The organism is Akkermansia sp. KLE1798 (assembly GCF_001580195.1).
GTDB classification, from domain to species: Bacteria; Verrucomicrobiota; Verrucomicrobiia; order Verrucomicrobiales; family Akkermansiaceae; genus Akkermansia; species Akkermansia biwaensis.
Genome location: NZ_KQ971088.1, coordinates 359 through 115701 on the forward strand (window position 1 = coordinate 359; position 115343 = coordinate 115701).

Genomic DNA, 115343 nt, shown 5'->3' on the forward strand with positions numbered 1-115343 from the left:
GACGCTAGCACGCGGACTTTTATCCTGGCAATGGGTAAATTTTGAAAATATGGCAAAGAAATACGTGCCACCGGCAAGGAATACCTTCTCTTTTCCCATGTTGTCCTCCGCCTCAAAAATTCACCAAATATCATAACGTTTCCGGCGTGTTTACTTTGCTGGTTTCTGTTAGCCGCATTCCCACTTCGGAGATCACAGCTGAATCACTGGTCGTAGACGGGGTTAGCGTAAGCCAGACTGACCATGAAGGCATTCATTCTTCACAACGGCGCTCCTGCATCTCTACAGGGATGTTTCTGGAAAAAACCGATGGTAGCGGCAACACCATTATGGAGGAAACGGACGTAGCCGGACGCCCGGCTAAGACTACTGATCCTGCGGGCCATGTCACCACCACCAGCTATCTGCCCCGCTGTGACAATCCTGCCTGCATCACCGATGCATTGGGAGGAACAACCTGTTATACCTACGACATACGCAGCAGAAAGACGGCAGAATATGGCACCGCCATTCAGCCGGCCTGCTTCGCCTACGTACGACGAAGCCGACCGCATGGTGGCCCTGACTACCTTCCGTGCAAACGAAGGCGACATCACCACCGATCCTTCCGGCCGAACCGACGGAGACACCACCACCCGGCTCTACGATCCAGCCACCGGTCTGGAACTGAAAAAAGCCTATGCCGATGGTTCCTGTGTCTCCAAAACCTATGACGATCTCAATCGTCTGAAGACATTGACCAAGGCCAGAGGTATCACCACCACCTGTGCCTATGCTCCTCTCACCGGAGAACTCGTCTCCGCCTCCCACAATGACGCTACTCCCGGATGGAAGTTCACCTACAACCACATCGGACAAATGACCTCCGTCCGGGACACTTCAGGTATCAGGGAATTTTCCTACGATGCTTATGGCCGCATGATTCAGGACACTTCCTTTGGAACCGTGGAAAGCTGCACCCAGGAAGAATACAATGCCTTGGGGCATTCCAACGGATACCGCCTGATGCTCGGCACACGCACGGTGCAGCACTCCCATCTTGACTACGGCCATCAGGGAGGCATTATTGGGATGAATCTGGAAGGCATCGCTTCTCCCTTTACATGGCAGTACGATCCAACCAGCGGCTTCCTCCACTCTCTCACCTACCCCAACGGCATGGTCCGCCAAAACACCTACCATCCTGCCCTCAACCTCGTAACCGCTATTGGTTACAGGAAGGGAGCGGACGGCGAATTGTCGGCCGGCTACGAATACGACTACGACGCGCTGATGCGTCCCACTCAACGACGGGACTCATGGGATGCTGCCACTCCCGCGACGATAAGAGATTTTACCTATAACAGCCGCAGTGAACTGCTGGAAGACCGCATCAGCCGGGGAGGAAGGTTTGCGTACTGCTATGACAACATCGGCAACCGCAAGACCGCCCGGGAACTGGAGGAAGACCTCTCCTACGAATCCAATCGGCTCAACCAGTACACGGATATTGCCGGAGGGGAAGAAGATTTTAACCCCGTCTACGATGCCGACGGCAACCAGACCAGGATCAAGACTTCAACGGGTGTCTGGGAGGTATCCTACGAGGCCAAAGACCGCCCCGTCGTCTTCACCAGCCAGGATGGCAGAACAACCATCACCTGCGGCTACGACTACCGGGGAAGGCGCTTTGAGAAGAAAACCACGGTCAATGGGGCAGTATCCAGCCATTCCCGGTTCCTGTACCGAGGCTATTTGCAGGTAGCCCAACTGGATTTGATGCATCCCGAACCCTTGCTGGTGAAGAGCTATTTGTGGGATCCGACGGAGCCCACGGCCACGCGCGTCCTGATGATGACATGTTGGAAAGACAACATTTCACAGCAGGAAAAGCATCTCTACTTCATCCACGATGCCTTGAAGAACGTCACTTCCATCCTTGACGGCCAGCAGAAACAAAAAACCCGCTACAAGCATGCACCTTTCGGAGGCCTGTTCACCGCTGAAGGGGACATGGCCCGGGAGAACAAGTTCAGGTTTTCCTGCGAGTTCTCGGATGACGAACTGGGACTTGTCTACTACAATTACCGCCATCTCAATCCCGCAGACGGCAGATGGATTAACCGCGATCCTATCCAGGAACAAGGAGGTTGGAATTTATACGGTTTTGTTTCAAACAAATTGTTAATTACAGACCTTCTTGGATGTGCCATCTACGTTGTTTCCTGTCTAGATAAAAACAAAGAAAAACACATATAAAAAATAAAATATTTAGGAAAAACTCTAAAAATATTACAGAGGAATATGATACATTAGCAGTAATCTCCCATGGTGAATATTTAACAGCTACAGAAATAAAAAAGCCTACAAATCAATTAATTATAAAAAAAGGAAGATAAATCTAAAATATATGCCGACATGGGAAAATTTAAAAAATTCTTATCGTCATTGTATCCATCGAATGCAAAAAATGGATATGGTATTTATTTAGGGCATGCCATCAAGATGGTACAATTTCCGATGGAGGCTGGAGAATTTATTCTAATGCACCAGAAGGAGAAAAAAGCTTTTCTCTCCAACTGAAAAAGAACGAAAGCTATTTAAAGTATTATCCAGCAAAAATTATAAGTACCGCGGACAATAATAATACTCCTCCGATTCCACGCCCACAATAAAAACATATGAATACTATTAAAAGAAATCTCCTAATTATTGTGCTTATTATTATTTCGCTATCAGAATTTATAATTATACTAAATTACACTAAGCTTATAGCATACAATCCCAGTGCATCCGAATTATTGTATAAATTTGATTCTTGCTTGAATGACGATGATTTTATTCCTGATATTTCTTCAGAATACCCTCATGTTTATTTTAAAAATTTAGAAACAGAAGAAGGTATCTCCATCGAATCAGGCGTTTTAATCACAGAAAGAAAAAAATCTAGACAGTCTATTAAAAATAAAGATTATTTTGAATCTGAAACAATTATTTTTAATCCAAACGGTAAGAACCACCTTCCAACTGAAATAAAAAATACACCTATTTTTTCTATCTCATGGACACCTGATCTTCTCTCAACAGAATCAAAAGATGATTCATTGTATATGGAAATTCAGAAAAGATCATCATGCCCTTTAAAGATGAAGTTAAATTTACGGGCCAAAGATAATAATGGCCAGGAATGGAAGCTCATATGGGTTCCAAATAAATTATAAGTATTTCACTGGGGGGTATACAAATTCAGGAACATCATCAGATAATCTCTTCCATCCAAGATATATTGTTCATATTGTTGAAATGCAGGCGGCGGCTTATGACAAGAAAGTGAAAGATTATCTTAAGGAAAAAGCAAAATATGATGCTCATTGGTATATAATAAAATTGTTTATTTCAGAACCTAAGGCACCGGAAATCGAAAATATTCCACCTGTTTTTGAAAAGAAATCGCCTACTGTTTCCTATGATACTGGCTATGATACTGGCAGTGAAAACCTTATTCAATTGGACGCTGATGATGTTTATGGAAAAAATTTCGGCCTCCACCCCAAAGGGGGATTTTCGGGTGTGCGGTGGCATATTGGCAACTCAATATTATGGAGTAGAGAATGCATGATAGTAGGTTCCCACCATGTTGAAGGAATAGCTGTACCTGATATCTCCGAATTATATGATTCCGATACATGTTTTTGATCTCAATGATTCCTTACTGAAAGCAGAAGATTATTCAAATTTGACTGTTGTTTAAAATGCAAATTAAAAAAATATCCTACTTTAAAAGTTGTTCACAAATCATAAAATATTATTTATCTATTTTAAGCATAACAAAAATCTATGCATGATTCTTGTTTTTTCATGAAAATCATGCACATGAACTTTAAAAATTATAAGTGTAGCATAAATTATTTAATATGAAAACTAATATTATATTCCCTTCGGTTATTTTGGCATTAAATTTATTAGGGTCCTGTACGTTCATATCCCAAAAAAAAGAAGAAACAAAAAACTCCTATATTCCTCCTTACTACCTACATTACAATACTCCTGCCTACATTGTAGGAAAAGATATGATTAGAAATTCATTAAAATCATATTGGGATTTGTCGTCAAATACGACTCCACAACCAAATCTTAATCCATATGATAAAAAATGGAATGGAAGCGAAACAGCTCTTATGTTGGCGGCAGCTATCGGGGATATTGATACCATGAAGAAATTACTCGAATTTAGGGCTGATATTAATGTAGCTTCAAATGAAATGAAGCTCCCCTCTATGACCTTTCCCTACAAAGAAACTGCCTTACATTATGCTGCTCGTACAGGACAAATAGGCGCCTACAATTTTCTAATTAAACAAGGAGCTAACCAGAATTTGAAAAATACTGATGGAAAAACAGCCCAGCAATTACTGGAGACTGAAGTAAAAAATAATTAAAATTATAGAGTAACATACAGGATCGAAATAGGAGGGATAGGCCTGCCGCACAGTAACAGGATAAGAATATATACAGGACAATTTCTTCCAAGAAAAGATTTTCAGAAAGAACTTATTAAGTTAAAATTATCTTGTCTATAATAAAAGGGCAGCAAATTAATATCCTCTATCTTCCCCATACCCCTTCTTGTGCCATGATTAATGATTTTCCACATGGACTGGGATGGGTACTGGCCCGGGGAACCATTCTCACAGCTTTCTTTTCTGCATTTATACTTTATATTGCTGTTGAAATGGGAGAATAATGATACGGCGAAATAGAGGTGATTTTTCCATTTCCTATATACTGGATGCACTCAATAATTTATCTCCCGAAAGTGCTCCTTGCGAATTTAAAACTCCTGCATTGGAATTGAATTAGGTTCTATACTTTTAATAAGTTTGAAAGGCATTCATTAAGTATATATAACACTTGTTATGAATTAAAATATGTTATGAATACAATAATTTTTAATAACAGATGGATTTCAGGAATTAAGCCGATAGTGATAGTGGTTTTCCTATTCCTCTGTTTCATCGGCATATTCTTTCCCGTCGTTTTCTATTCATTTATCATCGAATTAAAAAAGGAAGCCAATGGCCATTTCATACTTCTGGGAATCACGTCCTTTTTTTCTCTGATTTTCATTATTGCAACTTTCTACATCAATTTGCTGCTTGTTTTTGGAAAATTACATATTGTCTTAGATCATTTTAAAATTGTTATTGACCAGTATGTGCTGGGAATACGCATGGCATCAAAGCAGATTCCTTTAAGCGGCGATACCCGTATTATTCTGGAAAGCGGTCCTTCCGGTTCAAATGCCTATATCTTTAAAAACAATGGGAAGGTCCAGGCATTCCCGATGACTCCAGTCGTATACAGTATCAAAATTCAAGAGGCAGGCAGATCAGACGTTGTTCTTTCATCAGGTAATTATTCACTGGTATTAAAATTATTCCGCCAGATATCCGGCCTATATCCGGAATTAACGTCTGAAATTGATACGAGCAGTGAAAAAAGATTACTTGATGAATATAGGCAGCGGATAAATTCCGTAAAAAAACGGTCCGCATTGGTGCTTTCTCTTGTATGCTTTTTGGGTACAATGTTAATGGGTCTTCCTTTGTCCCTGGAATACATGAATTATAAATATTCCAGAAACTGGGTTGAAATCCAGGGGAGAATAGAGGAAATGCAGAAAGCTGAAAACAAGGATGGATTCCGTGTAGCATATTCTTGGAAAGGGAAAAAATTGTATACATCCCTGTATGAAAAAAGTTTCCTGTCGCATCAGCATGGGGAAAATGCCACGGAGGGAAATCTGATCCGTATCTATGTTAATCCCGAGGATCCGGAGCAATACACTTTTGGCAGTTCCATATTGTCAAGTATGATAGGACTTATTATTTGTTTTTTCTTATTACTACTATTTTCCCTATTATTATTCTGTTGGTTTTTAAAGCTTAGAAAAAACAAATATTGACTATAAATTATTTAAATTGAAGACTTTGTTGTACTATTTCCGGAAACCTTTCAAAACGATTGCTTTTCCGGAAACTGAAATACCCGCCTCCTTTGAACGGCGGCCTATTCAAGCATGTAGTACCAGAACATCTTGAACCGACCAACATTTGTCCTCCTTTTTAAAATTATGAAAATCTTAAAATACTTTGTCGTAATAATATCAATATTGATTACAATTTTTATAATTGGGCATAGTATTTTATTTTGTCCGTTTTTGGAAGATCCCTTTAATCTACACGGTCGTAATATTTATAAAGACTATTATTTATACTATTTTCAAGAAGGAGATATGTATGTCCTATGGAAAAAGTATTCTTCGTTGCCTGACATACCCTTTAACCAGGCGGTTTCCTGTATTTATCGAAATAATATTCATACCATTTCCGTGTGTATAGACAAGGAATGGTATGAAGTAGATATGATGGAGGATAATATTAAAAAAATATCTGGAAATATTTTAACGCCACATTCTGTACCCTCACCTATTTTCTATAAACAATTATAGGAGTCATCTGACAAAATCGGCCTTTGTCCATACATAAAAACGCCGTCCCGGAAAAATCCGGAACGGCGTTGCAAATGTTACGGCTATTCACTCTCAACCAACTCCCGGCGTATGTATTCCGCTGTGGGCGAATCCTTTTGAGCGATTTGCTCCGGGGTGCCGCTGGCTACGATGCGGCCGCCTTCCTCTCCCGGCCCGGGCCCCATGTCGATAATATAATCCGCCTCCGCCATGATTTCCGTGTTGTGCTCAATGACAATGACCGTGTTCCCCTGGTCCGCCAGGCGGTGCAGTACGTCGATAAGAAGACGCACGTCCCGCGGGTGCAGTCCGATGGAAGGCTCTTCAATCAGGTACAAGTCTCCGGGAAGCTCCTTCCCCTTCATCAAGGCGTTCCGGCTGACGCGCCGCCCCTTGATGAGTTCCGTCACCAGCTTGAGGCGCTGGGCTTCCCCGCCGGAGAGCGTATTGGAGGCCTGCCCCAGCGTCAGGTAACCAAGTCCGGTCTCCGCCAGCAATTTGAGGGGGTCTGAAATGCGGGGCTGGCTTTCAAAGAATTCCGCCGCTTCCGAGAAGTCCATCCGCAGCACGTCCGCAATAGTCTTACCTTTGTACCGCACGGTAAGCGTGGCGGCGTTGTAGCGTTTGCCGCGGCAGGTTTCACAAGGCACGAAGCACGGAGGCAGGAAGTCCATCTCCAGCTTCTGCATGCCCGTTCCCTTGCAGGACTCGCAATTGCCCTGCCCCGTATTGAAAGAGAAGCGCCCGCGGTCGAAACCCAGCCGCCGGGCATCCGCCGTCTGGGCGAACAGGGTCCGGATATCATCCAGAAACCCCACGTAAGTGGCCGGAGTGGACCTGGGAGTCTTGCCAATGGGGCTCTGGTCCACCCCGTACACCATCCGCAGGGAGTCAAACCCGGAAGAGGATTTCCACAGCTTCTTCTGCTCACGGGTCAGTTTGTCCCCCAGCGCCTGGCGCGCCGCCAGACGGATGGTCCCGGTCATCAGGGAGGTCTTTCCCGCTCCGGAAACGCCGGTCAGCACGGTAAGACGCCCCTTGGGAATAGCCACGTCCACATTCTTCAGGTTATGCAGGCAGCAGCCCTCCACCCGGAGCCACGCGGTTTCATCCTTGCGGGCAGGTATCCGGCGCCGCTTGCCGCGGTACGGATGGTGCGGCTTGTGGTGCAACGCCAGCCCGGTGACGGAATCCGGCATTTCCGCCAGTTCCTCAAAAGTCCCCTGGGCCATGACGCGCCCACCGTGGACGCCCGCTCCGGGACCCATGTCCACAATGCGGTCCGCACGCCTCATTGTGTCCTCGTCGTGTTCCACCACCAGCAGGGTGTTCCCCCGGCGCTTGAGTTCATCCAGCGTCCCCAGAAGCAATTCGTTGTCGCGCGGATGCAGCCCGATCGTGGGTTCATCCAGGACGTACAAAACGCCCCGGAGATGGGAGCCAAGCTGGGATGCCAGGCGGATGCGCTGCGTCTCCCCGCCGGAAAGCGTCGTCGCACTGCGGTCCAGGGACAGATACCCCAGCCCCACGCGCTGGAGGAAGCCGAGCCGCTGCGTCACTTCCGCAACCACGTCCCGGGCAATCAGGGCTTCTTCACGTTCGAACTTCCAGCCCTCCACCAGTTTGGCGGCCTCCATGGCCGGCAATGAGGCAAGCTCACCCGGCGTCACGCCCTGGAGCCTGACGGCGCGGGCAAACTCATTCAGACGCACGCCGCGGCAGGCAGGGCATGTTTTCACCTCCTTTTCGTCATCCACCTGTTTGGCAAGCTCCTTGTCGTATTTCAACTCCGCTTCCAGCAGGGACTGGGCCTGGTCTTCCTTCATCTTGCGCTTGCCCACCACGCCGTGCCCCCGGCAGACGGGGCACCAGCCGCGGGGAGAGTTGAAGGAAAACGTATAAGGCTCCAGTTCCGGGAAAGACTGGCCGCAGGAGGCGCAAGCCAGCTTCACGCCCATCAACTCCGGAGAGGAGGAACCGGAAGGAAGCACCTGCAGAAAGCCTTCTCCCATGTCCAGCGCGGCGTGAACCGCCTGCGCCACTTCATCCGGGGTCCAGGAACTTTCCGGACGGCTCATCACCAGGTCCAGATCGTGGCTGGAATAACGGTCCAGGGGCTGAAAGCCGCTCAGCGGCACCAAGCCGCCGTCCACCCACAATTCTTCATACCCCTTGCCTTCCGCCCAGCGCGCCAGATCGGAGTAATGCCCTTTGCGCCCGCGCACCAGGGGTGCCAGCAGGGCCAAACTGCCATGCTTTTTCAACTGCCGGGAAACAAGTTCCACCACTTCCGATTCCGAACGCTTGCCTACCGGCACTCCGCACTTCGGGCAATAGGCCTGCCCCAGCTTGGAATACAACAGGCGCAGGAACTGCCAGATTTCCGTAACCGTCCCCACCGTGGACTTGGTACCGCCGCGGGACATGTTCTGCTCAATAGCCACCGTGGGCGGCAGGCCCGTAAGGCGGTCAATGTCCGGACTTTCCAGTTGCTCGGTAAACTGGCGGGCATACGGGGACATGACGTCCATGAAACGCCTCTGCCCTTCCGCAAAAAAGATATCGAAGGCCAGGGAGCTTTTTCCCGACCCGGACAGGCCGGTCAGCACGGTCATTTCTCCGCGCGGCACGTCCAGATCCACGTTCTTCAGGTTGTGGTGCCGCGCACCCCGCAGGGCCATGACGCCTGCCGGAATATCCATATCCGCGGAATCCGGCATGGCGGCGTCCTGCGGATCGTAAACGGAGGGAAGGCCTTCGAGCACGTCCTTGAGGTACTTGCCCGTGTAACCCTTGCCGGCCGCCACGATTTCCTCCGGCGTCCCGGCCGCAACCACATGGCCGCCGCCCGCTCCGCCTTCCGGCCCCAGGTCAATCACGTAATCCGCGGACTTGATAAACTCCGGGTTGTGCTCAATCACCAGCAGGGTATGCCCCTGCTCCACCAGCTCCCGGAAAACGGCCAGCAGCACTTCAATATCGGCAAAATGCAGCCCCGTTCCCGGCTCGTCCAGAATCAGCATCTTGGGATTGTTTTTGCCGGAGCCCATCTGGTCCAGCAGTATCTTGGCCAGCTTCAGGCGCTGGTTCTCCCCGCCGGACAGCGTATTCAACGGCTGCCCCAGCGTCAGGTGGCCCAGCCCCACACGCCGGAGTACGCCCAGCTTTTCCGCAATGCGCCTGGCACGCGCACCCTTTTCCCCGCCGAAGTATTCCAGGGCGGCCGTCACGGTCATGCCCAGAACGTCGGCAATATTCCTGCCGTCGCGGTACACGCTCAATACCTCGTTCCCGTAGCGGGCACCGTGGCACAGGGGACACTGCACGAAAATGTCTGAAAGAAACTGCATCTCCACCTTCTCGCTGCCCATCCCCATGCAGCGGGGACAGCGCCCGTCGCCGCTGTTGAAAGAAAAGAATCCCGGCTTCATCCCGCGGGCGCGGGCCGTTTCCGTATCCGCAAACAGGGCGCGGATTTCCTCAAACACGCCGGAATACACGGCAGGAGTGGAACGGGGTGTGCGCACGATGGGGCTCTGGTCCACCATCACCACTTCATCAAGCAGCTCCCAGCCCTTGACGGACTTCACGTGTGCAGGCTCCTCCTCGCACACGCCGCCCTTCGCTACCAGGGCGTTCAAATACACCACGTCGTGTGCCAGCGTGCTCTTGCCGGAACCGCTGACGCCCGTCAGGCAGGCGAACACGCCCAGAGGAATATTCACGTCCAGTTTCTTCAGGTTGTGCCGGGTAGCGCCGGAAATCTGCAAAAACTTCCTGGGCTTGCGCCTCTTCTGCGGAATGGAGATGCTCCGCCTGCCGGACAGGAACGCCCCCGTCAGGGATTCCGGCACCTCCGCAATACGGTCCGGAGCGCCGGAATACACCAGGCGCCCCCCTTCGCGGCCGGAGCCGGGGCCCATGTCCACTAGGCAGTCGGCGGCGCGCATCACGGCTTCCTCGTGCTCCACGACCACCAATGTATTTCCCCGTGTCTTGAGACGGTTCATGGCGGAAATCAGGCGGGATGTGTCCCTGGGATGCAGGCCCACGGTCGGTTCATCCAGCACGAACAGCGTATCCGTCAGAGAGGCCCCCAGGCAGGTAGTCAGGCTGACGCGCTCGATCTCCCCACCCGAAAGGGTGCGCGTGGCACGGTCGGAACTCAGGTAGCCCAGGCCCACTTCATTAAGATACTCCAGGCGGCTCCGCAATTCCGCCACGGCATGCTTCAGGCCGGGGTCTTCATGGGAACACGGCGTCACGTGCTTGTCCACCCAGGCCAGCAACTCATCCATGGGCATGCAGAACAGGTCCGGCAGGCTCTTTCCGCCCAGCTTGAACTGGAGGGCCTCCGGCCTCAGGCGCTGTCCATGGCAGGACGGGCATTCCTGATAAACCCGGAAGCGGCTCAAATACACCCTGACGTGCATCTTGTGCGTCCGGCTCTCCAGATACTTGAAAAATCCAGCGATGCCGTACCACAGTCCGCGTTCGTACATTTCATCCGGGTCACTGCCGTCGCCATACATCAGCCAGTCCCGTTCCCACTGCTTCAAATCCTTCCAGGGCACGTCCAGACGCACCTGCCGGGGGCTCTTGCGCCAGGCGCGCATCAGGTCCTTCTTGCATTCGGAGAAGACCTTGCCCTCTCCCTCGAAAATATGGATGGCCCCGTCCCTGACGCTCAATTCCGGCTTGATGCAGCGGTTGTAGTCCACCGTAATCACGCGTCCGTAGCCCCGGCATTCCGGACAGGCGCCCAGGGGGGAATTGAAGGAAAACAGGCCGGGCCGCGGCTCCATGAGCGGATACCAGTCTCCGCGGAACTTCATGGCCGGCAGCCAAATTCCGTCCACGCGCGGGACCACGTGGGCCACGCCGCCACCCAGGCGCATGGCCGTTTCCAGAGCCTCCAGACGGCGTTCCCTCTGTTCCTCATTCAGCCGCACGCGGTCCTGGATCACCAGCAGGGATTCGCCTTCCGGCAGGGACCAGTCATCGTCCTCCAGCCGCAGCATCTCTCCATGCGCGAAAACGCGCAAATAACCCTGGGCCACCAAGTTCATCTTGAGCGTGGACAGGTCAATGGACTCCGTACGGGGCACCTCCAGGCAAATCATCAGCTCCGTGCCCGGAGGCAGTTCCGCGTTCAGCTTTTCGTCAATGGAACCGGGCGTCTCTGGCCTGATCTCCCGGCCCGTCTCCGGATCAAATCCGGACGCCAACCGGGCGAAGACGAACTTCCAGTAATCATTCAGCCCCGTCATCGTTCCCACGGTAGAGCGGGAAGTCCTGACGGAATTGCGCTGGTGCAGCGCAATCGCCGGAAGAATATTCTCCACGGCATCCACGTCCGGCTTGTCCATGCGGTCCATGAACTGGCGTACGTAGGGGGAAAAGGTTTCCATATACCGCCGCTGCCCTTCCGCGTACAGCGTATGCATGGCCAGGCTTGTCTTTCCGGACCCGGAAGGCCCCGTCACCACCGTCAAACGCCCCAGGGGAATATCCACATCCACATTCTGCAAATTATGCTCGCGGGCGCCCCGGATGCGTATGCGCCCATCATCGCAATGACTCATAGGCGGATAATATCATCAATTTGGAATCATTCCAATGATGTTACATGTCATGATTCCGGATTCATGCGCCCCACGCGCTTCCGCTGCTCCCTTTATTTCCGCTGCCTTTTTCCCTTGTATTCCGTCAGGAAAAAATTATTCTGGAACTCTCCTTCCACCCTTTCATGAACCAGCCTGTGTTAGCTTTATTCGGACTCGGAATCCCCGAGATTTTCCTGCTCCTGTTCTGGAGCATCCTCCCCATGGCCATCTATTACTGGCTGCGGTCCCGCAACAAGGAAAAACCCGTCACCGGCACGGAATACCTGGTCACCATTCCTCTTTTCCTGCTTTTCGGCTGGTTCACCCTGCTCTGCATCTGGCTCATCCATCTGACCCGGAACAAGCCGGCCGGCCGTTGAACATCGCCCTGCCTCCGCTGCCGGTCTTTACTCCTTTGTCCATGTGTCCAGCTTCATGCCGCAGAGGTTGACCTCCACGGAGGCGGCATTCTCCGGCCAGGGAATGACCAGCTGATAACCGCCCGCATAGAGCAGCTTTCCGGAAGTTCTGCCCGCAGGCCGGGTGTAGAGGAACACGTTGACCTCATCGCCTTCCGGCTGCATCTCCACGTACAAGTCTCCCTGATACTGGGTATTCAAGTCAAAATGAAGGGAAATATTCCCTTCTTCATTAATTTCCCCGGATATCAAATGAATATCGTCCTTGCAGACGGTTCCGTCCTCATGGCAGCATCCCGCCAGCGTACAGGCGAGGGCCATGGGAACCCAGCAGGGAAGTTTGTGGAAGACATAAGGCATAAAACGTTCTCTCCTTTCTCCTGTAACATCTTGCAGAGAAAATACGGATGCAAGGAAAATCAGGTCCAACACCCCGGCATGTCATTCAAAAATGAACCGATCACGTCATGATTTGCCCAAATCGCGGGCCGTGCTTGCATTTCCTTCCGCACCCGCTAGTATTTTTCGATTCTTAGATCGCTGAAAGCGCCTCTACCTCGTCAATTTTCAACAAGACAAAGATGATTAAGTGGATTCTAACCAAGATTGTCGGTACCAAAAACCAGCGTGAAGTGCGCCGCCTGCGCCCCATTGTGGAACAAATCGTCTCCATTGAGGAATCATGGAACGGCAAGGGACAGGACTTCCTGCTTGAAAAAACAAAGGAATGGCAGAGCTACCTGCATCGCTTCCTCCCCATGGACCTGCCGCCCGTGCGCATCGTGGAAGCCGCGCCCAAAGAAGAGCTGGAAAACATTGCCTCCCGGCTGAATGCCCGCTTTGAATCCCTGAAAAACGAATTCGCCGCCCTCCCCACGGTGGAAGCCACTCCGGCCTCCATTGAGGAAGGCAAGGCCGCATGGAACAACATCACGCCCCAGTTCGACAAACTCCGGGAACGCTACCTCAACCAGATCCTTCCGGAAGCGTTTGCCGCCGTCAAGCACGGCGCCCGCCTGCTCTGCGGAGAAGAACGGGAAATCTGCGGACAAAGACAGCTCTGGGACATGATCCACTTTGACGTCCAGCTGCTCGGCGGCATCGCCCTGCACCGCGGCTACATCGCGGAAATGGCCACGGGCGAAGGCAAAACCCTCGTCGCCACCCTTCCCGTCTACCTCAACGCCCTCACCGGCATGGGGGTGCACGTGGTAACGGTGAACGACTACCTGGCGCGCCGCGACTCCGAATGGATGGGCATGCTCTTCCAGTTCCTGGGGCTGACGGTCGGCTGCATCCAGAGCATGATGCCTTCCCAGCTGCGCCGCGAACAATACGCCTGCGACATCACCTACGGCACCAATGCCGAATTCGGCTTCGACTACCTGCGCGACAACGGCATGGCCACGTCCAAATCAGAACAGGTGCAGAGAGGCCACTACTTCGCCATCGTGGACGAAGTGGACTCCATCCTCATTGACGAAGCCCGTACGCCGCTCATCATCTCCGGCCCCGCCGTCGTTACCCGTGAACAGCAGTACGACAACCTGCGCCCCTCCATCGAACGCGTGGTGAAGGCCCAGACCGACCTCTGCAACGAACTGATGACCCAGGCCCTGAAAGCCCAGGAAGAGGGCAGGACGGAAGAAGTGGGACGCAACCTGTTCAAGGTGAAAATGGGCCAGCCCCGCCACCGCGCCTTCATGCGCGCCATGCAGGACCCGGAACTCCGCCGCATCGTGGAAAAATACGAACTGACCCTTTACCAGGATACCCGCAAGAAGGAACTCTACAAGCTGAAGGAGGAAATGTACTTCACCGTGGATGAAAAAACCCATGACGCGGACCTGATGGAAAAAGGCCGTGAAATCATCTCCCCCGGACACCCGGAAGACTTCGTCCTCCCGGACCTCGGCACCGCCTTTGCGGAAATGGATGAAAATCCCCGCCTGACGGAAAAAGACAAGCTCCGCCTTAAAAACGAACTCACCAAAAAGCTGGATGAAACGGGCGCACGCCTGCACACCACCTCCCAGCTTCTCAAGGCCTACTGCATTTACGAAAAAGACGTGGAATACGTCGTCAAGGACGACAAGGTCATCATCATCGACCAGAACACGGGCCGTGAAATGCCGGGACGCCGCTGGAGCGACGGCCTGCACCAGGCCGTGGAAGCCAAAGAAGGCGTAGAAGTGGAACGCGAAAACCAGACTTATGCCACTATCACCATCCAGAACTACTTCCGCCTGTACAAAAAACTGGCGGGCATGACCGGCACGGCGGAAACGGAAGCCGCGGAATTCCACGACATTTACAAATTGGACGTACTTCCCATCCCGACCAACCGCCCCTGCATCCGGAAGGACCAGAACGACCTCATCTTCAAATCCCGCCGTGAGAAATTCAACGCCGTCATCAACAAAATCCAGGAACTCCACGGCAAGGGCCAGCCCATCCTGATCGGCACGGCCAGCGTGGACGCCTCCGAAACCCTCTCCCGCATGCTCAAGAGGGCCAAAATCCCCCATGAAGTGCTGAACGCCAAAAACCACCAGCGTGAAGCCGAAATCGTGTCGCTGGCCGGCAAGCGCGGAGCCGTTACGGTCTCCACGAACATGGCCGGACGCGGTACGGACATCAAGCTGGGAGAAGGCGTGGCGGACCTGGGCGGCCTCTTCGTACTGGGTACGGAACGCCACGAATCCCGCCGCATCGACCGCCAGCTGCGCGGACGCTGCTCCCGCCAGGGAGACCCCGGCGCTTCCCAGTTCTTCATCTCCTTTGAAGACGACCTGATGCGCAACTTCGGCGCGGCGGAACGCATGACCAAGATGATGGAACGCCTGGGCGTGGCCGACGGCGAGGCCCTGGAACACAGCTTCCTGAACAAATCCGTGGAATCTGCCCAGAAGCGGGTGGAACAGCGCAACTACATGTGGCGCAAGCACGTGCTGGACTATGACGACGTGATGAACAAGCAGCGCGAAATCGTGTACGGTTACCGCAATGAAGTGCTCTCCACGGAAAACCCGCGTGAAATGATCTACGACGTGCTGGAGGAAGTAATCGCCACCCGCGCCCACGAATTCCTTGACCCGGACGCAGAGGGCATTACCCATCCCGACGAACTGCTTGCCTGGATGAACTCCTCCTTCCCGCTGGGCCTCACGGCGGATGCCGCCAAGCTGGAAGACCGCCCGCTGGACGAAACCATCGCCTTCCTGATCGACAAGGTAAAGGCCACGTATGAAGACAAGGCCTCCCGCGAACGTCCGGAATACCTGGACCATATGGAACGCCAGATCATCCTGGGGGCCATTGACAAACTGTGGCAGGAGCATTTGTACAACATGGACTCCCTCCGGGAAGGCGTCCGCCTCCGCGCCCAGGGCCAGAAAGACCCGCTCGTGGAATACAAGTCGGAAGCCTATGACCTCTTCGTCACCCTGATGGACAGCATCAAGAGCGAAGCCATCGGCAACCTCTTCAAGAGCACCACCAACCTGGACGCCTTTGAAGACTTCCTGGCCAGCCTGCCCCAGTTCGAGACCTCCGACGACGGACAGGAAAACGGAGCCAGCCTCCCGGAAATCGGATTCGACGGCATGCCGACGGACCTGCTCTCCGCCCTGCGTGAACAGGTATCCAGGGCTCGCGAACAGCAGGCGGCGCAGCAGCCGGAACAGGAATCCGCCCCCGCCGCCATCTCCGATGCCACCACCATCGGTGAAGGCTATCAGCCTGCGGCTCCGGAACCCAGACTGGTGATGCCCAAGCGCAAGGTCAGCGTCGTCCTCCGCAAGGAAGAAACCGCACCCGTACCGGCTTCCGCTCCCGTCTCCGACGATGAGGAAATCGCCGTCACGCTTGACTCCCAGGACTTCGCGGAAACCATGGACAACCGGGACTCTGCGGAAACCCGTACATTCTAAACACCATCCTGTCTTCGGGCGGAGGAAACGGGCTTGACGGCCCTTTCCTCCGCCTTCAAACTTTCGGCGCACTCCTTGACCACGCTTCCTCCCAATAAATCAACCAACGTCCGTTCCGTACTGGAGTATGTCCCCTACTTCAGGGGCAAAATCTTTGCCGTACATGTGGAACAGCCCCTGGTGAACTCGGAGGAACTGGTGGATGCCCTGCTGGACCTGGACGCATTGCAGGAAATAGGGGTGAAGCCCGTTCTGATTGCAGAAGGGCCGGACGCTTCCGCTCTATACGAACATACCCGCGTCTGTGAAATGCGCTCCGCCCTGGTGGAAGCCCCGCTGAAAAGCGGCCAGCTTGTCCGCGAGCGCGTCCGGGAAATCCTGGGGCGTCATCAAATACCCGTCGTAGCCTCCGGGCGCACGGGCTCCTTTGATACGGACTCCATTCATCTGGCGTACACGCTGGGCGCCTCCAAATACATCGCCCTGCTCAACGACCACAAGGTCCCTTCCCGGGACGGCCACCCCATCGCCGCCATTCTGGAATCGGAGGTTGCCGGACTATCCGGCGAACTGACGCACAGGGAACTGCTGGATCAGGCCGCGGAAGCCTGCCGCGCCGGCATTCCCCGCGTGCACCTGCTGGACGGCAAGATGCGCGGCGTGCTGGTGGAGGAACTCTTCTCGGAAGAAGGCGTGGGCACGATGGTCCACACGGACTCCTACCGGGAAATACGTCCCCTGAAAGAAGAGGACATCCCGGAACTTCTGTCCATGATCGCCCGTTCCGTCGTGGACTCCAAACTGGTGGACCGCAACTATGAGGATATAGCCGCGAAAATCGACGACTACTACGTTCTGACGCTGGATGACAGCATCGTGGGCTGCGTGGCCGTGTACCCTTATCCGGAACACCGCAGCGCGGAACTCGGCTGCCTGTACATCAAACACCGCCATGAAGGCCGGGGATACGGCCGCACGCTCTGTGAATTTGCCAGAAAAAAGGCGGAGGAAATGGGCATGAACTTCATCTTCGCCCTGTCTCAAAGCGCCGTCCATTACTTCCGGGACCGCATGCACTATGCGGAATTCTCCCGCGACAGCCTTCCCCCGGAACGTCTCCGCGCCCTGGAACTCAGCGGCCGCAAATCCGGAGTCTTCGGATTGAGGCTGAAGTAAATCTGCCAGGACTTCCATTCCTCTTACCAGCTCTCTCTGCCACTCTTTACCATTCCGGCAGTTACCTGCTAAAACACCCCGGAACCAAGCGGTTCCGGGGTGTTTGCAAAACTGGTAGCAGGGAGGTGATTTGAACACCCGACCAAAGGCTTATGAGTCCTCTGCTCTACCACTGAGCTACCCTGCCATGTAGTGGTTGGTGCCGTAAGGCGGGGAGATATTTAGCCCGAAACGGAAAGAATGTCCAGAAGTTTTTATGGGACCGGCATATTTTATGACGCCGGAGCCCTTTACCACGCACAGAAACTTTTGATGCTGAACAGGATCGTTCGGACACCGTCCATCGACCTGCCGGGACAGGGAGGCCGCCATGCTGTCCGGCGCCTTCCCGGCTGGATCATCCTTCTTCCCTGCCGGAGCCGTCAAGCCGGCGGGACAGGAAATAAAGCCCCATGAAAATTTTCGGGTCCACCACCTTTCCCTGTCCTGTCTGGTCCATCAGCCAGTCGTGCACCAAAGAAAGAGGAATCCGGTGTACGGTAATATTCTCATTGTCCACTCCTCCTCCTTCCGCTACCTGCCGAAGCCCGTCCGCCAGATAAAAGGATACCATTTCCGTCGTCAGTCCGGGGGAGGAAGGCCCGGTAAACAGATAGGTCCAGGAGGAAGCGCTGTATCCGGTTTCCTCTTCCAGCTCCCTGCGCGCGGATTCCAGGGTGCTTTCCTCTCCGTCATCCCCGGAAAGCCCGGCAGGCAGCCCGATGGTAAGCGCATGCAGGGGAAAACGGTACTCCTCCACCAGCAGCAATTCTCCCGCTTCCGTCACCGCAATCACCATGACGGCTCCGTTGGCGTTTACCCTGCGTACATATTCCCATCGCCCCTCCTTGACCAATTCCAGAAATTTGCCACGGAAAAGGGTTTGAGGCCGTTCTTCAGGATTATCCGCATGTTTCATCATGGGGCCACGTTAGATTTCCGGCCGATTCTTGTCAACCACGTCGCCGTACCTCTTCCGTAGCATGCCGGAATCCGGCATGCTACGGTTCGTGTAAGTGCTTGATAAGCCCGTTCGTAATTGTTTCCTCTTCGTCACATTAGGCCCAAACAACAAAGTAAATCATTGATAATAAAAAGATAATATGCGTTTCAAAGAAATATACTCAGGAGGACTAAATTATTGATCGAATCAAGACTAAAAAATTCTTTGATGTGGAACCCCCGTGGAACTTGAAGCGGTGGAACGATGACTCATGAAGATTCAAAAAGATGTTTTTTCTCTTGCCGCAAATCAGTAATTTGGCGCTCCCGTCAGCCGGGATGTCGAGCTGGAGGCGGACGAGTTCGCCTTCTCCATTCCGATAGACGCCGCGAGTTTTCACGGATACGGATGAACTGTCATGTTCTATCCGCGTCCGGTCTCGCAGCCAGACGGGGAAAGCCCATATGAGCTTTACAACCAAACAACTTCATCATTTTCATAACAATGACCCCTTCATCCGAATTGCCAGCAGCATGGACCAAAATCACAGGAGCCCTTCAAACGATCATGTCCCCGGAGGTTTACGGACTGTGGTTCCCCAAATTTTCCCTGCTGGAAGATTCCGGAAAAACCCTGACGCTGGTATGCGATGATCCGATGGCCGCCCTGTGGGTGGAAAACAGCTACACGCCGGAACTGAAACAGGCTGCCATGCTGGCTCTGGGAGGGGAACGCAATGTAAAATTCATCTGCGCGGACGAGGTGGCTTCCGAACAGGAAACGGACGCGCCGGCACAGAAATCCTCCGTACGCAAAAAAAACGCCCAGCCGGAGGAATCCCCGGCCCGCACCGCCAAAAAGGCACGCCCCCAGGGAGCCAGGGCCGCATTGAATGATTTGTACACGTTCGACTCCTTCGTGATGTATGAAGACAGCAGGTTTGCGTACCAGGCGGCCATTTCCGCCGCCCAGTCGGAGCGCCCCCTCTTCAACCCCCTCTTTTTATACGGAAAATCCGGCGTAGGAAAAACCCATCTTCTGCAAGCCATCGGCCATGAAGTTCTCCGTCAGGAATCCTCTGCAAACGTGGTGTACGTGACGGGTGAACAATTCGCGAATGAATTCATTGACGCCTCCCGCACCCAGAACGGCCAGAGCTTTGCCAAACTGCGCCGCAAATACCGCAAGGCGGACGTTCTGCTGGTGGATGACGTGCAGTTCATTTCCGGCAAGGAAAAAACGGTGGAAGAATTCCTGCACACGTTTGACGCCCTGTTCCATGCCCACAAGACCATCGTGCTTTGCGCCGATGCCGCCGCCTGCGACATTTCCAACCTGGACGTCCGCCTGGCCGCCCGGCTGGAATCCGGCCTGACGGTGGAACTGACCCTGCCCGGCGACGAAGACCGGCTGGAAATCCTGCGGAGCAAGCGCGACCGTGCCGGAATGAACGTATCCGACGAGATTCTGGAATTCCTTGCCAGCCGCATCCAGAAAAGCGTGCGCCGGCTGGAAGGAGCCCTGCTCCGCGTAGCCACATTTACTTCCCTATCCGGAGACATGCCGGACATCTCCAAGATCGAACAGCTCCTGCGCGATATCCTCCGGGAGGAAACCAGCCGCGTCCTCTCTGTGGAAACCATCCAGAAACGCGTGGCGGACTTTTATGAACTGAAAGTGAGCGACCTGACCGGAAAACGACGTCCGAACAGCATTGCCTTCCCCCGCCAGATAGCCATGTACCTGAGCCGCCGCCTGACGGAATGCTCCCTGAAGGACATCGGCAACGCGTTCGGCGGCCGTGACCACGGTACCGTCATTCATGCCAACAAGCTCGTAGCCTCCCGCATGGAAAACGACGTCCGCGTCCGCGATATCGTACTCCGGCTGGAGGAAGACCTCCAGGGTTGATTTCCGCCCCTCCTTCTCCGGCGCCTCAGGGAAATTCCAATCCCTTGCGCCGTTCCCCTTCCCGCCGGCACCGCATCCGGCTCCGGTGATCAAATGGGAGAATTAGCTTGAGGCTGCGGCGGTTTGGATTAGAATCACCCTGTTCCCACTGATTCTATGATTCACGCCGACCAGCTTTCCAAAGAGTTCGGCCGCTTTCAAGCGGTTAAAAATGCCTCCTTCACGATTGAAAAGGGAGAGATTGTAGGTTTTCTCGGACCGAACGGCGCAGGCAAGACAACAACTCTGCGCATGCTCACCGGCTATCTTCCCCCTACCTCCGGAACGGCCTCCATCGCGGGATTCGACATTGTAAAAGACCCTCTGAACGCCCGCAAGCACCTGGGCTACCTGCCGGAGCACGTCCCGCTTTACGACGACCAGCGCGTGACGGAATACCTGAAATTCCGCGCACGCCTTAAAGGCATCTCCTCCAAGCAGATATGGCCGTCCGTCTCCAAGGTGGTGGAACAGTGCGGGCTGGACCCCGTGCGCCGCAAGATGATCCGCACCCTCTCCAAGGGCTACCGCCAGCGCGTAGGCCTCGCGGACGCCCTGCTGGGCGAGCCGGACCTGCTGATTCTGGACGAACCCACCAACGGACTGGACCCCAACCAGATCCGCCAGATACGGGAACTGATCAAGGGACTGGCGGAAAACCATACCATTATTCTCTCCACCCACATCCTCAGTGAAGTGGAAATGATCTGCAACAAAGTCATCATCATTGACCAGGGCACGATCAAGGCGGCGGACACCCCCTCCAACCTGACGGCCAACCTCCGCGCCGCCGGAAAAATCACTCTGGAATTCCGCGGGGACCTCCCCCTGGTCACGGAAAAGCTGGAAGCCATGGAACACGTCAAGAAAGTGATCCACGAAGGCACGGACGCCGACGGATGGCACACGCTCACCGTGCGCGCGGAAGCCGGAACGGACACCCGTGAAAAAGCCGCCCGGCTCCTGGCGGAACAGGGCTGCTCCCTGCGCCACATTTACCGCCATACTCCCACCCTGGAAGAAGTATTCGTGGAAATGACCCGCAAAGACTAACCCGGCCCTTCCCCCCTCTTCCCCTCAACCAGCACCCCTTTTCCTCTCATGTCACCGGTACTTACCATCTTCAGAAAAGAACTCAGAAGCTATCTGATGACCCCCTACGGCTGGGTCATCCTGGCCTTCATCGTGGCCCTGCAAAGCGTCTCCCTGTCCGGCACGCTCAAGGCGTTCCAACTGGCCCCGCAGAAGGAAGGCATTCTGTTCTTCATCCTGCATTCCCCCATGTTCTGGTTCTACTTCCTGTTCATCTTCCCGCTGATTACCATGCGTTCCCTGGCGGAAGAAGAGAAGACAGGCACGCTGGAATCCCTGCTCACCGCTCCCGTCAAAACCTGGCAGGTCGTTCTGGGCAAATACTTTTCCGCCTACGTCTTTTACATCATCCTGTGGCTGCCCATGCTGCTGTACCCGCTGCTCGCGGACTGGTCCAACCTGGTCGTGCAGTGGGCTTACGGATATGACGCCGGCATGGCCCTGCCCTACCGTCTGGCGGACTGGGCCGGAGCATACGCCATCCTGCTGCTGATAGGGGCATGGTTCACCTCCATCGGCATCTTTGCCTCCTCCCTCACGGGCAGCCAGATCATCTCCGGCATCATCACCATCGGCCTGCTGGTACTGATCTTCTTCATGGGCCTGATTCCGGTGGTCTGGGGGGAATTCCCCGCGGCGGGCATCTTCCACTACATCTCCTGCTCGGAGCACCTGGACCGCTTCTCAGCCGGGCTCGTCGACACACGCCCCCTTGTCTTTTACCTGACCATGACCGTCCTGACGCTGGCCGTCTCCATACGCATCATCGACCACCGCCGCTGGAAACATTGACCGCCCTCCCTGCCTTTTCACCCCCTTTCCATCTCCATCTATGAGTGAAACACCAGCAACACCCGCCCCGGCGCCCCAGGAGGAAAACCGGCCTGCCGCCCGCAAGGTCAGGCGCCCCTGGATGACGTGGATCAAGCTCTTCCTGCTGTGCATCATTGTCATCTGCCTGAACTACGTGGGCTGCCACGAATACTACCGCCGGGACCTTACGGAAGACCAGCGCTATGACATTTCCCAGCAGAGCATCAACATGCTCCAGTCCCCGGAAATCCAGAACCGCAAGACTCCCATCAAAATCACCTTCGCCTTCCTGCGCACCACGCAGAACTACACCCGCATGCGCTCCCTGCTTGAGGAATACGAACGCTATTCCAACGGCAAAGTGGTGGTGGACTACGTGGACCCCCTGCGCCAGCCGAACAAGGCCCGTGAGATTTCCATGATCTACGGCGTTGAATTCCGGAAAAACCAGGTAGTCATTGACGCCCGGGAAGACACGGAAGTGGCCCTCAAGGACTCCGCAGGCAACTACCAGCCGGACGCCGCCCATGTGCGCATCCTCTCCGGAGACTCCTTCATCGTGTACGCTCCCGGACCGGACGGCAAGAGCATGAAAGCCGTGGCCCTTCAGATTGAGGACATGATGACGGCGGGCATCTTCGGAGCCGCCAACGGGGAACCCCGCAAAATGTATATCGCGGCGGACAAGAGCAACTTCAACGAAGCCATGAGCAACAGCAATGAGGAAAGCATCTTCACCACCCTTTCCCGTCTCTGCCGCTCCGTCAACCTTCAGCTTGTCCCCATTCGCCTGGGCGGCCTGCAGGAAATTCCGGAGGATGCCGCCGGATTCATGATCGTCGGCTCCAAATACGATCTGACTCCCCAGGAGGCGGAAGTTCTGCAAAGATACTGGGACAGGCCGAACGCCGCCCTGTTCATCATGCTGGAACCCCAGCAGGACACCCCCAAGCAACTGTACAGATTCCTCCGGGAACAGGGGCTGCGCCCCCAGAACGACCGGGTAATGCTCCGCAACAGAAACAAGCGCTCCGTATTTGAAATCAACGCCATCTTTGCACCGGGACTGAACTGCACCAGAGAATTCTGGAACTCCAGCACCGGGCTGGAAGGGGAAAGCATCTCCCTAATTCTGGACTCGGACAATGCCGCCATGGAGCACAAGCGCATCACGCCGTATCCCCTGCTGGTGACCACGGAGGAATATTACGGGGAAACCAAGTACAACCAGTTCCCCGTCCAGTTTGACGCCCACGAGGACAACCCGGGCCCCCTGATGATCGGCGCGGCGCTTATCCGCGGCAATTCCGGAGACGTCAACCAGACCAAGACCACCGGACGCCTGGTTCTGCTGGGCAATACGGACCTGCTCCAGCCCCGGCAGATCAAGCCGGAACAGCGGGACTTCGTGCGCACGCTCATCGCATGGATGACGGACCGCGAAGAACTGCGCGGTCTGGGGTCCCGGCATGACCTGACCGTCAAGCTCAACCTGGACCGCAACGCCCTCGGCGTCCTGGAACTCCTGACAAACATCGGGCTGCCCCTGCTGGCGCTTCTGATAGCCCTGATCATCTGGAACACGCGCCGCCATTAACCCGTCACGCCCCATTACCGGAAGCACATGCGCATACTCCGCTTCATCCTTCTCGTCCTTGTCACCCTTGCCGCCATCGGGGCGGCGGTGCTGCTGACCATTGACGGCAACCTGTCCCGCATCATCGGACGCACCGCCTTCAGTTCAGGAGAACGGCTCTTCCCCTACACCAAGGAGGAAATGAACGAAATCTCCTGGATGCGCATCAACTGTGGCGGGGACATGGCGGAATTCCGCCGCAGGCCCAACGGCGTATGGTGGGGTGAGAAACCGTGGGACGACCGCATGGACCCGCGCGCCGCGGCGGCCATCCTCCAGTACACGTACTCCACCAGCATTGTGGATGCGCTCCCCCTGCACAAGATTGACTCCGCCTCCCTGAAGGAATTCGGCGTCAAGACCACGCCCATCACCATCACTCTGAAAGAAATGAGTGCCGACGGCAGGCGTTCCTCCACCATGGCGCGCTACACCCTGGGGTCCACAGCCCCGTGGCTGGTGGACGATCCGGAGAACCAGACGACGGACGATACCACCTACATGCAGACGGACTTTTACGGCCGCGACTCCCGCATTCTGGTGGGCACCGGCAACATCCTGCCCCTCTTCAAGTCCGGCATCCGCCAGCTTCGGGACCATCGTCCCCTGCTCATCCATCCGGCGATGCCCGCCTCCATTGAAATCAACAACAAGGGGCAGCGCATCGCCCTGGAACGCCCCTCTCCCGATCCCAGGACTCCCTGGAAAATCACCTATCCCCTCCCGCTGGACACGGACCCGCAGATGATGGACGTCCTGCTGGGCACCCTCCAGAAACTGACGGCCGTGCGCGTGTATGATCCGGAGGAAACCAGCGTTCCGGACATGACGGACGACCAGGTCACCTCCGTTTCCATCAGGAACTTCACGGGGCGCCTTGCCGGAGACGGCAAATCCCTGGCCGTGGAGGAAAAGCCCGTCACTCTCCGCATTTATCCTCCTTCCGACAACAGCAACCTTGCCGAACTGGTGAAAGCCACCGTCTCCGACCGCAAGGCCGTCTTTGAACTGGCCCAGACGACGGGAAGCAACAAGGAAGTTCCCGGCGTCCGGAACATTCCCCTGGACCTCAACCTGCTCCGCTCCAAGCAGCTCACGGACATCGGAGACTACAAAATCACGGGGCTTTCCATCCGCCGCAGCCTCCAGGATTACCCGACCATCGTCCGTTTTGTCCAGGGAGACGAAAAGACCGGCCAGCAGCCCACATGGATGTACACCGCGGAAGGCTCCCGCTACCAGGAAGTCAACCCGGACCACCTCGTTTCCCTGCTGAAAACCGTGAAAACGGGCAACGTGGCCGGATTCGCCTCCGACAAGGCCACGGACCTTGCCGTGTACGGCCTGGACAACCCGCTCCTGACGCTCACGATGTCCCTGCTGCCCAAGCCCAATGAAGAGCCGCGCCCCCCGGTCACCGTCTTCTTCTCCAAGGGAACGGACGGCTCCTGGTACGCCCGCCAGTCCGGCAAGCCCACGGTCGTCATGCTGGACAACGAATACATGAAAAACTTTACGGCGAACGCGCTCGCCTGGAAAAAGAAGAGCCTCCTGTCCTTCAACAGGTACAACCTCAAGGAAATGCACCTGGAACGCATCGGCTCCGGGGGGCCGCTGGTCCTGAAATTCGACCGTCTGGACGACTCCTGGACGGCCAGCAAGGACGGCAGGGACGAAACACTGAACATCAACCCGAACCGGGCCAACCGCTACCTGGACGAACTGGAAAAAATGGAGGTGGTCTCATGGCTTCCCTACACGAACCCCGAAGCGCGCGAAGCCCTGAAAAAACCGGTCTTCCGCCTGAAACTCGTCATTCAGGTGTACAAGGACGCCTCCCGGCAGGAGCACCGGGAAATCACGGGAAAAGACGGAATCACCTTTTCCGCTGAGCCGGAAATGGAGGAAAAAACCATCTCCATGGAAATAGCCCCTGCGGGAGAAGCCGGCTTCAGCCGGTTCTATTACGGAAAAATCAACACGACGCCCTATTACTTCATCCTGAACATGGACTCCGTCCGTCTGCTGGGCGCCTCCCTGGCGGAAGACAACTAAAATCTTCGTTCACCACATGAGCATCAATCTGAGCGCAATCACCGCTTTTCTGGACAAAACCCTGTCCGTGGACTCCATCCCGGACGCCTCCCGCGCCCTGAACGGCCTTCAACTGGAAAACGAAGGCGCCGTCTCAAAAATAGCCGTTGCCGTGGACGGTTCGGAAAAAACCATCCATGCGGCCCTGGATCTGGGCGCGGACCTGCTCATCCTGCATCACGGCATCTTCTGGCAGGACATGCAGCCCGTCACGGGCATCTCCTACCGCAAGCTGAAGGCGGCCATGGACGGCAACCTCGCCATTTACTCCGCCCACATCCCGCTGGACGTTCATCCGGTTTACGGGAATAACGCCCTTTTGGCAAAGGCATGCGGCATCCGTCCTGCCGGGGAGGGATTGGACTACCACGGCGTTTCCATGGGCGTCTGCGGGGAATTCGCCGGCACCTGCCGGGAGCTGGCGGAACGGCTGGAATCCGTCCTCGGAGCGCCCGTTCAAACCTTCTGGGCGCAATCGGAGGAAGCTCCGGCCGGAAACGTCTTCATCTGCTCCGGCGGCGCGGGAAACGAACTCGTCCAGGCCGCCAGGCTCGGCTGCCGCACCTACGTGACCGGGGAAGGCTCCCACTGGAACATCCCCATGGCTGACGAACTGGGCATCAACCTGGTCTTCGGCGGCCACTACTTCACGGAAACTTTCGGCGTCAAGGCCCTGGGACAACTGCTCAAAGACGTGTACGGACTGGATTATGCCTTCATCGACATGCCTCCCTCCGCCTACAGCCATTGATCAAACGCCACGGATGATGAACCTGACCACGGACGACGCCGACGGAAAAATTCGCCTGGACCAGTATCTGGCCGCCCATCTGCCGGAACTCTCCCGCTCCAGAATCCAGGCCCTGATCAAAAGCGGAGATGTACAGATCAACGGTTCCGCCGCCAAACCCAAAACGCCCGTCAGCCGCGGGGACTCCATCTCCGTCAACATCCCAGAGCCGGAACCGGCGGAGGCCAGGCCCCAGGACATTCCGCTGGACATCCTGTATGAGGATGAAGACGTGGTCGTCATCAACAAGGAAAGCGGCATGGTGGTGCATCCCGCCGCCGGCAACCCGGACGGCACCATCGTAAATGCCCTGCTCCACCACTGCGGGGACCTCTCCGGCATCGGCGGAGTGGAGCGCCCCGGCATCGTCCACCGTCTGGACAAGGATACCTCGGGATGCCTCGTCATTGCCAAAAACGACGGTGCGCACCAATCCCTGACCGGGCAATTCGCGGCGCGCAGCACGGAAAAGCGCTATCTGGCCGTCGTCCAGGGAATTCCCCGCCAGAGTTCCGGAACCGTCTTCACGCACATCGGCCGCCATCCCGTCAACCGCCTGAAAATGGCCGTGGTCAATCCCGGTTCAGGCAAGGCCGCCATCACGGACTACGACCTGCTTTGTGCAGACCCCGCTACGGACTCGGCCCTCGTCCTGTGCACCCTGCACACGGGCAGAACACACCAGATCCGGGTGCATATGCTTCATCTGGGCCATCCCCTGATCGGAGACCCCATTTACGCCAAGCCCTCCAGGCAGAAGGCACAGCCCGGCAGGCTCATGCTCCACGCCTGGCGGCTGGGCTTCGACCACCCGCGCACGGGAAAACGCATGGAATTCGAGGCTCCCGTTCCTCCGGAATACACGCCCTGGCTCCAGCTTTTCCCCAACGCCATCCCGGAACCCAGGCCGGTACCGGAAGACCTGGAAGGGGAATAAAATTCTCCTTCCGGCAAACGGAGAAAGGAAAACAAAAGCCGGAAGTTTACTTCTTTTCTCCCTCTTTCTTGCAGTGCTTGCGCCAGTCGTCCAGAATCTTGGCGGGATGTCCGGTAATCACGGGCTTGCCCGTATTGTCCACAATGCCCAGGCGCGGAATTGTCCCGCCGGGGGCATAACCGGGAATGCCGTTGCCCTTCTTGGGCTTGATGATGGGGAATTTCATCCGTTCCTCCTTGGCCCATGCCTTGGCGGCCTCTTCCGTCTTGTCACAGGAAAACAGCACCAGTTCCACATCGTCCGACTGCCGTATCTTACGGTAGGTCCGCACGACATGGGGCATCTCCCTGCGGCAGGGGCCGCACCAGCTTGCCGAGTAAAGAAAAAGGTAATACCTGGCCTTCGTATTCGGCCTGTCCTTGGTCAGATAATCGGCTTTTTCCAGAGCTTTTCCCACCGGAGAAGAAGCGGCGTCCTCCGCCTTGGCGGCCGGAGCATCGGCATACACGGAAAAAGTTCCTGCAACGCCGCAGCCGGCCAAAACCAGAGCAAGGGAACATATCTTGATAGATTTTTTCATCATATTGTTCATTATCAATTATCCACTAAAACGTCAACAAGGAATGCAGGAACACGCTCCCCTGGAAAAACCTGCATGCTGCGTAGATCGTGCATATGCGTCCTCCTTCCCTTCCGCAGGCGGACCACTCTGTCCTCCACTTTTTCAGAGCCATTCAATCGCACAAGCAACACTGCGGCTCCCACGGCAGAGTGCCAAAGGCCTCTTACCGCGGCTGTTTATTTCAAGACACTGCGGCTCTTCCTTCAATGCCTCAAAGAAACGGCAGGAAAACATCATGGCCGCGGCAGTTATTAACAATGGCGTTTTCATCCTGTTGAATTGCCCTCAACTTACTAGAAACGTCTCGTCCGGACAGGATCAATCCACAACTGGAGCTCCGGGCCTTTGAACTTGATTTGCAGACGGGGAACCGCTACCCTGAACCGACTTTCAACGCATACCCCCGCACAGAAACATGGAGAACACGCACCACGGAGAATCCCCCTCTCCGGACACCCCCGCCCCGCAGCAGAAAAACGGAAAAACGGACGAACAGACCATCGCCCTGACCAAGGCGAGGCTGGCCATTGACGAGGTGGACGCCCAAATCGTGGAACTGCTTAAAACCCGTGCCCAATGGGTTCATGAAGTCGGCCGGATCAAGAAAGCGGACAATTCCCCCATCTTCGTCCCGGAACGGGAGACGGCTCTTCTAGGCAAGCTGAACCGCCTGAATGCGGGCGTTCTTCCGGAATCCTCCCTGCAAGCCATTTACCGGGAAATCATCTCCTGCTCCTTCTTCCTGGAAGGGGGGCTGACCATCGCCTATCTGGGCCCCAAGGGAACCTGGAGCCACCAGGCGGCGCTCAAGCAATTTGGAAAAAGCTGCGAGCTTATCCCCTGCCAGAGCTTCAAGGACGTGTTTGACATGGTGGACCGCGGGAAAGCCCAATACGGCGTGGTGCCCATAGAAAACTCCTCGGAAGGCTCCGTGACCGCCGTCATGGACCTCTTCGTCACCTCCAGCCTGAAAATCTGTGCCCAGATCAATCTGAACATCCGCAACAGCCTGATGGCCGCCATTCCGCGCGAACACATCCGCATCCTTTATTCCCATCCCCAGGTTCTCGGACAGACGCGGGACTGGATTCTCCGGCGCTACCCGAATGCGGAGCTCGTGGAAACCTCCTCCACCACCAAGGCCAGCATCCTGGCCAAGGAAAACGCCGCCATGGGCGCGGCCTCCCTGGGCTGTCCCCTCGCGGCGGAACTGTTCGGCCTGAACATTCTGGAGGAAGACGTGCAGGACCAGGCATGCAACACCACGCGCTTTGCCGTCATCGGCCGCCAGGACACCCGGCCCAGCGGCCGGGACCGCACCTCCCTGCTGATCCGCATCCAGCACAAGCCGGGAACCCTGGCGGAAGTGATCGACTGCTTCCAGCGGCACGGCATCAACCTGATACGCATTGAATCCCGCCCGTCCAAAGCCATCAACTGGGAATACGTCTTCCATATAGACGCCGTGGGACACGCCCTGGAATCCCCGCTCCGGGAAACCCTGGAGGAACTGGAACAGCACTGTTCCATGCTGAAAATCCTGGGCAGTTACGCGGACACGGACGTTGTCTGATCTGCGCCGCCTTCCTCTTCCCTTTACAGAACCAGCACCTATTTTCCGCAAAACCATGAACATTTCCACAATCGCCGCACTAGCCCTCTCCCTGGGACTTCCGGCCTGGTCCCAGCAGCCCGTCACCAAAATCGCCCGGGAAAACGGCCAGCCGGCGCTGGCCCTGGACGAAGGATTTGTTCGGGAACTAAAACAGGAAAGTTCCATCCACAAAGCAGACGGGGGCACACCCCCTGCCCCCGCCGGGTCCCATGCGGAACCATGGAGCCATGTATTCTCCCCTTCAGTTCCGGGACTGCCCATGGCCGCCGACTCCAACCATGCCGCCGTCAGGGAAACCGCGGCGGAACGCAACCGGCGCATGAAGTGGTGGAGGGACGCCAAATTCGGCATGTTCATTCACTACGGCCTGTACTCCGGACTGGCCGGAGAATGGAAGGGCAAGCCCGGCGGTTCCGAATGGATTCAGAAAAACGTGGAAGTGGATACGGACACGTACGCCTCCGAAGCGCTCCCCCTCTTCAAGCCGCGGGAAGGAGTCACGGAAGAATGGGCCCAGCTGGCCCGGGATGCGGGCTGCCGGTACGTGGTGCTCACCAGCAAGCACCATGAAGGCTTCGGCCTCTTCGACAGCGCGCAGACGGACTATGACTCCAAAAGCCAGATCGACCGGGACATCGTCCGGGAATATGCGGAATCCTGCCGCAAGCGCGGCCTGAAGGTAGGCCTGTACCACTCCGTGATCGACTGGCACCACCCGTCCTACGACAACACGATCTGCCCGGACCTCTGTTACCCCGCTGGACAGGCGGAAATGCTCAAAAAAAAGAACATTCCGCGCGACCACACCGCCTACCAGAAATACCTGCACGCCCAGGTGAGGGAACTGATGACCAGCTACGCCCCCATAGACATCATGTGGTGGGACTACTCGCAGGGGGCCATGGAAGGAGAAAAAGGCTGGAAGGCCCCGGAACTCATGGAAATGGCACGCTCCCTCAATCCCGGCGTCATCATGAACAACCGCCTGTACGCCTACTCCGGGCTGAACCAGAACCAGGCGGGCACCCTGGACCTGCGCTGTGGGGACTACATCACTCCGGAACGCTTCATTCCGCGGCACGGCTATCCGGGCGTGGACTGGGAGACCTGCATGACGGTGAGCGACAAATGGGGCTATAACCGCTATGACACCAATGTCAAATCGCCGGAGGTCATCATTGAAAAACTCGTAGAATGCGTCACGAAAGGCGGCAACCTGCTGCTGAACGTCAACCCGAAGGCGGACGGCACCGTTCCGGAAAAAGTGGCCACCGCCATGCGCGGCGTAGGACAGTGGCTCAAACTCAATGCGGAAGCCGTGTACGGCACGCGCGCCTGGACGGAACTGGACCAGCCCGCTTCCATCAATGAACAGGGGGACATCTTTGTTTTCCTGATTCCCCCGCCGGACAAGGGCCCCGCGGAACCGCCCAGCGAAGGAACCATGAAGGAACTGACGGAAGGCACGGAATACGCCCGCATGCAGCCCCTGGACGCCACCGGATATGAGGACGATGAAGGAGTCTCCGTCACCCTGCCGGCAGGCTATACCAAAGCCGTCCTGCTGGGCGACAATGCCGCCCTGCCCGTTGCGGATGGAAAAATCCTGTTCAAGGCCCACGAACACTCCAAATCTCCCTGTTCCGTCATCAAACTGAGCAAATAGCAACCTTTTTCACTCATTCTCTTCATGGAGGAAGACCTTTTTTCCCTGGCAGACCGCAGGCAGGACGGAACGGAAGAGGAAGCCGTGCGCCGGCGCGCGGAATTTCTGCGCTTGGAGCTGCGCCGCCATAACAGGCTGTATTATGAACAGGCGGAACCGGAAATCTCCGACGCAGAGTACGACGCCCTTTTCCTGGAACTGGAAAAACTGGAACGGGACCATCCCGAACTGGCGGAACCGGATTCCCCTACGCGGCGCGTAGGAGGAGCCCCCCTCCAGGGGTTCAACCAGATCAGGCACGCCGTCCCGATGCTCTCCATTGACGACATCTTCGAACAGCGGGATGCCCTGATTCCGGACGAGGAATTGGTGGAATTCTACAATAAGCTGGTCCGCACGCTGGGAACGGACGCCGTTCCCGTCTCCGTGGAGCCCAAGATCGACGGCGTGGCCCTGTCCATCATGTACCGCAATGGGCGCATGAGTTATGCGGCCACGCGCGGGGACGGCGAGGTGGGGGACGACGTAACGGCCAACGTGCGCACCATCCGCACCATTCCCCTGACCCTCCCGGCAGACGCTCCCGCCGTGCTGGAAGTGCGCGGAGAAGTCTTCATGCCCAACGAAGCTTTTGCCAAGCTCAATGAAGAGCGGGACGCGGAAGGTCTGCCCGCCTTCGCCAACCCGCGCAACGCCACCGCGGGAACGCTCAAGCAGCTGGACCCGCGGCAGGTGGCGGCGCGTCCCCTGGCCTTCCTGGCCCACGGGCTGGGCGCTTACGAAGGACCGGAGCTCAAGGATGTAAAAGACTTCTGGGACATGCTCCGCCATTGCGGCATTCCCTGCAATGAACCGGTACACTATATGGACACGCTGGAAACCACCCGCCAGGCCGTCCGCGACATCGACAGGGGGCGCCACTCCCTGCCCTACGGCACGGACGGCGCCGTCATCAAAATCCGTTCCATGGCCACGCGGGAAGCGCTGGGAGCCACGGCGCGCGCGCCACGCTGGGCCGCCGCCTACAAATTCCCCCCGGAACAGAAGGAAACCACCCTGCTGAACATCGTCGTCCAGGTGGGGCGCACGGGCGTGCTCACCCCGGTGGCGGAACTCCAGCCCGTGCTGCTCTCCGGCTCCACGGTGGCGCGGGCCACCCTGCACAACCAGGATGAAATCGACCGCAAGGACGTCCGCATCGGTGACACCGTACTGGTGGAAAAAGCGGGGGAAATCATCCCCGCCGTGCTCAAGGTAAACCTCTCCAGGAGGCCGGAAAACTCAAAGCCGTACAGCATTCTGGAAGCTACGGGCGGCCTCTGCCCCGCCTGCGGCAACCCCATCATGAAAGAGGAAGGGAAAGTAGCATGGCGCTGCACCAACTTCACCTGCCCGGCCCAGGCCGTCACGGGCATCACCCACTTCTGCTCCCGCGCTGCGCTGGATGTGGAAAGCATCGGTTCATCCGTAGCGGAGGCCCTGCGGGGCTCCGGCCTGGCCGACTCCGCGCTGGACCTCTTCTCCCTGACGCTGGAACAGCTTGCCAACCTCAATCTGGGAACGGCGGAAGAACCGCGCCGCTACGGGGAAAAAAATGCGCAGAAAGCCCTGGACGCCCTGCAAAATGCGCGGGAACTCCCTCTGGAACGCTGGCTCATCGCCTTCGGCATTCCCCAGATCGGTGAAGTGGTGGCCAAGGCGCTGGCGGATACGCACCCGGACCTGGACCATGTGGCGGCATCACCGTATATCAGGGACATCATCCGGCTGGATGAACTGGTGGAATCGGCGCTCAAGGCCAACCCCAATACCCGTGAAAACCGGAAAGCGGTCCGGGAAGGCACGCTCTCCGCAGAAGAAGCGCAACAGCGCTACAAGGAACTGACGGATGAAATCGATGCGCTGACCGGCCCCTACCTGGAAACGGGCTATCTCCGGAAAAACACGGGAAAACTCAGCTACGGCTCGGAAATAGGAGTGGCTGCCGCCAAATCCCTCAACAGCTTCTTCAACTCAGCCGCCGGCCATCGTACGCTGGACGTTCTTCATGGACTGGGAATCAATCCACAATCCCAGTCATACAGGGCCAATCTTCTGGAAATCCCGGCAGGCGCCCTGTCCGGCAAAACCTTTGTCATCACCGGCACGCTCAGCCAGCCGCGGGACTACTTTGAACGGCTGATTGCCGAACACGGCGGAAAAGCCACAGGGGCCATTTCCAAATCCACCTCCTACCTGCTGGCCGGCAGCGGAGGCGGCTCCAAACGGGAGAAGGCGCTCAAACTGGGCGTTCCGGTCATTTCGGAGGAAGAATTCGGCAAGCTCATCGGCAACTGACAGGAGACCGTACAGTACTCCCTGCCGGATAAACGGTTCTTCCCGCAACGAGGAAACCGGAACCTGCATTTTCTGTATCCCGGTTTCCATCCGGTCCGGAAATCAGCCCCTTCTCCGGAGCTACTGGAACAAAAAAGGCGCGGAACCGGACATTTCAGAAAGCCCGGATTCCCGGCCTTCCAGCCGCTTCTCCAGAAGGAGTCGCCATCCTGCCACCCCTTTTCTCCCCTCCTGCACGGAGAAAAAGCGATCCTTCCTCCGGAAATCTGCGGAATACGGAAAAACGCGGCTTTCCATGAACTTCTCCGCCTTTCCCTACCAGCCTTTTTCCTCCCCATCTTTCAGACAAAATTAATTCCCGGAGTATGCAAAAAACGCTTGCTACGAAACTCCATCTGCGCCCTAATGTCCGCATATGCTGAACCTGCCGAATACCATTACCCTGACGAGAATCGCGTTGGTGGTCGTCTTCACGGCAGTCATCAGCCTGGCGGCCCAACATCCCTGGGGATATCCGGCCGCTCTGATCGTCTTTGTGCTGGCCGCATGTACGGACTGGCTGGACGGCTATCTGGCACGCCGCCTGAACCAAGTCACTACCTTCGGCAAGCTCATTGACCCCCTGGCGGATAAAATAGCCGTCTCCGCGGCTTTCATCTACCTGACGGCTGCCGGGCTGTGCCCGTTCTGGGTCACCATCATTATCATCAGTCGGGAATTCCTGGTCACCGGCCTGCGCCAGATTGCCCAGGACCACGGCGTCATCATTCCCGCAGGAACTTCCGGAAAATGGAAAACGGCCTTCCAGCTGGCCTTCTGCATCGGCTGCCTGCTGGCGCTGACCTGGGTGCACACGCCGGAATACATTCCGTCCATCCTGTCCCCTGTGGCCTCCCTCTGCCACTGGCAGGGCGACGGAATCGCCAACTTCCTGTACCAATTCACGCTCTGGGGCGCCGTCATCCTGACCGTGTACTCGGGGGCCGTTTATTGCGTGGGTGCCCGCCGTTTTCTGAAAAGCTAGAAACGGCGGAAAAACAGTGAGGCATGGAGGAAATTCCCGCCTTCCCATCCATGACTTATCCGCAAATGCGGGAACATATTGTTTTGCGGAAAAGAAATAAAAGACATGGAACACTTGTTGCGCCGCAGGAAGGAAAAACTGTCAATAATTACAGAAAATCAATGGTATATAAAACAAATATAATAAACAGAACATCCCGGTAAACAGGCACGTCAACGTACCGGAAGTTTTTATTTCCCTTGACGCCGGAGCGCAGCCGTGATTTTATTAATCCGTTCCCGCTGAATGGAAGCTTGGTTGTTCATTTGATGGTCATTGCGGTTGGCGGGATACGGGCGTCTCCGTATTGATTCTTTCAGTATCGCTTCCGGCGGATTTTTTCCCTGCCATTTTGTGATTCCGTCAGTTCACTGCAGCCGGGACGCATTCACAGATAAAGAAATCAATATGGTATCCACCACATTCAGGGAGCTTGGCTTGTCGGCTCCCATTCTCCGCCAATTGGAGAAACTGGAGTACAAGACCCCCACCCCCATTCAGGCCGCCTGCATCCCCATGCTGCTGCAGAAAAAGGACCTGATGGGACTGGCGCAGACCGGTACGGGAAAGACCGCCGCCTTTGCCCTGCCCCTCATTCAACACTTTTCCGAACATCCCGCCAAACCCCGGCCGCGGAAGGTCAGGGCGCTCATCCTGAGCCCCACCCGGGAGCTGGCTTCCCAGATTCACGACAACATCACGGCGTATGCCAAGGGACAAAACCTGTCCACAGCCGTCATCTTCGGCGGCGTGGGGTATGCTCCCCAGTTCCGCAAACTGGCGGCGGGCCTGGACATCCTGGTCGCTACGCCGGGCAGGCTGATCGACCATCTGGAACGCCAGACCGTCAATCTGGACCAGGTGGAAACCCTGATTCTGGACGAAGCCGACCACATGCTGGACATGGGATTCGCTCCGGCCCTGAAAAAAATCGTGGCCAAAATTCCCCGGCAGCGCCACACCCAGATGTTCTCCGCCACCATGCCGGACAACATCCGGCAACTGGCCCAGGCCTTCCTGCAGGAACCGGAAACGGTCATGATCACGCCTCCCTCCGCCACGGCGGACCGGGTGGAACAATCCCTCTGCATGGTCCGCTCCCAGGCGGACAAAAGGCCCTGCACGCTGGACCTGCTGGAACAGCGCCAAACTCCGGGACGCACCCTCATCTTCACCCGCACCAAGCACGGGGCCAACCGTCTGGCCACCTTCCTCACCGGCAGGGACTATCCGGCCTCCGCCATCCACGGGGATAAAAGCCAGGGCACGCGGGAGCGCATGCTCCGCGAATTCCGCTCCGGGGAAACGCCCATTCTCGTCGCCACGGACATCGCGGCCCGCGGCATCGACGTCAAGGACGTCCAGCTCGTCATCAACTATGACCTGCCGGCGGAATCGGAAGTTTACGTACACCGCATAGGCCGCACCGCCCGCGCCGGAGCCGACGGACAGGCCATTGCCCTGTGCGCTCCGGACGAAGTCGGCAAGGCCCGGGACATCCACAAGATGCTCGGACGCGTCCTTCCCGTGCACGCCTCCAGCACGGAACTTCCGGCAGAACTGCTGACCGTTCCCGGTGCTAACAGGAGGCAGAAAAATTCCGCCCGGGAAAACGGCTCGCCCTCCCGCAGGCAATCCCGTAACGGATACAGCCGCAGCCGTTCACGCAGATAGGGCAAGGACGCCGAAAGAATCCGGATTTTAACCATTCAAAAAAATATTTGAACGCAATCCGGGGGAAAATGGTCCCACTTGCTACAGACGGTCCGCCGGGCCGTTGCAGCCGGGAAACCCAAACCAAGGTTTCACTCATGAAAATCCTGTCGTTAATCACCAAAACGCTGTGCGCGGGCACAATCAGTTCCCTCGCCTGCCAGGCCGCCGTTCTGGCTTACGCGGATGAAGTGCCCTCCACCTTCGTGGAAGGCAAGCATTCCCCGGAAGTAGCCAGTTACGTGCAGAGCATCGCAGGCGTGGCGCTGGCATCGGGAATTCATGATTATGACGAGAACGCAACCAACAGCTATCAAGTGCTTGCCCAGGTACTCAACAGCGGCAATGTCACCAACCTGCCGGACGACCTGAAGCGGGCCATTGAGATGCTGACCAGCTACGTTCCCGACCCGAATGCAACCATCCAGCCTATCCTGACCAAACAGCAGATAGAGCGCATGGAACACATGGCGGACCGGATCGAAAACCTTATTGAGGAAAAATACGGGGTGGACCTGGAAGACTGCATGAAAATCATGCAGCATGCGCTGGCTCCTTCCATCCCCGCCATCCTCCGCTCCTGTGACATGGAAGGCGCCAAACTGCCGACCACCACGGTTTTCCGCCCCAAGCTGGGCAAGGCGCTGAGTGAAGCCTACGCCAAACTCGCCGCGCCAGCACTTCCCGCCGCCAAGGCGGATTGACCGAACCATCAAAGACGACCGGGAAGATGATCCCGATTCTACGGCATGCGGAACCCACAACGGTTCCCTTACTGAATAAGCCGAAAGAAACGGGATGATCTCTCCGGCCGCCTGGAACGGTCCCGCCGCCGCACCGGCGACCACGCAACACTTTCCGGATGTCTCCGATCCAGAGCCGATCCTTCGGAACGCGGTGCCTGCTACGCACCCATTTCATTCCCAAGCAACGGCCTGCAACATCGGCACAACCGGGTGATGCACTCCCACAGGCCCTGTCCCCGCACCGCGGAGGGACGGGGCCTCTTTCATTTCCGGAAACGCCTCCTTTCACCCATATTCGTCCCCGGTTTGCGCCTCTTCCCGGTTCCGTGAAAAACGACGCGGGACCTCCGCAGCCTTCCCCACTCTTATTTAAAAAGCCGTGGACTTTTTGCACCATTCATGAAAGAAAGATTTTCAAGACCCGGTATCTATGGCAAACTGGGGATTCTATTCCTCCCTCACATACTATTCATTCATGGATACTTCATCATCACGTCGTCGTTTCCTCCAGACCCTGGGTCTGGCTACTGGAGCTCTGGCCGCCGGTTCCCTTGCCAACGCGCAGGAAGTGGAAGCCCTGGCTCCCAAAAAAATCATCATCCCCGATCCGAACAACATCGGCCCCATGACCACGTGGCCCGCGCGCAAGCCGGGCGCCCAGTATATGGGCGGATTCCGGGCCCCCAAGCTGGACAAGGTCCGCGTGGCCTTTGTCGGCGTAGGCGAACGCGGCTCCATGCACGTCGCGCAAATGGCCGTCATTGAAGGCGCGGAAGTCGTCGGCATCTGCGACCTTTACGAAGACTGGGCCAAGCGCAACGCGGACCTCGTGGAAAAGAAGACGGGCAAGCGTCCCCCCATCTTCACGAAGGGACCGGAAGACTACAAGCGCATGATGAAGGAAGTCAAGCCGGACGCCGTTATCGTCTGCCCCAGCTGGGAATGGCACTGCCGCGTCACCTGCGACGTGATGAAAATGGGCGCCCACGCCTTCGTGGAAGTGCCGATGGCCGTCTCCATCAAGGAACTCTGGGAAATCGTGGACACTTCCGAACAGACCCGGAAGCACTGCATGATGATGGAAAACGTCAACTACGGCCGTGAAGAACTCATGTACCTGAACATGGTGCGCCAGGGCGTCATCGGAGACCTTTTGTATGGAGAAGCCGCCTACATTCACGAACTGCGCGGCCAGATGAACCAGGTGGAGCGCGGCACCGGTTCCTGGAGAACCTACCACTACGCCAAGCGCAACGGCAACGTGTACCCCACGCACGGCCTGGGCCCTGTGGCCCAGTACATGAACCTGGCCCGCAAGGACGACTGCTTCGGCAGGCTCGTTTCCTTCTCCAGCCCGGCCCTCGGCCGCGCCGCGTATGCCAGGAAAAACTTCCCGGCGGACCACAAGTGGAACAAGCTGGACTTCGCCTGCGGAGACATGAACACCTCCATCATTAAAACCACCATGGGCCGCACCGTTCTGGTGGAATGGGACGAAACCAGCCCCCGCCCCTACTCCCGCCTCAACCTCATCCAGGGCACCTTGGGCACGCTGGCCGGCTTCCCGACCCGCGTGGCCGGTGAAAAACTGGGCAACGGCAACTATCACGAATGGATTGAAGGCAATGAAAAGCTGGCGCCCATCTTTGAAAAATACGAGCACCCGCTCTGGAAGCGCGTCGGCCCACTGGCCCTGAAAATGGGCGGCCACGGCGGCATGGACTTCGTGATGCTCTTCCGCATCATCGAATGCCTCCGCAACGGTGAACCCATGGACCAGAACGTCTATGAAGGAGCCTTCTGGTCCTCCGTTTCCGAGCTCTCCGAATATTCCGTGGCCCAGGGCGGCATGCCCCAGGTATTCCCGGACTTCACCCGCGGCGACTGGAAGACGACCGCCCCGCTCGGCATCGTGCAGTAATTAAGCATTACCTGTCTTTTTACAACAAGGCTGTTCCGTTTACGGCGGAACAGCCTTTTTTGCAGTTCGCGGCCGCAAATCGGTTTAATGCCTTCCCTTCTCAAACAGGTCCGTCCGTCGTTCTTCCTCCCTTCTGCCTGTCCTCTCCCGGACAACCGTTCCAGTTTTGACAGCCACACCCTCGCAACGCACCTTTTTTCATCCAGACGGCCCCCTGTTCTCCGGCAGCATAACTTCGTCCGGAACCCGGTGCCGTTCACGGTATCTTCTCCAGCCCCGGTTCAGAGCATCCCGCAATATTTGAACCCGGCACTTGAAAAGGCCGCTCCTCCCCGTCCGCAAGCCGAAAGCCGTCGAACCACCGCCCCTAATTCCCTTTAACGGCAACTCCCGGCGTCAACGCATAAGTCTTTTCCTCCCCATTGAAGAACACCTTGACGGACTGGGCGGCGGGAGAGGACAGGCTGAACTGCGTCACCCTGCCGTCTTTCCAGGCCATGTCCACGGAAATATTGCCGCGGGCTTTCAGCCCCCGGACGCTGCCGTCCTTCCACGCTCCGGGAAGTGCCGGCAGCAAATGCAGCCGCCCCGTATGGGACTGGAGCAGCATTTCGGCAAAACCCGCCACGATGCCCATGGTGCCATCCACCTGCATGGGCGGATGCGTGGTGAACAGGCTGTCCATCATGCTGTAGCGGATCATGCCCTGAATCATCTCGTACGCCTTCCGGCCGTCCAGAAAGCGCGCCCACAGATTGGTGCGCCATGCCCAGGTCCAGGAGCGGCGGGAATCACCCGTCGTTCCGCGCGCCAGCAGGGACTTGCGCGCGGCTTCCGCCCATTCCGGCGTCTTTGCCGGACTGATCTGGCTGCCGGGATAGACGGCAAACAGGTGAGAGGTGTGCCGGTGGTGCGGGTCCCAGGAACCGCTGCCCGGCTTTCGGTCGATCATCCATTCAAGCAGCATACCTTCCTCCCCCACCCTGGGCCCTACCAGCAGGTCCCTCCTGGCGGCCAGTTCCTTTCTCCATGCCCGGTCCACATCCAGCACCTCGGCGGCCTGCACGGTGTCATGGAACAACTCCCACACGATCTGCTGGTCATGGGCGCAGCCGTCTTCCTTCGGCCCGTGTTCCGGAGACCACCCCATGGGGGCCGCCAGCATGCCTGCCCTGATATCCTTCAAATCACGGGAAACCACCTCCGGAGTCACTTTTTTATCCTCCGTCCTGAAATTGCTTCCTCCCTCGTTCATCACCTTCAACTGGCTTTCCCAGAACTGGCAGATCTCCTTCATCATCGGATAGGCCGTCGTCTTCAGGTAATCCCGGTCCAGCGTAAAAAGGTAATGTTCCCACAGATGCAGGGCATACCAGGCGGAAGCGGGCTTGTTCCACTTGAACCCCTGGCCGCCGAAAATATTCTGGGCGGTTCTGCTCGTCCACCCCGGAGCGGGAGTTCCGGACGCCGACTTGAATTCCGCCGTCTCCCGGGTAATCCTGCGTGCCGCGGGCGCCATCTCCCTGATGTAACGCACCAGGGGCTCATGGCATTCCGGCAGGTTGGCGGGCTCCACGCCCCAATAACACATCTGGATATTGATATTGTTGTGGTAATCGGAATCCCACGGCGGAATCAGGCTGTAATTCCAGAGCCCCTGCAAGTTGGCGGGCAAATTGCCCGGCTGGGAGGAGGAAATGATGACGTAGCGGCCAAAGTTGAAAATCAATTCCTCCAAATCGGGGTCCGGACATTCCGTTCCCTCATTCACGGCCTTTTTGTACTTCTTCAGGCGTTCGTCGATGGGAAGTCCGGCCGTGGGGTCCTCCGTTTCTCCCAAATCCAGGGAAACCCGGTTGTAAAACTTTCCATAGGCCAGCAGGTGATCCCGCTTCATTTTCCCGGAAGGCACCTTGAGAGCCCGCGCCAGAACGGCGTCGTTCCTTTTCCGCGGAGATTCGCCCTTCCAGTTCCGGGCGGCATCCAGGACATAATCCGTGGCCAGGGAGACCAGCACACGGCAGGAATCCGCCTTTTCCACAACGACAGAACCGTCGGAAGCCTTGACGGTTCCCCCCTTGGGAAGAATGGCGATGCGGCCTTCATACGCCAGCCCGTTCTTCAACTTGCCCTGGATCAGAATCATGCCCCGTCCTCTTCCGGCGGTGGACGTAATCCGGTCCTGCGGATGGAGAGTTGTCAGCCGGAAGACGGCATCCACGGAACGGGGCTTGTCCCCTTCCACCGTCATGGAAATCACCTGATGGGGAATGCTGGCAAAATATTCCCTCCTGTAACGGACATCCCCCGTGGAATAGGACACGGAGGCCAGCGCCCTGCCCACGTCAAGCTCCCTCCTGTAATCCTTCATTCCATCCGCAGCCGGATAAGTGATTTCCAGCGTTCCAAACGGCTGATAGGACCCGAACTTCAGGGAATCCGGCCCCTTGTCCTTGGCTTCCGAACTGCAAAAGCCGCCCGACCACATGCTGATCTCCGTCAGTTCCAGATGGTCCTTCCCCACGCCGCCATAAATAAGCGCGCCTATTCTTCCATTGCCGATGGGGGTGGCTTCCTTCGCCCAGGAAGCATCACCCGTCCCTTTCTGGGGCCGCGTATCCTTCCATTCCGCCGGACGGCTGAACCAGAAGCGGGAGGATTTCCATCCCTCCCCGTCCTTGCCGCCTTCCGCGGCATGCGCAACAGTCCCATACAGAAAAACTCCGGAAGTCAGAAAAAGAAACAGGCGCATATGGAACATGGAAGCCGACCCTTACCATATGGTTCCGTGTTTCTGCAAGCCTATTTGCTCCACTGTGCAAAATGCCTTTTCCATGACGGCCAAAGACGCAAATCCATGAAATTTTACCCGGCCTGCCGTTCGTATGTACGTCTGAGGAACGCACCCCAGGCACAGCCACCTTCCGCCATCTCGCTCCCGGAGCGGAAGCACGTTCCTCCACAACACCCACCCGGTCCCGCCATGCTTTCCTACTGCACCAATATCCACCCCGCCGAATCTTGGGCGGAAACCATGGAAGCGCTCCGCCTCCATGTGCCGCGCATTGCAAGTGAACTCTCCGCTCCCCTCCGGAACCAGCCTTTGGGAATCGGACTGCGCCTGTCGGCGCGGGCGGCGCGGGAACTGCTGGAATCCCCTGAGGACCTGGACTCCCTGAAAATCTGGCTGAATGACAACCATGCCCGGGTGGAAACCCTCAACGGCTTTCCCTACGGCAGTTTTCACGGAGAACGGGTGAAGGAGCGTGTCTTCCAGCCGGACTGGACTACTCCGGAACGCTTTGAATATACCTGCAACCTCTTCCGCATCCTGGCCCTCATCGGCGATGAACGGGCCGGCAGGCTGACCGTCAGCACGCTTCCCGCATCCCACAGCTGGTTCCACGCGGATGAAGAGCGGATTTTCGCGCGGCTGGAAGCCATGAGCGGATTCCTGGACGCGCTGAGCAAACAGACGGGACGCCTCATGCAGCTCGGCCTGGAGCCGGAACCCTTCGGCCATTTTCACGACACGTTCGGGGCCATTCGCTTCTTTGACAACCTGCGCAACCGTTCCCGCCGCCCGGAACTCATCGAACGCCACATAGGGCTGACCTACGATACCTGCCACTTCGCCATTCTTCGGGAAGAACCGGATTTCACCCTCTCCGCCTGGGAGGAAAACAACATCGCCCTGTGCAAGGTCCAGCTCTCCAACGCCCTGGAATTCCACATGAACGGACTGGAAAGCCTGGACCTTCTCCAGGAATTTGACGACGGAGTCTATTTCCACCAGACCAGCATCCGGCACGGAAACCACACCATGCTCTTCCCGGACATGCCGAATGCCCTGGCCTACGCGCGGGACTATGCGGAGGAAACACGGAACTCCGTCTGGCGCATTCATTACCACATCCCCCTGTACGCGTCTCCGGAACCGCCTCTGAAAGACACGGGGTCTTTCATCGCCAAAACACTGGACTACCTGCACTCCCATCCCTCCCTCCGCCCCCATCTGGAAGTGGAAACCTACACATGGAGCGTCCTTCCGGATCATATGAAAATTCCCCTGGCCTCCCAAATCGCACGGGAAATGAACTACATTGCCGCGCTTCAGCATTCATGACATCCCCATACACATATGCCGTAAAACTTTCCGGAGGCCTGCTGCTGGCCGCCGTCCTGTCGTCCTGCACCCTGTTTCCGTCCTCCCCCGGCGGTCCGGACACCCCCCGTTCCCTGGCGGAACGCATGGAACGCCATACGCAAGTCCTGCAAAAAACCATAGGCCCCAGAAACTCCCGCCAGCCCAAATCCATGGAGGCGGCCGCCAAATACATTGAAAACAACTTCTCGGACATGGGGTATGCCGTGACGCTCCAGCCCGTCACGGGCGGCAACTCCAAAAAGGAAGCCGCCATCTACAACATCGTGGTGTACAAGCCCGGCCTCTTCTCCGACAACCAGAGCATTGTGGTAGGGGCCAACTACGACTCCGACGAGCGCTTCAACAACGGCAGCGGAGCGGCCGTGCTGATGGAAACGGCCAGGGACCTCAGGGACATCGCGACCAACCACAACATCTACTTTGTAGCCTACGCCAACGGGGCGCAGCCCGCGGGGCAGTCCGGTCCTTCCGGAGCCGGCGTGCATGCCAAAATGCTGAGCGGCCTCATCGGAGCCTCCAACATCCTGGGAATGATCAACCTGGAACCCCAGAAAACCGCTGTTCCCGCAGAAGGGGAGCAGACGAAAGAAGCCGAACCCCAGACACCGGTCCTGTTCCTGACCACTCCACGCGGACAGGAATTTGCCGCGCAATGCGCAGCCCCCTTTGCAAAAAGCTGGGAACAGCCGCCCTCCACCCTTCACCGGAAAACAGCGGCCATCAACAGCAATGACCGCCATTATGCGGCCCTGGACATCCCCACCCTCTCCTGCAAATGCGAATATAGCGTCACGGACTCCCGGACAAAAAACTATGTGCAGGCGCTGACGGACATGATCCACCAGGTGGCGGACAACGACGTATCCAAAACGGACAAGCAGCCGGACGCCGCCCAAAAGCCGAAACAGCCCTGACCGGGAAGGAACGCTTCTGAAAGCCGCCCTCTTTTATGAATGATCCCCCTGCGGGAAAACATGTTTCCGCCCTGCTCCGTCGGAATACCACTCCTACCGGGATGCCCTGCCCGCCCGGTGTCCCCCTACGATCAGCACGGGCATGTACAGCAGGGCCACCAGGGCAATGACCAGCGGCATCCAATTGTCCGAATAACGCTGCATCAGGAACGACGTCAGGGAAGGACCGGCCAGGGTCCCCACGGAATAGCTCAGCAGCAGGAGCTGGTTCATCGTCACCAGCTCGTCGCGGGAGGCTTCTTCGCATCCCCAGGCCATGGCGATGGGATACAGGGAAAAACCCGCCAGGCCGAGGGCGACCAGGGAGGGGGCCATCAATCCGCCCCTGGCCATCAGGCCGGCGCAGGCGGCTATCACCAGCAGGGACTGGCATTTCATCACGAAGGCGCGCCCGTACCTGTCAGACAGCCGTCCCATGGGCCATTGCCCCAGAATGGCCGCGGCAATCAGCAGGGCCATCCAATACCCCACGGAGGAATGGCTCATGCCCTGGTGTTTCAGGAACAGGGGCATCAGGCAGTAAATCGTTCCCAGAACCACGCCGGAAATCATGCAGCCCGCCACGCCCAGCACCACGCTGCGGCGTCTCAGCAGGGGCCGGATTTCCACGCGGGGGGAAAGCTCCCCGCTGCCGGCATCCGACTTCAAGCGGGCGAACAAGAGCGGAATCATGCCGGCGACGGACAATCCGCACACTTCGGAGACCACCACAACCATGTCGCTGGGGAACCAGCCGATCAGCAACTGGCCCAGCACGGTGCCCAGATAATAAACCACCATGTAGGAAGCCAGAAGAACGCCGCGGGTCTTCAGCGTTCCCGCCCTCAGCAGGGCGCTCTCCACCACCACCCACACCAGGGCGCAGCTTGCTCCCGTCAAAAACCTGAGACCGCTCCAGGCAGCAGCTCCGGAAACAGCCATCAGCAGGAGCGTGGACACGGCGCACAGCACGCACGCGCAGCGGTAGCTGCCGTTGAACCCCGTCCTGCGTATCAGCCACCCGGCCATGAGGGTGCCGGCCAGGTTCCCCAAAAAAAAGAAAGACCCCACCATGCCGGCCTCCCACATGGCCGCATCCGCCTGCTCCATCCACAGCGGAACCACCGTATTCAGTACGGCGAACGCCACGGTCTGAAACAGCAAACCGAGCAGCAACAATGCAATGGGCCATGTAAATGTACGCATAACGATAAAGCGATAAAGGGAGGCGACTATATCACTAAAGCCGCATCAGTCAACCGTTGCCTCCGCCAGAAACGGCAATATCCGGCATGTCCTTTTCAATCCTGACAAAAACAACCTGCAATCAACGTGTTGAAGCATCTGAAAACGCTCTTTAAAAACGTCATATCCCCTTGCGCAGGGAGGCGGGCAGAATCTTCATCTGTTCGCGGTACTTCGCTACCGTTCTGCGGGCGATATTCACCCCCTTCTCCTGGAGGGCGGCAGCCAGCCTGGCATCGCTGAGGGGCTTGGCCGGATTCTCCGCCGCGATCAACGCCCGCATCAACTCCTGGACAGCTCCGGAAGCGACCGAATTCTCCCCGGCGCCGGATGCGGCCTCACCGCCCGCGGAGACTCCGGAGCTGAAAAAGGACCTCAACTCCCTCATCCCCCACTTGCACAACAGGTATTTGTCACGGCAGGCGCGGGAAACGGTGGAAACATGCACGCCCAGCTCGTCCGCAATCTCCTCCATGCCCATGGCCTTCAGATGAGACGGCCCGGCCCTGAAAAAGGACTCCTGTTTCCGGACAATGGCCCGGGCCAGCTTGAGAATGGTCTCCTGCCGCATGTCCAGCGCGCGCATCAGTTCCTGGCCATCCCGGAACGCCTTGCGGAGGTACTGGCGCAAATCCCGGTTTCCGGAGCCTTCCGCCATCATCTCCATGTACTGTTCATTCATGGACAATTTCGGAAGGTATTCCGAAGTCAGCGTCACTTCCAGTTCACCGGAGGCCGACTCCTCCACGACCACATCCGGCAGAATATGCGGATTGCCGCCCGGCGCATAGGCGCAGCCGGGATCGGGAGTCAGGCTTCTGACAACCTCCAGGGCCGCCGCCACTTCCTCCGGTTCCGCGTCCAGCAGGAGGGCGGCTTCCTCATACTTGTGCGCCGCCAGCTCCCGCCAGCACCGTTTGACCAGACGGAACGCCAGCGACCGCTTCAGCCCGCGCTGTTCCAGTTGAATCAGAAGGGAGTCCCTCAAATCCCGGGCCCCCACCCCGGGCGGGTCCATCCCTCTCAGCACCGCGAGAGCCTCTCCCATATCCTTCATGCTGAAACATTCCCTCTCTTCAAGTTCTTCCGGAGACTCCGTCAGAAATCCCCGGTCATCCAGGGAATCAATCAGCAGCAGCAGGGCTTCCCTGGTCCGCCCGGTCAGCGCGGAATGAACCGCCTGGTCCATCAGATGGGACTTGAGAGACTCCGGAGCCACCACGGACTCATACATGAAATCCCGCCGGGCCGCGGCCTCCGCGGAAGGGCGGCCTTCCGCCGTAAACTCGTTCCAGCCGTCATCCCTCACGTCGTCAAGGTCTCCGGACGGCTCATCCGCAAGCGCCTCCGGGGAAGCGTCCGGCACATCCTCCAGCAGGGGGTTCGTCTCCAGGGCCTGACGGATCAACTGCTTCAGCTCCAGAGAGGAAGCCTGGAGAATCTGCATCCCCGTCTGCATGGACTGTCCCGCCACCATCTGGCGCGTCATTCCGTGCTGCAGGGACACCTCGCTCATACCGGGACAAACTACACCAGCCGCCGAATTCTGGCAAGGGGGAAGGGACCCGCACACAATGTGCCTCATCCATGGAAATCAAAAAAGACCACCTGTTTGGCGCAACATTTTTTCCGAATTTCCGTATCATTGGCATATGAAGAATTTACATGCACTTGTCCTGGCCTGCCTGGCGCCCTGCCTCGCCCTGTCCGCCCTGGCGGACGCCCCGTCCCCCCTGTCCCCCGTTTCCCGGGAAGGGACGAAGAGTTGGCAGGACCGCTACGACCAGCAGGTGGAGCAGCTCCGGAACAATCCCTGCGGCGTCCTGTTCCTGGGAGATTCCATCACGGACTACTGGGACCGGGACGGAAAGCAGGTATGGGAAAAAACGTTCAAACCCTATCATCCCTGCAACTTCGGCGTTTCCGGGGACCAGACCACCAACCTGATCTACCGCATCACGCATTCCGGCATGCCGGCACAAACGGCCCCCCAACTGTGCATTGTCATGATCGGTACCAACAACACCGGACACTTCAAGGGCGGGGAAGACCCGGAAAAAACGGCCATCGGCATCCTGGGGGCGGCGCAGCACCTGCTGGTGCGCTTCCCGGACACGCATGTACTGCTTCTGGGAATTTTCCCCCGCGGCAGCGGCCCGCAGGACAAGCTGCGCCAGCACAATGATAAAATCAACGCCATTGTGGCGCAATGCAAACTGCCCCGCACCACTTACGTCAATATCAACAAGCGTTTTCTGGACTCCTCCGGCAGGCTTCTGCCCGGCATCAGCAGGGACAACCTGCACTTCACGGAAAAAGGCTACGCCATCTGGGCAGACGCCGTACTCCCCTACATCAAGAAATACTGCAGGCAGTAAGGGAAGCTTCCAAGGCAGTGCCGCCTGATGCCGCCAGCGCGGCCTTGCCTACTTCCTTTTCCCATCCTGCCTAAAGCATCAGCGTCAGACGGAATCACCCCTTTTGCGGATGACAGGAAAACTATGAAGGCCGGCCACCCGAATGCCGGGAGCAACGGGTCCGGAGGAATGGAAACCTTCACGAAAACGGCCCTGGGAAACCCTTTGAAAAAACTCTCCATCCATGGGAGGGAAAGCCTGGAGAGGCCGCTCGCAAGGCATGCCGCATCTCCAGGCCGGAAAACCGGAAAAACATTGATTTTTTCTCCATCTGCCCCTAAATTTCCCCTCCCTTCATGAATCCGGCTGATTTACTCTTTCTGGCATTTGCGCTATCCGTGGACGCCTTTGTAGTAGCCTTCTCCTTCGGCCTGATCATCAAGAAAAACCGGTTCCGCAACGGCATGGAAATATCCCTGGCCACCGGAGGCGGCCAATTCCTGATGCCCGTGCTGGGCTTCTTCCTCACGGGAACCGTACACGGCTACATAGCGGAATGGGACCACTGGCTGGGATTTGCCGTCTTCACCATACTAGGGATCAACGTCATCCGGGAGGGCTGGAACCACAGGACGAACAAGGAACTGCCCGACGTCTCTTCCCTGACGGCCTTCACCCTGCTGGGCGTCGGCATAGCCACCAGCATAGACGCCCTTGTAGCGGGCATCAGCATTTACCTCTCCTCCGTCCAATGCGGGGCCTCCCCGCCGTTCCATGCGGTATTCCTCCCCGCGGCAGTCATTGGAGCCACCACCTTCCTCTGCACGGCTGCCGGATTTTTCCTCGCCCGCAAGCTGCACCGGTTCCCCTCTTTCCATCTGGAAGCGGGTGCGGGAATCATCCTCATCGGCCTGGGGGTGAAAATGCTCTGCGACCATCTGTGCTGATCTCCGCAACGGCGGAAGGTTTTTCATCCCATCAATGATAAAAACACTCCTTTCAAACCGTAATAAGCCGGAAAAGGAACTGGCCCCGCGCCCTCTTTTCCGCTATAATCGTAAAAGCTTTTCCACATGAATATTTCACACCTTATTCTCTGCACTTCCCTGCTTGCCGCGCCCATCTGCGCGGCGCAGGACTTCACGGAACCGGAAACGGCAGCTCCGGCCGCTGCCAGCCCCCTGCCCTCCTCCATGGCGCAAAAAATTTCCTCCGGCGATTTTGCAGGCCTGCAAACGGAAATCAGGGAAGCCCTGCAAGCCGCCGGCGAACAAAACAAGGCCACCCAGAAACTGTTGCAAGACAACAAATACCGGCACCTGCTGGACATTCACGAGTTGCTGCGCGTTACGGGACCGGACAACATGAAAGCCGTCTTCTCCAAAAGTCCCCAGGATGCGGCCTTCGTCAAGGCATTCCTGCAAGACCCGGTGTGGATGGAACTCTACCTGGGCGCGGGACTCATTCCGGAAAACTCCCCGGACGGCATCCAAATTCTTTCCGATATCTGGAAAGCCGACGGCAAAAGTCCGGACTTCCGCACCTACCAGTCCCTGGCGGCGGGGATCGCCTCCGTCTTCTCCACGGGACCCTTTGCCGGAAAGCTGAAGGCCAACTCCGCCAAATGCAACCCCGTGCGCCGCTACCAGATCTTTAAAAAACTGCATCAGGAAAACAAGCTGCACCCCGGCTTTATCAAGCTGCGCCCGTGGGAAATCCGCTTCGTCACCGGCATCCACTGGGACGACAAGTCCTATGAATGGCTCAACGAGCACATCAACCTGCCCTGGCGGCGCTACACGGACGCCTGCTGGGCCGCTCCCTATACGGGCAGCAACTTCTTTGGAGACACCATCCAGGGCCCCCTCTTCTACGTTCCGTGGAGGGACTCCAGCGGCGAGGCGGAAAACACCCGCACCATTGGGGGCGTCTGCGGCGGCCTCTCCCACTTCGGGACCATGGCGGCCCAGGCGCACGGCATTCCCGCCTACCCGGTGGGCCAGCCCGGCCACTGCGCCTACGCGGTGCGCCTGAAGCGCGGCGAATGGAAAGGCGGCTTCGGCGGTCCGGACGGCGGCATGCACAACCACATCTTCGGCAGCGAGGCGCCTACCTCCTACCTGCTGATGGAAGCCGTCTTTGCGGACAATGAAAAAATAGACCTGGCGTACCAGTGGGCGGCCCAGGCCCGGCTTGACGAAATCCTAGACAACAAGGACAAGGCCATCCAATCCTGGCAGGAGGCCCTGAAACAGACGCCCCTGCACCCGTTCTTCCGTACGGAACTTCAGCGGCTTCTGCTGGAAAAACAGGGCATGCAGCCCATCGACTGGTACGTGTACGCCAAGGACGCCCTCTCCCACTACAAGGGCAACGGATTCGCCGCCTTCAACATCCTCAAGGACGTACAGAACAAATTCCTGATGGACATTCCCGCCGCCGACCGCATTGCCTGGTTCCGGGACCTGCATGAAACGATTGCCGCCACGCCCACCTCATGGGCGGTGAAATTCCAGCCTGTGCTGGATTCCCAGTCCGCCTTCCTGACCACCCCGCAGGAAAAGGCGGCCTATCTGGAAACGGTTCTCTCCACCCACCTGAAAACGGGAGACGGCACCAACTTCGGCCAGGCGCTGGAATGGGCCGTCAAAACCTTTGTGGAAAACGGACAGGCCGACACCTTCTCCAGCGCATTCGCCAAGGTGGCCCAGCAGGCGGGCGGCAATGACGCCTCCGGCGCTGCTCCCGACCCCAAAAAGCTGAAAGAAGCGTACGGAAAGGCCATTTACGCCACGGAAGTGGCGCGCTCCATTCCGGCCTTCCAGACCCTGAGCAAGGCCGCGGCCTCCTTCTCGGACGCCAACACCTCCTCCAGCACCGTCAACACACCTGTTCCCCAGGGCTGGAAACTTGTCCCCGCCGACGGCATGGTCAGATGCTCCACCACCTGCCAGTGGGACAGCCCGTGGGACCACATCAACCTGCTGCGTCCCTGCGGCGGCTCCCACCACACGGACAAGGAAACCAATCCGAACGTCATTGTGGAACTGAAAAACGGCGTGAACCTGGCGGGGCTTGTCATCACCAAGCGCAACGGCAATGAAGACCGCATGAAAAAGATGGAAGTCTCCACCTCCACGGACGGCGCCACCTGGTTCCCCCTGGCCTCCACGGACAACATGCCCAAGGAATGGATCGTCACCGCTCCGGAAGGCACCAGGGCAAAGTGGATCAAAGTGGAAGCCAAAAACGCCCAGCCCGAATTCATGCACCTGCGCCACATCCTCGTTTACGAAAAGTAACATCAACCACTCTCCGCCACTCACTCCATGTTTTACAGCATCACCACACTCCCCCGCCTTCTGGCGGCGGCCGTCATCCTTGCGGCGCCCCTCCAGGCCGCCCTGCCCGCCTACCATGCCGTCAAGGATGAGGCAAAAACCGTCAATAAATACATGATCGTCGTCTGGGCCGGCACGGACTGGTCTCCCAAGTCACGGGAAGTCACGCGCGCCGCAGAACACCTTTCCAAAAGCTCCGCGGAACCCGTTCTCTGGTGCGTCCAGGACGAACGGGAGGAAATGACGGAGGAAGAAAAGAAACTGCCCAAGCCGCCCGGAGCCGTCTGGAACATTCCCGCCATCCAGGTAGTCTCCCCGGACGGGCACACGGTATTCCTTTCGGAAGGCGTCTCCAGGGACACGCTGCCCGCCGTCGTGAAACAGGCCGTGGAAGCCGTCAAGCAGCAGAACAAGGCCGATGCGCTGTGGGAAAAAGCCGCTGCCGCCTCCGGAGCGAACGCTGCCGCCCTGTACGGGGAAGGCCTCCAGCAGCTTCCGCCCTATGCGGCACGGGAAAGAAAGGACATTCTGGAAAAAATCAGGAAGGCGGACCCGGAAGACACCCGGGGCATGCACTTCAAATACACCTTCAACCACCTGCCCTACATTGAAAAAGTCCAGAGGATGGTGAACGACTCCGCCAAGGACGGCGGCCGGAAGGACTACAAGGCCGCCCACGCCTATGTGGACAAGCAGCTAAAAATACCGGGCATGACTCCCCTGCAGAAACAGCAGGTCATGGCCGCCAGATTCTGGCTCTACCGCACCGAAGGGAAAAAGGACCTGGCCCTGAAAACCCTGACGGACATAGCCCGCATCTCCCCCAAGACGCTGATGGGCGTGGGAGCGCAAAGCTATTACCGCTACCTGACGGAACCCGTCACTCTCAAGGAGCCGCGCATCACGGGCTACTACCTCCGCCCGGAAATGACGCCTACCCGCGTCAACATTGCCAACATGCTCAACGGCCCGGGCAATTACAAAATAACCTTCAAGATGAACAGCGGCGGCTGCAGCATCCGCAATCCCCGTTTCATGAGGGGAACACGCGTCGTCAGCGAACTGCCCAGGGACCAGCAGGACAAAAACGGCAGGGAATTCACCCTGCGCCTCTCCGGCTCGGAAAAACCGGACCTGGTCTTCGACTGCCAGGGCCACGGCTGGTTTGACGTGGACTGCGACATCATCGTCACCAAGGAATAAAAATCACGGAAACCACTGCCTGGCAACACAACCCGGCAGAACCATCGAAAAGGCGGCATTCTGCACCGGGAATGCCGCCTTCTTTTTTCCCGGCTCTGAAAAAATGCCGCGAAAATAAACCTGCCGAAGAAGGTATATTTCCTGTCGAATTCGGAACGAATTTTAATCACTCCTTCCGACGGTCCGGAAAAAGCAGGGCTGCCGCCTGCTCCGAAAAGAACAAGGGCACCATGAAAGAAGATTCATGGCAGGCCCGTAAAAGGCAAATAGGTATGAAATCTTCCGTGTTCATCTGCTTTCTGATATGCGTGGCCGTGTGGAGCAAAGCCGACCCGGCCCCGGCACGCCAGGATGCCGCCGCGGTTGCCGCTCCCGCCAGAGAATCCTCCTGGCAGGATATGAAGCGTCTGGACTTCACCGTGGCTGGACGCCCCGCCCTGGTAATCGTGCCGGACAAGCCGCTTCCCGGCAATCCCTGGATTTGGAGAACGGAATTTTTCAATGCCTTCCCTGCGGCCGACATCGCTCTGGCGAAAAAGGGATTCCATATAGGCTACATCAACATGGAAAATATGTACGGCTCCCCCGATGCCATGAAACTGATGGATGCCTACTACGACTACATGACCCGGGAATACAGGCTTGATCCCAAACCGGTGCTGGAAGGCCTGAGCCGCGGCGCCCTCTTTGCCTTCAACTGGGCTTCCCGGAATCCGGAAAAGGTAGCGGGTCTGTATGTGGACGCCCCCGTATGCGACTTCAAAAGCTGGCCCGGAGGCAAAGGCACGGGAAAGGGTTCCCCCGAAGACTGGAAAAGATTGTGCCAGGCCTACCGACTGACTCCCGAACAGGCCCTGGCTTACAAAAAGAATCCCGTCGATACACTGCTCCCCCTGGCGAAGGCGAAAATCCCCATTCTGGCTGTGGTCGGAGATGACGATGACACCGTGCCCGTTTCCGAAAATACTGCCGTGGTTGAGAAAAAATACAGGAAACTGGGAGGTCCCATCCATGTGATCCACAAGCCGGGCGTCCGCCACCATCCCCACGGCCTCCTGAATCCGGCGGCCATCGTCAACTTCGCATTCCGGGCGGCAGGCGCGGTTCCTCCGGTACGGGTTGTGTGTATCGGAGACAGCATCACCTTCGGAGCGGGCTCGAACCGGGAAGAACGATGGTCCGCCCGCCTCCAAAACGCCCTTGGTGAAAAATACGAGGTCTTCAACCTCGGCATCAGCGGAACAACACTGCAAAGTGAAGGGGACAGCCCGTACACCACCAAGGACAACTACACGATTGCCCGGCAGATTGAAGGGGATATTATTCTGATCGCGCTCGGTACCAATGATTCAAAACCTGCCAACTGGAAAAATGCCGCTGCATTTTCCAGGGACTATGAAACAATGATCAAGGAGCTGAGAACCGGCAATCCGAAGGCTGAAATCTATTGCCTGCTTCCCGTCCCCGCCTATCCCGGAAACTACGGCATCCGCGACTCCATCATCAGGGGGGAAGTCATCCCGGCCATCAGGAAAGTGGCGGGAAAGGCCAAATGCCGGGTGATCGACCTCTATACCCCGATGAAAGGAGAAGGAAGCAAGGTTCCGGACAAGGTGCATCCCAACGGCGCAGGACATGCCATCATGGCACAGCATATCTACAAGGGAATCACCGGCAGGAAAATGCCGGAATGAAAACTCCCTCTCCTGGGGAAAAAGCCGGGGCGCTCCCCCTGAAAAGAAAAAGCATGGGGAAGGTGCGGCAAATGTTTCACTCCTTGCAGACACTCCGGAGGCAGAAGAACAAACGGAAGGGAAACTCCCATTCTCACAGCAAACGGAAGCCTCGGATCAAAACCTACTCCTTTGCCGGCTTATCCGGCCCCTTTACGGCTTCTTCCGCCATTTTGCGGCGGTATTCCATCCGTTCGCTGATGCGCAATTCCAGGCCGTTCCGGGTGGGCGTGTAATACACGCGCCCTTCCGGCAGGTAGGCCTGGGGAACGTAATGCTCCGGATAATCGTGGGAATACAGGTATTCCAGACGGGCGGCGTCCGCCCCTCCGGCCGCGGCCAGTTTCTTGCGCGTGGGCGTCCGGAGATGCTCGGGCACGGCAAGTGTCTTGCCATTCCGAACATCGTTCATGGCGGCGTTGATCCCCATATAGGCGGAATTGCTCTTGGGAGCGGTCGCCAGATATACCGTAGCGTGAGCCAGGGGAATGCGGGCTTCCGGCATCCCGACCATTTCCGCCGCCCGGGCCGCATCCAGGGCCACGCGCAAGGCATTGGAATCCGCCAGGCCTACGTCTTCCGAAGCGGCGATCACCAGCCGCCTCCCGATGAAGCGGATATCCTCCCCCGCCTCCAGCATCATCCCCAGCCAGTACAAGGCGGCATCCGGATCGGAACCCCGCATGGACTTGATGAAGGCGGAAATCGTATCGTAATGGGAATCACCCAGGCGGTCGTACTTGATGGCTTTGCGCTGGATGGACTCCTCCGCTACGGACAAATCCACGTGGACGATTCCGTCATCCCCCGCAGGCGTGGAAAGCACGGCCACTTCCAGAGCCGTGAGAGCCTTTCTGGCGTCTCCGTCCGCCTTGGCGGCCAGATGGTTCAGAGCTTCCTCCTCCATGTCCACGCGGGACGCACCCAGGCCGCGTTCCGCATCCGCTAGGGCGCGCTTCAGCAGGGAAACCAGTTCCTCTTCTGGAACAGGCTCCAGCGGAAACACCTGGGAACGGGAAAGCAGAGGGGAATTAATGGCAAAATAGGGATTCTCCGTCGTGGCTCCGATGAATCTGACGGTGCCCTTCTCCAAATGGGGCAGCAGCACGTCCTGCTGGGCCTTGTTGAAGCGGTGCAGTTCATCCACGAACAGCACGGTCTTGCGGCCATGCATGCTCATCCGCATCTGCGCCTGGGCGATGCGCTCCCGGATCTCGGCCACGTTGGACTCCACCCCGTTGAGCATCATGAAATGGGCGTTTGTCGTGCGTGCGATGACGGAAGCCAGCGTCGTCTTGCCGCAGCCGGGAGGACCGTAAAAAATCAGGGAAGTGAACCTGTCCGTTTCAATAGCGCGCCTCAGCAGCTTGCCGGGAGCCAGCAAATGCCTCTGTCCGGCCACTTCGTCCAGGGAACGCGGCCGCATGCGCGCGGCCAGCGGCATGACGGACGTATCCGCGCCGGGCTCAAAACCTTCCTGGGATTCGGCCTCCTGTAAACTGAACAAATCCATCACCGGCATGCTAGCAACAAACTCTCCGCCGTGAAACGGGAAAGTCTGACTTGTCCGGCAGAAGGCACGAAAAGCCGCGCAGGCAATCGCAAAAAACACGGTGACCCCATTCCCGCACCCATGGCATGGCGTTCAAGAGGAAAATCCCCGCTCTCCCTATCCTCCCTATCCTCCCTATCCTCCCTATCCTCCCCGCTTTCCCCTTTCTTCAGAAAACGGACCAGGCCGCCAGCATGAAAACCATGCACGCCGGAGCAAGCAAACTGAACAGGAAAGCAGCTACGGCAACGGCCCGTTGCTTCACTTCCCAATACCGCAGGGAAGCTATCAGCATCCAGATGGGAAGAATGATCAAATGCACGAGGGCCAGAAAGCCCCATCCCAGCAAAATAAACATGCAGGTCCACGCACCTTCCGGGTCGCCCTCAGGAAGACAGAGGCCGAACAGCCAGTCAATGAACAAAAAGGCGATGAATGCCGCAAAAGGAATCCAGCCCCAACTGGCTTCTTCCTTCCGACGGGCAAAGACCAGCTCAAGATAAGGGCTCTCTGCAACCAGGGCAGTATCAAATGAGGAACGACTGGGACCAAACATATTGTCAGGTTCTCTATTCGTTTGCCCCTTTCCTGTCAACGCTATTCAACGGCAAAAACGGGCCGTTTATTTCAACTATCCTTTTATCTAACAAATATTAAATATCAGGCATACTTACACTTCCCGTCGGAGTAAAAACACACCGCCATCATTTGCTGACCGCTCATTTTAAGTACGTGGATATTCCTTTTTGGAAAACCTCCCTAATCATACTCAATACATTAACAAATACGGCTGGATGGCATAAATTGCGGCACACGGAAAATTTGTCATACAGGCCCTAGCCTGAACGCAAAAACAACGGGGACCATCCCGCCGGATGCGGCGGAATGGTCCCCGGAAAATCAGGAAATCAAAACTCCGGAAGCTTACTTGCCCAGAATGCCCCTGAAGTAGTCAAGGGTGGTGGCAAGGCCCTCCGGCAGCGTGTATCTGGGCTGCCAGCCGGCATTGCGGAGCTTGTCGGCACAGGCGCGGGAATGCTTCACATCCCCGGCGCGTTCAGGAGCGTGGAGCACCTTGGAGGAGGAACCGGCTGCCTTGATGATATTGTCCGCCAGCTCTTCAATGGTGATTTGGCCGCCGTATCCGGCATTGAACACCCCGGTCACACCCGGATGCTCCGCCACGAAGGTGAGGGCTCCCACGATGTCCTTCACGTAAATGAAGTCGCGCGTCTGGGTTCCGTCGCCGTAAACGGTGATATCCTCCCCTTTCACGGCCTTCTCAATAAAGATGGGCACTGCGGCGGCATAAGCCCCCTTGGGGTCCTGCCTGGGGCCGAACACGTTGAAGAAGCGGACGGCGGCGGTGTTGATCTTCCCTTCCGAACGGAACATGTTGAGGTAATATTCCCCGTCCAGCTTGGTGATGGCATAGGGGCTCTTGGGTTCCGGGTACATGGTCTCCAGTTTGGGGACCGTGGGATTGTCCCCATAAATAGCGGCGGAAGATGCCAGCACGATCTTCTTGACTCCGGCGGCGGACGCCTCTTCCAGCACGTTCAGCAGGCCGTTGACGTTGATGTCAATGCATTCGCTGATCTTGCTCATGGACTCGGGCACGGAAACGAGCGCGGCCATGTGGAAAATGTAATCCACGCCCTGCACGGCCTGCCGCACCAGTTCGCGGTCGCAAATGGAACCTTCGATAAAGGTATGCTTCAAACCGTCCAGGTTCTTGAGGTACCCGGTGCGGAGATTGTCCAGCACGCGGATTTCCTCCGCCTTGTCCTGATAATGTTCCACGATGTGGGAACCGATGAATCCGGCGCCGCCGGTTACGAGAATCTTCATGATTTGTCCGATATGGGTTGAATGGTTGGGCTTAATAACGGTCCACGACCGCCTTCATCTCGTCCATCTGAGCTTCAATGGACTCCACCAGGGCCATCTGCGTGCGGCAGCGGTCCAGGTTGTGTTCCGGACGGTGAATCTTGAAGTACACGTCCCCGGACAGGTAGTCCGTCAGGAAGCGGATGCCGCACTCCATCGTAAGCAGCTTGCCGGAGAACGGCAGGAGGCTCTTCTCCAGAGGAGTCAGGAAGCTCTTGGCGGAACTTACATAACCCTGGACGAGGGCTTCAAACATGAACATGCGCATGGTTACCTTGGAAATATCCTTCTCATCTTCCGCGGCGGGAGACGTAGCCGTGCGGATCATGTCCCCGAAGTCGTAAATGGCGGAACCGGGCATCGTGGTATCCAGGTCGATCACGCAAATGCCTTCCCCGGTCACGTCGTCCAGCATCACATTGTTCAGCTTGGTATCATTGTGCGTGCACCGCAGGGGCAGTTCTCCGGACTTCAGGTAATCCACCACCAGGTGGCAGTCCGCCTCACGGGAAAGGTACCAGTCGATTTCCTTCTGCACTTCCTTCACACGGCCCAGCGGGTCCGCCTGGATGGCGTCCTTCAGGGCGGCCAGCCGGGAAGTCGTGTTATGGAAATTCGGAATGGTCTCAAACAGGGGTTCGCCGGGAAGGTCGGCCGTCAGCTTCTGGAAGTCGCCGAAGGCTCGGGCCGCTTCCACGCACTGCTTGGTGGTTTCAATCTGGTCGTAGGTCCGGGCGCGTTCGATGAACGGATACACGCGCCAGCAATTGCCGTCCGCATCCAGGGCGTAGGGCTTGCCGTCCACGGCGGGCACCAGCGTAAGGGTCCGGCGGTAGGCTTCCGGACAATTTTCCTCCTTCAAACGCTTCAGGGCGTGGTCTGTCACGCGCTTTACGTTCTCCATCAGCGGAATGGGCTGTCTGAACACGTTATGGTTCACGCGCTGGAGAATGTAGCGGATGCGCAGGCCGGCCTGGTCCACCCAGACGCAGTAGGTATCGTTGATGTGGCCGCTGCCGTAGGAATAGCCCTGGACGAAATCGCCCCGGAGGTCAAACAGGGAAGAAACAGCCTTGAGATCGTGCATTGCGGGAACTTAGTTGAGCTTTTCAGGGTACACGCCCTGCTTGATCAATTTGTTGATGCCTTCCACAACCATGGGCTTGTCATCCGGATAGGTGACGCCAAACCAGGTGGAGGTAGTGGGCAGAACCTTGCAGTCCGCCCGGTCCGCATGAATCAGGGCGTCCACCACGGTGGGAATGAAACATTCGCTCTTGGGCTCCTGTCCGTGTTCTTTCAGGAAGTCAATGAAACGGTCTTCCGTCAATTCGACAAAGGAGGGGGAGAAGAGCCAGAAATTCATGGACACCAGTTCTTCCGGATTCACGGGCAGGCGTTCGCCCTTCAGGTTATTGCCGCGCACCACTCCGTCTTCATCGGCCTGAATCTTCACGAACTCTTCCACTCCGTCCAAAAGACCATCCTTGATGGAGCAGATGCCGCGGTTCACGTCACCGTTGTCGGACAGGGTGTTCTTCAGCGGATAGCCGATCATGCCGTAATGAGCCTTGTTCGGTTCATCCGTGGTGGAAGTCAGGAACCTGGCGGCCTGGACAAAAGCGTCCGCACCGTAAAAATCGTCAGCGTTCACGACGGCAAAAGGCTCCTTCACCACATTGCGGGCGGCGCGCAGGGCGTGTGCGGTGCCCCAGGGCTTTTCACGGCCTTCCGGCACGGAAAAGCCTTCCGGCAGGTCGTCCAGGGACTGGAACGCATAATCCACTTCAATCTTGTCGGCAAACCGGCTGCCGACCTTTTCCTTGAACACATCTTCAAAATCGCGGCGGATGATGAACACCACCTTGCCGAATCCGGCGCGGATGGCGTCATAAACCGAATAATCAAGGACGACTTCACCATTGGGGCCCATCGGGTCAAGTTGCTTGAGGCCGCCGTAACGGCTGCCCATGCCAGCTGCTAAAACAAGAAGTGTAGGCTTCATAATACGCGGGCCATTATGACCAAGCCTCCCTGTTTGGCAACTGGAAAATGCCGGGAGAAGGGAGAAAATGCCCGGTCAAAAAGCATAAGAGCACCAAAGGCCCAGAACCACTTTTTTAAAATCGTCACGCCCGTAGCCGCAATACAATCCAATGAAAGGCTCCACGCGCAACCCGGTGGAGGCGCCCCACAGGAATCCCGTGCGCACCATCACCTCCTTCAGGCCGGTTCTGCCCAGATAATCCTGGGAAAAGCCCAGCGACACCGTATTCACCATGGCCACGGACTCGGACAGCAAGGGCTGCCAGGTGGCCGCCCACTCCGAATAAAACCCATCCTGCCCGGAATCGTAAAGCAGGGAGCCCCGGAACGACCAGTCCCGGCTGGGATTCCACCTCAGCGCCAGCCCCGGTTCCGAACCGCTCTTCAGCGGGCAGGAATCATACCACTGCCCGTTCAAAAACAGGCCGGCCGTGCACTCATCCGCCAGGTAATACTGAAGTTCCCCGTGCAGAGAAGTCTGGTTGAAATTCCGCCCCTGCCAGTTGCGTACGGAAAAAAGCTCCCCGCTCACAGCCCAGGAATTGGACAGGGAAAAACCGCCGGAAAGCTGTCCTTCCACGGAATTGTTCCCCAGCCTCTCTCCCCGGTAAATGTAATGGGAACGGTAGCCGCCCAACAATTCGCCGCCCATGCGTATGGGGGAACGCCCGTCCATCTCCGTCAGCGGCGGGGGCCCCTCGTAACCTTGAGCCGCAAGCGCGGCACAGCACAGGATCATGGCAAAAAGCCTCATTAAGTTCATTTAACACATCCGGCCGCGCCTTTCCAACGCCAAAACGGTGCATGCACATTCTCCGGGCTTGGCAAAAGGGGATAATGCCCTTACCCTCTCGCGCATGATTCACTTCACGCTGTTCGGGATACCCATCTATATCCGCCCCACATTCTGGATAGTGCTGGCCATCTTCGGCGGCATACTCGGCGTAAGCAGTGTGGAATCCCTCATTTATCCGGCCCTCTTCGTCATTGCCGGGTTCATTGCCATTCTTTCCCATGAACTGGGGCATGCCCTGGTGGGGCGCAAACTGGGGGGAGGCCAGCAAACCATTATCCTGGAACTCTTCGGCGGCGTAACCAGCAGCCACGGCATGCAGCTTACCCGCGCCGGACGCGTCCTGATGATTCTGGCGGGTCCCATGATGACGCTGGTTCTGGGCGTCATCAGCATCCTGGTTGCGTGGAACATCGTCGGTCCCGTTCTGACCGCCAACGGAAAGGACTTCTGGGATCTGGTGCTCTATCCCTACCTGGCAACGGCCGTCTCCCCCAAGCTGTACATCCTCTCCTGCCTCATCATGATCGGCGAATGGTGGACTGTCCTCAACCTGCTGCCCATCTATCCCCTGGACGGCGGCCAGCTGGTCGCCCAATTCGTCCGGTCCCCAAAAAAAGTATTCATGACCGGATTCATCACCTCCATCGCCATCGGCCTGGTCAGCTTCCAGCTCTTCCACGGCTATTTTATCCCCATATTCATGGCCCTCTTTGCCTTCAGCAACTACCGGGAATATAAAAACGCCCCCTTTTAATGCATTCGCGGGCTCTCCCCTCCCTTTCAACACACCATCCATATGTCTCAACAAACCGCAATCACCCCCACCCGCGCCCAGGACTTCCCCGAGTGGTACCAGCAAGTCATCAAGGGAGCCGACATGGCGGAAAACTCCGAAGTGCGCGGCTGCATGGTCATCAAGCCGTGGGGCTACGCCATCTGGGAACTCATCCAGAAAGACCTGGACCAGCGCTTCAAGGACACCGGCCACACCAATGCCTACTTCCCCCTGCTCATCCCCATCTCCTACCTGGAAAAGGAAGCCGAGCATGCCGAAGGCTTTGCCACGGAATGCGCCGTAGTCACCCACCACAGGCTGGAAGCCCAGAAAGATGAAGCCACCGGAAAAACACACATGATCCCTACCGGGGAGCTCACGGAACCCTTCGTCATCCGCCCCACATCGGAAACCGTTATCGGCGCAGCCTTCGCGCGCTGGACGTCCAGCTACCGCGATCTCCCCCTTAAAATCAACCAGTGGTGCAACGTCATGCGCTGGGAAATGAGGCCCCGCATCTTCCTGCGTACCGCGGAATTCCTGTGGCAGGAAGGCCACACCGCCCATGAAACGCGGGAGGAAGCCATTGAAGAAACCCTCACCATGCACAAGGTGTATGAGGAATTCCAGCGCGATGTGCTCGCCATCCCCACCATCCCCGGAGAAAAAACGGAAGCGGAACGCTTTCCCGGAGCGGAACAGACCTACACCGTGGAAGCCATGGTACAGGACCGGAAGGCCATCCAGGCGGGCACCTCCCACTTCCTGGGCCAGAACTTCTCCAAATCGCAGAACATCTGCTTTGCCGGACGGGACAACACCCAGCAATTCGCGTGGACCAGTTCCTGGGGCGTCTCCACCCGCATGATCGGCGCCCTGATCATGATGCACTCCGACGACGACGGCCTGGTATGCCCGCCCCGCGTAGCTCCCCAGCAGGTAGTCATCATTCCCGTTACTCCCAAGGAAGACACGCGCCAGGCGGTTCTGGACCACTGCGAGGAACTGGCCCGCACCCTCCGCGCCAAAACCTTCCACGGCCAGCCCCTCCGCGTTCTGGTGGACAGGCGCGACCTGGGCGGCGGCGCCAAAAAATGGGAATGGGTCAAGAAAGGCGTGCCCGTTCGCTTGGAAATAGGCCCCCGCGACCTGGAAAAAGGCTCCGTCTGCTTCCAGCGGCGCGACCAGGCCCCCAACGAAAAAACCTTCCTTCCTGAAACGGAATTGGCGGACACCATCACGGATATTCTCCAGAACATTCAGGACACCCTGCTCAACAAGGCTGTTGCCTTCCGGGACGCTCACATCCGCCCCGCCTCCACACTCCGGGAACTGGAAGAAAACTTCTCCGGAGAAGGAGACGCCGACTGGCTGCAAGTGCCGTGGGACGGCTCTCCGGAAGAGGAGGAAGAACTCGCCAAACGCCTGCGCATCTCCATCCGCTGCATTCCTCTGGGAAAACTGGGCCACGGAGACCCCGCCCCGTGCATCCTCACGGGCCGCCTGACGGAACGCCGCGTCCTCTGGGCCAGAAGCTACTGACCCTCTCATAAAACCATCCGCTTTCACGGGACTGTTCCGCGGCAAGGTAAACGAGCCTTCCCGGAACAGTCCCGTTTTTCATGCGGCAGAGATTCTTCCAGTCCTCCGACACTTTGTTCAGAAAAACACTTCTATCGGATATCGGGCACCAGACTTCTCTATCTTTTAATCCCTCATAAAGCATAAAACCATAGACCTCTGGTTTATCTTCCTGAATGCCAATCTCTACCGTCCTTGGAATGATTGTATGGCGTGATAACAGCCAGGCGGAATCACCTATTCGTTCATGTCCACCTGAAAAACGGGGACGATCTGAACGCGACAGACACTTTGCTGACAAGGTTCTCCGTGAAATAGGAATAGTCTGGACAAGCAAACTCCCCTCCCTCTTCCTTCAAGATGCCTCTGATAAATATGGGGACTTCCATCCGCCACACGGCAAACGGTAATTTTCAGACAGCTTCCTGGGAAAAAGACGGACTTTTCTCTAAAAAAATCTTGCCAAATTCGAATCCCCATATATATTTTCTGCCACACGGACGCCGCAAGGCAGCCGGTCATCCAAAGCGGATGTAGCTCAGGGGTAGAGCGCAACCTTGCCAAGGTTGATGTCGTGGGTTCGAATCCCATCATCCGCTCCATTTTTTCTTTTCCAACTTGCTCCTTCCGGGCAGTTTTTTTGCGTGTTCATCTACTGATTTTGATGGTGAGCCAAAATAGGCAGAGCTGAATCTCTGGGTTCTGCTGTGATTGGTGACGCATTGCGTGATGCCAATAGATCACGCTATACCCATCATTCACTGAATCAGCAATGATCACTTATAAAACGTGTTGATTACTACTTCATCATTGATATAGTAAAGATGATCCTGGTTATTAGCGTTACTTCACCATGAATATATTATTGCCAATAAGCGCATGTGCTTTTCTGCTCTCCGCTCATCCTTCCATGTCGGCAGAAGAAAAAAGCATTTCTCATCCTAGCGACCAAGCCATTACGATCCCCGATTCTCTTGACGGGTATACGCTGACCATGACGAGTAAAGAGTTAAAATACCTTTATATCAGCTACTATCAGCTTGCTCTTGACAATGGTGCAATCGTCAGAAATGGAGGAATTGGAGACTACTACGAAAAAAATAAAGAAAACAAAATACAAGGAGCATATACTTCAAATTCTCCCTACGATGTTACGATCATATTTTCCAAAGACCAATGGACAAAGGGACAGACTTCAGGAAGTTATACTTGTGAAAAAATAGGGAATGACAAGTTGATCATCACATTGGCAGAGATAAAGAATGGGAAACCTTCACTGGTTACATATCTATTATTCCTTTATTTTAAGACATCTGATGCGGGCAATGCTTATTCTTTACTGGAAGAAAATATAGGTGGAAACATCTCATTCATGTTGAAAAAATCTTCAGAAAAACAATAAACGGAAAAGGACTGCCCGAGACTGGAACAGCCCTTCCGATTGCTAAATCGGGGGGAAGCCCCCGCAGAACGATTTCCCATGCTTCAAGAAGGGAAACATGGGAAATCGTGTTATTGGGTTACGGTGTTTTACCCCGAAGGAATCTCCTGCACCCTTTCCTTGACCAGGAGGAAGAACGACGCAATGCCGGAAAATAGTGGCAACACTATTTTATCAGATAATTACCTGATAAATGCTCTCACGTCCGATTCGTTTAATGAATCGCCCTCCATCCAGATACGTCTTACACACCTTGCCATCGTATAATCTCCATCCGGCGCTTCCCCACACGTGAAAAACCACCGGATTATATAACCTGTTCAGGCTACGTTTCCATCCCTGGAGGCCCCCAGCAGCAACAACCATGCCATCATACGGACCATTCTCTTGGTTTCTGCTTCTTTTTGGTTGCAACCAGACATCCTTTCGCCGACTTGGGTACAGACGCATTCGCGGACAAAGCTTTCGCCCATAAAACAGCGTTACCGCCAGCCTCTCACAACAATTACCATCCTTCATCATAAATCCTTCCATTTCTGATCAATTCCCCCTTCACAACAATATAGACAAATGATCCGGCTAAAAAAAGACGTGTTGCTTCTCTCCCGCAAGATAAATTCCACAGCAAGTTGGGCCTTGCAGGCCAGCAGGATTTCTCGGTTAAAGCAGGATTGAAATTACTGGACGTGAAAATAGGCCGTGTTAATGTACAATGTACCATGTGCTTTATCCTCCGGGAGTACCAGCATGCAAGGGAGAAAATTTGAGCCAGCTACCTCAGACCAACCACAATAAACTACTCCTTCTAAACATCTTGTTCTATTTCATAACATTCATTATATGTATCTCTCAAAATTGTTGGTATTGACATGCATCCTATGGATGAGCGGGGCCCAAGGTTCCTTCACCCGGGAGGCTGCAGAATCTGGACAGAAAAAATCACCCGATCTGCAGCAAAACGACCTTGGAACAGACATTTCTTCATTCAAATACGGCGTCTTGCTGGTCCATAATATCTTGCAAGATTGTAAACAACTAAAAGACGTTCTCGATTCCATTACAACGCCGGAAACCGGACAAAACAAGGAAGAGACAATTTCCTTTCTTTGGGAACGTGCTGTACTCAACAATGTTATTCTAGGGGACAGCATTCGGAGCAACCCCGCAAAGTACGAGGCAACGGAAGATGAAGCAAAAGAATTGTATGCCTCCCTGGTAACTGTTAACCAGCAGCTCAAGGATACATTAGACCTGTTGCGTGACCTGCAAAAAAGAAACCTGTTGGAAATTGAATTTGAACTTATGCTGGAAACAAAGCGCTCCATCCTTGAGGGCTGTCTGGACAAGCATCAATCCTATCTTTCCGATCAGGACTGCATCAATGCTTTTGAGAAAAATAAGGGATATCCCTATTTGCTCCAGGCTTTTTTTGCGATGTACCGTGAAAAAGACATGAATGCGGCGAGGCTACTCTTCCGGGAAGGTGCACAGAAAGGGAGCAAGGAGGCGCAACTCATGGAAGCGCTCTGTGCGCATCCCAGCCCCCGCAAAATCATGGATGGCATTCTGGAAATTCTTCCCCATTTAAGTGCAGCCGCCGCCAGGATCACAGATCGGAACACGGCGGAAGCGAATGAGGAGAGCCTGGTCTCATTATTTAATTCCCTTCGTTTTCAAATTTCCCTGCTCAACAGGAGTCCCCAGTCTGAAAAAAACTCCGAATATATGCTTCAGACCTGGGAGCCCGCTTATCAAAAAGCAATGCAGCAATTTCATCAGGAATGGGCCAGAATAAAATCCTCTCAATATTTTGGAAATAAAAATCTGGAAAAAGCCATCTCAGGCAAATCAATATCCCTGAATGTGTCCATCAATTTAAAAACCCTTCTTAAATTGCAACCGAAATCATAGAAACATAAAAAGAAGTGCAGTCTCGTTTCCATATCTTAAACAGTTTCTCATTGAATTTATTCCAGCCTTTGGCTGGCCTGCGCCCCAGTAGCTCTCGACAAGCTGCTCTTTGCCAAAACCTTCATGCAGGCTCGCCATACCCTCAACGGCAGCACTCTGTGCGTGACCATCACAACGCGGCAGGCGTTCAGCATGATGTCCTGGAAAAATCGTAAATCGTAAATAACGACTATGACCTCCAGCTCCTTCAGGTCAGCTTCATTGGCCTGTAGCCCGGCGTCTGCTTCCTGATCACCGATTCCCTGTCTTTAATCAACATCGGCACTCCAACACCAAGAAGTATGCATGCGTCTGTCCGATGCGGCGTTCCAAAGACCAAGTGTACAGCATGTGGGAAAACGCCAAATTTCACAAGTTCCGGCCGCATGATTAAATCGACATCCTGTTGGAGGAAGCGGGCTTCGACATGGACGCCGTAAACATCGTGAAAGAAACCGTGATTTCCATTCACTTCGAGGAAAAATTCTCTGTAGTTCAATTCGGCCATATTGATACGGTTCACATTCAAAGGAACGGCTCCGGGTGATCGCCTTTTTTGCGATACGTGTGTTGGAGAAGTGTTACAGATTAATGTAACGATCTGATGATAATTTATCACAAATCCATCATCTCCCTTTTCGAATCCTTGCAAAGCTTCTGCGTGGTAAGGATTCCTTCTTTTCCTCCTTTCCATAATTTCCGGGTAGAGAAAATCCTCTCATACTGAAACTCATAACATAAAAGAGACATGAAATTCTAATTCAAATCTCTTTCTATTTCTATAAAAATAAATACTATATAGATCGGTCCCTAATTTAATCTGAAATAGTAGGATTCATCTATTTTTTTGGCTGGTGTTTTATTATCAATATATTCGTAATGAAATGTAGTCGTTTGTATTGTTATTGCACCCTGAACACTAATACTGATGCTTCTTAATTTTTTCACAATATGAATTTTGGTCCAATCATCAACAATATTCAAATCTTCCACGCATAGACCACGAATAATATTTTCAAGAATATCAAAATTATTTTCCCTTATTTCTATTGTTTCTCTAAAAATGAGTACATTGGAAAAACAATTCATAAGATAATTAAATTGATCCGAATTGCTGTACCTCCCCTGACGAAATGCTAGTTTAACATTATCCTCTTGATTGCTGGGTAATTGCATATCATATACGTCAAAAACGCTTTTCTCAAGATTACTATCTGATTTTCTTTCGAATAAAACAATATTCTCTTGAGGAATAATGATGAAGAAGGTGTTTTTTCTATATTCAAACGGCCTCAAAAAAGCCATCTCCATATTTTCCTGATCCTTCCAATTTAAATATGATGATAAATCATCATAATTTTTTGGGAAATTAGATTCTTTTTGAGAAGAAGGTGAGCAAGATATTTGTACAATGATTACAATAAATGCGATGATGATCTTCCTCATGGTTCATATATAATATTGTTAAGGATAATTAATTTCTTAAATTATTAGAATTTAACCTTGTGGGGGTCTTGCTACATTTCCTGTGGGACTGGAACACGAAAAAGCGCAAAGAGGCTCCACCTCCAGGTGCTCCTGGCAAATGAACCTTGTGCTGAAAGGGAATGGAAGAAGCGCAGGAGATGCGTTTCCGGATGAGTGCTTAGTTCCTTTTTCCAAAATCTTGCACACGACAGTGGCTTCCACCAGCGGAGCAGTATCACTTTCCTCAAAGATGATGAAATCTTCCGCGTTGGCAGCAGGGATCGGTCAGAATCCGGGCCAAGGGGAGCACAGCGGGAACGAATCACAAACAGGCCGCCATGGCACCAAGGCATGCAATGGAGGTTCTGCCAGTTCCGTATCATCCAGCCACGGGACGTTCTGCCTGGAAAGAAAGGCTGCCAAGCATACTCAGCCGGAGAAAGTCCTTCTTTACCCCTAGGAGCTCTCCCGGCATCTGGAATAGCAGACAATAATAACACTGGAATTCAAAAAATAATAAATAATCATAACCAGAAAGAGCAATAGAATAGTTCAAAGCTCTTCAATTAATTTATTTAGAAAAAAGGATTAATCTTCAAGTATGAAAATTCCTTTTTTTAATCCTTTTCGGAATCCCCAGCTTATCCAATTTGGAAAGGAAAGAGATTGCCTATTATTATTTTCCAAATTATATTTATTAATATTAAAATACTTAATAAATTGATTACTGATATCCACATATCCACATAATACAATATACATAAGCTTTTTATTATTATAAAAATTATTTTCTGCCATTGTCTTTATTTCTTTCAAATACAAATCTGTTATAACAAGCCATTCTTTACTCAAGAAAGCAGAAAATATCTGCATTTCAAATTCATTCAATTCCGGAATATGTTTTTCCAAACTTTCCATCAGAATTTTCATTTTATCTTCCAAAACATCTAAATCTTCATCTTCTATATTCTTGTTTTTCAACAATTCCAACAAGGATAAATAGTCTCTTACAATCAAAATTTCCTGCATAAATTTCGCATGGATATATTCTGAAATCACTATTTCAGTTTTTCCAATAAAATTATTATAAGATATTGCCATATTATTAGGTTTTATTTTATTTAACAAATTATTGTCTTCCAAAAATATCATTGCATCAATAATATTCTTCTTGGATTGTTGATAAGATTTAGAATAAGAATCATTCAATTTCCATAAAATATTGAACTCATTAAAATCTATATACTTGTTATATCCTTTTTGTTCCAATTTTTCCAATGAAATATTGGCTTTATTTATATCTTTATTGGCGACTTTAGCAGAATCAAAACTATTCACTTTTGACAATATATGACTGCATTCAGTCATAATGTTAATCCAACTATGTAATATAGCTTGCTTCTGAATATCTCGCTCTAAATAAAAATCATTTTTAGAACATTGAGCCATAGTTAAATTCCCCAATGAGAACAAGACAAACAATAAATAACATAATTTTCTGAATGCAGTCATATTTAGTAAAAGTTTAAACAATATTATTCTATATAAGTATATTTACCTGTCCATATATTACATCTACAAGTCATTTTAAAAGAAGCAGTGCTACTAAAGTTCTTGATTTCTTCATTACAATTTCTTTCCATATATCTTGCAGCTGAATAACTTGGATGTATGGATGAGACTTCTCCCTTTTTACCTGTATCAAAGATATATATATCTTTCAATGTAGTGTCTGATTCAAACTCATTATCTTTAGTTTTTTTAATTTTAAAATCAGATCTAACACCACCGTAAGAATATAACAAATAAATATCTTTCAAGTATCTAAATTCTTGATTTTCTTTTTCTACTATTTCCCCTATTTCTTTAGGAGCATGTTTTTTCAAATCCTCGCACAAAGAGTTACCACTTTTCTTCAACATATCTTTGATGTATTCGTCGGGCACAGTAATCTCTCCAGGCGTATTCTTATCTAAAAATTTCTCCATAAAATAGGCAGCCAATTTGAGTTTGTTTGCTTTCCATGAACGTATTTGAGCTTCGAGCTGTTTTCTGGCTGATTGACAATCCCAACCTTCTTCCCAAATATCAAAACCGGATAATCCTAACCGATCAAAACTGATAAGTGAATTATTGAAAACAAAAACATATAAATTTTCATTTTCTTCTTCTTGAAGAGGGTCTCTACTAATCCATCTGCCATCCATAGGATTGAGATAGCGGTAATTGTAATAAACCAATCCCATTTCGTCATCAGCATACTCGCTTGAGAAGCGGAACGGATTCTGTTCGGCTGCATTGCCTTCCATTTTGGTTATCTTACCATAAGGGCCGTATTCGTACAAGGCCCTTCTTCCTGCCTGGATGCCAAACAATGCCATTGTGTTTTTCAACAAGTCATGCGTGTAGTACAGGTCTTCCTGGTAAGTTCCCGCTTCATCAAACAGGCTCATGGCAAGAATGCGTGTCGCTGAAGATTCCATCGGGTCCCACAGGTAGGTCTTGCGCAGGATAGGTGTTGCCTCCTCCGTTGTATCGGTGGCATCCAGCTCCGCAATTTGCAGGTAGTTGCGGTACAGGAAACGTTTGCGTGTAACAAGGGCTTCCTCTTCGTACACGGATTTCTCCACACGTCTTCCCCGGTAGTCGTAACGGCATTTCACACGTTTGTCACCTTGCGTGAAGCTCACCGCCTGATTCAAGGCATTGTAGGCAACGGTCCATTCTCCCGTGGCTGTCCTGATTTTCGTCTGGTTCCCGGCGGCGTCATGTTCCGGAACGAACGCAGCCAGCTCTCCTTCCCCAATGGAAATATACTGGTTGAGTTCATTGGTTTCATACGCAGTGGGAACAGCCGTGCCTTCCCGGGACATTTCCCGGTTCCCGATATTGTCATAGGCGTAGCTGTAGGTTCCTCCACGGCTCATGGCATCGGCAGTCAGCTCGCCACGGTCATTATACGTGTAGGCATGTGTCAAATCGGGACTGGGTGTGTTGAAATAATCCTTTTTCGTCACGGGACGTCCCAGGGAGTCATAGGTGTAATCAACCTTGGCCGGATAATTCTGACCTCCCGGACGCAGATAATCCACTTTAATGACCAAGTCTCGCTTTTCTTCCCATGTGTACCATCTCTTCAGCGTATTGGGATAGTTCAGCGTCTCCAGCAAACCGTTATTGGCATTGTAGCCATAGGTAAACGGAGTTGCGGCTTCATTGAGGGCAACGGTGGAAAGCCTTCCGGCATCATCATAACTCAGCGCCGTCTGCAGAACAGTGGCATTGCCGTATTCCAGGCTGTAACCGCCGTCCCTGCCTAGGTTGTCCTTCCGGTACGTCAGGATGCCCGGCACCAGTCCCGCCGTTGTTTCCGCCTCCAGTTCATTGTACTGGTTGTAGGAGAATTCCCGGGTTCCGGCATCGTCCGTCACGCGGGTCATCTGCGCCAGATGGTTGTAGGCATAGGCAATGCCAGGAGTTCCGTCACTGAACGTAACGGACGTGTTCACTCCCTTGGGCAAATCATATCCATAGGTAGTCCTCACTCCACGGGCATCCGTGGTGTTGGCAACCATGTTCAGGATATTGTAAGCCGTATCTTCATGAGTTCCATCCGGATAGGTTTTGCGCATCGGCAGGCCGCCAGCCTTATGGTAGGTCCAGGTGGTCGTGTCCCCGTCCGTCCTTTCCCTGGGATCGGTCGTTATAGTTTCACCACTTGTCCGGAACGTGCGCAGGCTGGTGAGATGGTCGGCATTGTCATAAGAGAAAACGGCTGGCTGAAGGGCCGTACCCCATTCTGCAATCTTTCTCCCCCTCATGTCATAGGCGTAACAGGAGGTATGCCCCAGAGCGTCCGTGATAATAGTAGGAGAGTCGATCGGTTCCCCATAAGCGTAAGTAGTGGCATTCCCCGCAGCATCCGTTACACTGACTGTCCGCCTGGCGATGTCCTGGACAGTCGTTGCCACATTGCCACGAGCATCCGTGGAGGCGAGAACAATGCCTGTTTCCGTGTAGCTGCGGGCAATACTTGTCGTTACTCCGGCATAATCAGTACGGGACACAGCCATGCCATCCACGATCAGGGAGCTTGCCGCAATTTCACAACCCGGTATTTTGTTCTTGCTGATTCGCTTGGCATCTCCGGCATACTCCGTCCAGGCAACAGTTTCCTGCCCTCTCGGGTCAATAGAAACCGTCCTGTTTTCCAATGTCGCGGACAGGGAGGAAATCAAGACCTTTTCCGTGAGGGAATAGGTTGTTCCCAGGCTGTTGTTCATAGTCGTGGTCGTGAGCCGGTAGATGCCGTCATCCCCCTGTTCAGCTGCATAGGAATAAGTCGTGATGCGGGAATTGGTGGCATCGGGATGATCGTCCAGCTTCCATGTTTCCTTCGTTACATTGCCAAAGGCGTCGTATTCCTTCAAGGTTGGAGCCATAGCGGTAGCAGGCGTTCCCGCATCCACCTCCGTCTTGACAAGATGCCCCCGTTCATCATACGTGAACCGGCTGTAATAGAAACTGCCCAGAGCATTGGCCGTGGCCGTGCGGATGATTTCCCCATAACCGTTGGTGATTTCCCGGAACGTTGCTACCGGGTCTCCTTCAGCCTGCGCTTCCAGCGTGACTTTCCGGATGCCATCCTCAAGGATGTCAATCCTGTGGGACAATTCCTTCTGACCCGTCCCTCCCTGGTAGAGAAGAGTACCGTCAGGGGCAGTTGTCCGAATCAGGGTTGCTCCACGGGGAAGCGTCGCCGTCGTCGTTAATCCGTCGTCGCTATAGGCGTAGGTCGTAACCCTTCCCAGTTCATCCGTCTCGGAACTGACGCGCCCCAGCACGTCATAAGCCGTCCGGCGCACAGTGCTCATGGCTCCAATGTCCTTTCTTTCCTCAACCACACGCCCCAGGGCATCCCTCGTATAGGAGATGATGGATTCAGGGGTAGTCTCCGTCGCGGAGCGGATCATTTCCACCAGCCGCCTTGCGCTGTCATAGCCGTAGCTGGTCAGGATGCCGTCTTCGTCACGCTGCCATAAAACGCGCCCGTCGCACATCAGTTCCCGTTCCGTTATCCGTCCGTTGCCGCGCGTCTTCCTGGTCCAGCGGTTCTGAAGGTCAAACTCGTAGTCGGCGCTGTCCAGCAGCGACCAGGTTCCATCCGTCAGCAGGATGTATTCCTCCGTCCTGACCGTGTTGCCTTCCGCCGAGATGAAGGACACCATTCGGCGGCTCTGCCCCGGTACGGGCGCTCCGTCGATTTGCGTTTCCTCCGTCACGGTATAGGCCGCCCCATACCGGATTGCACGTTCATAGGAATAAACCCTCTGTACGCCGTCAATACCCTGGCGCATCTTGAGGCGTCCCCTGGCATACGAATTGGGCGCGGAGGCCAGCCACGTCTCCGTCACTTCCAGCCGCGTTCCTTCAGCCCCAAGGGCAGTCGTCCTTTCTTCCACGCGCCTGACGTCGTTTTCTTCCGTATAGGTATAAAGCGTCTGGTTCAACTGCACGTCCGCCTTGTTCTTTTGCCGAAGTATGGTGGTCACTTCTGCGGGATCGTGATCGTTGAACTTCGCTTCGCAGTAGGTCGTCTTCACTCTCTTTTCCGCAAAGCCTTTATACGGTGTGGAAACGAGAGTCTGGCGGCCCAGACGATCCTGTTCGTACTTGACTTCGGAACCGTCCGGACGCGTTTCTTTCGTCAGAACCCCGTTGGCGGAATATTCATAAGAAGTCGTGCGGGCCATGCCGGAACCGTAGCCTTCCGTTCTGCTCATCAGCAGATTGCCTTGCGGGGTGGATTTGTAGCTCTCCATCAGGCTGGAAACCGCCATTCCTTCTTCCCCCATCCGCACTTCCGTCAGCAGGTTCCATTCCTTTTCGGAGGCCTCTGTGCGTGTCCTGACCGTATGAATAGCGGAGTCTCCCGTGCCCTTGCCCAGGCACCATACCTCTCCATTCTTCCACCAGGTTGTGACAAAATCATTCCTTCCGGGCGTTCTTTCCGTCACGCTCGCCTTGTCCCCTTCTTCATTTCGGGCAAAAACAAAGCGCTTGAACGGCTCTCCCGTCACGGCATAAAGCCCCGTCGTCTCATCCTTGGCCCCCACTTGGGAAGGAAGGTACAGGGCCAGCGTATAGCCCGCTTCCGTCACGTCCTGCACGCTGGCAAGGCCGTCTGAAATATTGCTCACCTGCCGCAGGGAACCATCTTCCGCATACACCACATCCATGAAAGCATGAAAATCCTCTTTCGTGAGCTGCTGGCCGCTGGATGCCGTAAAACGCACGGGATCTCCCGTTTCCACGGAATAGACCACCTTGCTGCCATTGGCTTCCGCCACTTCAATGTAAACCGGATTGGAAACGACCGGTGTAAAATCTTCTCCCAGCCTCCGGGCGCGGTTGGTCAGGCGCGTGTTGTAGCCGATGTTGCCCACACTGCCGTTGTCCTCTTCCCCCTGGGTGATGAAGTAATAGGCCAGCAGGGAACCTTTCTGAACAGCTACCATGCAGTTGTTGCTCAAGCCTTCCGTGGGTTTGAGCAATTTGCTGTGCAGCACATGGCGGAACAACAGGGCGGAGGGGGACCAGAGGCGTTCTGTAAAGTCCTCCTCCACGATTTCAATCTGGCCTCCGGGTACGCCGGGCAATCCCCGGAACAGGCCAAAGTTGCACTGCCAATACATGCTTTCCTGGGAGGCATCCGCCGCCACGTTCGTTCCTGCGGAGGAGCCGGACACCGTGGAGCGGGCCAGCCGGGAGGACATACGGGCGGAGGATGGAGAGGAACTGGGGCTGGTTCCCCCGCTGGGGGCGTCCGGGTCCTCACAAACTTCCTTGCCGTCACATCCCTTCTTGCACACCACCGGCTTGTTTTCTGCGGGCACGATGTCGTAGAGTTCCACCTGGACTCCGTTCAGATAGGAGTCGAAGCGCGAGACGTTGCCGGATTCCGGCTTGTAGTCGATGTTGGTGTGGGAAAGGAAGGCCTGGTGCCATCCCGCTTCCAGTTCCACGGTGACAGGATCGGATTCCCGATATTGTCCCGGATCGGCAATGCTGGCTGTCTGGCCTCCCAGCGTAAAATAACCATAATCGTCCGCGCCGATTTTGATTTCATAAGAGCCTGCGGTTTCAATTTTGATGTAGCCGTCCCAAAGGGTGGTTTTTTCGGGAGCTGGAGCTTCCACATTCAAATGGGGCTGGTCGCCTTTCAGTTGGCCTTCCCATTTGTCCAGGGGAAATTCCGCTTCAAGTAAAGTAATAGAGTTGTTCATGGTCTGATGATTGAGTTTTTAGTTTTAATGATTGGTACAGCCGTCCTGGAAAATGCCCGGAAGACTGGCGGCTGCCATGGGCCGTTCCGGGAGAAACAGAAAAGGCCTGTGGCCTTTTCTTCCGGTAATGGTTGATATATTTAGGAGACGTTATAAAAATATTTATAAACAAGAAATTACCGTTTCTTTTCAAAGATCGCTATTCCTCTTCCTATCCGCACCCATCCGAATACGTTATGTTGCCTGTCGAAGAGAAGCTACCATCGGTAAAAAGCTTATTCATCACTCTACACTTCCCTGCAGGGCGACTTTTAAGCATTACTTTCTCATGATCAAACCTCCGCTGGAGCTTCCTCTTAGGAAACCCGGATCAGGAACCAAGTAGGTCAATCCACTCCTTCCCCCAAATGGAAGATTCGCCATCGCTGGCAATTTTACATTACCCCCTTCCTATCCGATATGGTTAAAACCCCTTGTTGACCATAAATATAGCTTCGTTCCTAATCTGATAAAATTCCAAAAAATCATCCATATTAAAAACAATTATTTTCCTTCCTGAAATACTAAAACATCCCTCAGGAACAGTTGCAAAGTGAACGGAGGCATCTCTTTCCCACTAGAATCCAGACGCTTAATCCGTTCTTTAAAAACGACTTGTTTTCTCTTGCAAGCACTTTGCCGGGGTTTTATAGGTAATCATCATTTTCCTGAATCATGCGTCTTTTGGACTTCCCGAACAGGTTGTCCATTTTTAACGGATACCATTTTAATGCCGGAAATTAGGGAAGAAGTATCAACTCTTCTGGAAAAGAAAATGAAAGGAAAAGCCGGAAATCCGTCTCAACACAATTTCGGCATTTTTCTAAAGATACCAATAAAAAACCATATGAACCTCTACTTCGTCGCCAACAACCGCCATCATGTCTTTCATGCCGCCGTGGCCCTTTGGAGCATCGTCTCCTGTGACGATTCCTCCACCCGCTACAACGTATTTCTGAAAACGGAGCTGGAGGAAAAAACATGGCGCGACTTTTTCCTGCCAATCCCCCGCGTTTCCGTGTATGGAGTTCCCTTCAATGTTCCCTATGAACAATCGGTCCTTCTGAAAAAAATGAAGGACCTGGACGGGAACGATTCCAGAAAATACTTTTATCATAAATTCGATCTCTCGTGGACAGAGTCGGTCAGCCATCTCCTGACGGATGACAGGCTGCTCCTGCTGGATACGGACCTGTATGCCCGAAAGCCCCTGCAGGCGCTGTACGAAACTCCGCTTATCGATCACGAATGCATGGCCATGGTCATTGACACGGGAATCTGGAAATACCCGGAATGGGTGCTGAACCACAACCGTTCTCTTGGAATCGACCACCCGTGCTTCTACAACACCGGCGTAGCCCTCATCCATATAAGTTCATTCGTAAAACACCAAATCTGGGAAAAAAGCCTGGAAACCTATTCCTTCCCCACCATGCCGCCCCAGCACGACCAGGATATTCTCAACAGGCTGATTTTCAACAACGCGACCAGGGATATCAAAAGACCCTGCTGTAAAACCATGCCAAGCGTGTACAACATGAGCACAAAATGGTTCCCCTTCATGAATCTGGAAAAGGACGACATTGCCCTCGTCCACGCCTACGGGGACACGAAGCTCCCGCACTCCTCCTGCGATTGGGCCAACAAGGAATACGAACGCCTGACGGAAACCTACCGGAACATGGAAATTTCCTCTCCCAAATGATTCCGCACCATAGAAAGCCTCATGGAGTTTCCCTGCAAATCATGCAGGAACAATAAAAACAAGCAAATGCGGAATCTGCCGCCGGGACTTCATCCATGCAAGCCCCCGTACCCATGATCACGGCCCAAAGGCTCAAAGGAAACGATGCCGGTCCACGGAAGCCCATGTTTTCCATGGAACTCTCCTATCCTTTCCTGCGGCCAAAACAGGTAAGACGCGCGCCAACGCCCGTCAATACCGTTCGTTCGGGTACGGATTGCCGGGAAGAGCCCCGTTCCGGGGCTCTTCCGCATGATCCTTACATGTGGATGGCGATTCCCTCCGAGGCCAGCATGGATTCATGAATGGCTTCGGACAAGGTCGGATGGGCGAAAATCGTGGCGTGAATATCTTCATCCGTCAATTCCGCTTGAAGGCTCACGCCGAGCGTGGCAATCAATTCCGTAGCTTCCGGCCCCACAATGTGCGCCCCCAGCAATTCGCCGTTCTTGGCGCCGTACAAAGTCTTCACGAAGCCGTCCGGTTCTCCGGCGGCCACAGCCTTGCCAATGGCCTGGAAGGGGAACTTCCCCACCTTGTACTCCACGCCCGCTTCCTTGAGGGCGCGTTCCGTGCTGCCGACAGAGGCCACCTGCGGATAACAATACGTGCAGCTCGGGAAGAAGCCGACCTGTTTGGGCTGATAATCCGGATTGAACATGCCTTCCACCGCCTGCACGGCTTCATACGTGGCCGTATGGGCCAACAGAACACCGCCAATCACGTCGCCCGCCGCATAAACGCCGGGAATGGACGTGGCATAGCGGTCGTTGACCTTGATGAATCCCTTTTCCGTCAATTCCAGGCCGGAAGCGGCGGGAACGACCGGCTTCACGCCGATAGCCACCAGGCAAATATCCGCCGTAATTTCCTCTTCCTGCCCCTTGCTGTTTTTCACGAGGGCCTTCACCTTCCCGTCGCAGGTTTCCGTGACAGACTCCACGGAAGCGCCCGTCATGGTCTTGATGCCCTGTTTCTTGAAGGCGCGCTCCAGCGTCTGGCAGGAATCGTCGTCCTCATTGGGCAGGATGCGCGGCAGCGCTTCAATGAGCGTCACCTTCGTGCCGAACGAGTTGTAAATATAGGCAAACTCCGTGCCAATGGCCCCGGAACCAATGATGATCATGCTTTCGGGCCGCTTCTCCAGAACCATGGCTTCCCGGGAGCCGATGATGGTAGTGCCGTTCAGCGGAAGGCTGGGAACGGTGCGGGTCACGCATCCGGTACTGATGAGGATGTTCTTTCCTTCCAGCACTTGTGTCGTGCCGTCGGCAGCTTTCACTTCCACCTTGCCGGGGGCCGTGATGGAGGCTTCCCCGGTAACGGATTCCACCTTGTTTTTCTTGAAAAGGAACCCCACGCCGCCGGCCAGGCGGTCGCTGACCTTGCGGGAACGGCCGATGACCTCGCTCCAGTCCACGCTCACGCCTTCCACCGTCATGCCGAATTCCTTGGCCCGGCTCGTCACGGTCAGGTAGGCTTCCGCATTCTTCAAGAGCGCCTTGGTGGGAATGCAGCCCCAGTTCAGGCAGGTTCCCCCCACCCGGTCGCGCTCCACGCACGCCACGGTTTTTCCCATTTGGGCGGCGCGAATGGCGCCCACATATCCGGCGGGGCCGCCACCAATGACGATCAAATCATATTGCATGAACGTACTATAAAGGCATCTCCCCCGCCGGGTAAAGAATGAATGTGATCATCCGGCTTCCCGGGGGATTCAATGACAAAAGATGAAAGGCCACAGAGACAATCCGCCCATGGACATGGAACGGCTTTTCCCTATTTATCTTTGGCTGCCAATCTCTTATTTGCCCACTTTATACTTTCCCTTTTACCCACTCCACCAAGTCCTGCATTTCCGCGGCGGTATCCGCATACAGGCCGTCCGTGTAGCTGCCATCGTCATACAGGACACGGCCGTTCACCATCGTGAACACGCAATCCTTGCCGGAGGCGGCATAAACAGCGTGGGAAACTTCATTGAAGATCGGGCACAAATTGGGTTCGTCCAAATCCAGGGCAATCATGTCGGCGGGGGCTCCGGGGGCCAGCGTTCCCAGGCCCGGCGTACGGAAAATGCGTGCGCCTTCCACGGTTGCCATGCCCAGGGCTTTCATGGCGGGAACGGCTGTGGCGTCCCCGGTGCATCCCTTGGCAAGGATGGCCGCCAGCTTCATGGTTTCAAACATGTCCAGGCTGTTGTTGCTGCATGCGCCGTCCGTCCCCAGGGAAACGGGAATGCCTGCCTTCAGCATATCCTGCACCCTGGCGAATCCGGACGCCAGCTTCAGGTTGCTCACGGGATTGTGCACGATGGCCGCACCGGAGGCCGCCACCGTTTCCAATTCCTCATCCGTCACATCCACCATGTGGGCCAGCACGGCGCGTTCGTTCAGCAGGCCCATGTCACGGGCATAGGCCACAGGCCTCCTGTCCTGGTGCAGGGAGCGGCACTGTCCCACTTCCCCCGCAGACTCGGAAAGATGAATGTGGAGCATCAGGTCCAGTTCCTCCGCCAGTTGCATGGAACGCCTGAGAACGTCGTCGCTCGTGGTATACACGCTGTGGGGCATCACCGCCAACTGCACCCTGCCGCATCCTCCAAAGCGGGCGGCCTGCTCACGGTACAGGGCTTCCGCACCGTTCCAGCCGTCATAGGCCGGGGACGGGAATGCAAAAAGGGCCTCGCCTCCCGCACAGCGCATACCCATGCGTTCAGCTTCCTGCAGAACATTGATTTCCAGCAGATAGGAATCCACAAAGGCGGTCGTGCCCGTACGCATCATTTCATACATGCCCAGCCGCGCTCCCAGGGAGACTATCCTGTCCGTCAGATGCGCCTCCACCGGAAAAATGTGCTTGGTCAGCCATTCCATGAGAGGCAGGTCGTCCGCAAAACCGCGCAGGAAAGTCATCGGAACATGCGTATGCGCGTTGACCAGCCCGGGCATCAACAGGGCATTTCCCAAATCGCGCCGGACGGCAGGCATCCAGGCCGCCTCCAGCTTTTCCGCAGGTCCCGTTTCCAGAATCTTCCCGTCCCGGACGGCCACTCCGGCCTTGCCGTCCACGCCGGGCTGTTCCGTCCCCGTAATCAGACGGGAGGCGGTCACCAGCAGATCGCACGTTTGTTTCTCCATGCCGCGGAATGTAGCGTAAAAGGCCGGTTTTAGCAATTTCATCCCCCCGTCCGGCATGATTTCATGTAATTATGACATTTCTGTTTGACTTCAAACGTAAAAATTGACAAGAATGCGGGACAGTTAAATTCACCATTTATCCCACATGAACAAAACTATACTGTTAGGTTTGGCCCTTGCGGCCTCCGTATCCGCCGCAAACGCGTATCATGTTGAAAAATATGACGGCCAGTTCGGCATGTCCCTGGAAGGGGCCTACGGCATTGCCACCAAGGACGCCATGCCCAATGTGGCCGGCGGCAATCTGAGCATTTTCAACTACATTGAAACAGGCAGCATTGTTCACCAGATTTCCCTGAACGGCGGCATTCTGGCCGGCTCCCACCATCCCAGCGTTCACGACCTGGGCATCAGCGGCCCCTACACCGCCAGCCTCCGTTCCACATACATTCCGATGATGGCCGGCTATACCCTGAACCTGCCCATCGGCGACTACACCATGTTCTACCTGGGCGGCAAGGCGGGCGCCACTTACGGTGACGTGAAAGCCACTATCCACAGTCTGGAAGACGGCAGCCGGTCCCGCACCATTTCCACCACCAAATTTTCCTGGGCGGCCCAGGCCGGCTTCAAGTTCAGCGTGTCCCGGAGCACGGACTTCGTGATCGGCTACGAATACTACCAGATCCAGGGCTACAACGATCCCGGCTACCATATCATCAAGCTGGGCTTCTCGTGGGATTTCTAAGTACATTGCGTTCATCGCTATCTCCGGCGGCTCCGCATCATGCGGAGCCGTCTTTTTTTGCGCTTGAAACGGGACAACTCCCTTCGGATAGCCGGAAAACAAGGCGAGCGCCGCAAAGCCGGCTTTCTCAAAAGGCGGCACCTTCTGGAAGCGTATGACTATTCAACTGCCGGGAAGCCCGAGACGTTTCATGCTTCTTTGAAGGAGTAAAAATCTATTCAGATATAAAAATACCTCCTCTGCCTGAGGAGGTATTCCGTCCACGGAAACAAGAAAAAAACGGACGGCATCCGCCAGACAAACGGCCCCCGTGGAATGAAAAAACCAACCTTCCATGTCCGGAGGCCGGAGATACAGCCCAAAAAAGGCCCCGGTCGGGGCCTTTCAGGGATAAAATCGCCCGGGAACCAGGACTCTCCGCCCCGGTTCCCGGCCAGGAAAACAGTCCTCACTTGGCAGGCTTGAACGGCTTGGGAGAAGCGTACACCTCATAATCCTTGATGCGCCCGTTTTCCCGGTCCTGGCGCGGCAGGTAGCGGAAGCCGGAGAGCTTCTGCACCTTCCCCAGGTCCAGCACGATCATATGCGGATGCGGAGGATTGTCCCCCTGCCATTTGGTATGCCAGTATGTCGTGGGCTGGTTGTCCATGACCAGGCCCGCCTGGGCGGCTTCTCCCGCCGTTTCATGGGAGTCCGCATAAACGACGGACCACTGTTCCCGCGGCAGAAGGTTGCCGGAGGCATCTAAAAAGTTCAGCTCCGCAATGGCCGCATGAGGGCCGTTGTCATAGGCGTTCCTGCTGACGATGGCAATGTACCGGGCCTGTACGGGAGCCTTGAATTTGATCTCCTGCTGTTCCGCTCCCTTGGCAAAGGTGCCTTTGTGCACCATCTGGCCGGGTTCGGGAGCCACAGGCTTGCCTACTCGGAACACATCCGCCATGGCCGGATCCTTGTTCACTTCGTAAATGGCTTCCTTCACACCCTTCACGGTGCCGGAACCACCTTCCAGATCCAGCACCACGATTTCATTCTTGCCCGGTTTCAGATACTCTCCCGGACAGTACAGGGCCTGCTGGGAACCGATGAACCAGAAACGGCCCAAATTGGCCCCGTTGACCCACACCACGCCCTTTTTCCAGCCGTCGCGCATGTCCAGATAAGTATCCTTGGGCTCGGAAACATTGAAATACCCCCGGTGGAATACGGGCTGGTCCCCTCCCGGATTTTTTCCGGAGAAGGACAGCGTTCCCACCCCCTTGCACGGGAAGCTGTAAATGGCAAAATACTCCAGCTTGTTCCCGTTCAGCGTAATGGGGCCGCGGATGCCCTTGCGCTCATCCAGTATCTGGCGGCCGAAGTTGATGCGGCCCATGTTTTCTACCAGAATATCCACCGTATGCGTTCCGGAGGGAATGTTCACGTCACAGGAATCCTGCTTGTAGCGGCGGTCCGCCGTCCCCTGCCTTTTCCCGTCCACGTAAACGATGGCGCGGTCCTGCATGTTCTCCATCTTCAAGACTCCCTGCACGGGCCCCTTCACCTTCGTCCGGTACAGGATGAAGCCCAGGCTTTGGCCCAGCGCCTCCATGTGGACGGGTTCCTTCCGGATTTCCGGGCGCGGCATCCGGGCGAACATGCCCGCCTTTTCCGTGAAAGTAATGGGCGGCAGCTCCATCATGTCCGGCTGGGGAGGCGGCTCCGGTAGCTTGACGGTATCTCCGTAATAATCCTGAATGGTCTTCCGGAAAGTATGGAAGCGCTGGGTCAGCGTACCGTTTTCAGAAATAGGGGCGCCGTAATCGTAATTGGTTACATCCGGAGTGTAGGCCCCTTCCCAGTTGGCTCCGTTCATGAATCCGAAGGAAGTTCCGCCGTGCGCCATGAACAGGTTGGGGGAGACATTGTTCTCCAGCATCCATTTCAAATCCCGGTTAAACCCTTCCGTGCTGCCGCCATTCTTGGGCTTGCCCCAGTGGTCGAACCAGCCCACCCAGAACTCGCCGTTGAGGCGGGGAGTCTTGCCCTTGTGCTTTTCCAGATTCGCAAAAGCCCCCTTGGCACCGCCTCCGAAGTTCATCGCGGGAACGATTCCCGGCAGCGTGCCATTATTAATCATCCAGTCATTGGAGCCGTCGGAAGTGAAAGGCACCACGCCAGGCAATTCCTTCTGAATCACTTCCAGGTGCTTTTTCACATAATCCTTGTCAGACCCGTAGGAACCATATTCGTTCTCCACCTGCGCCATGATGATGGGGCCGCCCTTGGTGATCTGCAGCGGCTCCAGCATGGAGCAGACTTTCTGGAGATAGGCCATGGCCGGCTCCAGGAAGCGGGGATCCTGGGAGCGCACCTTCAGGTCTTCATCCTTGAGAAGCCAGCCGGGGAAGCCGCCGAACTCCCATTCCGCACACACATAGGGGCCGGGACGCACGATAACCCACAGCCCCGCCTTCTGGGCCTCCTTGACAAACTCTACAAAATCCCGGTTCCCGGAAAAATCCCATTTACCCGGTTCCGGTTCATGCACGTTCCAGAACAGATAGGTGCAGACGGTATTCATGCCCATGGACTTCATGCGCTGGAACCTGTCCTGCCAGTGGGAACGCGGCACGCGCGGATAGTGCATCTCTCCGGAAATGATCTTCACGGGCTTGCCGTCCATCAGGAAATTTTCCTGATTGGTGGTGAAGACGTGCTTGGCGCCGTCATTGGACTCCGGCATGGGCATGGGAGCGGCCACACACAAATGGGCAGCCAGCAGCAAAACGGAAAAAAGGGATAATTTCATGATAAAATAAAACGAATGGTGATCGGAATTACTTTCGCAAAAATGCGTCTGCATTCAATATTAAAAAGGATAGACCAGAAAGAGACCACTTCCGTCCCGAACGGATTTAGTCATGAATTTTCAATACTGAATATTACAATATTTAATCAACGATTATTTGCGCTGCAATCCCTCTTTTCCTACCTGCAGGGCCGGAAATGGCAGCCGGAAATTTCTCTGTGGGTGCCCTCGCCATTTGAGGCAGGCAGTGTTTTCAACCCAAGAAAGGAACCCGCTGCTCCGACACGCCAAAGCCTCGATACTGCTTCGCCGTCTCTCTCTCCCTGCATCCCGGTTTCTTCCCGACTGGCCTTTTATATTCAGGCCACCTGGGCAGAGGCTACTCTCCGGAAGAAGGTCGCAACGGATCATCACGGTCCTTCAAACGTATCACCTCATGCCTTTCCTCAAACGGAATGCCACGGCGGCGGGCATCCTGCGTCTCCTTCTTCACTTTGTCGTCCACCCAGTACAGATGGGATTCCAGCGGATTGTAGAGCCGGGGGGAACAAAAACGGGTGGGAGACTCCGGCCAGCGTATCCAGCGCCAGCAGGCAATGTGGGTATAAGGCTCCCTCCAGCCCGGAATCCATACGCAGAGGTCATGAATCCGCTTTTGGGCACGGTGGAGCGCCTCCTTCAAAGCCGGGTAATCGGGAGCTTCCCGTTCCGCATCCAGCGCGGCATCCAGTTCGGCATCCGCCACGGCGAAAATATTGTTCGTGTTTCCTACGGAATTTCCCCGCCCGTCATACGCCAGTTCCGAGGCGAACGTCTCATACAGGCGGGGGAACGGCGTGTCCAGAGGCCACGCCCACAAAGCGGCTTGGTACCTCTTTTCAAAAACCTTGCGGGAGCACACGCTGTACGTGAGGGGGTCCAGCTTGAGGTCCACACCGCACTTCAGGGCCTCCTGCCTGATGATGGAGCAGACGTTGGTCATCATGTGGGAGGAATCCGCAAAAGTCAGCTCCAGACACAGGCGTTCCCCACGTTCGTTTTTCAGAATTCCGTCTTCCCCCATCTCCCGGAAGCCCGCGCGGGCAAAATATTCCATGGCTTTTTTCTTGCTGTATTCCGGGGCTTTCAGCGGCAGTGTCAGGTCGCCGTATCCCTCCATGTAGGAGCCGAGACGCCTCATGTTCCCGCGGAACAGGGAGTCAATCACCATCCCCATGTTCACGGCATGGGCCAGCCCTTTGCGGATGTCGGTATTCCTCAGCATCCTGTCGGAACAATTCAGGTACAAGCCATACGGAGGGCAGGCATAGCCCGCTTCCAGGCTGTATTTGTCCATGTAGCCCCGGTGCACTTCCGGCAGTTCCAGCTTGCCCTCCCATATTTCCGGCTTGCGGATGTTCATCATGTCCAGGTCCCCGCGCCGGAACATCTCAATCGCCTTGTTCTCCAGGTTTACAAAAACATGCTCCACCTGGTCCGCATTGCAGGAATAGCGGTAATACTTCCTGTCTTTCGCCCACCAACTCTTTACGCGGGCAAGAGTGATGCGCTCCCCCTGCCGGATTTTTCCGGGCACAACCATGTACCCGCCCGTGTTCGGCGCGGCCTTCCACTGGTAGCGTTCCAGAAACAGCGCATTGAAATCATGGTAAAAACCGGGATGCGCCGGATGAAAATCCACACAGGCCATGTAAGGCAGCAGAGGCCGCGGAGACGGTACGGTGAGCGCAATCACGGAATCTCCGTACACGGTGATCCGGTCGAACGTGGAGCGGAACAGGGCTGTCCAGAAAGGGTCCCTGGCGGCGTCCGACGTGCGCAGGCAGATATTCAGCAGAAAATCCTCCGCACGCACGGGCCGTCCGTCCGAATAGGCCGCTTCGGGGTCCAGATGGTAAAAGACCGTGCGGCCATCCGCGGAGACGGCCCAGCGGTCCGCCAGCCCCGGGATGGGCCGAAAAGTTTCCGGATGCAGTCCCACCAGGGGAATCCACACATTGTCAATGGCGGAATAGTTGAAGAAATTCTCGCTGCCGGGACCGAAAGCCCGCAAGGTGCCGGGGAACGGCGTATTGATCCACAGCCGGACCTGGCCGCCCTTCACGGCACGGGGGTCCCCGATCTCCGGTTCCTCCATGCCCGTATGCCATTCCAGGCCGGAGGGCATCTCTTCCAGCGGAAGCACGCGGATATGGTCCCCCTGTTCCAGACGCTTTTTGATGTGTTCCACGGAACGTTCACGTTCCGCCAGGCGGCGCCCGTCGCCTTCCCCGCGGGAAACGGCCAGCAGTTCTTTTTGCTGCTCCCCTCCCGCCAGTTCCCGGAGCAGCTCCCTTTCCACGGACCTGTTCCAGCGTTCCACAAAACCGTCAAATACGGCCGGCATTCCCCGGTCGTCGGTATTTCCGGCCCCCTCGTTCCAGACCGCGGATTCCCGGTGGGAGAAGTAAAACACCCCCCCTATGAACACGGCCAGGAGCAATGCCCCCAGAATGGACAGCCAGCGAAACACGATCAACGATTACCCGCCCTCTTTTAACCTATATCCGGTCCTAATGAAAAAGAAAATCCCCATCCTCCGCCCGGGACAGTTTCCTTCGCCTGAAACAGTCCGCAAAACGGAAGATGGGGGTGCAATCAACAATTAACGCTGGAGAGAGTTTAGAATTCGACCGTCACACCGCCGAAGACGCCCAGTCCGCGGGCCTGGCGGGGACCAAAGTTGTAGTCGTTCGTGATGATGAAATTCTGATCGAACAGGTTTTCTACGCGCACATGCAGGGCTACGTTGTCCGTAACCTGGTACCTGGCGAACACGCGCGCCGTGAAGAAATTGTCCAGGCGGGCGTAGTTGTAGTCCGTGCGGCCCATTGCGGACGTCACGCCAAAGCCTACCGTCAGTTTCTCAAGCGGGGAAGTATGGATTTCCGCGTTGATGGTGTGGCGGGCGGTGTTGGCCATCTGGCGGGTTTCGTAACTGCCGATGGAGTCGCGCTTGGGCATCGTGAATGTATAGTTGGCATAGTAGCCGCTGTTCCACGCGTCCTTGAACTGTCCCTTGAAGGCGACTTCCACACCGTAGGAGGTGGCATGGGAATAATTCGCGTACGTGGTGTAGGAATCCGGCCAGGTGCCTACGGACCTGGTGCCGATTTCATCATTGATGCGGGTCCAGAACCCCGTCACGGAAGCGTAATGATTGTCCGCCAGGCGCTGTTCCACGCCCAAGTCGCCGCCCAGGGACTTGGAAATGTCCAGATCGGGATTGCCTACGTAGCCGTAATTGGCGGCATACTGCTCAAAATACGTGGGAGCCCGGAAGCCGGAACCCACGGAACCGAAAATGCGGGTGGGGGAATCCTTGCCCGTCACCTTCCAGGAATTGGAATAGCGCCAGGTGAAATGGTTGTTCCACACGGAATCATGCTCCAGGCGCAATGCCACGCTGGCGTCAAAATTGTCCGTGGGGGCCCACATCTGTTCCGCGAAAAACGCCAGCGTGCTTTGCCATTCGTCCTTGGACACGTAATTGTTTTCACTCGTGTAGGCGGAGCGGTCCCAGGCCATCCCGGCAATCGTCTTCCACTTCCTGTTCCAGGAAAGGGCATTGCGCCACTCCGTCTGAAAACGGCGGTTCCGCATCACGTTGGGCTGGAAGTCGTATTCCGGCGTGTGGGTGGAATAATTCATGTTGTAATGTCCCACCATGAAGCTGGTGGACCACAACTTGCTGAGTTCCGCATCCACGCGACCGGTGATCAGGTTGCTGCGGTTTTTGTCTTCCGTATTGTACAGGTGGGAGTCCGGCACGGCGGGCCACTGATTGTAATCCACATACGGAGTGGGATATTCAAAATAGGAATCCAGGCGGCGGTAGGTAAAGCTGAGCTTCACCTTGTCGTTGACGTCATAACCCAGGCGCAAGGCTTCCTGCCACTGGCGGAAGTCGTTCATGCCCGTCCTGTTGTCATAAATGGAATCGTAAATCGTGGGATCGTTTTCCGTGGTCTCAAAACCCACGCCCACAAAATAGGACAACTTCTTGATCTTGCCGGAAGACGTCACATAGCTGTTGAAGGAGCCGAAGGAACCGGCCTCCGCAAAAATCCTCGTAACCGGGTCGCCTTCCCCTTCCGGCGTGTCCATGGCAACCACGCCGCCGATGGCGCCGGAGCCGAACACGGCGCCCTGCGCGCCCTTCACCACTTCCACATTGCCCACCGTAAAGAGATTGGTGATGCCCAGCAGCTTGTTGCCGGACATGTTGACATCGCTGATGCGCATGCCGTCAACCATCGTCAGGGTGTAGGTTTCCTTGTTCATCCCGCGGATGACGGTATTGCTCACGGAACCGCGTTGCCAGGTGCCGCCGCCGTCCAGCGTGAACACGCCGGGCGTCTGGGAAAGGGCTCCCGTCAGGGTTTCAATTCCCTCTTTCTGGAACTCTTCCGGATTGATCACGGAAACGGAAACCCCGGACTGGTTGTACGGCACGCCCACAAAATGGGACGCCATGGTCAATTCAGGCATAACCTGCATGGTTTCCGTCCTGGTGACGGGCTTGGCGTCTTCCTTGTTGACGGATTCTGCAAGAGAGGACTGGCCCGCAAACGCGGCAAGGCCAACGGCAATAGCGCCCATCTGAAGGGCTTTCTTGGTATAAAGCATGGTTGTAACGCCTTACGTCCGGTAACTCGCCGGACAGTTTGGACAACCCCCTGAGGCTGGTTTTCTGGCTTGCAGGATATCCTGCTTACAGTGGCGGTACCGCTCCGGATTTGCACCGGTATTCCCCATCTATTTCCTGCCCGGCTACGGGCGTCCCTGAGGTCTGTAGCCCTTCCCATAAGGGCTCATGGGATGGATGAAATACCAAAGCCCCCACCATGACAAGACAAAAAAAATTTTCTTTGAACATTTTGTCACTTGATTGTTTTCCCCGGTATGCTCCCTCTTCCGCCCTGCTCGCCTCCTCCTTGGAACATTTCTCCGGGGCAATCCGGGAGGACAAATTAATGATTGATTATAAATATTCTATGAATATTAAATTCTCCAAGGCATCAAAAATGCAGAGAAAGAATTCCAGCGGCTAAAAAAATTGCCGGCTGGCAGATGCCAAAACATCCCCCTCCGCACCGTCACATCTGCCGTCATTTTTCCTCTCCATCTCTGCCCGGAATGGAAATCTCCAGCCCGCTGCTCAATTCCTTCCGGAGCACGGCGGAGCATTTCTCTCTTGTTCCGCGCATGGCCAAACGGACAATTTCCCATTCCCTTTTTACCCGGCAAACCCGGAAAGCCTCCGGAACCGCACCGCCATTTTTGTCTTGTCATTGCCTTCCCCGCCGGAACATGATGCGCCCATGATCCGCCCTCCGTCCCCTTTTCAACATCCCGGGCGGATCTTTGTCTTCAACGGGGCTTCCAGTTCCGGCAAAACCAGCCTGTGCAAGGCACTGATATCCCTGCTTCCTGCCGGCTCCGTCCTCCTTTCCGTGGATGATTTCCTGGATGCCAACGGAATGGGCTGCATGCATCTGATCCACGCCGTCCGCAAGGCAGGACCGGAACTCGTCCGGTCTTTTCATGAAACCGTATTCCGGGCCTCCCTGCACGCGCCCTTCGTTCTGGTGGACCATGTGATCGGAGAATCTCCGGACTGGCCGGACGAACTCCGCCGTCAATGCCGGGGAGCAAAACTTCTCCTTGTGAAAGTCGCCTGCGACGCGGAAGAACTGGTTCGCCGGGAACATGCCCGCACGGACCGGAAAGCGGATGTCTTCCACGCCCTGCGGCAGCACACGTCCATTCATGAAGGGCTCTTTTACGACCTGGAGATAGACACCACTCGTCTTTCCCCGCAGCAGGCGGCGGCCCTGCTGGTTCCACACGCAGGCCATACAGCTTTAACAACGACGGCATGAACGACTTTTCACACGGAGGAAACCTGAAATCCCTGGCGGCGGATGCCCGGCGCCCCGAACGCGACATTCTGGACTTCAGCGTCAACCTGAGACCGGAAGGCCCCCCGGAATTCATCACGTCCGCCTTGTGGCGCGCCATGAACGGCGTCACGCCCTACCCTTCTCCGGACATGCAGGAACTGAGGGAAAAAGCCGCCTTGCACTACGGCCTGCCGCTGGAATGCTTCGTCTTCGGAAACGGGGCCAACGAGCTGATTCATGCCCTCCCCCGCGCCCTGAACCTGAAACGTGCCGTTATTCCGGAACCTGCCTTTTCCGAATACCGGCTGGCCTGCCTGCGCCACGGAATGGAAATTGACTCCGTTCCTTCCGGAGAAAAAACGTCTTTTACTCCCTCTCTGGCCGCTCTGGCGAAACGCGCCGGAACAAATCATAAAGGGGAAGAACAGGAAACTGCCGTCTTCCTGGCCAATCCCTGCAATCCGTCCGGCGGCCTGCTGGATAAAAAGGAGCTGTTTCAGACAATAAAAGAAAACCCCGGAACCGTCTGGATTCTGGACGAATCATTCATTAACTACGCGGGAGGGGAAAAATCCCTTCTTCCTGACGCGGCTACCCTTCCCAACCTCGTTATTCTTCGCTCCCTGACCAAATTCTACGGCATGGCGGGCGTCCGTTGCGGTTTTGCCGTGTGTTGCGTCCCCCTGGCGGAACGGCTGCGGAAAAATCTTCCCGCATGGAATGTAAACGTCTTCGCGGCGGCGGCGGTGCGGTCCATCCTGAAACAGCCCTCTTCCTGGGCGGAACAGGAACGCACCCTGAACAGGGAACGCCGGGAAGACCTGTTCCGCAGATTGTCCGCGCTGCCGGGAGCTGCCGTCCTGCCTTCCTGCGCCAACTTCCTTCTCTTCCGCCTTTCCGGCGCTCCTTCCGGCCTGGCTTCCCTGCTGCTGAAAAAACACGGCATTGCCGTAAGGGACTGCTCCAATTATCCGGGCCTGGAAACAGGCGGCTGGTTCCGCGCCGGAGTCCGGACTCCGGAAGAACATGAACTTCTGGAACGGGCGCTTCGCGTGGAACTGGACAAACATTCTCCCGCCATCCTGCGCAGGCCCCCCAAGCCGGCGCTGATGATCCAGGGCACTTGTTCCGATGCGGGCAAAAGCGTGCTGACGGCGGCCCTCTGCCGCATCTTCCATCAGGACGGCTTCAGCGTGGCCCCCTTCAAGGCGCAGAACATGGCCCTCAACTCCGGCGTGACCGCGCTAGGGGAGGAAATGGGCCGCGCCCAGATGGTCCAGGCCCAGGCCTGCCGGATCGATCCGGATGCCCGGATGAACCCTATCCTGCTCAAACCCCACTCCAACACGGGTTCCCAGGTCATCGTGATGGGAAAGGCGGTAGGGCACATGGAAGCCGGGGAATACTTCACGGCCAAGCGCCGGTTCTGGCCGGACGTCCGCGCCGCCTACGACTCCCTATCGGACGAATACGACCTGGTCTGCCTGGAAGGGGCCGGAAGTCCGGGGGAAATCAACCTGAAATCCGCGGACGTGGTCAACATGAACATGGCCCGCTACGCCCGCGCCAAAGTCCTGCTCACCGGGGACATTGACCGGGGCGGCGTGTACGCCTCCTTCCTGGGCACGTGGATGACCTTCTCCCCGTGGGAAAGGGAACTGCTGGCGGGATTCGTGGTCAACAAATTCCGGGGGGATTCCGCCCTGCTTGCCCCGGCGCACCGTTACATGCAGGAACACACGGGCAAGCCCGTGCTGGGCGTCGTCCCCATGATACGGAACATCAACATTCCGGAAGAGGACCGCGCGGCCCTTCCCTTTGAATACGATGAAAGCTCCAAACACGCGGACTCCCTGGACGTAGCCGTCGTGATGCCCGCGCACGTCTCCAACTTCACGGACTTCGCCCCGCTGGCGGCGGAACCGGACGTGCGGCTGCGGCAGGTAAGGACCGGGGACGAGTGGGGCCAGCCGGACCTGGTCATCCTGCCCGGAACCAAAAGCGTGGTGGCGGACCTGGAAGGCATGCGCCGGGCCGGACTGGACAGCCTGGTACGGGAGCACGCCGGAAAGGGAAAATGGATACTGGGCGTCTGCGGCGGCCTGCAAATGCTGGGAAGGGAAATTCTGGACCCGCATCATCAGGAATCGGCGGAGGAACGCACTCCCGGCCTGGGACTGCTGGAACTGGCCACTACTTTCTCCCCCGTCAAGACCCTGCTCAATGTACGCCGCGCCCGGACACCCCTGGCACCGGACGCCTCCGGCTATGAAATCCACCACGGCATCACCGGCCATGAAGCCCCGTGCGAACCCCTCATGTTCCGGGAAGACGGTTCTCCATGCGGTTACGGAAAAGGCCGCGTCTGGGCCACGTACCTGCACGGCTTTCTGGACGGCGACGAATTCCGGCGGGCATTCATCAACAAGGTCCGGGTGGATTCCGGCCTGCCGCCCAAACCTTCCCTGCACGTATCCCATGATATTGACGGCGCTCTTGACCGTCTGGCGGACATCGTCCGGAAACATCTGGACGTGAACGCCATCTACCGCCTCCTGCAACTGAAACGCTGAACCATGATCCCGTGCCTCCTGCTGCTGCCCGCGGCCCTGCTGCTGGACATCCTCTTCGGAGATCCGCCCAACCGGCGGCATCCCGTCTGCGTCATCGGCTGGTGCGCGCGCCGTCTGGAACCTGCGGCGCGGCGTTTGTGGGGAGGAAGCTTCAAAGCCGGCATGCTGGCGGCCCTGGGTGTCTGCGCTACTGCGGAATGCGGACTATTCCTGCTCTTTCTTCCCTTCTTCACGCTTTCCTCCCTGACGGCATCTCCCTGGCTGCCGTGGATTCCCGCCGTCCTGGCCGTTTACATCTGCATGGCCCCGCGCGGACTGGCGGAACATGCGGCGCGGGTGGCCTCCGCCCTGCTCAGGGAAAACGGAGAAGAAGCGCGGCAAGCCGTCTCCATGATCGTGGGGCGCGACACGGAACGGCTGGACTCCCGCGGCGTGGCGCGGGCCGCCATCGAAAGCGTGGCGGAAAATTTGACGGACGGTGTCTTTTCCACCTTGTTCTGGGCCGCCGCAGGGTGTTTGATAGGGGGCGCTCCCGGCGCGGCCGCCGCCGCGCTCGTCCATCGCGTCTTCAACATCCTGGATGCCATGTGGGGAAAGAAAAACGAACGATACAGACACTTCGGCACCTTCGCCGCCCGCACGGACGACGCCCTCAACTTCATTCCCGCCCGTCTCATCCTGCCCTGCATTTCCCTGGCGGCCCTGTTCCTTCCGGGCGCCTCCTCCCGCCACGCGCTCACCGTCGGCTGGACCTTCCGCCACGCCCACGCCAGCCCCAACTCCGCCTGGAGCGAGGCGGCCTTCGCCGGGGCGCTCGGACTCCGCATCGGCGGCCCCGTCTCCTACAAGGGCATGCCCGCGGACTATCCCTGGATAGGCTCCGGACGGAAAGAAGCCACTCCCGGCGACCTGGGCCGCGCCATACGGCTCATGTGGCTCACTACGGCCATGGGCACGCTCCTCTTCTCCCTCATCCTTGCCCTTCCCCACTTGCAACCATCATGAACAAACTGCACATACCCCCGCTGGACGAACAGGCCGCCAAGGCCGCCCTGGAACATCAGAAAATCCTGGCCAAGCCGCCGCTTGCTCTGGGAAAGCTGGAACCGGTAGCCATCCAGATAGCCGCCATGACCGGCAACCACGCTCCGCGCCTGAAAGACAAGGCGGTGGTTCTCTTCGCCTCCGACCACCACATTGCCGACCACGGCCTCAGCCTGACCTCCACGGACGTAACGTACATCCAGACGCGCAACTTCCTTCAGGGAGGGGGGACCATCAATGCCTTTACGCGCAATGCCGGAGCACGCCTGACCGTGGTGGACGTGGGCGTGAACTACGACTTCGGCGACCTGCCGGGCCTCGTCAAAAGAAAAGTCATGCACGGCGCCAATGACTTCAGCAAAGGTCCGGCCATGACCCGGGAGCAGGCTCTGGAATGCCTGCAAGTGGGTATTAACATCGCGCGGGAGGAAAAAGCCAGGGGGCTGGACATCGTGGCCGCCGGGGAAATGGGCATCGGCAACACGACGCCGTCCTCCGCCATTGTGGCCGTTCTCACGGGAACCCCGGTGGAAACGGTGACCGGGCGCGGCTCCGGCGTCAAAGGAGAAGTCATCCGCAAAAAAATAGAACTCATTGAACGAGGAATCGCCCTGAACAGGCCGGACCCCGCCGATGCCATCGACGTGCTCGCCAAGGTGGGCGGACCGGAAATAGGGGCCATGGCGGGGCTGATGCTGGGGGCGGCATCCCTGCGCGTTCCCATCGTCATCGACGGTTTCATCGCCGGGGCCGCGGCGGCCATTGCCCAGGGAATCTGCCCGGAGGCGGCCCGGTACTTCCTCGGCTCCCACAACTCCGCGGAACCGGGGCACAAACTCATCATGGACCACATCGGCGTCACCATGTACATGGACCTGGGCCTCTGCCTGGGAGAAGGCACGGGCGCGGCCCTCTTCTTCCCCATGCTGGACGCCGCCACGCGGGTTCTTTCAGAAATGAAGACCCTGCCGGAACTGGACATCACCGTGCCCCGCTAATACTGTAACTCCCCAGATGACCGTCATCACCGCCATCCGCTCCGCCTTCGGCTTCCTGACCCGCCTGCCCGTGGGGCCGTGGCCCCTGCAAAACGACCTGAACGGAATTTCCGCATGGCTTCCGCTGGTCGGCATTGTGGTGGGCGGGCTGGTCGGAGGACTCACCTTCATTTCTTCCCTTCTCTTCCCTCCCCTCCTCTGCGGGGTCATCGGCTGCGCCTGCTGGGTGGCCGTCACAGGGGGATTGCATCTGGACGGCGTGGCGGACTGCGGGGACGGCCTCCCGGTGGAAGTCACGCGGGAACGCAGGCTGGAAATCATGAAAGACTCCCGGCTGGGAACCTTCGGCGGCACGGCCCTCTTCTTCAATCTGGCCTTCAAGGCGGCCGCCCTGACCGTGCTGGCGGCCTCCGGTTCATGGCTTCTCCTGCTCACGGCCTGCATCCTGGCCGGACTCCTGGCCCGCAGCCAGATCTTCATCGCCATGCGCTTTCCCGGTGCGCGACCCGGCGGCATGGGGGAAGCCTTCAGGCAGGGCACGCGCCCCGTCCACGCCCTGATTGCCGCCGCCGTCACCCTGGGTGCCTGCGTCCTGGCAGGCTGGTCCGGCCTGTATGCCCTGGGGGCCGCCCTGGCCGCATCCCTGGCCCTGCTCCTGTATGCCCGGCGCAGGCTGGGCGGCGTCACCGGGGACGTATTCGGCTGCACCGTGGAATGCACGGAATGGATTGTACTGCTTACCTTCTGCACCGCCCTATGACCCCGCATAAATGCCGCGTTCCCGGCCTTAACATCGGCTGCACCTCCTTCATCATCCCGGACTACTACGTTCCCGCCGTCAGGGAATGCGTCCGTTATGCGGACGACATCGCCCTGCTCCTGCTGGAGGCGGGCAGCAAGGGGGAAAGCCTCATCACCCCCGCGGAAATCAGGGAACTGGGCCGCATCGCCAGGGACGCTGGAATAACGTGGAACATCCACCTGCCGACGGACGGGGGATTCGCCACGCCCGAATCCTCCCGCCGATACACGGAAAACATCATCCGCACCATTGAACTCACCCGGGAACTGGAACCCCATACCTGGGTCATGCACGTGGTCACAGACCACATCCCCGGACCGGACATGCGTCCGCACCTGACGGAGGAGGAAACGGAAAGAATCCTCCGCTCCCTGGAGCAAATCACGCCCTATCTGCCCGCCCCGGAATACTTGGCCCTGGAAAACCTGGAACGCCATCCGACGGACTATCTGGACGGGCTGGTCGCCGCCACGGAACATTCCCGCTGCTTCGACATCGGCCATGTCTGGAAGGAAGGGCTGAAACCGGAGGAACTCCTTCCCCTCTGGCTGCCAGACATCCGCATGTGCCATCTGCACGGACTGGAAAAAAGGGACCATAAATCCCTGCACCACATGCCCGCCCCTGTGCTGGACGCCCTGCTCCACCCCATGTGGGACATCAGCTTCACCCCTCTTATCACGCTGGAAGTATTCAGTCTGGATGACTTCCTGAACTCCCACCAGACCATGCTGGAATCCTATCAACGCCATGTCTCCAAACACTGACACCTCCCGCCCCCGCATGACGCTCGTCGTAGGGGGCACCAGAAGCGGCAAAAGCCAGTACTCTGAAAAAATCGCCTCCGGATTCGGGGAAAAAATCCTGTACATTGCCACGGCGGAAGTCTGGTCCGGCTCCGGCTCCCTGGAATACCGCGTCCGCAAGCACCGTGAACGCCGCCCGCAGGAATGGCCCACGCTGGAATGCCCGCGCAACGTGGCCGCCACCGTGCAGGCATCCGGTCTGCTGGAACAGGTGGACGGCGTCATTCTGGAATGCGTCACCCTGCTTGCCTCCAACATCCTGTACAACCAGGAGAACCCTGCGGAATACCTTCCGTTTCAGGATGCCCTGGTCCGGGAAATAGAAGAATTGAAGGAACTCATCTCCCGGTCTCCCGTGCCGTGGGTGCTCGTCTCTTCGGAAACCGGCATGGGCATCGTCCAGCCGGACCCGGAAACGCGCCACTACTGCGACGGCCTGGGCATCGCCAACCAGCTTCTGGCAAAAAGCGCGGATGAAGTCTACTTCATGGTGGCGGGGCTCCCCGTCACCGTGAAAAAGTGACGGATGCTCAACTCTTCAGCGCAATATACCTCAATACTCCCGGACAAATCCTGCCCAGCAGGAAATACACGCCGCTGAGAGTAAGAAAAACCGCGGGAACAGCCAGCCCCCATATCCAATAATTCCCCTCCGGCAATCCAAGCCAAATCAGGAATTGATACATCAGGATATGGGCGGCATACACAAAAAAGATGGAAGGCCCAAGGCGCGCGCAAAAAGACGAAATCCTGGGCAAATACCGCGTCGCCAGCAAGGAACACGAAGCCATCCACAGCACGCCCATGCAGAAGAACAACGCGGACTCATGAACCCTGTTGTACACTTCCCATGCAAAAACGGCCGGAAAAACAATCAGGACATACACCCACACCTTCCCAACCATATCCTTTAACTCTTTAAGGGAATAGCGGCTTAAAAGCATGCCCAGGGCAAATGCGCCCAATCCTCTGGGATGAATGACATTGCAAGCCATGTCCCTGTGATAAAACCACAGGCTGTCAGAATACTCCGTACTGAACAAAATCAGGGAAGCCATGCAGAGAACGGCCAGACAGCCCTTCGGAATCCGGAACAATATGCCCGAAATCAGCACAAAAACCATCAGATCCCTCAGGAACCATAAAACTCCTCCCAGCGGAACGCGCCCGATTCCCATATTTGCCACCCACCCCGCCAGGGTGGAAGGAAATCCGAAAACAACCATGGAAACAAAAATCCAAAACACATAGGCGCATAAAATCAAAGCTGCCTTTTTCCAGTTCAGCCAGGGTACCGGTGAAGAGGCGGCGGCATACTTTCGGGCCAGGAAATAACCCGCCGCCATAAAAAAGAAAAATACGCCCGCACGGGTCATGCAGGCCATGGGGAAGTAATGCATGGGTGCATGCTGAATCATAATGAAAAGCATGGACAGAACCCGCATGACATCCACCCAGGCATCTCTGGGCTTTATTCCATTACCTGCACCGGATAAATACGGTGCGGAAGCAGGAGAGAAGATTGAATAACTCATTATCTTTTATTCCATTGACAAAACAATAAAACGCCAAAATTGGATAAGTGATTTTACCACGGCGATGTTTCATGACAAGAGAAACCGACCCTCCGGACGCCGTACAACTTCCCATTGACAGCCGCGGCACGGTATGTTAGGCATGCCCTGCCTCCGTAAATACGGGAGGCACTTCCGGGAAGCTCGCGGCACGAGCAGGAAATAAATGGGGAATCCGGTGTGAATCCGGAGCGGTACCGCCACTGTATGTTGTCCGGAATACAACCGGGCAATGAGCCAGATCGCCAGCCTCGAAGTATTTATGAACCGTCGGCGAGTATTCCGGCATTCAGACCATACACATGCATTCATTAAAAACGCTCCGCTTGAACGGAGCAGACCATGATGGCCCGGCCCCCTTGGCGGCCGGGATTTCCCCCGCTCTTGCGGACTTTCCCTCCTGCGGCACGCACGCCGCACCGGACTCCTGCCACGCCAGGCATAAAATGCAGGCCGTGGCCATGACTCTGGCCTGCCTTGGCATGCTGGCCCCGGTCCACGCACAGGACGCCGGGAGGGAAAACCTGGAAGGAACCCGTGACGCCACAGTGGAAAGAACCGCATCAGACCCGGCTCTGGGAACGGTCTCCGCCACCATCAATGTGACCGGTTCCAGCAACGTACGCGGAATTTGGGGCAAATCCGATCCCCTCAGCATAGACACGATTGCGGAAGAAGCCGTTTTCAACGTTTCCTCCACCAGAAACAATGCCTTTGGCATTGATACGTCATCGGGAGCTAGCCTGGACATCGGCACCATCGCCGGCAAGTTCAACGTCTCCGCAGCCAATACCAATGCCACGGGCATCAGAAGCTACGGCAAGATGATCAACATCGGAACCATGGCGGAATCCTCCGTCATGACCATTACGGCCAACTTCTCGTCCAACGGCATCTATGCCTACCAGGGTGGACTGGATATCGGCACCTTTGCGGGGCAAATTTCCGTCACCCTGGGTACCGGGAACTTTGCGAGGGGACTGTATTCCTACGGAAACACCATGGACTACCAGGGACCGCGCTACAAGGATGTCGAAATCGGCACCATCTCGGCTACCGGCAGCATCTCCGCAGTGACAACTTCCGGATATGGAGCCAGAGGCATCCAGTCCAATTACGGACGAGTGAATATTTCCCAAATCGACGGACAAATCACCGCTAATTCCGGATCCACTGATGCCGGCGGGACATTCTCCGCTCTCGGCATTGAGGCCAGGGAAAACATCACGCTGGGCAACATCAGCGCTGCGGGAGCCATTACCGCCGCCTCCGGCGGCATGGATGCTTATGGAATCTACGCGGGAGAGGAATCAGGCAACCAAACCCATTCCAACATCACCATCGGCAACGTAGCCGGAACCATTCGGGCCGAGGCCATGGCCGGTACGGCCGCCGGGGCTTCCGCCACAGGCTCCCTGGCCGTGGGCGATATCGGCGGCGCCATTTCCGCCGCCTCCACGGGAAACGCGGCGGCCCACGGCCTGCTGGCTGAATTCTCCCTCACCACAGGTACCATCAACGGAACCGTCAGCGCGACAACCTCCGGCGGCACGGCCGCAGCCCTGATGGGCGGCGCCGGTATCACAACAACCATCGGATCCACCGGTATGGTTGAAGCCGCGGCAACGGGAGACGGCGGAACGGCCTATGCCCTGTACAGCGGCTCCTATACGGGCTCCGGCTTCTCTACGGAAAACACCGCGGACAACATCACCGTCCACGCAGGCGCCTCTATCACCGGCATCTGGGAACTGGGCGGTTCCGGCAAGGAAGGCTCCGTGGATACCATCACGCTGCTCTCCGGCACGGGAAGCGATCCCGGACTGTTCGACTACACGGTGCGGACGACCGTCAACACCAACAAGTCGGATACCGCCACCCACCACTCCTCCGTTACGCTCAACGTAGGCAGTGCAGACAATGAGGCAAACTGGACCATCTCCACGGAAAAAGCCGCCGGACTGGTCAATCAATTCAATGTGGCCTACGGCTCCATTGCCACCCTGACCGGGAACTCCCAGATTCTCCGTGACGGCGCCCTTGTCAACAATCTGGGCACCCTGTCCGGAACAGGCACGCTTACCATTGCGGAAGACATGACGCTGATCAGCGGAACCCTGGTGCAGAATGCAGCGGGAACCGCCCTGGAAGTGGGAACCAACGGTCTGGACATCAATCTGGACCTGGCCGAAAACGCTACGGTGGGAACCACGGTACTCAACACCACGGATACCGCCTGGGTCGTCACGCTGGACCAGATCAGGCAGGGCATCAAGGACATGTACACCCCCAAGGTTGGCGGCTTTGACCTGGACAACTACCACATGACCTACCGCCTCCAGGGCCAGGTATTCCTGGGTGAAGGCGCTCCCGTCATCGTGAAGCCCGGAGAAAGCATCCATATAGGGGAAGGATCCAAAGTCATCATCGGACAGGACCTGCCCGAACATGGCATCGTTCTGGAAGGCGGTGAAGCGGATCTGAGCCAGTCGGACGCCGTCATTTCTTCCAGCTCCGTCAGCGGCACTTCCGGCCAGCTCACGCTGTCGGAAGAACAAACCCTGAACTGGGAAAACTCCGGCACGGCCGGTTATCATGCCTCCGCCGCAAACGGAGGAGCCTTCGGGAATCTCAACGTCACCGCCCGGGACGGCACGATTGTCGCCGGCGGCTCCTACAAGGCGGAAAACGTCGCCATCACGAACAACGCCACCCTCATTCTGGACGGCAGGGATGCCAGCCTGGGCGTGGAAGGCGGAACCGTCACCCTGGGGGAATCATTCGCCCGTCCGGACGTTCCCGGACACCTGGTGCTGAACGGCTCCACCGTCCTGTCCGCCGTGGAAACCAACAGCGGTTCTTCCATATCCGGCTCCGGCACCTTCAAGGGACTCGTCAAATACTACGGCAGTGAACTGGTTCTGGGCAGAGAATCCTCCGCCGGCTGCCACAACTATGAAGGAGGCCTCAACGCCTGGGGAGGAGTGCAGGAATTCACGTTCTTCGTCAACGGAACGACTCCGGCAGACGCCGCCCATACCGGTGCGGACACCTATTCCCAACTGAACGTCTCTTCCACTTATTATGTGGACGGAGCCCACGTCAACGTGGTCATCGGGGACAATCTGCTCTTCAACTTGGAACAGAGCTTCTCCCTGTCCCTGGTCAACCTGGATCCCGGCACCGTTATTGATCCGGACGGAGACCTGTGGGACCTGACCGGCATCGCCCCCACGCTGAAAGGACGCACCGACCTGGTTACGGACACCGGCTTCACCGTATCCGCCGACGGACTGCACCTGATCTTCAACGGGAAAATCAATCTGGACGCCGTGAAAGCCCTGCGCGGGCAGGAAGCCTCCCGCATCGCCAACACGCTGTGGTCCTCCGTCCGGGTGGTGGACAGCTTCGCCCATACGGCGGCCTCCCAACTTGACTTCCGCGGTCCGGGCAGGCGCAACGTCTGGTTCTCCGGCCTGGGGGACTTTATGAACGTATCCTCATCCGCAGGAATCTCCGGCTTTGACTACAAGGGTGGCGGCTATGCCCTGGGCATGGACTACTCCTGCGTAAAAGGCTGGACTACCGGGGCGGCCTTCGGCCAGACCTTCGGCTCCTTCCACTCTGCGGACAAGCAGTTCAAGGCGGACCAGGACGGGCTGATGCTCGCGCTCTACCAGCGCTACCACCGCGACCTGCGCGAGGGAAACAGCTTGGACATCGACGGCTACTTCACCTATGGCCGCATGGACAACGACGCGGACGGCACGCTGGGAGACAGCCCCACTACAGCCTCCTGGAACGATGACGTTTACGGCTTCGGCCTGAAAGGGACCTGGAACATCCGGCTCAGTAACACGGATATCTTGAAGCCCTTCGCAGGAATCGAATTCCTGCACGGTTCCCAAGGCTCCTTCGGGGAACGTTCCGGTTCCGGCGCCGCCTGGTACCGAGACGGTTCCGTACAAAACTGGAGCATTCCCGTCGGCTTCACCTGGCAAAAACAAATCGCAGTTGGCAAAGGACAAATTATTATGCCTCAAGCGACTGTCGCGTACGCGGGAGACGTCTCCCGACGGAACGCATCCGTGAAAACGGATGCGTTCGGCAGCGCGTTCCGGGTGGATGGCATCCATCCCGGACGCCACGCCCTCATCATCAACGCCGGGCTGAACTGGGCCATCTCCGGCGCCTGGAGCGCCGGGGCCTTCTACCACCTGGAATGCCGGGAAAACATGACCAACCAGAGCGTCACCGCCACCGTGCGCTACTCGTTCTGATTATTTGAAAAGACACACGGAGGGAATCCACGGCGGATTCCCTCCGTTTTTCCGGAACGGCCCCACATTCATTCCACAGTAAATTCTTGACTCTCCCCGGCGGTTGATGCTTAATCCCCGCACTGCACATGCCGACGTGGCGGAATGGTAGACGCGCTCGACTCAAAATCGAGTTCCAAAAGAGTGTGGGTTCGAGTCCCACCGTCGGTACCAAAATCATCTAAAATACCTGTCTCCTGCGAGGCGGGTTTTTATTTTTTAAACTTCTCATAAATCATTTGTGCAAATCCGAGCAAGAGAACGAACTCATAAAACTCATGATGCACCTGGCAAAATGAGCATACTATTGATACCATTCTCTCCTTTGCCATCCATCCACAAAAACCAAATAGTCCCTGGACGGGAATGCCACCCGGAGGATGAAAACTGGCATGCGCGTATCCCTCCGCGTCACCGTAGAGGGAAGGCAAGTTAAAACTTGCCCTCTCTCCGCAGAAAGAGAATCATATCTGAATCCCTGCCTTATTCGTAAGGTATAAACTCTTCCGTTGAAGTTGATTGGATCAATCTGGTTTCCAATGACTTGAAAGCGTAATAAGCCCCATTGGGCTGACTATTGCCCGGGGCCACAATATGCCGGAGTGCGCCAAGATAAATCATCCCTGCGCCACAATCCCAATAGATGTTATTCCTACCCATATAGCCAAATGTATCTCTCACTGCGTGCAAATCAGCAATCCTCAATAATCTTTGCCCATCATAGCCATTGCTGCCTATCCATAATCCGGCAGGATTGGCCGCAGACAAATTTGCCTGCTGATAGGATATGAACATATTGCAGGACGGATTGGTATTGAAGGAAGGAATGACAGATACAGTAGTATGGAGCATATATCGGGCGCTTTCCTTGTCGTAAATCAACTCACGCACCCTCACCGGATACCCTTCGGGAGAAAGTGTTGAATCTTTAATCATATAAAACGTTACGTCAAAAATACGGGCAAAAGGAAAACCCGTCCCGTTTTTGGGACTGACGGTGAAAGTGTCGATATCCGCTGCTGTAGATACCACACATTCGGATAGAGATAAGGAACCGACATAAAATGTTAACTTACGTGGCGTTCGTTCTCCGTTGGTACCAAGCATGACAGGAAGCAAAAATCCCCGCCAGCCCGAATAATTGTTAACTCCAACAAACGGAGATAAATAATTAACCTCAACCGTCCCTGGAACTGGAGCGAGAGGCGAAGCCGAATTAAACAACTGCCAGCACATGCCCGGAACGGGCTGTTGCACAGATACGTTGTCCCCATAAGTTTTGAAAGACGACAAGTAGGATTGAGGACTGAACGCCTCGGAAACGACAGACAGACCGGAAGCCAGCAACCTGTTGATGCCGCTGGTGGAGGTAATGGGGGAAACGTCGAGGGGAATGTCGATGCCCCCACGGGCCGTGAGATTACCCGCAAAATCCATATTGCCGGAAGCGTTCACAAGAGCATCCTGCTTGGCATTCCACATTTTACGTTCTTCGTCTGTGATATAAATGGATGTATGCCCGACATACGTATTAGAAGCTGCCATAGCTGATTTGGAATCAACTGCGTAAGTATTTGCCTTGGCGGCCCGCGCGGTATCTTCTTCCGTGGGGTAAACAGCCTTGTTCCCGGCATGCTCATCAAGACCATCCTGAGTTGCACTCAAATTTCCCTCGATATTCATTGAAGCCTGGCCATTCCACGCGGTACATTCTTCTGCTGTAACATGGGGGCTGCCATTCTCCATAGGCCCATTCAGTTCATTCTGAGATGCCGCGAGACTTCTGTCGGTAGAAGTAATTTTATTCATGATTATTCTTTGATTATTGTCTATGAATGAGTCGAATACTTCATTGCCTTACCGTTCACAACCCAGGGGCAGTTTTCATTCATCGGAGAAAATGGCAATGAAGGACACCATTTCATTAAAAGTTTCTGCCTCTTTTTAGGAAATATCATCCTGCATAAAACGTCAGCACGAATGATGTACCTTCATTTATTTATTCCAATCAGACACGTAAGGTTTCCCCAGATGCGGCAATCATCCAATCACTTCACAATTCCGGCAATAGCTTCATGCAGAATCTTCCCGGAGATTATCCATCAGGAGGAACAGCGGTGCTTCCCTGTGGAAATACTGAAAGAACCGAATAGAACAAACATAAGCTCAATCAGGACAGATGGCAGATGCCAGTTGTGGCCGGACAACCCCATACTTGCATAAAACATCGTATCGGAACAACTCGGCCCTTCATCTCAAGCCGTCCCATCGGAGCCTTACCAGGTATGGACGTGCAGTGCTCCTTTAATCCTCATCCAGGAATATTCAACTTGAAAGGCGGACCGTGCAAATCCTTTAGAAAGCCATGTTCGGAAATCGTTCAAAACGGGACTGTCTCCGCATATAAAAACGCAAATCACGGACAAATAGTTATAATATGCTTGTAATAAGAATATAAAAAACATGTTCCTTCATTCCCGACTGTTTCAGGAGGCATTATAAATCGTTCAACAAAAACACTATATGGAAGTGCCCGGACATCCTCCTCCGAATAAAAAAGACCAGACTTCACAATAATCTGAATATTTAACAGAGATAGAATGTCTTATCAATATGCGGACGGCGCAGCCGAACCTTTCCGGCCGGAAAGGCTCAACAAATGGCTCGAATTCCCGTGTTTCAAGACGTACTAGAAGAATATATGAATCCAGCACCAGCCCTTTCACTGGCAGAAAATGTGGCCAATAAAATCAAGCAAATGATTCTCAGCGGAAGCCTGGTCAACGTATTGCCCGGCGAGCGGGAACTGGGCAACAGATTATCCGTGGGTCGGGAGACGGTCAGAAAGGCATTGACCATTCTGGAGAAGGAAAACTGGATTGCCCCGGCACGGATCAAGGTGCCAAGACGTATTCTGAAAGCCGCCGCAGACAACATGGGGCCGGACGCCTCCTCCTTCCCCATCCAGGAAAAGAAAGCCACCATTGGCTTTCTGACGTCTCAGCCAATCAAAAGACTGGCGCAAAGCGTCCTGGTGGAAGTGTATACCATCCTGAAAATTCTGGAGGAGGACGGAATCAGCGTGCGCATCTTTGAAGCCCCCTGGCTTCTGGGCAACAATCCGGACAAACGGCTTGCCAAGCTGGTGGGCAAATCGGAATGCGTCTGCTGGATTCTTCACCGTTCCTCGGAGCAATCCCAGCTTTGGTTCAAGACACACGGCATTCCCTGCATTGTCCGCGGCACTTCCTATCAAAGCAGCAACCTGCCCTATCTGGACCGCCACTGGGCCGCGACCACCCATCATGCGGCACGGCATTTGTGGAACAAGGGGCACAGAACCGTAGGGTTATGCCTCCCTCCGGATCCTTTGAAAGGCCACCACCTGATGCAGAAAGGCTTCTTCGGTTTTTCGGAACAGGGCTGGAATCCCGTTCTGATTCCCACTCCATTTGAAACCCCTGCTTTCTTCGAACACCTGACCAGGGCTTTCACGGAACACCCGGACATGTCCGCCCTGGTGGCTACGCGCGGCAACCAAATCATTCCCATCCTTTCCTACGTCGAGGCCCGCCAGTTGAGCATCCCCGGCCAGCTCAGCCTGGTAAGCCTGACGTATGAGCCTTTCATGGAACGGCTGTTTCCCGCCATTACCTATTACGAGGAAAATTCCACCAAAACGGTCCACAAGCTCATCCGGATGCTCCGTTCCCTGATCTCCGGCAAGCACCTCAAAAGCATCTCCGTCATTCCGGAACTCCATCCGGGGCAGTCCGTCATCCAGCGTCCCGTCCCGGCATCCTCGTGACCGTCTTGCGTTGCTTTCGTTCCCGCAAAAAGCCGGGCAATTCAACGGACGTCCCCGGCGGCTATTGAAAAGAGAGAAAAGGCATCCGTCTTCCTTCCGCATACGGCGGCAAATTCCCCGTATCCATCATGCTCCGCTTTCCGGGATCGGGGCATGATACAGCGCACAGAACGCTCTTATCCGTTTCCCTGCGACATCCTCCCTTGGCGAATGCTTTACCCCGCTCTGAAAAATGAACGGAAAAATCCCGGCGCCCGCCATATCCCGCATTTTCCGGCATTCCGGGGAAAAACCACGGAGGCTGATAATGTTTGACATCCCTCCGGGGTGCGGATAGGGTCAAACTTGATTTTGTTCCCGGCGCGGAAACACGGCGGCGGAGGCGAAAACAGGCACTTCTCTCATCCAACATTCCTCCATGAACGCATTAAAAGGAGCATGCATCATCGGGCAGTCCGGCGGACCTACCGCCGTTATCAACGCCAGCGCTTTGGGAGCCATTCAGACAGCCCTGCAATGCGAGCATGTTACGCACGTGCTGGGAGCCGCCAACGGCATTGAAGGAGTGCTGAACGAACGCCTGTACAACATGGCCCTGGAGGACCCGGAAGAACTGGAATTGCTTAAATACACCCCCGCATCCGCCCTGGGCTCCTGCCGCTACAAAATGGCTGATCCCTCCGTGGACAATGCGGACTACCGCCGCCTTCTGGAAGTATTCCGCAAGTACGACGTGCGTTATTTTTTCTACAACGGCGGGAACGACTCCATGGACACCTGCAACAAGATTTCCAAATTCATGCAGCAGTCCGGGTATGAATGCCGCGTGATCGGCATCCCCAAGACCATTGACAACGACCTCTACGGCACGGACCACTGTCCGGGCTTCGGCTCCGCCGCCAAATTCATAGCCACTTCCTGCATGGAAGTGCACCAGGACTTGCGCGTGTACGACAAGGGCCGCGTCACCATCGTGGAAATCATGGGCCGCCATGCCGGCTGGCTGGCCGGGTCCGCGGCCCTGGCCACTTATGCCGGAGCCGGCCCCGACCTGGTTTACCTGCCGGAAGTTCCGTTCAACATGGAAGAATTCTGGCAGGACGTAAACGGCATTTACCGGAGCAAGGGAAGCTGCATGGTGGCCGTCTCTGAAGGGGTGCGGCACACGGACGGCCGTTTCATCGCGGAATCAGGGGACAAGGACGTCTTTGGCCACACCCAGCTGGGCGGCCTGGGCGCCATGCTGGCGGAATCCGTCAAACGGCAGACCGGGGCCAAGGTCCGGAGCATTGAACTCTCCCTGCTCCAGCGCTGCGCCTCCCACGTCGCTTCCAAAACGGACATTGACGAAGCCTACATGGCCGGAAAGGCCGCCGTGGAAGCGGCCGTGGCCGGGCAGACGGACAAAATGGTGGCTTTCGAGAGAAGCACGGAAAACGGGCAGTACGTCTGCAAGGCCAAACTCATCGGCCTCACGGACGTAGCCAACGTGGAAAAACTGGTGCCGCGCGAATGGATCAATCCCCGCGGCAACGGAATGGAGCAGCCGTTCATCGACTATGTTCTTCCGCTCATCCAGGGGGAAACGTCCATGCGGAAGGAACACTCCCTTCCGCGCTTCGCGAAGCTCAAAAAAATCCAGGCGGAACCGGTCCGGAACTGACAATCTTCCCTTTCCTCCGGGTTTTTCCGTATAACGGAGGAATCCGGAACACATCCAGCCGTTCCGCACCCCGGAGCGGTCCCTTCCCCGTACCCCTTTTCCCGGAACCGGGCGCGGAGCCAGTTACAAAAGACACAATGCGCAAGCATCATCAGCCTCCATGCCTGACTACCTGTTTCAGCATTTTTATTCCACTCTGGCCATCATCGCGTTCCTGCTCGCCGCGCTGATTCTCCACCACTACAGCAAACGCGGCAGGGAATGGATTCCCGTCCGCGCCGCCCCTTCCGGCTGCCTGGCGTTCATCATCCTGCTGACGGTGCTGACCTTTCTCGTCTCATGCCTTTTCTCCGCCATCCGCACGGGGGAAACCTGGGAAGAAGCGGTTTTCATGCTGGCACGGCTGCTGGCCCTGGCGGGAGCCTTGGCCGTTATCTCCCGGCTGACTGACCACTACATGCACCGTGACGGCATCAAAGACACGCTGAATCCGGGAGAAAGCGCGGCCAGACTGGCCTGCCGGCTCCGGAACAGGGGAATCTGCCTGTTTCTGATCATCGGCGTCATCATTTTCATCATCGACCTCTTCACGATCACCCTCCCGGTGCCGGAACTGCCTCCGGGCTCCGCGTTCCTGATATCCACGCCCATTCCCCTGCCGGAGGAAAACGCCCCGGAAGTCCTCATTTCCTCGCGCGTCACCAACAGGTTCTTTGGAGAAAGCGACTTCGACCTGATCGTGCGGGACGCAAATGGACGCAGGTACGTCTTCCCTTCCATCCTGATCAACCCGGGAGGAGGAAGCGCCATCACCATCTACAGGCTGCGGCCTGCCGGGGGCCGGAATGAAGGCAGTCTTCTCTTCACCAATGAAATCCAGATATGCCTGCTCAATCTGGCCACCATGCAGGTTAAAATGCTGAAAGGCTCTTCCTCCAACTATCCCTCTGCGGAACCGGAGGACCTGCACGGTCTGGACATTGAAAACCGCCTGGAAATCATAGGGTTCTACCGCGGGCACTCCTGCACGCCCGGAGTGGAACACACCAGGGAGACACGGGCCAGACTGCTGAAAAATCTCCAGGAGGTGGAATAATATCCGGAACGCCCCAAAAGGATGATTGACACCTCCTCCCGGCCCCCCTTACTCTGCCGGAAGCCAAATTATTGACAGCCATGATCAAAATCACCGCCAAAAGCATCGTCAAAGCCGGAGCCAGGGACCAATTCATCGCTACCGCCAGGGAACTGGTGGAAAAAAGCCGCGCGGAAGCCGGCAATATATCCTACCACCTGTACGAGGACATGGACGATCCCTATATCCTGACTTTCATTGAAGAATGGAAGGACCAGGTGGCCGTGGACGTCCACGCGGATTCCGAACACTTCCAGCGCATCATCCCCCTGCTCAGCGACATGACGGAAGAAGCCATTGAGATTTCCCTGTACCGGGAAGTCCTGTAAGGGACGGAAACGGGCAAGGCCCCGTATTTCCCCTCTTTTCCGGAAAAAGAAAACGCTCCGTCCCTTTGCAGGAGACGGAGCGCCGGAGCTTCGCATAAGTTTACCGTCAGAACGCGAAGCATCCACACCCGGAGCCCCAGAAATCGGAGTATTTGGGACGGGAGGCATTGGCCATCCCCTCCATCAGCATGAACGCGGAATGCATGCAGCCATGTTCATGGCAATGGCAGGAATGCTGATGTTCCTGCTGGAAGGGTACGCCGGCGCGGGCCGCCTTTTTCGGGTCCAGGGGCGCGCCGTAACCGCCGAATACCGCAATCGGCGACCACTCCGGCAGCACCGGAATGGGTTCCGGGTCCAGATCCTTGAACGGACCCGTGGCGTAAACGATCTTGCCGTCCATGATGGTCAGCACGGACTCAATCTTCTTGATATCTTCCTCCGGAACGGTGAAATAATCCTCGCTTAGAACAACCATGTCCGCAAGCTGCCCGGGGACGATGGCCCCCTTCTTGCCCGTTTCCGAGGAAAACCAGGTACTGCCCTGAGTGTACAGGCGCAGGGCCTCCTCGCGGGAAAGGCAATCTTCCTCCCGGTACATGCGCGCGCCGCCCACGGTCTTCCCGGTGGTCAGCCAGTACAGGGACACCCAGGGATTGTAGCTGGCCACGCGGGTGGCATCGGTCCCGGCTCCCACGGGAATGCCCATTTCCAGCATCCTCCGGACGGGGGGCGTATGTTCCGCCGCTTCCTTCCCGTAGCGGTCCATGAAATATTCGCCCTGGTAGGCCATGCGGCATTGCACGGCAATGCCCCCGCCCAGCGCCTTCACGCGTTCCAGGTTCTTTTCGTCGATGGTCTCGCAGTGGTCGAAGAACCAGTGCAGCCCTTCAAAGGGAATCTCCCGGTTCACCTCCTCATACACGTCCAGAAAGCGGGAAATGCTCTCATTATAGGTGGCGTGGAGGCGGAACGGCCATTTATTGGCGGCCAGCAGGCTGACTACGCCCTTCAATTCGGACTCCATATCTGCGGGAAGGTCCGGCCTGGGTTCCAGAAAGTCTTCAAAATCCGCGGCGGAAAAAACGAGCATTTCGCCCGCGCCGTTGCAGCGGTAATAATCGTCCCCTTCCCCGGGTTCCGTCATCTTGATCCACTTGGCAAAATCTTCCTTCTCTTCCTTGGGCCTCTGGGTGAACAAATTGTAGGCAATGCGCACGGTCATTTCCCCGCGCTTGTGCAATTCTTCAATCACCTCGTAATCCTCAGGATAATTCTGGTAGCCGCCTCCCGCGTCAATGATGCTGGTCAATCCCAGACGGTTGAGTTCCCTCATGAAATGTCGGGTGGAATTGATCTGGTGCTCCACGGGCAGCTTGGGTCCCTTAGCCAGCGTGGCATAAAGAATGGTGGCGTTCGGCCGGGCAATCAGCAGGCCCGTCGGGTTGCCGTCGCTGTCGTGCTGGATTTCTCCGGCGGGAGGATTGGGCGTATCCTTCGTGTACCCGCAGGCCCGCAGGGCGGCCTTGTTAAGCATGGCGCGGCAGTACAGGTGCAGGACGAACACGGGCGTATCCGGAGCCACTTCATTGATTTCCTCCAGCGTGGGCATGCGGCGTTCGGCAAACTGGAACTCGCTCCAGCCGCCTACCACGCGCACCCACTGGCCGGGAGGGGTTCTTCTGGCCTGCTCCTTGAGCATGCGGAGGGCGTCCGCCAGGGAGGGCACGCCGTCCCAGCGCAGTTCCATGTTGTAATTAAGGCCGCCGCGGATGACGTGGAGGTGGGAATCGTTCAGGCCGGGAATAACTGTTCTTTTCCCGGCGTCTATGGCCCGGGTATCCGGTCCCTTGTATTTGGCGATGTCTTCGTCGGAACCGACAGCCAGAATTTTTCCATCCTTCACGGCAACGGCCTCGGCCATGGTGCCGCGTTCATCCAGCGTTGCTATCTTGCCGTTTGAGATCATCAAATCGGCGTAAACTTTTTCATTATTTTTCATTATTTTCATCATGGTTAGGGATTGTCTCCGCAGCCGCTTCCCCCTGTCGGCTGAAAAGCCAGGAAGACAGCATGCGGCTGATCAGCGGCATGAACACCCAGGTCAGCAGAGCCACCACGCAGGCATTGAAGAAGAGAAAGGAAAGCCATGCGGGCAGGCTGTGAATCAGGTCTCCCACAGTAATATTCAAAAGAAAAATGACGACGCACACCCCCAGATAGGTGGCCACTGCCGTCTTGTAACGCGGAGGCGTCTTCATGGGGCTGCCCGGCTGGTTCAGCCAGGCGTCCAGCCCGTTCATCTCCTGCATGTCCGGTTCGCCTTCCGTATGGGCCCCCAGCAACTTCATCCAGCGTTCATACTCAGGGGAGGAAACCAGGGCCTTTCTGGCGGCGGCATTGGCAAAACGGTCCACCACCACATATTCCCCGTTCCCGTCATTCGGCCTCAAGACGCTGATGCCCACATGCCCGGGACAGGCCAGTACAAAATTGACAAAATCCCGCATGGCATGCTCAAACTGGGCTTCATGGCCCGGAAGAATATGCCGGCGCACAACTACAGTCACTTCATCGGAAGGGTCCATGGCCTTCATGCAGTGTTAAGTGTTTCCGGAGCTTCCTCCGGCGGAAAGCCCGCAAATACGGACTTTCCGGCAGGGGAACGCTCCTGGATCAATTAATTATCATGCTTCACCACCTGCGGGGACACCGCAGACTGGGGAGCGTGGTGAATCATCGTGTAAGCGTATTCCACGCCTACGCCATAGGCTCCGCCCTGCTGCTTGAGCAGATTCATCAGGGCATCGTAATGTTCCTTGTTCTTCCAGTCGCGCTGGAATTCCAGAATGGCGGCAATGGTTGTCAGCCGCGTTCCCCCCGCCTGGGTAATGCGGGAAAGAGCGGCCTTCTGGGCATCACGGGAGGTGGCGCCGCAACAGTCTTCCACCACGTAAATATTGTATCCGTCGCCCATCATTTCAATGGCCGGCCAGGTCACGCAAACTTCCGTCCAAAGGCCGGTGAGCAGGATATTCTTGCGTCCGGTCGCCTTGATGGCCTTGCGGAACTCGTCGGAATCCCAGGAATTCATGGACGTGCGTTCGATCACGTGCTGGCCGGGGAACACGTCCAGCAGCTGCGGCCAGACATATCCGGAAAAGCCTTCCGTTTCCACGGCGGTGATGATGGTGGGAATCTGGAACAACTTGGCGGCCTTGGCCAGCAGGGTAACGTTGTTGATCAGGTCCGCCCGGTTGATGTTGGCTACGCCAAAGGTCATCTGGGGCTGATGGTCGATGAATACCACGGCCGTATCTTCCGGGGTGTAAAGCTGATGATAGTGTGACGACATAAATGACATCGTATGATTCTCCTATATCTATATTGATGGTTATATTCGGGATTCAAACGGTCTTTTAAACTCCATCCCTTGCCAGTTGGAGAAAGGATCAGGCACATTTGTTGATTTCATGCCAGAGGGTGACGCAGGAACAAATCCGGAAAAAACGTCAACTCATGATCCGCAAGCGCCTTCCGTCCGTGTCATGCCACGGCGGAAAAAACGCTTCAAAATACCTTGCTGGAATCTCCGCTAAAAAGGGAATTCCCTGATCGTCCCGCCCTCGTGAATAGCGGAAAAACCCTGCCTCCGCCGCTCCGTCCGGCGGCTCTAGCGGGTTTCCCCGTAGTTGATGCCCTGAGCATCCAGAATCTCCACATACCCCTTCAGGCGCTTCAGGAAATCCTGGTAATTCTTGTCTTCCTTCCGGCTCCATCCTGTCTCCGCATAAGCGGCTATGCGCGGGAACACGCGCCGCTCCAGCTTGTCCGCATCCGGAATCCATTCCGTCCACACCTGGCATCCCAGCCCGAGGACCCGGTCATGGTGCTTGGGCTTTAATCCGGGGAAAACGGGCTCAAAGGAATAGGACTTGGACAGGGGCAGCTTCTGCTCGTCCTTGTTGATGTAGGTCATGTGGGAGGTGGAATTGACCACCTGGTGGCCGTCCTCGATCGCCTTGGTGGCGATCTTGTCGGACCCGTACCAGAAATGGATGATCGCCTTTCCGTCCAGACGTCCCAGGGCGGCCCCCTGGCTCCCGTCATGGTGAACGTCGGAACCCAGGATTTCATTCCAGCCGATCGTCCTCACCCCTTTTTTGGCGAGCATCCCGGAAATGCGGTTCGTAAACATGATCTGGAGGTCCGGGAACGTCTTGATGCCCTTCTTCTTCATGAACGCCTCAATATGGGGAACACCCTCCCAGTACTTCTTGTAGCGCACTTCGTCGCCGCCAATGTGGATGATTCCTCCCGGAAAGAGGGAGGCCAGCTCCGTCATCACGTCCCCGATGAACTGGTAGGTGCGCTCGCTGGTGGGGTCAAAGGCAGCTCCGTCGTTGAAGCTGACGGGAATCTCCGGCAGGGGGCGAGCGGAAAGCTTCAGTTCCGGGTAGGAGACGATGGCCGCGGCGGAATGGCCGGGCACGTCTATCTCCGGCACAATGGTGATATTGCGCTCCGCCGCATAGCGCACAATGCGCCTGATCTGCTCCTGCGTATAAAATCCTTCATGGGGCTTGCCGGCATACTTGCCGCTCCCCCAGGTCTCCACTTCCGTATCCTTCCTTTTGCTGCCCACGGACGTCAGTTTAGGGTACTTTTTAATCTGGATGCGCCATCCCGCATCATCGGACAAATGCCAGTGCAGAACGTTCATCTTCAGCAGCCCCATCTGGTCGATCAGCTTCTTGACCTCCTCCTCTCCGAAAAAATGCCGCGCCTCGTCCAGCATGAAGGCCCGCCATGAAAACCGGGGGTAATCCAGCATGGAAAACGGCTTGTCCGCCACCTTCCAGACCGTGGCGGACTTGTCCGCGCGGTTGTCGAAAAAGGCCGGCGGAAGCATCTGCGCCAGGCTCTGCCCGGCGTAATAGACGCCTTTGGGGGAAGCGGCGCGGATGGAAATCAGGCCGGGCTTCACTTCCAGCCTGTAGGCTTCCGGACCGTATTGCTTCAGGGAGGCGTCCTTTTCAATGCGTATGGCATTCGTCCCCTCCCCTCCGTTCAGGGAAAGCCCTGTTCCCTGCGCTAAAAACTGCTGGAGAAAACGGACCTGCTTCTGGAATCCGGGGTCCTTTTCCCGGCAGGCGATGCGGCTTCCGGCATCCAGAACGATGCCTCCCTCCGGTCCCTTTTCCCCATATTTCACGGAAACCGGCCGGGGAATGATCTGCTCCTGTCCCTGGGCGGCCATGCAGGCCGCGCCGGAAAGCATCAGCACGAAAAAGGGGCGGAAAAAGCGCATCATGGCGGCCATGATACACATTTTCCCCTCCATGTCTTTCTCTTTTCCTCCGTCCAGGCACAAAAACCCTTTCCGGACAGTTCTCCATGACACGCCGGGACAGGCAAACAGCAGCGGTGCCGCCATCCCTCCCTTGCCTTTCCCCTCCGGGCGGCGTACGATGGGCACCATGAAAAAAGACGACGCCCCCAGCTTGTTCGCCGCCTTTGCGGACCGTCCCCTGGCGGACCGCCTGAGGCCGTCCGCACTGGCTGAAATCGTGGGGCAGGACCATCTTCTGGGGGAAGACGGCCCCATACGGCGCATGGCGGACTCCGGCAAACTGACCAGCTTCGTCCTGTGGGGGCCGCCCGGCTGCGGAAAAACCACGCTGGCGCGCATTCTGGCCACGCGCACGTCCATGCACTTCGTGGCGCTCTCCGCCGTCTTCTCCGGCATGGCGGACCTGCGTAAAGCCTTTGACGAGGCGGCCAAACGCCGGGAATACGGGGAAGGCACCCTCCTGTTCGTGGATGAAATACACCGCTTCAACCGCGCCCAGCAGGACGGCTTCCTCCCCTATGTGGAAAACGGCACCGTCACGCTGGTGGGCGCTACCACGGAAAACCCCTCCTTTGAACTCAACAGCGCCCTGCTCTCGCGCTGCAAGGTCTTCGTCATGCACGCGCTGGACGCCGCCGCCCTGGACAGCATCATTGAACGGGCGGAATCCCTCCTTCAGCGGAAGCTGCCGCTCACTCCGGAAGCCCGCGCCACCCTGGTGGACCTGGCGGACGGCGACGGCCGCTACCTCATCAACCTGATGGAAAGCGTCTTTGACCTGTGCAAACCGGAGGACGTCCTGGACACGGAAGCCCTGCTGAAAATCGTCCAGCAGCGCGCCCCGGTGTACGACAAGGACAGGGAGGGCCACTATAACCTGATCAGCGCCCTGCACAAATCCCTGCGCGGCTCGGACACGGACGCGGCCCTGTACTGGGCCGCCCGCATGCTCCAGGGCGGGGAGGACCCTCTCTACCTGCTGCGCCGCCTGACCCGCTTTGCGATGGAAGACATCAGCCTGGCGGACCCCGCCGCGCTCCAGATGGCCATCGCCGCGTGGGACACGTACGAACGGCTGGGCTCTCCGGAAGGGGAGCTGGCCATTGCGGAGCTGGTCATCTACCTGG

General features: G+C 56.2%; 77 protein-coding genes, 3 tRNA genes and 2 riboswitches (1 of these 82 cut by a window edge). Of the genes, 51 read left to right on the top strand and 29 right to left on the bottom strand.

All coding sequences use genetic code 11. The features are described from left to right. Nucleotides 1–498: 498 nt before the first annotated feature. The 6 genes from HMPREF3039_RS08785 (at nucleotide 499) to HMPREF3039_RS08795 (ending at nucleotide 5944) form a co-directional block, all read left to right on the top strand. Nucleotides 499–2238, top strand: a complete 1740-nt coding sequence (locus HMPREF3039_RS08785) for an RHS repeat domain-containing protein (protein ID WP_067982521.1) — start codon at nucleotides 499–501, stop codon at nucleotides 2236–2238. A gap of 422 nt (nucleotides 2239–2660) precedes the next feature. Next, nucleotides 2661–3200: a hypothetical protein gene (locus HMPREF3039_RS13820; protein WP_147549995.1), complete on the top strand. Its 540-nt coding sequence runs from the start codon at nucleotides 2661–2663 to the stop codon at nucleotides 3198–3200. Between the two features lie 82 nt (nucleotides 3201–3282). Next, complete coding sequence (locus HMPREF3039_RS13825) at nucleotides 3283–3675, top strand: hypothetical protein (protein WP_156473612.1); 393 nt, start codon at nucleotides 3283–3285, stop codon at nucleotides 3673–3675. A gap of 218 nt (nucleotides 3676–3893) precedes the next feature. Further along, nucleotides 3894–4418 (top strand): ankyrin repeat domain-containing protein, encoded by a 525-nt coding sequence (locus HMPREF3039_RS13345; RefSeq protein WP_082770211.1) that lies wholly within the window; start codon nucleotides 3894–3896, stop codon nucleotides 4416–4418. Between the two features lie 131 nt (nucleotides 4419–4549). Beyond that, nucleotides 4550–4723, top strand: a complete 174-nt coding sequence (locus HMPREF3039_RS14405; RefSeq protein ID WP_231863892.1) for a hypothetical protein — start codon at nucleotides 4550–4552, stop codon at nucleotides 4721–4723. Nucleotides 4724–4912: 189 nt separating this feature from the next. After that, nucleotides 4913–5944: a DUF3592 domain-containing protein gene (locus HMPREF3039_RS08795; RefSeq protein ID WP_067569870.1), complete on the top strand. Its 1032-nt coding sequence runs from the start codon at nucleotides 4913–4915 to the stop codon at nucleotides 5942–5944. A gap of 629 nt (nucleotides 5945–6573) precedes the next feature. On the opposite strand, the gene uvrA is transcribed toward HMPREF3039_RS08795, so the two are convergent. Then, on the bottom strand, nucleotides 6574–12096 hold the full coding sequence (gene uvrA, locus HMPREF3039_RS08800; protein ID WP_067569872.1) for an excinuclease ABC subunit UvrA: 5523 nt from the start codon (nucleotides 12094–12096) through the stop codon (nucleotides 6574–6576). 164 nt (nucleotides 12097–12260) lie between these two features. Between uvrA and HMPREF3039_RS08805 the strand changes: the two genes are divergently transcribed. After that, nucleotides 12261–12497: a hypothetical protein gene (locus HMPREF3039_RS08805; protein WP_067569874.1), complete on the top strand. Its 237-nt coding sequence runs from the start codon at nucleotides 12261–12263 to the stop codon at nucleotides 12495–12497. 27 nt (nucleotides 12498–12524) lie between these two features. On the opposite strand, the gene HMPREF3039_RS08810 is transcribed toward HMPREF3039_RS08805, so the two are convergent. Then, the gene (locus HMPREF3039_RS08810) at nucleotides 12525–12896 is read right to left on the bottom strand and encodes a hypothetical protein (protein ID WP_231863893.1); all 372 of its coding nucleotides are present in this window, start codon (nucleotides 12894–12896) and stop codon (nucleotides 12525–12527) included. Between the two features lie 221 nt (nucleotides 12897–13117). Here HMPREF3039_RS08810 and secA point away from each other — a divergent pair, with 221 nt between their 5' ends. Continuing rightward, nucleotides 13118–16468 carry a preprotein translocase subunit SecA gene (gene secA / locus HMPREF3039_RS08815; RefSeq protein ID WP_067569878.1) on the top strand — a complete coding sequence of 1117 codons (3351 nt, stop codon included), beginning with the start codon at nucleotides 13118–13120 and terminating at the stop codon, nucleotides 16466–16468. Nucleotides 16469–16543: 75 nt separating this feature from the next. Beyond that, on the top strand, nucleotides 16544–17644 hold the full coding sequence (locus tag HMPREF3039_RS08820) for a GNAT family N-acetyltransferase (protein ID WP_147549982.1): 1101 nt from the start codon (nucleotides 16544–16546) through the stop codon (nucleotides 17642–17644). 112 nt (nucleotides 17645–17756) lie between these two features. Here HMPREF3039_RS08820 and HMPREF3039_RS08825 read toward each other — a convergent pair. Further along, nucleotides 17757–17831, bottom strand: a tRNA-Met gene (locus HMPREF3039_RS08825). A 210-nt stretch (nucleotides 17832–18041) separates the two neighbouring features. Then, nucleotides 18042–18605 carry an NUDIX hydrolase gene (locus HMPREF3039_RS08830; RefSeq protein WP_231863894.1) on the bottom strand — a complete coding sequence of 188 codons (564 nt, stop codon included), beginning with the start codon at nucleotides 18603–18605 and terminating at the stop codon, nucleotides 18042–18044. Between the two features lie 525 nt (nucleotides 18606–19130). Between HMPREF3039_RS08830 and dnaA the strand changes: the two genes are divergently transcribed. From dnaA to HMPREF3039_RS08865, 7 genes are all read left to right on the top strand, one after another. Next, nucleotides 19131–20537 (top strand): chromosomal replication initiator protein DnaA, encoded by a 1407-nt coding sequence (dnaA, locus tag HMPREF3039_RS08835; RefSeq protein ID WP_067569881.1) that lies wholly within the window; start codon nucleotides 19131–19133, stop codon nucleotides 20535–20537. Between the two features lie 156 nt (nucleotides 20538–20693). Continuing rightward, nucleotides 20694–21629: an ABC transporter ATP-binding protein gene (locus HMPREF3039_RS08840; protein ID WP_067569882.1), complete on the top strand. Its 936-nt coding sequence runs from the start codon at nucleotides 20694–20696 to the stop codon at nucleotides 21627–21629. Between the two features lie 48 nt (nucleotides 21630–21677). Then, nucleotides 21678–22460, top strand: coding sequence for an ABC transporter permease subunit (locus HMPREF3039_RS08845; protein ID WP_067569885.1), 783 nt, complete (start codon nucleotides 21678–21680; stop codon nucleotides 22458–22460). Between the two features lie 40 nt (nucleotides 22461–22500). After that, the gene (locus HMPREF3039_RS08850) at nucleotides 22501–24078 is read left to right on the top strand and encodes a DUF7088 domain-containing protein (RefSeq protein WP_067569887.1); all 1578 of its coding nucleotides are present in this window, start codon (nucleotides 22501–22503) and stop codon (nucleotides 24076–24078) included. 27 nt (nucleotides 24079–24105) lie between these two features. Further along, nucleotides 24106–26172, top strand: coding sequence for a DUF4340 domain-containing protein (locus HMPREF3039_RS08855; RefSeq protein WP_067569889.1), 2067 nt, complete (start codon nucleotides 24106–24108; stop codon nucleotides 26170–26172). Nucleotides 26173–26188: 16 nt separating this feature from the next. Continuing rightward, nucleotides 26189–26962, top strand: coding sequence for a Nif3-like dinuclear metal center hexameric protein (locus HMPREF3039_RS08860; protein ID WP_067569891.1), 774 nt, complete (start codon nucleotides 26189–26191; stop codon nucleotides 26960–26962). 13 nt (nucleotides 26963–26975) lie between these two features. Further along, the gene (locus HMPREF3039_RS08865; RefSeq protein WP_231863895.1) at nucleotides 26976–27938 is read left to right on the top strand and encodes an RluA family pseudouridine synthase; all 963 of its coding nucleotides are present in this window, start codon (nucleotides 26976–26978) and stop codon (nucleotides 27936–27938) included. A 46-nt stretch (nucleotides 27939–27984) separates the two neighbouring features. Here the strand turns inward: HMPREF3039_RS08865 and HMPREF3039_RS08870 are convergent, their stop codons facing one another. Then, nucleotides 27985–28521: a TlpA family protein disulfide reductase gene (locus HMPREF3039_RS08870; protein ID WP_067982511.1), complete on the bottom strand. Its 537-nt coding sequence runs from the start codon at nucleotides 28519–28521 to the stop codon at nucleotides 27985–27987. Nucleotides 28522–28975: 454 nt separating this feature from the next. Here HMPREF3039_RS08870 and pheA point away from each other — a divergent pair, with 454 nt between their 5' ends. The 7 genes from pheA (at nucleotide 28976) to HMPREF3039_RS08905 (ending at nucleotide 39621) form a co-directional block, all read left to right on the top strand. Then, nucleotides 28976–30133: a prephenate dehydratase gene (gene pheA, locus HMPREF3039_RS08875; protein WP_067952082.1), complete on the top strand. Its 1158-nt coding sequence runs from the start codon at nucleotides 28976–28978 to the stop codon at nucleotides 30131–30133. A 55-nt stretch (nucleotides 30134–30188) separates the two neighbouring features. Next, nucleotides 30189–31841 carry an alpha-L-fucosidase gene (locus HMPREF3039_RS08880; protein ID WP_067569895.1) on the top strand — a complete coding sequence of 551 codons (1653 nt, stop codon included), beginning with the start codon at nucleotides 30189–30191 and terminating at the stop codon, nucleotides 31839–31841. Nucleotides 31842–31865: 24 nt separating this feature from the next. Continuing rightward, nucleotides 31866–34178, top strand: coding sequence for an NAD-dependent DNA ligase LigA (gene ligA, locus HMPREF3039_RS08885; RefSeq protein WP_067569897.1), 2313 nt, complete (start codon nucleotides 31866–31868; stop codon nucleotides 34176–34178). Nucleotides 34179–34593: 415 nt separating this feature from the next. Next, the gene (pgsA, locus tag HMPREF3039_RS08890) at nucleotides 34594–35202 is read left to right on the top strand and encodes a CDP-diacylglycerol--glycerol-3-phosphate 3-phosphatidyltransferase (protein WP_067952083.1); all 609 of its coding nucleotides are present in this window, start codon (nucleotides 34594–34596) and stop codon (nucleotides 35200–35202) included. Between the two features lie 447 nt (nucleotides 35203–35649). Then, on the top strand, nucleotides 35650–36915 hold the full coding sequence (locus HMPREF3039_RS08895) for a DEAD/DEAH box helicase (protein WP_067569899.1): 1266 nt from the start codon (nucleotides 35650–35652) through the stop codon (nucleotides 36913–36915). A gap of 137 nt (nucleotides 36916–37052) precedes the next feature. Further along, nucleotides 37053–37658, top strand: a complete 606-nt coding sequence (locus HMPREF3039_RS08900; RefSeq protein WP_067569902.1) for a hypothetical protein — start codon at nucleotides 37053–37055, stop codon at nucleotides 37656–37658. A 517-nt stretch (nucleotides 37659–38175) separates the two neighbouring features. Continuing rightward, on the top strand, nucleotides 38176–39621 hold the full coding sequence (locus tag HMPREF3039_RS08905) for a Gfo/Idh/MocA family protein (protein WP_067570074.1): 1446 nt from the start codon (nucleotides 38176–38178) through the stop codon (nucleotides 39619–39621). 367 nt (nucleotides 39622–39988) lie between these two features. Here HMPREF3039_RS08905 and HMPREF3039_RS08910 read toward each other — a convergent pair whose 3' ends face one another. Further along, on the bottom strand, nucleotides 39989–42373 hold the full coding sequence (locus HMPREF3039_RS08910; protein ID WP_167506789.1) for a glycoside hydrolase family 95 protein: 2385 nt from the start codon (nucleotides 42371–42373) through the stop codon (nucleotides 39989–39991). Nucleotides 42374–42604: 231 nt separating this feature from the next. On the opposite strand from HMPREF3039_RS08910, the gene eboE reads away from it, so the two are divergent. Both eboE and HMPREF3039_RS08920 read left to right on the top strand, forming a co-directional pair. Continuing rightward, complete coding sequence (eboE, locus tag HMPREF3039_RS08915; RefSeq protein WP_067569906.1) at nucleotides 42605–43747, top strand: metabolite traffic protein EboE; 1143 nt, start codon at nucleotides 42605–42607, stop codon at nucleotides 43745–43747. Continuing rightward, complete coding sequence (locus tag HMPREF3039_RS08920) at nucleotides 43744–44703, top strand: zinc-binding metallopeptidase family protein (protein WP_067569908.1); 960 nt, start codon at nucleotides 43744–43746, stop codon at nucleotides 44701–44703. The genes eboE and HMPREF3039_RS08920 overlap by 4 nt, the downstream gene beginning before the upstream one ends. Before the next feature lie 93 nt (nucleotides 44704–44796). Here the strand turns inward: HMPREF3039_RS08920 and HMPREF3039_RS08925 are convergent, their stop codons facing one another. Next, nucleotides 44797–45948, bottom strand: coding sequence for an MFS transporter (locus tag HMPREF3039_RS08925; protein ID WP_067569910.1), 1152 nt, complete (start codon nucleotides 45946–45948; stop codon nucleotides 44797–44799). Between the two features lie 160 nt (nucleotides 45949–46108). Beyond that, a complete protein-coding gene (gene rpoN, locus HMPREF3039_RS08930) occupies nucleotides 46109–47503 on the bottom strand; it encodes an RNA polymerase factor sigma-54 (protein WP_067569912.1) in 1395 nt (464 codons plus the stop codon). Between the two features lie 136 nt (nucleotides 47504–47639). Here rpoN and HMPREF3039_RS08935 point away from each other — a divergent pair, with 136 nt between their 5' ends. The 5 genes from HMPREF3039_RS08935 to HMPREF3039_RS08960 all read left to right on the top strand — a co-directional run bounded on the left by HMPREF3039_RS08935 (nucleotide 47640) and on the right by HMPREF3039_RS08960 (nucleotide 54582). Then, a complete protein-coding gene (locus HMPREF3039_RS08935) occupies nucleotides 47640–48365 on the top strand; it encodes a GDSL-type esterase/lipase family protein (RefSeq protein ID WP_067569914.1) in 726 nt (241 codons plus the stop codon). 335 nt (nucleotides 48366–48700) lie between these two features. Next, the gene (locus tag HMPREF3039_RS08945) at nucleotides 48701–49291 is read left to right on the top strand and encodes a manganese efflux pump MntP (RefSeq protein ID WP_067569918.1); all 591 of its coding nucleotides are present in this window, start codon (nucleotides 48701–48703) and stop codon (nucleotides 49289–49291) included. Between the two features lie 126 nt (nucleotides 49292–49417). Continuing rightward, the gene (locus tag HMPREF3039_RS08950; protein ID WP_067569920.1) at nucleotides 49418–51646 is read left to right on the top strand and encodes a discoidin domain-containing protein; all 2229 of its coding nucleotides are present in this window, start codon (nucleotides 49418–49420) and stop codon (nucleotides 51644–51646) included. Nucleotides 51647–51673: 27 nt separating this feature from the next. Further along, nucleotides 51674–52888 (top strand): hypothetical protein, encoded by a 1215-nt coding sequence (locus tag HMPREF3039_RS08955; protein WP_067569922.1) that lies wholly within the window; start codon nucleotides 51674–51676, stop codon nucleotides 52886–52888. A gap of 272 nt (nucleotides 52889–53160) precedes the next feature. Further along, nucleotides 53161–54582 carry a GDSL-type esterase/lipase family protein gene (locus HMPREF3039_RS08960; RefSeq protein ID WP_167506788.1) on the top strand — a complete coding sequence of 474 codons (1422 nt, stop codon included), beginning with the start codon at nucleotides 53161–53163 and terminating at the stop codon, nucleotides 54580–54582. A 163-nt stretch (nucleotides 54583–54745) separates the two neighbouring features. On the opposite strand, the gene HMPREF3039_RS08965 is transcribed toward HMPREF3039_RS08960, so the two are convergent. The 6 genes from HMPREF3039_RS08965 to HMPREF3039_RS08990 all read right to left on the bottom strand — a co-directional run bounded on the left by HMPREF3039_RS08965 (nucleotide 54746) and on the right by HMPREF3039_RS08990 (nucleotide 60848). Beyond that, on the bottom strand, nucleotides 54746–56134 hold the full coding sequence (locus HMPREF3039_RS08965) for a replication-associated recombination protein A (protein WP_147550001.1): 1389 nt from the start codon (nucleotides 56132–56134) through the stop codon (nucleotides 54746–54748). A gap of 208 nt (nucleotides 56135–56342) precedes the next feature. Next, on the bottom strand, nucleotides 56343–56729 hold the full coding sequence (locus HMPREF3039_RS08970; RefSeq protein WP_067569926.1) for a hypothetical protein: 387 nt from the start codon (nucleotides 56727–56729) through the stop codon (nucleotides 56343–56345). 368 nt (nucleotides 56730–57097) lie between these two features. Beyond that, complete coding sequence (locus HMPREF3039_RS08975; protein ID WP_067569928.1) at nucleotides 57098–58024, bottom strand: NAD-dependent epimerase/dehydratase family protein; 927 nt, start codon at nucleotides 58022–58024, stop codon at nucleotides 57098–57100. Between the two features lie 31 nt (nucleotides 58025–58055). Next, nucleotides 58056–59150, bottom strand: a complete 1095-nt coding sequence (locus tag HMPREF3039_RS08980; RefSeq protein WP_067569930.1) for a phosphotransferase enzyme family protein — start codon at nucleotides 59148–59150, stop codon at nucleotides 58056–58058. Between the two features lie 9 nt (nucleotides 59151–59159). Continuing rightward, nucleotides 59160–60068: a nucleotidyltransferase family protein gene (locus HMPREF3039_RS08985; protein ID WP_067569932.1), complete on the bottom strand. Its 909-nt coding sequence runs from the start codon at nucleotides 60066–60068 to the stop codon at nucleotides 59160–59162. A 75-nt stretch (nucleotides 60069–60143) separates the two neighbouring features. Beyond that, nucleotides 60144–60848 carry a hypothetical protein gene (locus tag HMPREF3039_RS08990; RefSeq protein ID WP_067569934.1) on the bottom strand — a complete coding sequence of 235 codons (705 nt, stop codon included), beginning with the start codon at nucleotides 60846–60848 and terminating at the stop codon, nucleotides 60144–60146. A gap of 118 nt (nucleotides 60849–60966) precedes the next feature. Here HMPREF3039_RS08990 and HMPREF3039_RS08995 point away from each other — a divergent pair, with 118 nt between their 5' ends. The 5 genes from HMPREF3039_RS08995 to HMPREF3039_RS09015 all read left to right on the top strand — a co-directional run bounded on the left by HMPREF3039_RS08995 (nucleotide 60967) and on the right by HMPREF3039_RS09015 (nucleotide 66613). After that, a complete protein-coding gene (locus tag HMPREF3039_RS08995; RefSeq protein ID WP_067569936.1) occupies nucleotides 60967–61659 on the top strand; it encodes a site-2 protease family protein in 693 nt (230 codons plus the stop codon). Nucleotides 61660–61701: 42 nt separating this feature from the next. Further along, nucleotides 61702–63222 (top strand): proline--tRNA ligase, encoded by a 1521-nt coding sequence (proS, locus tag HMPREF3039_RS09000; protein ID WP_067569939.1) that lies wholly within the window; start codon nucleotides 61702–61704, stop codon nucleotides 63220–63222. Nucleotides 63223–63788: 566 nt separating this feature from the next. After that, nucleotides 63789–63863, top strand: a tRNA-Gly gene (locus HMPREF3039_RS09005). Nucleotides 63864–64114: 251 nt separating this feature from the next. Then, complete coding sequence (locus tag HMPREF3039_RS09010) at nucleotides 64115–64663, top strand: hypothetical protein (protein WP_067982501.1); 549 nt, start codon at nucleotides 64115–64117, stop codon at nucleotides 64661–64663. Between the two features lie 921 nt (nucleotides 64664–65584). Then, nucleotides 65585–66613 carry a hypothetical protein gene (locus HMPREF3039_RS09015; protein ID WP_067982497.1) on the top strand — a complete coding sequence of 343 codons (1029 nt, stop codon included), beginning with the start codon at nucleotides 65585–65587 and terminating at the stop codon, nucleotides 66611–66613. 247 nt (nucleotides 66614–66860) lie between these two features. Here the strand turns inward: HMPREF3039_RS09015 and HMPREF3039_RS13835 are convergent, their stop codons facing one another. The 4 genes from HMPREF3039_RS13835 to HMPREF3039_RS09030 all read right to left on the bottom strand — a co-directional run bounded on the left by HMPREF3039_RS13835 (nucleotide 66861) and on the right by HMPREF3039_RS09030 (nucleotide 75405). Continuing rightward, nucleotides 66861–67160 carry a hypothetical protein gene (locus HMPREF3039_RS13835; protein WP_147549979.1) on the bottom strand — a complete coding sequence of 100 codons (300 nt, stop codon included), beginning with the start codon at nucleotides 67158–67160 and terminating at the stop codon, nucleotides 66861–66863. A gap of 302 nt (nucleotides 67161–67462) precedes the next feature. Continuing rightward, on the bottom strand, nucleotides 67463–68098 hold the full coding sequence (locus tag HMPREF3039_RS09020) for a hypothetical protein (RefSeq protein ID WP_147549976.1): 636 nt from the start codon (nucleotides 68096–68098) through the stop codon (nucleotides 67463–67465). 609 nt (nucleotides 68099–68707) lie between these two features. Next, the gene (locus tag HMPREF3039_RS09025) at nucleotides 68708–69631 is read right to left on the bottom strand and encodes a hypothetical protein (RefSeq protein WP_147549973.1); all 924 of its coding nucleotides are present in this window, start codon (nucleotides 69629–69631) and stop codon (nucleotides 68708–68710) included. Nucleotides 69632–69654: 23 nt separating this feature from the next. Then, nucleotides 69655–75405: an RHS repeat-associated core domain-containing protein gene (locus tag HMPREF3039_RS09030; RefSeq protein ID WP_067569948.1), complete on the bottom strand. Its 5751-nt coding sequence runs from the start codon at nucleotides 75403–75405 to the stop codon at nucleotides 69655–69657. 886 nt (nucleotides 75406–76291) lie between these two features. On the opposite strand from HMPREF3039_RS09030, the gene HMPREF3039_RS09035 reads away from it, so the two are divergent. After that, nucleotides 76292–77149 (top strand): glycosyltransferase, encoded by an 858-nt coding sequence (locus tag HMPREF3039_RS09035; RefSeq protein WP_067569950.1) that lies wholly within the window; start codon nucleotides 76292–76294, stop codon nucleotides 77147–77149. Nucleotides 77150–77447: 298 nt separating this feature from the next. On the opposite strand, the gene lpdA is transcribed toward HMPREF3039_RS09035, so the two are convergent. After that, nucleotides 77448–78836 (bottom strand): dihydrolipoyl dehydrogenase, encoded by a 1389-nt coding sequence (gene lpdA / locus HMPREF3039_RS09040; protein WP_067569953.1) that lies wholly within the window; start codon nucleotides 78834–78836, stop codon nucleotides 77448–77450. A 169-nt stretch (nucleotides 78837–79005) separates the two neighbouring features. Further along, the gene (locus HMPREF3039_RS09045; protein ID WP_067570078.1) at nucleotides 79006–80328 is read right to left on the bottom strand and encodes an amidohydrolase family protein; all 1323 of its coding nucleotides are present in this window, start codon (nucleotides 80326–80328) and stop codon (nucleotides 79006–79008) included. A 145-nt stretch (nucleotides 80329–80473) separates the two neighbouring features. Here HMPREF3039_RS09045 and HMPREF3039_RS09050 point away from each other — a divergent pair, with 145 nt between their 5' ends. After that, nucleotides 80474–81076, top strand: a complete 603-nt coding sequence (locus HMPREF3039_RS09050; protein ID WP_082770206.1) for a porin family protein — start codon at nucleotides 80474–80476, stop codon at nucleotides 81074–81076. Between the two features lie 448 nt (nucleotides 81077–81524). On the opposite strand, the gene HMPREF3039_RS09055 is transcribed toward HMPREF3039_RS09050, so the two are convergent. The 3 genes from HMPREF3039_RS09055 to HMPREF3039_RS09065 all read right to left on the bottom strand — a co-directional run bounded on the left by HMPREF3039_RS09055 (nucleotide 81525) and on the right by HMPREF3039_RS09065 (nucleotide 88535). Next, nucleotides 81525–83867, bottom strand: coding sequence for a beta-galactosidase (locus HMPREF3039_RS09055; RefSeq protein ID WP_067570080.1), 2343 nt, complete (start codon nucleotides 83865–83867; stop codon nucleotides 81525–81527). A gap of 379 nt (nucleotides 83868–84246) precedes the next feature. Beyond that, nucleotides 84247–86379, bottom strand: a complete 2133-nt coding sequence (locus HMPREF3039_RS09060; protein WP_147549970.1) for an ABC transporter substrate-binding protein — start codon at nucleotides 86377–86379, stop codon at nucleotides 84247–84249. 149 nt (nucleotides 86380–86528) lie between these two features. Continuing rightward, complete coding sequence (locus tag HMPREF3039_RS09065; RefSeq protein WP_067569959.1) at nucleotides 86529–88535, bottom strand: TonB-dependent receptor plug domain-containing protein; 2007 nt, start codon at nucleotides 88533–88535, stop codon at nucleotides 86529–86531. Nucleotides 88536–88571: 36 nt separating this feature from the next. Then, nucleotides 88572–88708, bottom strand: a riboswitch (cobalamin riboswitch). 522 nt (nucleotides 88709–89230) lie between these two features. Here HMPREF3039_RS09065 and HMPREF3039_RS09075 point away from each other — a divergent pair. The 7 genes from HMPREF3039_RS09075 to HMPREF3039_RS09105 are packed head-to-tail and all read left to right on the top strand — an operon-like array spanning nucleotide 89231 to nucleotide 96558. Then, nucleotides 89231–89791 (top strand): phosphotransferase-like protein, encoded by a 561-nt coding sequence (locus HMPREF3039_RS09075; RefSeq protein WP_067982475.1) that lies wholly within the window; start codon nucleotides 89231–89233, stop codon nucleotides 89789–89791. Next, nucleotides 89788–92385, top strand: a complete 2598-nt coding sequence (locus tag HMPREF3039_RS09080) for a cobyric acid synthase (protein WP_067569966.1) — start codon at nucleotides 89788–89790, stop codon at nucleotides 92383–92385. Before HMPREF3039_RS09075 ends, HMPREF3039_RS09080 begins: the two co-directional genes overlap by 4 nt. Before the next feature lie 3 nt (nucleotides 92386–92388). Beyond that, nucleotides 92389–93390: an adenosylcobinamide-phosphate synthase CbiB gene (gene cbiB / locus HMPREF3039_RS09085; protein WP_067569968.1), complete on the top strand. Its 1002-nt coding sequence runs from the start codon at nucleotides 92389–92391 to the stop codon at nucleotides 93388–93390. Further along, entirely contained in the window at nucleotides 93387–94427 is a 1041-nt protein-coding gene (gene cobT / locus HMPREF3039_RS09090; RefSeq protein ID WP_067569970.1) for a nicotinate-nucleotide--dimethylbenzimidazole phosphoribosyltransferase, read from the top strand. The genes cbiB and cobT overlap by 4 nt, the downstream gene beginning before the upstream one ends. 16 nt (nucleotides 94428–94443) lie before the next feature. Then, complete coding sequence (cobS, locus tag HMPREF3039_RS09095) at nucleotides 94444–95187, top strand: adenosylcobinamide-GDP ribazoletransferase (RefSeq protein ID WP_067569972.1); 744 nt, start codon at nucleotides 94444–94446, stop codon at nucleotides 95185–95187. Further along, a complete protein-coding gene (gene cbiR / locus HMPREF3039_RS09100) occupies nucleotides 95184–95996 on the top strand; it encodes a cobamide remodeling phosphodiesterase CbiR (RefSeq protein ID WP_067569974.1) in 813 nt (270 codons plus the stop codon). Before cobS ends, cbiR begins: the two co-directional genes overlap by 4 nt. After that, entirely contained in the window at nucleotides 95980–96558 is a 579-nt protein-coding gene (locus HMPREF3039_RS09105; protein WP_067569976.1) for a bifunctional adenosylcobinamide kinase/adenosylcobinamide-phosphate guanylyltransferase, read from the top strand. Before cbiR ends, HMPREF3039_RS09105 begins: the two co-directional genes overlap by 17 nt. 7 nt (nucleotides 96559–96565) lie before the next feature. Here the strand turns inward: HMPREF3039_RS09105 and HMPREF3039_RS09110 are convergent, their stop codons facing one another. Continuing rightward, complete coding sequence (locus HMPREF3039_RS09110; RefSeq protein WP_082770204.1) at nucleotides 96566–97570, bottom strand: acyltransferase family protein; 1005 nt, start codon at nucleotides 97568–97570, stop codon at nucleotides 96566–96568. A gap of 149 nt (nucleotides 97571–97719) precedes the next feature. Beyond that, nucleotides 97720–97878, top strand: a riboswitch (cobalamin riboswitch). 90 nt (nucleotides 97879–97968) lie between these two features. Between HMPREF3039_RS09110 and HMPREF3039_RS09115 the strand changes: the two genes are divergently transcribed. Together HMPREF3039_RS09115 and HMPREF3039_RS09120 are read left to right on the top strand one after the other, a co-directional pair. After that, nucleotides 97969–101889: an autotransporter outer membrane beta-barrel domain-containing protein gene (locus HMPREF3039_RS09115; protein WP_167506786.1), complete on the top strand. Its 3921-nt coding sequence runs from the start codon at nucleotides 97969–97971 to the stop codon at nucleotides 101887–101889. Between the two features lie 130 nt (nucleotides 101890–102019). Then, a tRNA-Leu gene (locus HMPREF3039_RS09120) sits at nucleotides 102020–102102 on the top strand. 309 nt (nucleotides 102103–102411) lie between these two features. Here the strand turns inward: HMPREF3039_RS09120 and HMPREF3039_RS09125 are convergent. Beyond that, on the bottom strand, nucleotides 102412–103737 hold the full coding sequence (locus HMPREF3039_RS09125) for a hypothetical protein (RefSeq protein WP_067569982.1): 1326 nt from the start codon (nucleotides 103735–103737) through the stop codon (nucleotides 102412–102414). 892 nt (nucleotides 103738–104629) lie between these two features. On the opposite strand from HMPREF3039_RS09125, the gene HMPREF3039_RS09130 reads away from it, so the two are divergent. The 4 genes from HMPREF3039_RS09130 (at nucleotide 104630) to HMPREF3039_RS09145 (ending at nucleotide 108863) form a co-directional block, all read left to right on the top strand. Continuing rightward, complete coding sequence (locus HMPREF3039_RS09130) at nucleotides 104630–105736, top strand: GntR family transcriptional regulator (protein WP_167506785.1); 1107 nt, start codon at nucleotides 104630–104632, stop codon at nucleotides 105734–105736. A gap of 418 nt (nucleotides 105737–106154) precedes the next feature. Continuing rightward, nucleotides 106155–107399 (top strand): 6-phosphofructokinase, encoded by a 1245-nt coding sequence (locus HMPREF3039_RS09135; protein WP_067569986.1) that lies wholly within the window; start codon nucleotides 106155–106157, stop codon nucleotides 107397–107399. A gap of 160 nt (nucleotides 107400–107559) precedes the next feature. Next, nucleotides 107560–108495 (top strand): hypothetical protein, encoded by a 936-nt coding sequence (locus HMPREF3039_RS09140; protein WP_067569987.1) that lies wholly within the window; start codon nucleotides 107560–107562, stop codon nucleotides 108493–108495. A gap of 80 nt (nucleotides 108496–108575) precedes the next feature. After that, the gene (locus HMPREF3039_RS09145) at nucleotides 108576–108863 is read left to right on the top strand and encodes a putative quinol monooxygenase (protein WP_067569989.1); all 288 of its coding nucleotides are present in this window, start codon (nucleotides 108576–108578) and stop codon (nucleotides 108861–108863) included. A gap of 106 nt (nucleotides 108864–108969) precedes the next feature. Here the strand turns inward: HMPREF3039_RS09145 and HMPREF3039_RS09150 are convergent, their stop codons facing one another. From HMPREF3039_RS09150 to HMPREF3039_RS09165, 4 genes are all read right to left on the bottom strand, one after another. Continuing rightward, nucleotides 108970–110832, bottom strand: coding sequence for an amidohydrolase (locus HMPREF3039_RS09150; RefSeq protein WP_231863896.1), 1863 nt, complete (start codon nucleotides 110830–110832; stop codon nucleotides 108970–108972). Nucleotides 110833–110854: 22 nt separating this feature from the next. Then, entirely contained in the window at nucleotides 110855–111460 is a 606-nt protein-coding gene (locus HMPREF3039_RS09155) for an antibiotic biosynthesis monooxygenase (RefSeq protein WP_067569992.1), read from the bottom strand. Nucleotides 111461–111543: 83 nt separating this feature from the next. Beyond that, nucleotides 111544–112218, bottom strand: a complete 675-nt coding sequence (locus HMPREF3039_RS09160) for a hydrolase (protein ID WP_067569994.1) — start codon at nucleotides 112216–112218, stop codon at nucleotides 111544–111546. A 318-nt stretch (nucleotides 112219–112536) separates the two neighbouring features. Further along, on the bottom strand, nucleotides 112537–114345 hold the full coding sequence (locus HMPREF3039_RS09165) for a beta-N-acetylhexosaminidase (protein ID WP_067952087.1): 1809 nt from the start codon (nucleotides 114343–114345) through the stop codon (nucleotides 112537–112539). Between HMPREF3039_RS09165 and HMPREF3039_RS09170 the strand changes: the two genes are divergently transcribed. After that, nucleotides 114344–115343, top strand: partial view of a replication-associated recombination protein A gene (locus HMPREF3039_RS09170; RefSeq protein ID WP_067569996.1) — the 5' portion only. It continues 341 nt past the right edge of the window; only the first 1000 of its 1341 coding nucleotides appear in the window; its start codon is at nucleotides 114344–114346; its stop codon lies beyond the right edge, outside the window. The two genes, HMPREF3039_RS09165 and HMPREF3039_RS09170, sit on opposite strands and share 2 nt — an antisense overlap.

Bases quoted from the DNA above. Each gene is read 5' to 3' on its own strand.
- rpoN (WP_067569912.1), bottom strand. From the start codon at position 47,503: ATGAGCGAGGTGTCCCTGCAGCACGGAATGACGCGCCAGATGGTGGCG.
- HMPREF3039_RS08895 (WP_067569899.1), top strand. From the start codon at position 35,650: ATGGTATCCACCACATTCAGGGAGCTTGGCTTGTCGGCTCCCATTCTC.
- HMPREF3039_RS09015 (WP_067982497.1), top strand. From the start codon at position 65,585: ATGAGCGGGGCCCAAGGTTCCTTCACCCGGGAGGCTGCAGAATCTGGA.
- lpdA (WP_067569953.1), bottom strand. From the start codon at position 78,836: ATGCAATATGATTTGATCGTCATTGGTGGCGGCCCCGCCGGATATGTG.
- HMPREF3039_RS08830 (WP_231863894.1), bottom strand. From the start codon at position 18,605: ATGATGAAACATGCGGATAATCCTGAAGAACGGCCTCAAACCCTTTTC.
- HMPREF3039_RS09140 (WP_067569987.1), top strand. From the start codon at position 107,560: ATGCCTGACTACCTGTTTCAGCATTTTTATTCCACTCTGGCCATCATC.
- HMPREF3039_RS09160 (WP_067569994.1), bottom strand. From the start codon at position 112,218: ATGTCGTCACACTATCATCAGCTTTACACCCCGGAAGATACGGCCGTG.
- HMPREF3039_RS09135 (WP_067569986.1), top strand. From the start codon at position 106,155: ATGAACGCATTAAAAGGAGCATGCATCATCGGGCAGTCCGGCGGACCT.
- HMPREF3039_RS08925 (WP_067569910.1), bottom strand. From the start codon at position 45,948: ATGCGTACATTTACATGGCCCATTGCATTGTTGCTGCTCGGTTTGCTG.
- HMPREF3039_RS08785 (WP_067982521.1), top strand. From the start codon at position 499: ATGGCACCGCCATTCAGCCGGCCTGCTTCGCCTACGTACGACGAAGCC.
- HMPREF3039_RS09165 (WP_067952087.1), bottom strand. From the start codon at position 114,345: ATGGTGCCCATCGTACGCCGCCCGGAGGGGAAAGGCAAGGGAGGGATG.
- HMPREF3039_RS09020 (WP_147549976.1), bottom strand. From the start codon at position 68,098: ATGAGGAAGATCATCATCGCATTTATTGTAATCATTGTACAAATATCT.
- HMPREF3039_RS09145 (WP_067569989.1), top strand. From the start codon at position 108,576: ATGATCAAAATCACCGCCAAAAGCATCGTCAAAGCCGGAGCCAGGGAC.
- HMPREF3039_RS08920 (WP_067569908.1), top strand. From the start codon at position 43,744: ATGACATCCCCATACACATATGCCGTAAAACTTTCCGGAGGCCTGCTG.
- HMPREF3039_RS13825 (WP_156473612.1), top strand. From the start codon at position 3,283: ATGCAGGCGGCGGCTTATGACAAGAAAGTGAAAGATTATCTTAAGGAA.
- HMPREF3039_RS08810 (WP_231863893.1), bottom strand. From the start codon at position 12,896: ATGCCTTATGTCTTCCACAAACTTCCCTGCTGGGTTCCCATGGCCCTC.
- HMPREF3039_RS08935 (WP_067569914.1), top strand. From the start codon at position 47,640: ATGAAGAATTTACATGCACTTGTCCTGGCCTGCCTGGCGCCCTGCCTC.
- HMPREF3039_RS08840 (WP_067569882.1), top strand. From the start codon at position 20,694: ATGATTCACGCCGACCAGCTTTCCAAAGAGTTCGGCCGCTTTCAAGCG.
- HMPREF3039_RS08990 (WP_067569934.1), bottom strand. From the start codon at position 60,848: ATGATCCTGTGCTGTGCCGCGCTTGCGGCTCAAGGTTACGAGGGGCCC.
- HMPREF3039_RS08850 (WP_067569887.1), top strand. From the start codon at position 22,501: ATGAGTGAAACACCAGCAACACCCGCCCCGGCGCCCCAGGAGGAAAAC.
- HMPREF3039_RS08985 (WP_067569932.1), bottom strand. From the start codon at position 60,068: ATGAAGCCTACACTTCTTGTTTTAGCAGCTGGCATGGGCAGCCGTTAC.
- HMPREF3039_RS08860 (WP_067569891.1), top strand. From the start codon at position 26,189: ATGAGCATCAATCTGAGCGCAATCACCGCTTTTCTGGACAAAACCCTG.
- HMPREF3039_RS09010 (WP_067982501.1), top strand. From the start codon at position 64,115: ATGAATATATTATTGCCAATAAGCGCATGTGCTTTTCTGCTCTCCGCT.
- uvrA (WP_067569872.1), bottom strand. From the start codon at position 12,096: ATGAGTCATTGCGATGATGGGCGCATACGCATCCGGGGCGCCCGCGAG.
- HMPREF3039_RS08955 (WP_067569922.1), top strand. From the start codon at position 51,674: ATGTTTTACAGCATCACCACACTCCCCCGCCTTCTGGCGGCGGCCGTC.
- HMPREF3039_RS08845 (WP_067569885.1), top strand. From the start codon at position 21,678: ATGTCACCGGTACTTACCATCTTCAGAAAAGAACTCAGAAGCTATCTG.
- dnaA (WP_067569881.1), top strand. From the start codon at position 19,131: ATGACCCCTTCATCCGAATTGCCAGCAGCATGGACCAAAATCACAGGA.
- HMPREF3039_RS09155 (WP_067569992.1), bottom strand. From the start codon at position 111,460: ATGAAGGCCATGGACCCTTCCGATGAAGTGACTGTAGTTGTGCGCCGG.
- HMPREF3039_RS08910 (WP_167506789.1), bottom strand. From the start codon at position 42,373: ATGCGCCTGTTTCTTTTTCTGACTTCCGGAGTTTTTCTGTATGGGACT.
- HMPREF3039_RS08905 (WP_067570074.1), top strand. From the start codon at position 38,176: ATGGATACTTCATCATCACGTCGTCGTTTCCTCCAGACCCTGGGTCTG.
- HMPREF3039_RS08965 (WP_147550001.1), bottom strand. From the start codon at position 56,134: ATGGATTTGTTCAGTTTACAGGAGGCCGAATCCCAGGAAGGTTTTGAG.
- HMPREF3039_RS08960 (WP_167506788.1), top strand. From the start codon at position 53,161: ATGAAATCTTCCGTGTTCATCTGCTTTCTGATATGCGTGGCCGTGTGG.
- HMPREF3039_RS09065 (WP_067569959.1), bottom strand. From the start codon at position 88,535: ATGCTTTATACCAAGAAAGCCCTTCAGATGGGCGCTATTGCCGTTGGC.
- HMPREF3039_RS08855 (WP_067569889.1), top strand. From the start codon at position 24,106: ATGCGCATACTCCGCTTCATCCTTCTCGTCCTTGTCACCCTTGCCGCC.
- HMPREF3039_RS09050 (WP_082770206.1), top strand. From the start codon at position 80,474: ATGAACAAAACTATACTGTTAGGTTTGGCCCTTGCGGCCTCCGTATCC.
- HMPREF3039_RS13345 (WP_082770211.1), top strand. From the start codon at position 3,894: ATGAAAACTAATATTATATTCCCTTCGGTTATTTTGGCATTAAATTTA.
- HMPREF3039_RS08865 (WP_231863895.1), top strand. From the start codon at position 26,976: ATGATGAACCTGACCACGGACGACGCCGACGGAAAAATTCGCCTGGAC.
- pgsA (WP_067952083.1), top strand. From the start codon at position 34,594: ATGCTGAACCTGCCGAATACCATTACCCTGACGAGAATCGCGTTGGTG.
- HMPREF3039_RS08900 (WP_067569902.1), top strand. From the start codon at position 37,053: ATGAAAATCCTGTCGTTAATCACCAAAACGCTGTGCGCGGGCACAATC.
- HMPREF3039_RS09035 (WP_067569950.1), top strand. From the start codon at position 76,292: ATGAACCTCTACTTCGTCGCCAACAACCGCCATCATGTCTTTCATGCC.
- HMPREF3039_RS08805 (WP_067569874.1), top strand. From the start codon at position 12,261: ATGAACCAGCCTGTGTTAGCTTTATTCGGACTCGGAATCCCCGAGATT.
- HMPREF3039_RS09080 (WP_067569966.1), top strand. From the start codon at position 89,788: ATGAACGACTTTTCACACGGAGGAAACCTGAAATCCCTGGCGGCGGAT.
- HMPREF3039_RS09025 (WP_147549973.1), bottom strand. From the start codon at position 69,631: ATGACTGCATTCAGAAAATTATGTTATTTATTGTTTGTCTTGTTCTCA.
- cobS (WP_067569972.1), top strand. From the start codon at position 94,444: ATGACCGTCATCACCGCCATCCGCTCCGCCTTCGGCTTCCTGACCCGC.
- HMPREF3039_RS08945 (WP_067569918.1), top strand. From the start codon at position 48,701: ATGAATCCGGCTGATTTACTCTTTCTGGCATTTGCGCTATCCGTGGAC.
- HMPREF3039_RS09105 (WP_067569976.1), top strand. From the start codon at position 95,980: ATGTCTCCAAACACTGACACCTCCCGCCCCCGCATGACGCTCGTCGTA.
- HMPREF3039_RS08975 (WP_067569928.1), bottom strand. From the start codon at position 58,024: ATGAAGATTCTCGTAACCGGCGGCGCCGGATTCATCGGTTCCCACATC.
- ligA (WP_067569897.1), top strand. From the start codon at position 31,866: ATGGAGGAAGACCTTTTTTCCCTGGCAGACCGCAGGCAGGACGGAACG.
- HMPREF3039_RS08970 (WP_067569926.1), bottom strand. From the start codon at position 56,729: ATGTTTGGTCCCAGTCGTTCCTCATTTGATACTGCCCTGGTTGCAGAG.
- HMPREF3039_RS08980 (WP_067569930.1), bottom strand. From the start codon at position 59,150: ATGCACGATCTCAAGGCTGTTTCTTCCCTGTTTGACCTCCGGGGCGAT.
- HMPREF3039_RS08880 (WP_067569895.1), top strand. From the start codon at position 30,189: ATGAACATTTCCACAATCGCCGCACTAGCCCTCTCCCTGGGACTTCCG.
- HMPREF3039_RS09075 (WP_067982475.1), top strand. From the start codon at position 89,231: ATGATCCGCCCTCCGTCCCCTTTTCAACATCCCGGGCGGATCTTTGTC.
- HMPREF3039_RS09125 (WP_067569982.1), bottom strand. From the start codon at position 103,737: ATGAATAAAATTACTTCTACCGACAGAAGTCTCGCGGCATCTCAGAAT.
- pheA (WP_067952082.1), top strand. From the start codon at position 28,976: ATGGAGAACACGCACCACGGAGAATCCCCCTCTCCGGACACCCCCGCC.
- cbiB (WP_067569968.1), top strand. From the start codon at position 92,389: ATGATCCCGTGCCTCCTGCTGCTGCCCGCGGCCCTGCTGCTGGACATC.
- HMPREF3039_RS09110 (WP_082770204.1), bottom strand. From the start codon at position 97,570: ATGAGTTATTCAATCTTCTCTCCTGCTTCCGCACCGTATTTATCCGGT.
- HMPREF3039_RS13820 (WP_147549995.1), top strand. From the start codon at position 2,661: ATGAATACTATTAAAAGAAATCTCCTAATTATTGTGCTTATTATTATT.
- HMPREF3039_RS08870 (WP_067982511.1), bottom strand. From the start codon at position 28,521: ATGATGAAAAAATCTATCAAGATATGTTCCCTTGCTCTGGTTTTGGCC.
- HMPREF3039_RS09055 (WP_067570080.1), bottom strand. From the start codon at position 83,867: ATGAAATTATCCCTTTTTTCCGTTTTGCTGCTGGCTGCCCATTTGTGT.
- proS (WP_067569939.1), top strand. From the start codon at position 61,702: ATGTCTCAACAAACCGCAATCACCCCCACCCGCGCCCAGGACTTCCCC.
- eboE (WP_067569906.1), top strand. From the start codon at position 42,605: ATGCTTTCCTACTGCACCAATATCCACCCCGCCGAATCTTGGGCGGAA.
- HMPREF3039_RS08795 (WP_067569870.1), top strand. From the start codon at position 4,913: ATGAATACAATAATTTTTAATAACAGATGGATTTCAGGAATTAAGCCG.
- HMPREF3039_RS13835 (WP_147549979.1), bottom strand. From the start codon at position 67,160: ATGGCCGAATTGAACTACAGAGAATTTTTCCTCGAAGTGAATGGAAAT.
- HMPREF3039_RS09150 (WP_231863896.1), bottom strand. From the start codon at position 110,832: ATGATCTCAAACGGCAAGATAGCAACGCTGGATGAACGCGGCACCATG.
- HMPREF3039_RS09045 (WP_067570078.1), bottom strand. From the start codon at position 80,328: ATGGAGAAACAAACGTGCGATCTGCTGGTGACCGCCTCCCGTCTGATT.
- HMPREF3039_RS09030 (WP_067569948.1), bottom strand. From the start codon at position 75,405: ATGAACAACTCTATTACTTTACTTGAAGCGGAATTTCCCCTGGACAAA.
- cbiR (WP_067569974.1), top strand. From the start codon at position 95,184: ATGACCCCGCATAAATGCCGCGTTCCCGGCCTTAACATCGGCTGCACC.
- HMPREF3039_RS08995 (WP_067569936.1), top strand. From the start codon at position 60,967: ATGATTCACTTCACGCTGTTCGGGATACCCATCTATATCCGCCCCACA.
- secA (WP_067569878.1), top strand. From the start codon at position 13,118: ATGATTAAGTGGATTCTAACCAAGATTGTCGGTACCAAAAACCAGCGT.
- HMPREF3039_RS09130 (WP_167506785.1), top strand. From the start codon at position 104,630: ATGAATCCAGCACCAGCCCTTTCACTGGCAGAAAATGTGGCCAATAAA.
- cobT (WP_067569970.1), top strand. From the start codon at position 93,387: ATGAACAAACTGCACATACCCCCGCTGGACGAACAGGCCGCCAAGGCC.
- HMPREF3039_RS08950 (WP_067569920.1), top strand. From the start codon at position 49,418: ATGAATATTTCACACCTTATTCTCTGCACTTCCCTGCTTGCCGCGCCC.